The organism is Acuticoccus yangtzensis (genome assembly GCF_001927245.1).
Classification (GTDB): Bacteria; Pseudomonadota; Alphaproteobacteria; order Rhizobiales; family Amorphaceae; genus Acuticoccus; species Acuticoccus yangtzensis.
The window spans coordinates 114,008-198,556 of the sequence record NZ_MJUX01000009.1 but is presented as its reverse complement, the minus strand read 5'-3'; the positions used below and the strand labels follow the sequence as shown (position 1 = coordinate 198,556).

Annotated in this window: 78 protein-coding genes and 1 pseudogene (1 of these 79 running past the window's edge); 41 read left to right on the top strand and 38 right to left on the bottom strand. The window is 68.4% G+C overall.

Going from position 1 to position 84,549, the window contains the following annotated elements; genetic code table 11:
- Window positions 1–139, top strand: a pseudogene (locus BIX52_RS23750) (IS630 family transposase); the annotation flags it as partial.
- Window positions 140–489: 350 nt separating this feature from the next.
- Here the strand turns inward: BIX52_RS23750 and BIX52_RS23525 are convergent.
- Window positions 490–912: a recombinase family protein gene (locus tag BIX52_RS23525; RefSeq protein ID WP_211098200.1), complete on the bottom strand. Its 423-nt coding sequence runs from the start codon at window positions 910–912 to the stop codon at window positions 490–492.
- Window positions 913–914: 2 nt separating this feature from the next.
- Between BIX52_RS23525 and BIX52_RS24095 the strand changes: the two genes are divergently transcribed.
- A complete protein-coding gene (locus tag BIX52_RS24095; protein WP_075222751.1) occupies window positions 915–1,154 on the top strand; it encodes a transposase in 240 nt (79 codons plus the stop codon).
- A gap of 361 nt (window positions 1,155–1,515) precedes the next feature.
- Window positions 1,516–1,740 carry a pyridoxal-phosphate dependent enzyme gene (locus BIX52_RS23310; RefSeq protein ID WP_075222749.1) on the top strand — a complete coding sequence of 75 codons (225 nt, stop codon included), beginning with the start codon at window positions 1,516–1,518 and terminating at the stop codon, window positions 1,738–1,740.
- A 116-nt stretch (window positions 1,741–1,856) separates the two neighbouring features.
- On the opposite strand, the gene BIX52_RS19410 is transcribed toward BIX52_RS23310, so the two are convergent.
- The 3 genes from BIX52_RS19410 to BIX52_RS19400 are packed head-to-tail and all read right to left on the bottom strand — an operon-like array spanning window position 1,857 to window position 3,329.
- The gene (locus BIX52_RS19410) at window positions 1,857–2,150 is read right to left on the bottom strand and encodes a DUF1330 domain-containing protein (protein ID WP_075222748.1); all 294 of its coding nucleotides are present in this window, start codon (window positions 2,148–2,150) and stop codon (window positions 1,857–1,859) included.
- A gap of 43 nt (window positions 2,151–2,193) precedes the next feature.
- The gene (locus tag BIX52_RS19405) at window positions 2,194–2,787 is read right to left on the bottom strand and encodes a thiamine pyrophosphate-dependent enzyme (protein ID WP_075222780.1); all 594 of its coding nucleotides are present in this window, start codon (window positions 2,785–2,787) and stop codon (window positions 2,194–2,196) included.
- A gap of 23 nt (window positions 2,788–2,810) precedes the next feature.
- Window positions 2,811–3,329, bottom strand: coding sequence for a thiamine pyrophosphate-binding protein (locus tag BIX52_RS19400; protein ID WP_075222747.1), 519 nt, complete (start codon window positions 3,327–3,329; stop codon window positions 2,811–2,813).
- A 65-nt stretch (window positions 3,330–3,394) separates the two neighbouring features.
- Between BIX52_RS19400 and BIX52_RS23745 the strand changes: the two genes are divergently transcribed.
- From BIX52_RS23745 to BIX52_RS19380, 5 genes are all read left to right on the top strand, one after another.
- Complete coding sequence (locus tag BIX52_RS23745) at window positions 3,395–3,514, top strand: LysR family transcriptional regulator (protein WP_205647755.1); 120 nt, start codon at window positions 3,395–3,397, stop codon at window positions 3,512–3,514.
- A gap of 6 nt (window positions 3,515–3,520) precedes the next feature.
- Complete coding sequence (locus tag BIX52_RS19395) at window positions 3,521–4,372, top strand: LysR substrate-binding domain-containing protein (protein WP_281249212.1); 852 nt, start codon at window positions 3,521–3,523, stop codon at window positions 4,370–4,372.
- A 96-nt stretch (window positions 4,373–4,468) separates the two neighbouring features.
- Window positions 4,469–5,209 carry an NAD(P)H-dependent oxidoreductase gene (locus tag BIX52_RS19390; protein WP_075222746.1) on the top strand — a complete coding sequence of 247 codons (741 nt, stop codon included), beginning with the start codon at window positions 4,469–4,471 and terminating at the stop codon, window positions 5,207–5,209.
- Window positions 5,210–5,331: 122 nt separating this feature from the next.
- The gene (locus BIX52_RS19385; protein ID WP_075222745.1) at window positions 5,332–5,610 is read left to right on the top strand and encodes a type II toxin-antitoxin system RelE/ParE family toxin; all 279 of its coding nucleotides are present in this window, start codon (window positions 5,332–5,334) and stop codon (window positions 5,608–5,610) included.
- Window positions 5,594–5,923 (top strand): addiction module antidote protein, encoded by a 330-nt coding sequence (locus BIX52_RS19380; RefSeq protein ID WP_075222779.1) that lies wholly within the window; start codon window positions 5,594–5,596, stop codon window positions 5,921–5,923. Before BIX52_RS19385 ends, BIX52_RS19380 begins: the two co-directional genes overlap by 17 nt.
- 30 nt (window positions 5,924–5,953) lie before the next feature.
- Here the strand turns inward: BIX52_RS19380 and BIX52_RS19375 are convergent, their stop codons facing one another.
- The 9 genes from BIX52_RS19375 to BIX52_RS19335 form a co-directional block, all read right to left on the bottom strand.
- Window positions 5,954–6,766 carry an SDR family NAD(P)-dependent oxidoreductase gene (locus tag BIX52_RS19375; protein ID WP_075222744.1) on the bottom strand — a complete coding sequence of 271 codons (813 nt, stop codon included), beginning with the start codon at window positions 6,764–6,766 and terminating at the stop codon, window positions 5,954–5,956.
- Window positions 6,763–8,286 (bottom strand): tripartite tricarboxylate transporter permease, encoded by a 1,524-nt coding sequence (locus BIX52_RS19370; protein WP_108676491.1) that lies wholly within the window; start codon window positions 8,284–8,286, stop codon window positions 6,763–6,765. The genes BIX52_RS19375 and BIX52_RS19370 overlap by 4 nt, the downstream gene beginning before the upstream one ends.
- Window positions 8,283–8,834, bottom strand: a complete 552-nt coding sequence (locus tag BIX52_RS19365) for a tripartite tricarboxylate transporter TctB family protein (RefSeq protein ID WP_075222743.1) — start codon at window positions 8,832–8,834, stop codon at window positions 8,283–8,285. The genes BIX52_RS19370 and BIX52_RS19365 overlap by 4 nt, the downstream gene beginning before the upstream one ends.
- 87 nt (window positions 8,835–8,921) lie before the next feature.
- Complete coding sequence (locus BIX52_RS19360) at window positions 8,922–9,911, bottom strand: Bug family tripartite tricarboxylate transporter substrate binding protein (protein WP_075222742.1); 990 nt, start codon at window positions 9,909–9,911, stop codon at window positions 8,922–8,924.
- Window positions 9,912–9,946: 35 nt separating this feature from the next.
- Complete coding sequence (locus BIX52_RS19355; RefSeq protein WP_075222741.1) at window positions 9,947–10,660, bottom strand: SDR family oxidoreductase; 714 nt, start codon at window positions 10,658–10,660, stop codon at window positions 9,947–9,949.
- A 112-nt stretch (window positions 10,661–10,772) separates the two neighbouring features.
- Window positions 10,773–11,576, bottom strand: a complete 804-nt coding sequence (locus BIX52_RS19350) for a citryl-CoA lyase (RefSeq protein WP_075222740.1) — start codon at window positions 11,574–11,576, stop codon at window positions 10,773–10,775.
- Complete coding sequence (locus BIX52_RS19345) at window positions 11,573–13,090, bottom strand: AMP-binding protein (RefSeq protein WP_075222739.1); 1,518 nt, start codon at window positions 13,088–13,090, stop codon at window positions 11,573–11,575. The genes BIX52_RS19350 and BIX52_RS19345 overlap by 4 nt, the downstream gene beginning before the upstream one ends.
- Complete coding sequence (locus BIX52_RS19340; RefSeq protein ID WP_083660530.1) at window positions 13,090–14,046, bottom strand: IclR family transcriptional regulator; 957 nt, start codon at window positions 14,044–14,046, stop codon at window positions 13,090–13,092. Before BIX52_RS19340 ends, BIX52_RS19345 begins: the two co-directional genes overlap by 1 nt.
- Window positions 14,047–14,194: 148 nt before the next feature.
- Window positions 14,195–15,667 (bottom strand): HupE/UreJ family protein, encoded by a 1,473-nt coding sequence (locus BIX52_RS19335; protein WP_075222738.1) that lies wholly within the window; start codon window positions 15,665–15,667, stop codon window positions 14,195–14,197.
- A gap of 250 nt (window positions 15,668–15,917) precedes the next feature.
- Between BIX52_RS19335 and BIX52_RS19330 the strand changes: the two genes are divergently transcribed.
- Window positions 15,918–17,060 (top strand): NHL repeat-containing protein, encoded by a 1,143-nt coding sequence (locus tag BIX52_RS19330; RefSeq protein WP_205647757.1) that lies wholly within the window; start codon window positions 15,918–15,920, stop codon window positions 17,058–17,060.
- 101 nt (window positions 17,061–17,161) lie between these two features.
- Window positions 17,162–18,220, top strand: coding sequence for a glycosyltransferase (locus BIX52_RS19325; RefSeq protein WP_075222737.1), 1,059 nt, complete (start codon window positions 17,162–17,164; stop codon window positions 18,218–18,220).
- A 432-nt stretch (window positions 18,221–18,652) separates the two neighbouring features.
- Here BIX52_RS19325 and BIX52_RS19320 read toward each other — a convergent pair whose 3' ends face one another.
- From BIX52_RS19320 to BIX52_RS19290, 7 genes are all read right to left on the bottom strand, one after another.
- Window positions 18,653–20,236 carry a gamma-glutamyltransferase family protein gene (locus tag BIX52_RS19320; protein WP_075222736.1) on the bottom strand — a complete coding sequence of 528 codons (1,584 nt, stop codon included), beginning with the start codon at window positions 20,234–20,236 and terminating at the stop codon, window positions 18,653–18,655.
- A gap of 95 nt (window positions 20,237–20,331) precedes the next feature.
- Window positions 20,332–21,372: an ABC transporter ATP-binding protein gene (locus tag BIX52_RS19315; RefSeq protein WP_075222735.1), complete on the bottom strand. Its 1,041-nt coding sequence runs from the start codon at window positions 21,370–21,372 to the stop codon at window positions 20,332–20,334.
- Window positions 21,369–22,337, bottom strand: a complete 969-nt coding sequence (locus BIX52_RS19310; protein WP_075222734.1) for an ABC transporter ATP-binding protein — start codon at window positions 22,335–22,337, stop codon at window positions 21,369–21,371. The genes BIX52_RS19315 and BIX52_RS19310 overlap by 4 nt, the downstream gene beginning before the upstream one ends.
- On the bottom strand, window positions 22,334–23,230 hold the full coding sequence (locus BIX52_RS19305) for an ABC transporter permease (protein WP_075222733.1): 897 nt from the start codon (window positions 23,228–23,230) through the stop codon (window positions 22,334–22,336). The genes BIX52_RS19310 and BIX52_RS19305 overlap by 4 nt, the downstream gene beginning before the upstream one ends.
- Window positions 23,227–24,177, bottom strand: a complete 951-nt coding sequence (locus tag BIX52_RS19300) for an ABC transporter permease (RefSeq protein WP_075222732.1) — start codon at window positions 24,175–24,177, stop codon at window positions 23,227–23,229. The genes BIX52_RS19305 and BIX52_RS19300 overlap by 4 nt, the downstream gene beginning before the upstream one ends.
- Window positions 24,177–25,790, bottom strand: coding sequence for an ABC transporter substrate-binding protein (locus BIX52_RS19295; protein WP_075222731.1), 1,614 nt, complete (start codon window positions 25,788–25,790; stop codon window positions 24,177–24,179). The genes BIX52_RS19300 and BIX52_RS19295 overlap by 1 nt, the downstream gene beginning before the upstream one ends.
- 742 nt (window positions 25,791–26,532) lie before the next feature.
- On the bottom strand, window positions 26,533–28,269 hold the full coding sequence (locus BIX52_RS19290; RefSeq protein WP_075222730.1) for an IlvD/Edd family dehydratase: 1,737 nt from the start codon (window positions 28,267–28,269) through the stop codon (window positions 26,533–26,535).
- Window positions 28,270–28,419: 150 nt separating this feature from the next.
- On the opposite strand from BIX52_RS19290, the gene BIX52_RS19285 reads away from it, so the two are divergent.
- From BIX52_RS19285 to BIX52_RS19270, 4 genes are all read left to right on the top strand, one after another.
- Window positions 28,420–29,397 (top strand): Bug family tripartite tricarboxylate transporter substrate binding protein, encoded by a 978-nt coding sequence (locus BIX52_RS19285; protein WP_205647758.1) that lies wholly within the window; start codon window positions 28,420–28,422, stop codon window positions 29,395–29,397.
- Between the two features lie 68 nt (window positions 29,398–29,465).
- The gene (locus BIX52_RS19280; protein ID WP_075222729.1) at window positions 29,466–29,924 is read left to right on the top strand and encodes a tripartite tricarboxylate transporter TctB family protein; all 459 of its coding nucleotides are present in this window, start codon (window positions 29,466–29,468) and stop codon (window positions 29,922–29,924) included.
- 10 nt (window positions 29,925–29,934) lie between these two features.
- Entirely contained in the window at window positions 29,935–31,467 is a 1,533-nt protein-coding gene (locus tag BIX52_RS19275) for a tripartite tricarboxylate transporter permease (protein ID WP_075222728.1), read from the top strand.
- A 17-nt stretch (window positions 31,468–31,484) separates the two neighbouring features.
- A complete protein-coding gene (locus BIX52_RS19270) occupies window positions 31,485–32,189 on the top strand; it encodes a GntR family transcriptional regulator (RefSeq protein WP_083660525.1) in 705 nt (234 codons plus the stop codon).
- Between the two features lie 137 nt (window positions 32,190–32,326).
- Here BIX52_RS19270 and BIX52_RS19265 read toward each other — a convergent pair whose 3' ends face one another.
- The 3 genes from BIX52_RS19265 to BIX52_RS19255 are packed head-to-tail and all read right to left on the bottom strand — an operon-like array spanning window position 32,327 to window position 38,374.
- Complete coding sequence (locus BIX52_RS19265) at window positions 32,327–33,664, bottom strand: DUF6005 family protein (protein ID WP_075222727.1); 1,338 nt, start codon at window positions 33,662–33,664, stop codon at window positions 32,327–32,329.
- Window positions 33,661–36,621: an IucA/IucC family protein gene (locus tag BIX52_RS19260; protein WP_075222726.1), complete on the bottom strand. Its 2,961-nt coding sequence runs from the start codon at window positions 36,619–36,621 to the stop codon at window positions 33,661–33,663. Before BIX52_RS19260 ends, BIX52_RS19265 begins: the two co-directional genes overlap by 4 nt.
- On the bottom strand, window positions 36,605–38,374 hold the full coding sequence (locus BIX52_RS19255) for an IucA/IucC family protein (protein ID WP_075222725.1): 1,770 nt from the start codon (window positions 38,372–38,374) through the stop codon (window positions 36,605–36,607). The genes BIX52_RS19260 and BIX52_RS19255 overlap by 17 nt, the downstream gene beginning before the upstream one ends.
- Window positions 38,375–38,744: 370 nt before the next feature.
- On the opposite strand from BIX52_RS19255, the gene BIX52_RS19250 reads away from it, so the two are divergent.
- The 5 genes from BIX52_RS19250 to BIX52_RS19230 all read left to right on the top strand — a co-directional run bounded on the left by BIX52_RS19250 (window position 38,745) and on the right by BIX52_RS19230 (window position 43,311).
- Entirely contained in the window at window positions 38,745–39,047 is a 303-nt protein-coding gene (locus BIX52_RS19250) for a DUF2218 domain-containing protein (protein ID WP_075222774.1), read from the top strand.
- Between the two features lie 623 nt (window positions 39,048–39,670).
- Window positions 39,671–40,600, top strand: a complete 930-nt coding sequence (locus tag BIX52_RS19245; RefSeq protein WP_075222724.1) for a siderophore ABC transporter substrate-binding protein — start codon at window positions 39,671–39,673, stop codon at window positions 40,598–40,600.
- An 8-nt stretch (window positions 40,601–40,608) separates the two neighbouring features.
- Window positions 40,609–41,568, top strand: coding sequence for an iron chelate uptake ABC transporter family permease subunit (locus tag BIX52_RS19240; RefSeq protein ID WP_075222773.1), 960 nt, complete (start codon window positions 40,609–40,611; stop codon window positions 41,566–41,568).
- 19 nt (window positions 41,569–41,587) lie between these two features.
- Entirely contained in the window at window positions 41,588–42,556 is a 969-nt protein-coding gene (locus BIX52_RS19235) for an iron chelate uptake ABC transporter family permease subunit (RefSeq protein ID WP_245803238.1), read from the top strand.
- Window positions 42,553–43,311 carry an iron ABC transporter ATP-binding protein gene (locus BIX52_RS19230; RefSeq protein ID WP_075222723.1) on the top strand — a complete coding sequence of 253 codons (759 nt, stop codon included), beginning with the start codon at window positions 42,553–42,555 and terminating at the stop codon, window positions 43,309–43,311. The genes BIX52_RS19235 and BIX52_RS19230 overlap by 4 nt, the downstream gene beginning before the upstream one ends.
- Before the next feature lie 80 nt (window positions 43,312–43,391).
- Here BIX52_RS19230 and BIX52_RS19225 read toward each other — a convergent pair whose 3' ends face one another.
- Window positions 43,392–45,497: a TonB-dependent receptor plug domain-containing protein gene (locus tag BIX52_RS19225; RefSeq protein ID WP_075222722.1), complete on the bottom strand. Its 2,106-nt coding sequence runs from the start codon at window positions 45,495–45,497 to the stop codon at window positions 43,392–43,394.
- A gap of 326 nt (window positions 45,498–45,823) precedes the next feature.
- Here BIX52_RS19225 and BIX52_RS19220 point away from each other — a divergent pair, with 326 nt between their 5' ends.
- Together BIX52_RS19220 and BIX52_RS19215 are read left to right on the top strand one after the other, a co-directional pair.
- On the top strand, window positions 45,824–46,795 hold the full coding sequence (locus tag BIX52_RS19220) for an ABC transporter substrate-binding protein (protein WP_075222771.1): 972 nt from the start codon (window positions 45,824–45,826) through the stop codon (window positions 46,793–46,795).
- A 9-nt stretch (window positions 46,796–46,804) separates the two neighbouring features.
- Entirely contained in the window at window positions 46,805–48,496 is a 1,692-nt protein-coding gene (locus BIX52_RS19215) for an ABC transporter permease (protein WP_075222721.1), read from the top strand.
- A gap of 63 nt (window positions 48,497–48,559) precedes the next feature.
- Here BIX52_RS19215 and BIX52_RS19210 read toward each other — a convergent pair whose 3' ends face one another.
- From BIX52_RS19210 to BIX52_RS19185, 6 genes are all read right to left on the bottom strand, one after another.
- Complete coding sequence (locus BIX52_RS19210) at window positions 48,560–49,639, bottom strand: ABC transporter ATP-binding protein (RefSeq protein ID WP_075222720.1); 1,080 nt, start codon at window positions 49,637–49,639, stop codon at window positions 48,560–48,562.
- Window positions 49,640–49,789: 150 nt separating this feature from the next.
- Complete coding sequence (locus tag BIX52_RS19205; RefSeq protein ID WP_075222719.1) at window positions 49,790–50,359, bottom strand: class I SAM-dependent DNA methyltransferase; 570 nt, start codon at window positions 50,357–50,359, stop codon at window positions 49,790–49,792.
- Entirely contained in the window at window positions 50,356–51,135 is a 780-nt protein-coding gene (locus BIX52_RS19200) for a PIG-L deacetylase family protein (protein WP_157956230.1), read from the bottom strand. The genes BIX52_RS19205 and BIX52_RS19200 overlap by 4 nt, the downstream gene beginning before the upstream one ends.
- On the bottom strand, window positions 51,132–52,247 hold the full coding sequence (locus BIX52_RS19195; RefSeq protein WP_083660522.1) for an acyl-CoA dehydrogenase family protein: 1,116 nt from the start codon (window positions 52,245–52,247) through the stop codon (window positions 51,132–51,134). Before BIX52_RS19195 ends, BIX52_RS19200 begins: the two co-directional genes overlap by 4 nt.
- A complete protein-coding gene (locus BIX52_RS19190) occupies window positions 52,240–53,496 on the bottom strand; it encodes a glycosyltransferase family 2 protein (protein WP_075222717.1) in 1,257 nt (418 codons plus the stop codon). The genes BIX52_RS19195 and BIX52_RS19190 overlap by 8 nt, the downstream gene beginning before the upstream one ends.
- A 362-nt stretch (window positions 53,497–53,858) precedes the next feature.
- Entirely contained in the window at window positions 53,859–54,680 is an 822-nt protein-coding gene (locus BIX52_RS19185) for a manganese catalase family protein (protein ID WP_075222716.1), read from the bottom strand.
- 316 nt (window positions 54,681–54,996) lie between these two features.
- On the opposite strand from BIX52_RS19185, the gene BIX52_RS19180 reads away from it, so the two are divergent.
- The 13 genes from BIX52_RS19180 (at window position 54,997) to BIX52_RS19120 (ending at window position 69,466) form a co-directional block, all read left to right on the top strand.
- On the top strand, window positions 54,997–56,106 hold the full coding sequence (locus BIX52_RS19180) for an NAD-dependent epimerase/dehydratase family protein (protein ID WP_208990498.1): 1,110 nt from the start codon (window positions 54,997–54,999) through the stop codon (window positions 56,104–56,106).
- Complete coding sequence (locus tag BIX52_RS19175) at window positions 56,103–58,109, top strand: NAD-dependent epimerase/dehydratase family protein (protein WP_245803237.1); 2,007 nt, start codon at window positions 56,103–56,105, stop codon at window positions 58,107–58,109. The genes BIX52_RS19180 and BIX52_RS19175 overlap by 4 nt, the downstream gene beginning before the upstream one ends.
- Window positions 58,106–59,383, top strand: coding sequence for a TIGR04295 family B12-binding domain-containing radical SAM protein (locus tag BIX52_RS19170; RefSeq protein WP_075222714.1), 1,278 nt, complete (start codon window positions 58,106–58,108; stop codon window positions 59,381–59,383). The genes BIX52_RS19175 and BIX52_RS19170 overlap by 4 nt, the downstream gene beginning before the upstream one ends.
- Window positions 59,380–60,480: a glycosyltransferase family 4 protein gene (locus BIX52_RS19165; RefSeq protein WP_170126412.1), complete on the top strand. Its 1,101-nt coding sequence runs from the start codon at window positions 59,380–59,382 to the stop codon at window positions 60,478–60,480. The genes BIX52_RS19170 and BIX52_RS19165 overlap by 4 nt, the downstream gene beginning before the upstream one ends.
- A complete protein-coding gene (locus tag BIX52_RS19160; RefSeq protein ID WP_075222713.1) occupies window positions 60,477–61,592 on the top strand; it encodes a CgeB family protein in 1,116 nt (371 codons plus the stop codon). Before BIX52_RS19165 ends, BIX52_RS19160 begins: the two co-directional genes overlap by 4 nt.
- Window positions 61,589–62,677, top strand: a complete 1,089-nt coding sequence (locus tag BIX52_RS19155) for a CgeB family protein (RefSeq protein ID WP_075222712.1) — start codon at window positions 61,589–61,591, stop codon at window positions 62,675–62,677. The genes BIX52_RS19160 and BIX52_RS19155 overlap by 4 nt, the downstream gene beginning before the upstream one ends.
- On the top strand, window positions 62,677–63,762 hold the full coding sequence (locus BIX52_RS19150) for a CgeB family protein (RefSeq protein ID WP_075222711.1): 1,086 nt from the start codon (window positions 62,677–62,679) through the stop codon (window positions 63,760–63,762). The genes BIX52_RS19155 and BIX52_RS19150 overlap by 1 nt, the downstream gene beginning before the upstream one ends.
- Window positions 63,759–64,535 (top strand): TIGR04290 family methyltransferase, encoded by a 777-nt coding sequence (locus BIX52_RS19145; protein WP_075222710.1) that lies wholly within the window; start codon window positions 63,759–63,761, stop codon window positions 64,533–64,535. The genes BIX52_RS19150 and BIX52_RS19145 overlap by 4 nt, the downstream gene beginning before the upstream one ends.
- A gap of 242 nt (window positions 64,536–64,777) precedes the next feature.
- Window positions 64,778–65,365: an exopolysaccharide biosynthesis protein gene (locus BIX52_RS19140; protein ID WP_075222709.1), complete on the top strand. Its 588-nt coding sequence runs from the start codon at window positions 64,778–64,780 to the stop codon at window positions 65,363–65,365.
- 318 nt (window positions 65,366–65,683) lie between these two features.
- Window positions 65,684–67,819, top strand: coding sequence for a PAS domain S-box protein (locus BIX52_RS19135; protein WP_083551301.1), 2,136 nt, complete (start codon window positions 65,684–65,686; stop codon window positions 67,817–67,819).
- 65 nt (window positions 67,820–67,884) lie between these two features.
- Window positions 67,885–68,244 carry a response regulator gene (locus BIX52_RS19130; RefSeq protein WP_083551441.1) on the top strand — a complete coding sequence of 120 codons (360 nt, stop codon included), beginning with the start codon at window positions 67,885–67,887 and terminating at the stop codon, window positions 68,242–68,244.
- 140 nt (window positions 68,245–68,384) lie between these two features.
- Window positions 68,385–68,744: a response regulator gene (locus BIX52_RS19125; protein ID WP_075222706.1), complete on the top strand. Its 360-nt coding sequence runs from the start codon at window positions 68,385–68,387 to the stop codon at window positions 68,742–68,744.
- A gap of 311 nt (window positions 68,745–69,055) precedes the next feature.
- On the top strand, window positions 69,056–69,466 hold the full coding sequence (locus BIX52_RS19120) for a response regulator (protein ID WP_139312817.1): 411 nt from the start codon (window positions 69,056–69,058) through the stop codon (window positions 69,464–69,466).
- Between the two features lie 49 nt (window positions 69,467–69,515).
- Here the strand turns inward: BIX52_RS19120 and BIX52_RS19115 are convergent, their stop codons facing one another.
- The gene (locus BIX52_RS19115) at window positions 69,516–69,962 is read right to left on the bottom strand and encodes an MgtC/SapB family protein (RefSeq protein ID WP_075222704.1); all 447 of its coding nucleotides are present in this window, start codon (window positions 69,960–69,962) and stop codon (window positions 69,516–69,518) included.
- A 496-nt stretch (window positions 69,963–70,458) separates the two neighbouring features.
- Between BIX52_RS19115 and BIX52_RS19110 the strand changes: the two genes are divergently transcribed.
- Window positions 70,459–71,241 carry an SDR family NAD(P)-dependent oxidoreductase gene (locus tag BIX52_RS19110; protein ID WP_075222703.1) on the top strand — a complete coding sequence of 261 codons (783 nt, stop codon included), beginning with the start codon at window positions 70,459–70,461 and terminating at the stop codon, window positions 71,239–71,241.
- A 144-nt stretch (window positions 71,242–71,385) separates the two neighbouring features.
- Here BIX52_RS19110 and BIX52_RS19105 read toward each other — a convergent pair whose 3' ends face one another.
- Window positions 71,386–71,703: an ArsR/SmtB family transcription factor gene (locus tag BIX52_RS19105; RefSeq protein WP_075222702.1), complete on the bottom strand. Its 318-nt coding sequence runs from the start codon at window positions 71,701–71,703 to the stop codon at window positions 71,386–71,388.
- Window positions 71,704–71,787: 84 nt separating this feature from the next.
- On the opposite strand from BIX52_RS19105, the gene BIX52_RS19100 reads away from it, so the two are divergent.
- From BIX52_RS19100 to BIX52_RS19085, 4 genes are read left to right on the top strand one after another with little or no spacing between them, the layout of a single operon-like run.
- Window positions 71,788–72,246 (top strand): YeeE/YedE family protein, encoded by a 459-nt coding sequence (locus BIX52_RS19100; protein ID WP_075222701.1) that lies wholly within the window; start codon window positions 71,788–71,790, stop codon window positions 72,244–72,246.
- Window positions 72,246–72,686, top strand: a complete 441-nt coding sequence (locus BIX52_RS19095; protein WP_075222700.1) for a DUF6691 family protein — start codon at window positions 72,246–72,248, stop codon at window positions 72,684–72,686. Before BIX52_RS19100 ends, BIX52_RS19095 begins: the two co-directional genes overlap by 1 nt.
- Window positions 72,683–73,594, top strand: coding sequence for an MBL fold metallo-hydrolase (locus tag BIX52_RS19090; protein ID WP_075222699.1), 912 nt, complete (start codon window positions 72,683–72,685; stop codon window positions 73,592–73,594). Before BIX52_RS19095 ends, BIX52_RS19090 begins: the two co-directional genes overlap by 4 nt.
- 9 nt (window positions 73,595–73,603) lie before the next feature.
- Complete coding sequence (locus BIX52_RS19085; protein WP_075222698.1) at window positions 73,604–73,987, top strand: rhodanese-like domain-containing protein; 384 nt, start codon at window positions 73,604–73,606, stop codon at window positions 73,985–73,987.
- 167 nt (window positions 73,988–74,154) lie between these two features.
- Here the strand turns inward: BIX52_RS19085 and BIX52_RS19080 are convergent, their stop codons facing one another.
- Window positions 74,155–76,947 carry a bifunctional aconitate hydratase 2/2-methylisocitrate dehydratase gene (locus BIX52_RS19080; RefSeq protein ID WP_075222767.1) on the bottom strand — a complete coding sequence of 931 codons (2,793 nt, stop codon included), beginning with the start codon at window positions 76,945–76,947 and terminating at the stop codon, window positions 74,155–74,157.
- 286 nt (window positions 76,948–77,233) lie between these two features.
- Entirely contained in the window at window positions 77,234–78,310 is a 1,077-nt protein-coding gene (locus BIX52_RS19075; RefSeq protein ID WP_075222697.1) for a calcium:cation antiporter, read from the bottom strand.
- 356 nt (window positions 78,311–78,666) lie between these two features.
- On the opposite strand from BIX52_RS19075, the gene BIX52_RS19070 reads away from it, so the two are divergent.
- Entirely contained in the window at window positions 78,667–79,536 is an 870-nt protein-coding gene (locus BIX52_RS19070) for a DUF305 domain-containing protein (protein WP_075222696.1), read from the top strand.
- A gap of 116 nt (window positions 79,537–79,652) precedes the next feature.
- Entirely contained in the window at window positions 79,653–80,420 is a 768-nt protein-coding gene (locus tag BIX52_RS19065; RefSeq protein WP_245803236.1) for a MauE/DoxX family redox-associated membrane protein, read from the top strand.
- Window positions 80,421–80,511: 91 nt separating this feature from the next.
- Here the strand turns inward: BIX52_RS19065 and BIX52_RS23520 are convergent, their stop codons facing one another.
- From BIX52_RS23520 to BIX52_RS19050, 4 genes are all read right to left on the bottom strand, one after another.
- Window positions 80,512–80,679, bottom strand: coding sequence for a hypothetical protein (locus BIX52_RS23520; RefSeq protein ID WP_205647760.1), 168 nt, complete (start codon window positions 80,677–80,679; stop codon window positions 80,512–80,514).
- A 111-nt stretch (window positions 80,680–80,790) separates the two neighbouring features.
- Window positions 80,791–81,510, bottom strand: a complete 720-nt coding sequence (locus tag BIX52_RS19060) for an NAD-dependent epimerase/dehydratase family protein (protein ID WP_205647761.1) — start codon at window positions 81,508–81,510, stop codon at window positions 80,791–80,793.
- A gap of 190 nt (window positions 81,511–81,700) precedes the next feature.
- Window positions 81,701–83,116 carry an amidase gene (locus BIX52_RS19055; RefSeq protein WP_075222695.1) on the bottom strand — a complete coding sequence of 472 codons (1,416 nt, stop codon included), beginning with the start codon at window positions 83,114–83,116 and terminating at the stop codon, window positions 81,701–81,703.
- 43 nt (window positions 83,117–83,159) lie between these two features.
- Window positions 83,160–84,549, bottom strand: the 3' portion of a protein-coding gene (locus BIX52_RS19050) for a tripartite tricarboxylate transporter permease (RefSeq protein WP_075222694.1). 152 nt of this gene lie beyond the right edge of the window; only the last 1,390 of its 1,542 coding nucleotides appear in the window; its start codon lies off the right edge, out of view; the stop codon is at window positions 83,160–83,162.

Genomic DNA, 84,549 nt, shown 5'->3' with positions numbered 1-84,549 from the left:
CAAGATCAAAGCCCTGTTGAAGAAGGCCGCTGAGCGAACTGTCACCGCCCTTCGGGATCGCGTCGGCGACGTCCTCCACCTCGTCACCCCCGACGAGGCCCGCGCCTATTTCAGAGCCGCCGGGTATAACCCGGACTGAGCGCGAAGTGCTCTAGCAGCGCCACGATGCGTGCCTGCTCGGCTGGAAACAGCTCATCCCAAGTCGGGTCCAGCTGTTGCAGAGCGGGATGGACATGTGACCCGGTGATCTCTGGTCCTCCAGGCGCGCCGCCTTCTATGTGCCCGCCACGATTTCGGGTTGGCGGAACACAGCCCGCGACTGGCCGATGACCGCGGCTTCTATCTCGCCCGCCTGCACGCGCCCGACGGGGCAATATCCAGCTCCATGCTTCAGCACCGTCTGGCTCACGTAGTAGCAGTAGAGCCGATCTCCTTTCGGAGTATGGGTTGGCGAGAAGGCGGCACCGTCGGGGCCGAAGAGCAGGCCCTTCAGAAGCGAAGGAGTTTCGGCGCGCGTGCACGCGGGCTCTCCTGAAGGATTGCTCGGACATTGTCCCAAAGCGCTTGATCGACAATCGGTGCGTGCTCGCCGGAGTAGCTCACGCCCTTGTGGACCGCCTCGCCGATGTAGGCGGAGTTGTTCAGCATCCGGTACAGGTACTTCTTGTCGATCGGGCTCCCGTGCTTGGTTGTTACTCCTTCTTTCCCGCTAAACTCGTTCATGCGCGGATAGAAATGTTCGCTTATGCTGCGGGCAAGCTGCTTTGCTATTTCGTCGAGATGCTCACCTACCTTTCGGTAAAATCCGGCAGGTAGACGATCTTGGTTGAGACCTTGCCAATCGTCGGCATCATTGGCGCTTCGTCGAGTTCGCCAGTCTCTCGTTTGAGGGATATTAGGCTTTCGAGCCAAGCATGGAGCGTCAGACTAGCGAGAGACGACGGAGGATTTTCCCGGCGGCGTTCAAGCGAGAGGCGGCCCTGCGTGTCACGAAGAGCGGCCAGCCGATCGTTCGGGTGGGCGAGGAGCTCGAGCTGCACGAGAGGGTGCTGAGGCGTTGGATAGCCAGTTACGGCTCAGAAGGGACAGCGCTGCAGCGGCGCCCCACAGCGCAGTCGGTCGCACCCTCACCGGCCGATCTCACCTTGGAGTGAGGTGCTCCCCGCAAATTGGACAGCTTCGTAAGCTATGGAAGGGGCCGCCGCGCGCACGGGTGCGGCCTACGTCCACCCCTTCGTCGACCCTGCCGTTGCCGCTGGACAAGGCACTGTTGGCCTCGAATCCTCGACGACATGGCCGACCTCGAAGTGATCTCGGCGGCGGCTGTTTCGCCAGCGGCCTCGCCTGTGCGGTCAAGGCGCTCCGGCCGCGGGTGCGCATTATGGGCATTGGGCCGGTGAGCTCACCGACTCTGAAGCGGTTGCTAGATGCCGGCCGCGCGGTCGCTCTGGAGGACGTCACCACACGCGTTGCGACGATGGCGTGCCGGCAAACCACGAAGGCGATCGCCGCCCGTTGCGCGCGACCTTCGTCGACGAGGTCGTGCTCGTGAGTGACGCCGAGATGCTGGACGCGGCGCAGACCCTCTGGCGAGAGGTTGGGATCGCGGCGGACCTTTCGGGTGCCGCCTCCTACGCCATGCTTCAGACGGGCGGGGCAGGATTGGCGCTGGGGACGCGTGTCTGTGCCCTGGTCTGCGCCGCCGGCTCGGACGGCGCGGGTCCGGCGGAGATGACATGAGTTCCGCCGCGATGCGGCAGGCGCCGACGCGGGCCGCAATCATCCCCTCGGAGTTCGGTTCCCCGCCCCCGTTCCGCAGTAGAGCGGCACGATCCACCACCACGGCGCGGGCGCACTCAATCGCCGGGGAGGGCGAGGATCACGAGATCGCGTTGCGAGCCCTTGTGGGCGTGGCGCATCGCGGTCTGGTAGTCGGGGTCGTCGTAGCAGGCGGTCGCCGCCTCGTATGAGGGGAATTCGACGACGATCAGGCGCTGGGTGTCCCGCTGCTCCTTCAGGGCGATCGCGAGGTCGTCCGGGTTGACGCGCGCGTGATACTTCTTCGCGATCGGCGCCCAGAGACGGTTGTATTCGTCGTGGGCGGCCTGGTCGTGGATGGCGCTCCCCAGGATCAGCCAGTAGCCCTTCATCGCATTCTCCGTCGGTGGGTGTCGCACGCGCCCGCGTGCCGCCTCATGAGGTGCCGAGGCCGAGGTGGGCGCGCAAGCGGTTCTTCACGAACACGGCGTCGCGCGGCGGCAGCGAGCGCGGCAGGTTCTCGGCATGCACCTTGAGCACGTGGAGCCGCGGCCCGGCGGAGGGGGAGGGCGCGGCGAGCGAGGCGGCGAGCGCATCCACCTCGGCGAGGGTGCGCAACTGGCTGGCCTGCGCGAAGCCGGAGGCGGCGGCGATCGCGGAAAGGTCAATCCCCCGGCCGGTGTGGCTCCCCTGCATCCCGGTCTCGCCGAAATGCTCGTTGTCGAGGACGATGACGGCGAGGTTGGACGGGCGCGCCACGGCGATCGTCGCCAGCGCGCCGAGCGCCATCAGCTGCTCGCCGTCGCCGGTGATCACCATCACCCGCCGCTCCGGCTGCGCTTGGGCGAGGCCGAGGCCGACCAGCGCGGCACCCCCCATCGCGCCCCAGAGATAGTAATTCTCCGGCCGGTCGCCGGCGGCGTGGACGTCGTAGCTCGGCGAGCCGAGGCCGGTGACGACGAGCGCCTCGCCGCACAGCTCCATCAGGCGGGCGACCGCGGCGCGGCGGTCCATGGTGGGGGCATCCATGGTGGGGGCCTTGTCCATCTCGCTCACCACTTCTTCTTGCCGAGGAGGCGCTGGCCGATCAGCACCGCGATCTGCTGGTCGCCGTCGAACGCCATCGTCGCCGCCTGCTCCACGGTGGCGACCACGTCCGCCCCCGTCTCGGCGCGGCGCACGGTGACGCCGATCGCCGTCAACGCCGCCTCGGTGGCGCGGCCCATCGGCACCTGCCAGGGATTGAACTCGCCCCACTCGCCGCGCATCGTCACCAGCATGAGGAGCGGCATGCGCGCCTGCACCGGCAGCGACAGCATGTTGATGCAGTTGCCGACACCGGACGACTGCATCAGCACCACCGACCGCATGCCGCCGAGCCAGGCCCCGCAGGCGATCGCAATGCCCTCCTCCTCGGTGGTCAGGACGTTGGTGACGACACCCTCGTCCGCCTCGAACAGGCGGATCAGCGCCGAGTGGCCGGCATCGGGGACGTAGGCCATGTGGCGCACCTTCGCGGCCGTCAGGGCGTCGTAGGTGGCGCGGGGCCAGTCGGCGGGATCGGCTGTCACGGGAGGGCTCCGGGCAAAGGCTCACCCTGTGGTAGCCTTTCACAAATTGGATGACATCAACCCTTTTGGTCGAACAGACATCGCGATATTCTATCGCCGTGGACATCCCCCAGCTGCGCACCATCCTCCACGTCGCCGAGCTCGGCAGCCTGTCGAAGGCGTCGGAGCGGCTGAACATCGCCTAGCCGGCTCTGTCGCGGCAGGTGCGGCTTCTGGAGGCCGAGCTCGGCGTGCGCCTGTTCGATCGGCACGGGCGCGGCATGGTGGCGACGGAGGCGGGCCTCGCCGTCCTGCGCCACGCCGGGCGTGTCATGGCCGAGCTGGAGGAGTTGCGCGCCAGCGTCGCCGGGGAGGACACGCCGCTGCGCGGGCACGTCGCCGTGGGCATGCCGCCGACGGTGTCGGACCTTCTCTCGGTGCGCCTGGTGACGGCGTTCCAGGAGCGTCACCCGGAGGCCACCTTGCGCATCGTCAGCGCCTATTCGGCGAGCCTCGTCGACTGGCTGCGGCGGGGCGAGATCAACGTCGCCATCCTCTACGGCACGCGCACCGGGTCCTCGCTCACCGTCACGCCGCTGATCGAGGAGACGCTGGCGCTGATCGGCCCGCCCACCGAGCCGCCGCGCGCCGGGCCGGTGGGCGCGGACGACATCGCGGGGCTGCGCTTCTTCCTCCCCAGCGTCGGCAACGGGCTGCGCACCGTGGTGGAGCATTGGGCCGAGGCGACGGGCGCCTCGCTGGACGTGCGCGTGGAGGCCGACAGCTACGCGACGCTGAAGGGCCTCGTCGCCAGCGGGCGCGGCTACACCATCCTGCCCGTCGCCCCGCTGCACGGCGACATCGCCGCCGGCCGGCTGTGGCACGCCCCCTTCGCCGGACCGGCCCCCTTTCGCCGCCTTCTGCTGGCGACGCCCGCCGATAGGGCCACCTCGCGCCTCGCCCGCTACGCCGTGCGCACGATCGAGGAGACGACGCGGGCGCTCGCCGACGAGGGCGTGTGGCAGGGGAGGGTGCTGGCCGGGACGGGGGGCGGCGAGCCATAGAATCCGTCGATGGCTGATCGGCCCAATCTTTAATGGCGGGCATAGGTGGGGGTCGCTACCTGCGATGGGCCGACCACCGGCCGCGAAGGATCCGCCATGAACGTCCTCATCGTCTACGCCCACCCCGAGCCGGCCTCGTTCAACGCGGCGATGCTGGACGTCGCCGTCACGACCCTCACGGCGCTCGGCCATCGGGTCACCGTCTCCGACCTCTACGGGATGGGCTGGAACGCGGTCGCCGGTCCCGCCGACATCGCCGGGCCGCGCGCCGATCCCGCGCGCTTCTCTTTGGCGCGGGAGCAGACGGCCGCCATGGAGGCCGGGACCATCGCCCCCGACATCGCCGCCGAGCAGGCCAAGCTCGCCGCCGCCGACCTTCTGATCCTTCAATTCCCGGTCTGGTGGTTCGGCATGCCGGCGATCATGAAGGGGTGGGCCGACCGGGTGTTCGCGCGCGGCTTCGCCTACACGGCGGGCGCGAAGTACGACACGGGGCTGTTCCGCGGCAAACGGGCGATCGTCGCGGCGACGACCGGCACCTCGGCCGCCACCTACGCGCCGGACGGCATCGACGGCGACATCCTCGCCGTGCTCTGGCCGATCCACAACGGCCTCCTGCGCTATACCGGGTTCGAGGTGCTGCCGCCGTGCGTCGCCTACATGCCGGGCCGCGAGAGCGAGGAGGGCCGCGCCGCCCAGCTCGCCGCCTGGGCCGAGCGGCTGCGAACGCTGGACGCGGCCGAGCCGCTCTTCTTCCACCCCGCAGCCGACTACGGCCCCGACGAGCGCCTCCGCCCCGGCGTCGTCGCCCGCTCCGCCGTGCAGCGCAATTTGTGAGCGCGCCGCCACGGGGGAGGTGAATCTCTGTCTCCTACAGAAGACAGTCCGCTTGCAATGTGTCTTCCATAGGATACATTGCCGGGATGAAGATCGTTTCGCTTCCCGCATTCGACACATGACTGCGGCGGCTTCGGGATGTGCGGGCACGGGCGGTCATCGTCCGGCGGATCGGGCGGATGAAGGCCGGCAACTTCGGTGACGTCAAACCGGTCGGCGGCGGGGTCAGCGAGCTTCGGATAGACTTCGGGCCGGGGTACCGCGTCTATTTCACCCGGCTGGGCTTAACGATCGTGGTGCTTTTGCTGGGCGGCGACAAGGACAGCCAGCAATCCGATATCGCGAAAGCGAAGATCCTTGCATCGACGGTTGGGGATGGGGGCGATGACGAAGACGATTGACGTGACCACGCTGCCGGAGTTCGACGAGGCCGCCTTTCTGGACAGCCCGGAGGCGCGGGCGGCCTATCTGTCGGACGCGATGCAGGACGGCGACCCGGCCGAGTTTCGGCGGGCGCTCGGCGAGGTGGCGCGGTCGCTCGGCATGGCGGGGATCGCCGCCGAGGCGAACGTCGGGCGGACGAGCCTCTACAAGTCGCTCGGCGAGCAGGGCGATCCGAAATTCTCCACGGTGCTGCGCGTGATGGCCGCCATGGGGCTGGGGCTTTCCGCCCGCCCGCTCGACCCCGCCGAGAGCGATCCGCGGCAGACGTGAGCGGGCGGCGCCAGCGGGACGGAGGGCGCCCTACGTCCCCGCCTGGCGCACCGTCGCCGCCAAGCCGCCGTCGACGAGGAGTTCGGTGCCGGTGATGTAGGCGGCGCGGTCGGAGGCGAGGAAGAGCGCCGCATCGGCCACGTCCTCGGCCGTCCCCATGCGCGCCAGCGGCACCTGCGCGGCACGGGCGGCCCGCGCCTCGTCGAAGCTGCGCCCGCCGTAGGACGACGCCAGCGTCTTGCGGATGCGCGGGGTGTCGATCAGCCCGGCGATCACCGTGTTGGCGCGGATCCCGGCCGCGGCGTGCTCGATCGCGAACAGCCGCATGAAGTGGATCGCCGCCGCCTTGGTGGCGCCGTAGGCGAGGTGCGGGTAGCCGACATCGCGGAGGCCGGCGATGGACGAGGTGGCGAGCACCACGCCCCCGCCGCGCGCGCTCATCACCGGCACGACGGCGCTCGTCGCCACGTGCAGCGATGTGAGGTTGGCGTCGGCGATGCGGCGCCAGTCGGCCGCCGAGGTCGCCGCCGAGGGTCCCGCCTTGCCCAGCCCCACGTTGCAGTGGAGCACGTCGATCCGCCCGTGCCTCTCCGCGACGCCCGCTATGGCGGCGGTGAGCGCGGCGTCGTCGAGAACGTCGACCGCGCCCGCCTCGGCGCGGCCGCCCGCCTCCTCGCACAGCCGCGCGGTCTCCTGCGCAGCGGCGAGGTCGACGTCGAACGCCGCGACATGCGCGCCCGCTCCGGCGAAGGCGAGCGCGATCGCCTTGCCGATGCCGATCCCCTCGCCCAGCGACCCGGCGCCGAGGACGACCGCGACGCGCCCCGAAAGTTGTCCGCTCATACTGTTGATCCCTTCTCGGCCAACTGCCCCTTCTCCGCCAGCTGGCGTGCGAGGCGGGCCGACTGCATCTCCTTGCGCAGCCCGACATAGAGCGACAGCACCGTCGCCGCGATGAAGAACCAGCAGATCGGGCTCCTGATGAACACCGCCGCATCGTTGGCGATGAGATAGGAGCGGCGCAGATTGTCCTCGAACAGGGGGCCGAGGATGAAGCCGATCAGCAAGGGCGCCGAGGCCATCCCCACCCGCGCCATGACGAAGCCGAGCACCCCGAAGGCGAGCATCACCACCACGTCGAACATCTGGTTCTGAACCGCGTAGCTGCCGAACACGCAGAAGAGCAGCACCATCGGGATGAGGATGTGGCGCGGAATGTCGGCGATGCGCGCGAAATGGCGGATCGCGAACCGGCCGACCACGAACAGCACCACGGATGCCACGATCATCCCCGCGAACAGCGCGTAGATGAGGTCGATATTGTCCTGGAACATCAACGGCCCCGGCGTCAGCCCCTGCAGCATGAAGGCGCCGAGGATGACCGCGGTCACGACGTCGCCCGGAATGCCGAGAGCGAGCAGCGGAATCAACGTCGCCCCCGCCACGCCGTTGTTGCCGGACTCCGCGGCGGCGACGCCCTGGATCTCGCCGCGCCCGAAAGTTTCGGGATGTTTCGACGCCCGCCGCGCCTCGCCGTAGGACAGGAACGAGGCGGCGGTGGCGCCGATCCCCGGCACCGAGCCGAGCGCCACGCCGATCAGGCTACCGCGCACGATGGTCGGTAGCGAGCGTCGGAATTCCGGCCAAGACACGCGGGTGCGATCGCTCTTGTTGGCCTCCAGATGGCCGGTCCGCTGCAGGTAGAACTCGATCACCTCGGGGATCGCGAACAGGCCGATGAGAAGCGGGATGTAGCCGATCCCGCCCATCAGGTTGAAGTTGTCGAAGGTCAGGCGCTGCGTGCCGTAGACGAGGTCCAGCCCGACGGTGGAGAGGAGCACGCCCACGAGACCCGAGATCAGCCCCTTGGTGAGCGAGGACCCGGAAATCGAGATGACGATGGTGAGCGAGAAGGCGATCAGCCAGAAATATTCCGGCGCGCCGAATTGGAGCGCGATGCTGGCGATCATCCCGGCGAGGAAGATCAGCGCGAGGTTCGAGATGACGTCGGCGATGCACGACGCGTAGAGCGCCATCTCGAGCGCCTTGCCCGCCTCGCCGCGCCGCGCCATCGGATAGCCGTCGAGCGTGGTGCAGGCGGCCGCCGGGGTGCCCGGCGCGCGGATCAGGATGGCCGAGATCGAGCCGCCGAAGATGCCGCCTTTATAAATGCCGACCAGAAGCAGGATGCCTGTCACCGGCGGCAGCGAGAAGGTGAAGGGGAGGGCGAGGGCGACCGCCATGGTCGCCGTCAGGCCCGGGATGGAACCGATGGTGACGCCGATCATCACCCCCGCGCCGATCGCGAGGAAGTTCTGCAGCGTGAAGAACAGGCCGAGGCCGGCGGAGATGGCGTCCATCATGATGCGACGAGGGCCTCCAGCGGCCCCTCCGGAAGCGGCACCATGGCCACCTTGGTGAAGAAGAGCCAGATGAGAACCGGCACCGCCACCGCGACTAGCACCAGCCGCAGGACGTTGCGCTCACCGCCCGCGAGCAGCATCGCCGCCATCGTGCCGACGGCGACGGGGAGCATGCCGACCCGCTCCGGCAGCCACCAGAAGGCGGCGAACACGGCGGCGAGAAGGAGGGCGCTGAGCGGCCAGTGGCGCGCCGGGTCGAACCCTTCGCCGTCCTCCTTGGGGACGCCGCGCCCGAACATCGCCTGCGCGGCGCAGACGAGGCCGAGAAGGCCGATCAGCCCGGTGAGGACGTAGGGCAGGAAGGCCGGCGACAAGGGCGCGGCCTTCACATTTCCCGGCACCGAGATGAAGGCGGGGATGACGAAGGCCGCGAACAGGGCGGCGGCGGCGGCGGTGAGAAGCCCGAAGGCGACGTCGCGCATCGAGCGGCGGGCGACGGCTGCGGGAAGGGCCGGCGTGTCCGGCGGGGTGTGGACGGTGTCCGTCATCGCGACTCTCCAGACGCGAGAGAAAATGGGAAGCGCCGGGCGCACCCGGCGCCCGGCGATGATCTTGGGAGGACGGCGCCCCGCGGATTATTCGACGCGCACGCCGGCCTTCTCCACCACGTCGGCCCACTTGGTCAGCTCGCCGTCGATGAAGGTGGCGAACTCCTCCGGCGTGCCGCCGACGACCGCCGAGCCGTTCGCGGCGGCGTAGGTCTGGAAGGCCTCGCCCGAAATCACCTCGTTGGTCGCCGCGTTGATCGCCTCGACGATCGCCGGATCGGTCCCCGCAGGCGCCAGAAGTCCGAACCAGGCGACCGCCTCGAAGCCCTCCAGCTCCGGAATGCCGAGTTCGGCCAGCGTCGGCACGTCCGGCAGCGACGGCTCGCGCTCGGCCGAGGTGACCGCGAGCGGGCGGATCGTCCCGGCCTTGATCTGCGCCATCGCCGAGGGGAGGTTGTCGAACATCACGTCGATGTCGCCGGAGATCAGCGCAGGCACCGCCTCGCCGCTGCCGCGATAGGGAACGTGCGTCATGTCGAGCCCGGTGCGCGACTTGAACATCTCGCCCGAGAGGTGGATCGACGAGCCGGTGCCGGACGAGCCGAAGCTCAGATTTTCGCCCTTGGCGACGTCGATGAACTCCTGAACGCTGGCCGCCTCGAAGTCCTTCGGCACGACCATGACGTTGGGGATCTGAGTGATCCAGACGATGGGCACGAAGTCGGCCTTCGCATCGTATTGCAGGTTGGCGTAGACCGCCGGGGCGATGCCGTGGGACGAGACCTGGCCCATGAAGAGGGTGTAGCCGTCCGGCCGGGCGCGGGCGGCCTGCGCGGTGCCGAGCGTGGCGCCCGCGCCGGGGCGGTTCTCCACCGTCACCGTCTGCCCCCACGCCTCCGAAAGGCCCTGCGCCACCTGGCGGGCGAGAACGTCCGTCGCCCCGCCTGCGCTATAGGGCACGATGATGGTCACGCGCTTGGCGGGATAGTCGGCGGCGTATGCGCCAGTGGCGAAGCCCAGCCCGAGCCCGATTCCGGCGAGGGCGGCGGTTGCGACGCGCCGTGTGATCGTGGTCATGTGTTTCCTCCTTTTATGGTTGGTGTCGGCCGGTCTCAGACCGAGCCGATGGTCATGCCGCCGCAGACGTAGAGCACCTGGCCGGTGACGAACCCGGCCCGCTCCGAGGTGAAGAAGGCGACGGCGTCGGCGATGTCGTCCGGCGTCCCGAGCCGCTCCACCGGCACCTTGGCGATGATCGCCTCGGTGCGCGGCGCGCCGGGCGGGTTCACCGCGTCGAACAGCGTGGTGCGGATCGGCCCCGGCCCGACGGCGTTGACGGTGATCCCGTGCGTCCCGAGTTCCAGCGCCCATGTCTTCGTGACGCCGTGAAGCCCCGCCTTCGTCGCCGAGTAGGCGGTGCGGTCTTCCTTGCCGAGCGCGACGCGGCTCGAAATGTTGACGACGCGCCCCCACCCGGCGGCCTTCATCGCCGGCAGCACCTTCTGCAGGATGATCAGCGGCGCGGTGATGTTGACCGCCGTCACCGCCGCGATCGACGCCGGGTCGGCGCTCTCCACCGGCGCGGGTATGACGATGCCGGCATTGTTGACGAGCGCCGTCACCGCGTGGCGGGCGACGACGTCGTCCATCACCGCGCCGAGTGTTGCGGCGTCCGACAGGTCGCACTCCACGAACTCGGCGAAGGCGTCGTGCTCGGGCGCGATCCGGTCGAGGCCGACGACCGCGAACCCGTCGGCCGTCAGGCGCTTCGCGATGGCCGCGCCGATGTTGCGCGCGGCACCGGTGACGAGGGCGGTGCGGGTCATGCCGACCGGCCTTTCGCTGGAGACATCGGCGTGGTGCCGTGAGGAACCGCCGCTGCGAGGGCGTTCCTCCCTCGCGCTCCCTCCGCGTCGCCGGCGATGAGGCAGGGCGACGTCATGAGGTTTTCAGCCCGCCGCCCGCCGGCGTCTCGTCCTCGGGCGCGTAGGGGATCGCCTCGTCGATCGTCTCCCAGATGAACCGGCCGGAGGGGCGCTTCTGCTCCTCGGCGATGTGGGCGATCAGCCCGGCAGTGCGGCCCAGCACGCAGAAGCCGCGCATCAGCGCCACGGGGATCCCCATTTCGCCCAGCAGCGCCGCCGTGGAGCCGGTCGCGTTGATCGTCGTCTCCTTGCCGCGCGCCGCGTCGAGCTTCGCCGACAGCAGCCGCAGCGCCGCGCAATAAGGCCCGTCGATGCCGTTCTCGCCGGCGATTTCGAGCAGGCGGTAGGCGCGCGGGTCACGCGGGCGGTGAAGGTGGTGGCCGAACCCCGGCAGCGGCGCCTTGCGGGCGACATGCTCGGCGACGATCTCGCCCGCCACCCGCTCGCCGTCATCCCCGGCGGCGACGATCCGCTCCAGAAGCCGCGCGTTGTTCTCCACCGTGCCGACGAAGCTCGACCCGACCGCGAGGAGCCCCGCCGCCACCGCGCCCTGAAGGTTCTCCGGCGCGCTCATGTAGATCGAGCGGGTGGCGATGGCGCTCGGCGTGAGGCCATGCTCCATCATGGTGATCAGCACCGCGTTGAGCACGCGCCGCTCGCCGTCCGAGATCTCGCGGCCCAGGATGTGCCACACGGCGACGCCCAGGAAGTCGGCATCGCGGCCGGGGGCGAGGATGTCCTCGACCAGATTGCGGTCACGATAATAGACGTTGGTGAGGTCGTGGTGGGACAGCGCCGTCGTGGGGGGCGTTTTCATGCGCTTTCCTTATTTCTTTGCGCGACGAAGTCGTCGACCAGCACCTGTTTCTGGAGCTTGCCGTAAGCGTTGCGGGGCAGGGCGGGGTAGACGACGACCGCCTTGGGCGCCTTCACCGGGCCGAGCCGGTCCTTCACGCGGGCGATGATCGCCTCCGCGTCGACCGTGCGGCCGGGCTTCGGCTCGACCGCGGCGAGCACCGCCTCGCCCCACTTCTCGTCCGGCGCGCCGAACACCGCGCAGTCGGCGACCGCATCGTCCTCGGCGATCACCGGCTCCACGTCGGACGGGTAGACGTTGAAGCCGCCGGTGATGACGACGTCCTTGGAGCGGCCCTTGATGAAGAGGAAGCTCTCGTCGTCGAACGCGCCGAGGTCGCCGGTCATCAGCCAGCCGTCTTTGATCGTCTCGGCGGTCTTTTCCGGCTGGCGCCAGTAGCCCGTCATCACCAGGTCGCCGCGGATGGCGATCTCGCCGATCTCGCCCGTCGGCACCTCGCGCCCATCGGGGCCGAGGATCGCGACGCGGGTGAGGAAGGTCTCGCGGCCGACCGAGGCGCGCTTGTCCTCGCGCGTCAGATCCTGCGCCGAGATCATCGTCGCGATCTGCGGCGCTTCGGTCTGGCCGTAGGTGGACGCGACGACGGGGCCGAACATCGCCTGCGCGCGTGCGATCTCCTCCGAGCGCATCGGCGCCGAGCCGTAGACGAGGTTCCTGAGGCGCGGGAAGGTGAGCCGGTCCGCGTCCGCCTCGCGCATCATCATGTAGATCATCGTCGGCGGCAGGAAGGTGGTGGTGATGCCGTTTTCCGCCAGCTGGGCCAGCACGTCGGCCGGGCGCGGCCGGTCGATGAGGACGATGGTGCCGCCGGTCGCCAAAGTCGGCATGATGTAGGTCGAGGTGCCGTGGGTGATCGGCGCGGCGGTCAGATAGCGGTCGCCCTCGACGAGCCCCCAGGCGACGATCTGCGTCGCGATGTTGGTGTTCCAGGCGCGGTAGGGCTGCATCACGCCCTTCGGCACCCCGGTCGACCCGCCGGTGAACTTGATCGCCTGCGTCGCGTCCAGCGGCAGCGGGTGGAAGGCGGGCCGCTCGCCCTGGTGACGCGCGAGGAGCCCCGCGACCGTGTCGGCGCCGGTGTCGGGCGCCGTGGTGAGGACGTGCGCCGTGCCGCCATCCACGAGGTGACGCACATCGGGGTCGGCGACGACGATCGACATCTCAGTGAACTCGATCGCCCGGCCGATCTCCTCGGCCCGGTTCTTCGGGTAGAGCGGCACCCACACCTTTCCCGCCGCCAGCGTGCCGACCCAGGCGACGACGTGCTCGGCGTGATTATAAGCGCAGATGCCGACGCGCGAGCCGGGCGCCGGGTCGATCGCCTGGAGCCCCGCGGCGAAGGCGGCGGAGGCGGCGTCGAGCTCGGCATAGGTCATCGCCCCGCCGTCCCATTCGACGGCGGTGAGGTCCGGGGTCTTGCGGGCCTGCCGGTGGAACAGGTCGATCGGGTACATCAGGCAATCCTCGGCAGCGTGAATCCGGCGCGCTCGGCGACGGCGCGCATCGCCGCCACCACGCTCTCGCGCTGCCGGGCGAGGCGGGATTGCACGTTGGTGACGGAGATCGCCGCGACCGAGCGCCCGCCTTCGAACAGCGGAATGCCGATGGCGGCGATATCGGGAATGATGGCGGCCTCGTTGACGACGTAGCCGTCCTCGGCGAAGCGGGCGATCGCGGCGCGCACGGTGTCGGCGGTCAGGTCGCCATATTTGGTGTAGCGCTCGCGTTCGCGGGTGAGGACCGTTTCGCGCTCGGTCTCGGGGAGGGCGGCGAGGAGGGCAAGGCTTGCCCCGCCGGCCCCCAGCGGCCGCCGCGAGCCGACCTTGAGCGTGGAGACCTTGATGTCCCATCCGCCCTCGACGACGTCGATGCACAGCGCCTCGCCGCGCGTCGGCACCGAGAGGCAGAAGATGCCGCCGACGTCCGCCTCGCTGGAGCGCAGCGCGCACCGCATGCGCCGCCTCAGCTGCACGAAGGCGACGTCCTCGCCGGCGCGGCCGACGATCTCGTAGGGCATGATGCCGAGGTGATAGCGCTTGGAGTAGGGGTCGAAGCTGACATAGCCGGTCTCGGTCAGCGTCGCGAGCAGGCGGTGCGCGGTGGCGACGTGCATGTCGGCGCGGCGGGCGGCGGCGCTGAGGCCCATCCCGTCGACACCGCGCTCGGCGATGACGGTGAGGAGGTCGAGCCCCTTGGCGAGCGCCGAGCGCGCCGCGCCGGCGTCACTGGTCCGCGTGTCGTCGCCGGGCCGTCCTTCGCCCGTCGCCCGTGCTTCGCCGTTCGCCCGTGTGTCGCCGTCCGCCTGCCCCTCGACGCGCGCTTTCGCGTTGCCGTTCATGGATGCCGCGGTGCCGCGGGCGGCACGTTCCGGCCGAACGTCGACGGGCGACGACCGCTCGAATGCGCTCATCGCAGGTCCTCCGATCGCGGCTCTCGGGGCCGCGTTTCGAGGACGGTGGCCGAACCTCACGGGCCGGTAAAGTGAGCCTTCTCGCTCTGCGAAGATTCCTTCTCGCGGAACGAGAAGAAATTTACTCGGCGGGCGCCACGTCGCACCGTCAGGAGAGCCGGCCGCGCTTCCACTGGCCGCCCATCGAAGCCGTCCACCGGCCGACCACCATGTTCACCAGCGCCAGCACCACGCCGATCACCAGAAGCGCCAGCAGCGCGCGCAGCAGCCCGGCGAGGAAGGCCGGGTCGAGAGCGGGGAAGGGGAAGGCCATCAGCGCCTCGCCCCGCTCCATCATCCAGTGCCAGGCCGTGTGCACCACCAGCGCCGAGACGATGACGACGCCGATCCGCTCCGGCACCAGCTTCGCAAACGCCAGCCGCAGCAGCGGCACCATCACGATGAGCGCGGCGATCTGGCCCGCCTCCACCCCCAGATTGAACGCCGCCAGCGCCGTCACGAGGTGCGTTCCCGCGAACTGGAACTCCTCGACCAGCAGGAACGAGAAGCCGAAGCCGTGGATCAGCCCGAAGCAGAAGGTGACGATCCAGCGCCGTTCGAGCTCGCGGCCCGCCCGCGCCGCGCCTCGCCGCCCGCGCCCCACCGCGAAGACGATGTTTTCGAGCGCCATCCAGAGGATCGTTGCGGCGATCAGCGTCTCGATCAGCGGCCCGAACCACAGCGCGTTGGGCACGAAGCCGAACGCCGCCGCGGCGAGCGACAGGCTGTGCGCCACCGTGAACGAGGTGACGAGGACGAGGAGCGGGCCGACCCGCAGGAAGGGCACCACCAGGCACAGCAGGAAGAGGAGATGGTCGACCCCGCCCAGAATGTGCTCGAACCCCGACACGAAGAAGCGCCGCGCCGCGTCGACCGCGGAGGGGTCGAGCTGGAGAAGGCCTGGATTGCCGGTGAACTCGAACGCCCTCACGCCCCCGTCCGGCGGCAGGTAACGCAACGTGGTGTCTACCCTCAGCGCGAACTGCTCGACCCCGAAGCGCAGCGCGAAACGGGAGGTGTCGGAGGCGATGGGGTAGGTCAGGAGCACGTCCAGCATCTGCTGGTTCCAGTAGAGGTCGAGGTCGTCGGCGAGCTTGGGCTCGAAGAGGTGGGCGCGCGCCGTCTCGAAGCTCGTGAAGGCGCGGTTCGACGGCAGCGACACCCGCACCGCCGTCACCTCGGGCTTGGCGAGGAGGCGGCCGTCCTCGGTGACGTCGATGTTGTCGGTCAGCCAGAGCTTGACCGCGTTGCGCAGCGCCGGATCGGCCTCCGAGACGGTCAGATAGTCCCGCCCGTGCTTGGGAAAGTCGACCTCGATGAGCGCGCGCATCGGCACCCGCAGCAGGAGTTCGAGCCGCTCTTCCGCCGGTTTGACGAAGCCGGTGATGCGGATGTCGGCCGGCGTGTCGTGCGCCAGCGCCGGCCGGGCCGATCCTGCGACCATTACTGCGATGAGGCCGGCGAGCGCCCCGACGGCGGCCAGAACAAGTGCGGCGAGCCGGAGGGCGCGCATATGGGCGGGCGATCGGCCGCCGGGCGCGCTCGCGGTGGCGGCGCGCGGGCCGCGGGTGGATACCATCATCGTCGTCTCCCCTCGGGGTTCCGTCCTGTGGCCAGCGGATTCCCCGGCAATGTCCTCGACATGACCGTTCATCTGATCATTTTGTCAACAATATTGCATGACAAGTATCGCGCACTTGATAAAGTGTTTGCAGGTCGATGGCCCGAAAAATCATCAGACCCGACCGGATAGCAAAGAAGAATCAAAACGTTACCGGAGGAAATATCACATGCCTTTGCAAAATCTACGGCGCTTTGCTTGGAGCGCCGGCGTGCTGGCCTTGGGCGGCGCGCTCTGGTTCGGCCAGGCCGCCCTCGAGACCCAGGCGCAGGACGCCAGCGTCGAAGGACCGATGTTCGAGGTCGATCCCTTCTGGCCCAAGCCGTTGCCGAACAACTGGCTTCTCGGCATGGCGATCGGCCTCTGGGTCGACGACGAGGACCACATCTGGATGATCCACCGCGGCTCCTCCACCCTCGACGACAACGAGAAGACCGCCGAGCTGGAGCCGAAGGTCACGCAGGGCTGCTGCACCGGCGCGCCGCCCGTCCTGGTGTTCGACAAGGAGGGCAACCTCCTCGATTCCTGGGGCGGTCCGGGCGAGGGCTATGACTGGCCGGCCTCCAACCACGGCCTCCACGTCGACTACAAGGGCAACGTGTGGATCGGCGGCAACGGCGCCGACGACGCGATGGTCCTGAAGTTCACCAAGGACGGCAAGTTCCTGATGCAGGTCGGCGGATCGGGCACGAACGCGGGCAGCAACGACGAGGAGAATTTCGGCCGCGTCGCCAAGATCTGGGTCGATCCAGAGACCAACGAGGCCTACCTCGCCGACGGCTACGGCAACAAGCGCGTCGCGGTGATCGACGCCGACACCGGCGAGATGAAGCGCTTCTGGGGCGCCTACGGCAACAAGCCCGACGACACCGACCTCGGCCCCTACGACCCCGACGCCGAGCCCGCCCAACAGTTCCGCAACCCGGTCCACTGCGTCGAGCGCGCCGTCGACGGGCTCGTCTACGTGTGTGACCGCGTCAACAACCGACTGCAGATCTTCCAGCCGGACGGCACCTTCGTGAAGGAGGCCTTCTACGCCAAGGAGACGCTCGGCGCCGGGTCGACCTGGGACATCGCCTTCTCGCCCGATCCCGAGCAGCGCTTCGTCTACCTCGCCGACGGGATGAACCGCGTGGTGCGTATCCTGGAGCGGGAATCGCTGGAGGAAATCAGCGCCTTCGGTGGCGGCGGGCGCCAGCCGGGCCAGTTCTACGGCGTCCACAGCATCGCGGTCGATTCGGACGGCAACGTCTACACGACCGAGACCTGGGAAGGAAAACGCATCCAGAAGTTCGTGAACAAGGGCATCGGCCAGATCGAACGCGACCAGGGCACCGCCTGGCCCCGCTCGTAGGCAGCGCCTCGGGCGCGTCGCCGGTTCCGAGCGGACCGGCGGCGCGCCTCCTAAACCGGGGCGGCGCCGGTGACGCCGACGAGCACCGCCCACGAGCCGGCATGACCCGTCGCAAGAAGATCCTCTACAGCGCGGTGCACGAGGTGCTGGAGTACGACGATGTCCGGCTGCTGATGGCCGCCGGGTTCGACGTCTTCAGCATCAACACCCACGACGTGTCCTCCGCCGACAGCTACGGCAATCCGGCCTGCCGCGGCAATCGGCTGCGCGGGCCGATCCCCGGCGCCGGCCAGGCCGAGGATCTCGCCGCCGCCGAGGCCGGCGGCGTCACCAAGCCGAACGGCGTGCGCAGGTTCTCGGCCGATTTCATCGACCGCTTCGACGCCGTGATCATCAATCACGAAACCGACCTGATCCTCGGCAACATCGACGCCTTGAGGCGGCGCCCGCTGATCCGCCGCACCCTCGGCCAGACGACGACCGCGGACGAGATGAGGCTGCGCCCGGTCGCGCCGCATCTGACCGTGGTCCGCTATTCGCCGCGCGAGACGCATCCGGACTGGCTCCCCGCCGACGCCGTCATCGCGTTCGGCAAATTTCCCGAGGATTATCCCCGCTGGCGCGGCGGCCCGCGGCTCGTCACCTTCTGCAACCATCTGGAGCGCGCCGGTGCCAGCCCGTCGCGCGGGGACTATGAGCGCATCGTCGCGGGTCACGAGACGGGCCTCTACGGGCTCGGCAACGAGGCGATCCCGTTCGCCAGGGGTGTCGCGCCGCCCGCCCTGCAGCTGGACCTGATCCGCGATTGCCGCGCCTATGTCTACGCGCATAGCCTCGTCGCCAGCTACACGCTCAATCTCATCGAGGCAATGTTCGTCGGCGCGCCGATCGTGGCGCCCTCGGCCCGCTTCGTGTCTGAGAACGCCCCGCCGGACTGGTGGCCCGCCCGTTACGCCGTGGAGGACCTCCTCGGCGATGGGGCCGGCCACCTCTACGACACCGTCGAGGACGCCCGCCGCCTGATCGCCCACATCTCGGCCGCACGAGGCGACCCGGACCAGGACGCGCGCGCCACTGAGACGCGCTACCGCGCGCGGACAATGTTCGACGCGCACGCCGTCGCGGCAGAGTGGAAGGCGCTGATCGACCGGATCACCTGAGCGGGCCGCTCCCCGTGAGGCGCCCAGCGGCTCGCCGACGCCCCGATCAGTCGCCAACCGCCACGTAGAGATCGCCGCCCTCGCGGTAGCGCCGGGCCATCTCGGCGTGGCCACTCGAGTGCTGCGGGCAGGGATTGTCGGAAACGTCCGTTTGGAATGAGTTGCGATGTGATGGCCTGCGCCGACGCTCTCAGCGTGTGGCCTGCGACACACTCCATGCTCAGTGGTCCCCGTCTCTACGAGGAGGTCGAACACTTGCTGGAACGTCGCCTGAAGGGGGTCCCAATCCCCTTCGGTTGCCCCGACGCAGCGATTGCGGAGTGCCGGGCGCGGGCCTCCGCCAGTGCCTTCAACGGCCTGGCGCCGGAGACCGCCAGGCCGCCATATCGCTCGCCGCGTATAAAACGCCGGATCGCCTGCCCGATCCCGGGATCAGAAGCCCAGCGCCAGGCCGTCTTTGCGCTGGTCGGAGCCGGCGAGGAGGACGCCCGCGCGGTCGATCCAGATCGCCTGGGAGCCGCCGATGGGCGTTTTCACAACGTCCACCGCATGACCCCACTGGCGCAGCGTCTCGCGCGTGGCGTCGTCGACGGTCGGCTCCACTTGGAGCTTGCCGCCGAACGCGAAGGCGCGGGGGGCATCCATCGCGGCCTGAACGTCGAGCCCCTGGTCGAGCATCCCGGAGAGGAACGCCGCCTGACCCGCGGCCTGATAGTGCCCGCCCATCACGCCGAACGGCATCACGGTGCGGCCCTCGCGGCGCAGCATCGCCGGGATGATGGTGTGCATCGGCCGGCGGCCCGGCATCAGCGCGTTCGGATGCCCCTCGATCAGCCGGAACGACGCGCCGCGCGAGTGGAAGAGGACGCCGGTCTCGGGATCCATGATCCCGGAGCCAAAGCCGTGGAACAGCGAGTTGATGAAGGAGACAGCGTTCCCGTCCCCGTCCACCACGCACAGATAGACGGTGTCCTTGTGCTCCGGCTCGTCCCAGAGCGATGCGGGACCGGCGCGGCCCGGCTGGATCCGCGCCGCGAGAGCCTGTGCGCGGGCGGGCGAGAGAAGGCGCTCGACGAGGTCGTCCATCCCGGCGGGATCGCCGAGGAGCTCGTCGCGGTGGTGGTAGGCCTGCTTCGTCGCCTCGGCGTGGATGTGGATGCGCTCGGCGAGGGGGACATCCGGCCCGAGGTCGAATTGGGAGAGGATGTTGAGGATGAGGAGCGCCACGACGCCCTGCCCGTTGGGCGGGCATTCGAGCACCTCGTAACCGCGATAGTTCATGCCGATGGGGTCGACGTAGACGGCGGTGTCGGCCCCGTTCGCGAAATCCTCCTCGGTGTGGACGCCGCCGAGCGCGCTCAGCGCCGCGACCATCGCGCGCGCGGTGGCGCCGGTGTAGAACGCCGCGGCGCCGCCGGCCGCCACCTCACGCAGACGCGCGCCGAGGCGCGGCTGGCTGTGCCGCTCACCGAACCGCGGGGCGCGGCCACCCGGCAGAAGTATCGCCTTCGCCCCTTCGTTGCCGTTGAGGAGCCGCTCGGCGAGCGCCCAGTCGGCGGCGACGCGGGCGGTGACGGGGTAGCCGTTTTCCGCATAGTCGATCGCCGCGGCGAACACGCGCTCCAGCGGCAGCCGGCCGTGGTCGCCATGCAGCGTCGTCCAGGCGCTGATCGCGCCGGGGACGGTGACGGCGTGAGGGCTCGCCTGCGGGATTTCGGTCAGCCCCGCGTCGGTCAGCCGCGCGACGCTGGCGCCCGCGGGGGCCCGGCCGGACCCGTTGAGCGCGACCGGCGCACCGCCGGCCGGGGCGTAGATCGCAAAGCAGTCGCCCGCGATACCGGTCATGTGGGGTTCGACGACGCACTGCACGGCGACCGCGGCGATCGCCGCATCGACGGCGTTGCCGCCGTCCGCGAGGATCGCGAGCGCCGCGCTCGTGGCCAGCGGATGGGAGGTGGCGACGGCGGCGTCACGCGCCAATGTGGGCGAGCGGCCGGGAAGGAAGAGGTTGCGCAAGAAACCAGTCCTGAAGGGGGGCGGTGGATCAAGGGGTAGCGCCGACCGGCGCGGGGGTCCAGTCGGCGCGTATGACCCGGCGCGGCCGGGTTGGTCTATAGGACAGCATCGGGATTGGAAGGGGCCGCGTCGCCGCGCTCGGCCGGCCCGCCGGGCGATCCGGTCAGCGGATGGATGCAGGCGGCATGTCGTCCCGGCAGCACCCGTCCGAGCGGTGGGTCGAGCGCCAGGCAGTCGTCCTGCCGGCGCGGGCAGCGGCCGGCGAAGCGGCAGCCGGGCGGCAGGTTGACGGGGCTGGGGATCTCGCCCGGCAGCGGCTCGGCGATGGGCTCGAAGAAAGCCGGAGCCGCCCGCCGCAGCGCGGCCGAATAGGGGTGGGCCGGCGCGTTCAACACATCGTTGGTCGGCCCCGTCTCGACGATCCGGCCGAGATAGAGCACCGCGATCTCCTGGCAGAGATAGCTCGCGACGCCGAGATCGTGGGTGATGAAGACGAGCGTCAGCCCCATGGTGCGCTTCAGGTCCGCGAGGAGATTGAGAAGCTGCGCCTGGGTCGACACGTCGAGGCCCGACACCGCCTCGTCGGCGACGAGGACGGACGGCTCGGAAGCGAGCGCCCGGGCGATCGCCACCCGCCGGACCTGCCCCCCGGAGAGACCCGCCGGGTAGGCCTTCGCCACATCCGCCGGCAGGCCGACTCGCGCCAGAAGCGCTGCGACACGCGCCGGGATCTCCTTCTCGGCGCAGAGGCGGAAATGGCGGATCGGCTCGGCGATCAGCGCTTCGACCGACATGCGCGGGTTCAGCGAGCCGCGCGCGTCCTGGTAGATCATCGCGACGTCGCGGTGGAACGGCGCGCGGAGGCCCTTGCGCGCCTCGACGATCGGCCGGCCGCGGAAGAGGGCCTGCCCGTTGGAGGGTTCGTTGAGGCCGAGGAGGATGCGCACCAGCGTCGACTTGCCGGACCCGCTCTCGCCGACGAGGGCGAGCGAGGTGTTCTGTTTGATGCGCAGCCGCACGCCGTCCAGCGCCGGCAGCCGCAGCGTCTCGCGCTTGAGAGGCCCGGTGGCCCGGGTGATGGTGAAGATCTTCTCGACGTCGAGAAGCTCGAAGATCGGGGCGCCTTCTTCGCTCATGCCGCTTCCGCCTTCGGGACGCCGACAGGGTTCCAGCAGGCGACGTTCCGCCCGTCGCGCGGGACCAGGGGCGGCTTCTCCCCGGCGCAGCGCGGCAGCGCGTTCGGGCAGCGCGTGGCGAAGCGGCAGCCTGCCGGCATCGCGTCGTAGGAGGGAACGCTCCCCTCCGGCGGCGTCAGCTCGGCCGTGCCGATTTCGAGGACGCACGACTTCAGGAGCGCCGTGTAAGGGTGGCGCGGGTCGGAGAGGAGCGTCTTCGCGTCGCCCGCCTCCATCACCTGCCCGGCATACAGCACCACCACCTCGTCGCAGCTCTGCGAGGCGAGCGCCAGATCGTGCAGGACGAAGATGCAGGAGGAGCCGTGCGCCCGCACCTCGTCGAGGATGAGGCGCATGATCTGCGCCTGGATGGTGACGTCGAGCGCGGAGGTCGGCTCATCGGCGAACAGAAGCGCCGGATTGCCGGACAGGGCGATGGCGATCATCACGCGCTGCTGCATGCCGCCCGACAACTCGTGCGGGTAAGCGCCGAGCCGGGCAGCAGCATCCGGGATGCCGACGCTCTCCAGAAGCTCCACCGCCCGCGCCCTCGCCGCCTTGCGCGAGAGGCCGAGATTACGCCGCAGCGTCGAGACGATCTGCCCGCCGACGGTGTAGCACGGGTCGAGCGCGGCGCCGGCATCCTGGAAGATCATGGCGAGGCGCCGGCCGCGAATGCGGGTCCAGGCGCGCGGACGCAGCGTGAAGAGGTCGCCGGTGTCCTCCAGGATCGCCTTGCCCTCCACGCTCGCCTCGGCGCGCGTCAGAAGCCCCATCAGCGCGACGGCGATGGTCGACTTGCCCGCTCCCGATTCACCGACGAGGGCGAGGGTGCCGCCCTTCGGCACGTCGAACGACACGTCGTCGAGGATGCGGCGCGAGCCACGGTGGAGCGTCAGGTTCTGGACCGACAGGAGAGCCGTCATGATCCGCCCCGCTGCATTTTTGGGTCGAACTCTTCGCGGATGCCGTCGCCGACGATGGAAAGGGCGATGAGGAGGATTGCGAGTGCAGCGCCGGGCATCCCCGCCATCCACGGTGCGAAGGAGACGAACGCGCGCCCCTCGGAGATCATCAGCCCCCAGTCGGGCGTCGGCGGGGTGACGCCGATGCCGAGGAAGGAGAGCGAAGAGGAGACGAGGATCGCCTCGGAGATGCGGATCGTGACCTGCACGGCGAGCGGGTAGACGACGTTCGGCAGGATGTGGCGCCACACGACGGTGAGCCAGGCGAGACCCATCAGCCCGGCCGCCTCGACGAAGAGCTGGGCGCGCACCTGCATCACGTCGGCGCGCACGGTGCGCGCGAACGGGCCGATGAGGGCGACGCCGACGGCGTAGATCACCTTGTCGACCCCCTGGCCGAGGATGGCGATGAACGCGACCGCGAGGATCAGCGAGGGGAGCGCCAGAATGCTGTCGACGATGCGCATCAGCACCCACTCGGTGCGTCCGCCCGCAAGTCCCGCCGCCATGCCGAGGACGAGGCCGCCGAGCGCGCCGATCGCCACCGCGCCGAGGCCGATGCCGAGCGCATAGCGCGCCCCGAACAGGATGCGCGAGAGGATGTCCTGCCCGTAGGAATCGGTGCCGAGGAGGTGGCCGGCGGTGGCGGGCGGCGCCATCATCGCGCCGATGTCCTGGTAAGTCGGGTCCCACGGGGCGAAGACGGGGGCGAAGGCCGCCGACACGACGAAACCGGCGGCGACGAGAAGCGCCAGCGTGAAGAAAGGCCGGCGCACGAACATCGTGAGGCGCCGCCGGCGGCGCACCGGCGGGACGGTGGCGGGTGCGGGCGTAGCGCCATCGAGGAGGGTCATCGGGAGGGCCTCAATCGCGGATCGAGGATCGGATAGGCGAGGTCGACGGCAAGGTTCACGAGGACGAATAGTGTCGCCGTCATCATGATGCCGGCCTGGACGATGCCGTACTCACGGTTGAGGACGGCGTTGGTGATCATCTGCCCCGCGCCCGGCAGGGAGAAGACGGTCTCCGTCAGCACCGCCCCCTGTAGGAGCACGCCGAGCTGGAGGCCGATGATCGTCACGAGCGGCATCAGGATGTTGCGCACGCCGTGGACCCAGACGACGCGCCAGCCGGGTTCGCCGCGCGCGCGGGCGGCGGCGATGTAGGGGCTTTCCAGCGCCTCGACCAGGTTGGCGCGGGTGAGGCGCACGATCATCGCCATGAAGTAGGTGGAGAGCGTGAAGGCCGGCAGCACCATGTGATAGAGGCCGCCCCAGAAGTCCTCCCACGGCGCGACGAAGCCCATCACCGGGAACATCGCGAACTTCACCCCGAACACCCAGATGAGGACGATCCCGAGGAAGAAGGACGGGAAGGCGGTCCCGGTCAGCGCGAAGGCGGCCGATCCGGCGTCCCACAGCGTATCCTTCTTCACGGCGGACAAAACGCCGAGCGGTACGCCGATGAGGATGGCGAGCCCCAGCGCGAACACCGCGAGTGTCAACGTGACCGGCAGCGCCTCGACGAAGGCATAGGTGAAGATGTCGGCGCGCGCCGTGTAGGACGTCCCCCAGTCCCCGCGCACGAAGTCGGCGAGCCAAGTGACGTACTGTTCCACGACGGGCCGGTCCAGGCCGAGCTCGGCGAGCATGTCCTGGTGCGCCTCCTCGGAATACTCGTTCCCGAGGGCGATCTCGATGGGGTCTCCGGGGGCAAGCTTCAGGAGGGTGAAGCTCGCCACCGACACGAGGAACAGCACGAACAGGGTCTGAAAGACCTTGCCCGCGATGAAGCGGAACATCAGGCGAGCGACACCGTGTGGAGGTTGAGAAGATCAGCCGGCACGTACTGGAACCCTTCCACGTTGGCAGCGAGAACCTTGTAGACCTTGATGTGCGCGACGATGGCGATCGGGGCCTCATCCATCAGGATGTCTTCGGCCTCGTAGTAGAGCTTGCGCCGCTCTTCGACGTCGAGGATCACCTGGGCTTGCTTGCACAGGTCGTCGAACTTGGCGCTTTCCCATCCGGGGAAGTTCCAGGCGCCGCCGGTCTTGAACTCGGGGTAGAGCGTCTCGTCCGGATCGAGGTCGGCAGACCACAGGAAGTCGAACATGTCGAAGTCGCCCGAGTTGCGGCGCTTCACCCAGTTCGCCGCCTCGATGAGTTCGAGGTTCGCCTTGATGCCGATCTGGGCGAGCATCGGCGCGACACCCTGCGCGATGCGCGTGCCGGTCGGCCCGCTCGTCTCGCTCATCATGTAGTTGACGGTGATCTCGCCCTGGTTCGCGGCCTTGGCGCGCCACTCCTTGGCCTTGGTGAGGTCGAAGTGCTGGCCGCGGCCGGAGGCGGCGATTTCGGGATCGTAAAAGTCCGTCATCGGCGGAGAGATCGGCGAGTAGGCCTGGATCGCGTTGCCGAAATAGGCCTGCTTCAGCAGCGTCTCGCGGTCGATGGCCGCGGCGACGGCGCGGCGCAGGTTGATGTCGTCGAACGGCGCCCGCCGCGTATTCATCGCGACATAGGTATAGTTGCCTTCGACGTCGCCGTAGAGCTCGGTCCGGGGGTTGGCCGTGATCTGCGGGACGAGCTGGTACGGGCAGTCGGTCATCGCGTCGATCTGCCCGGCGAACATCGCCGCGACCGCCGAGGACGGCTCGTTCATGATGACGAACGTCACGCGCTCGAGCTTCGGGAGGCCCTCCTCGAAATAGTCCGGGTTGGCTTCCAGCTCGATCCGGTCGTTCTCGCGCCAGGACACGAATTTGAACGGGCCGGTTCCGACCGGATTGCGCCCGTAGTCGGTGCCGTATTTCTCCACCGCGGCCGGCGAGACGATCGTTCCGGCGCGCCCGGTCGACCCGGTCATCGCGACCGGGAAGAAGGCGTAGGGCGTGGAGAAGGTGAGGCGGACCGTGAGGGGATCCAGGATCTCGATGGTGTCGAGCAACTCCAGCTTCCAGGCGTGCGGCGAGGTGGGCTCGCCCTCCTTCACGCGCAAGAGCGAGGCTTTGACCGCCTCTGCGTCGCAGGGGGTGCCGTCGTGGAACATGACGCCTTCGCGCAGCTTGAAGACGTGCGTCTTGTCGTCGATCAGGTCCCAGGTCTCGGCAAGGTCAGGCTCGAAGCGGACCGCTTCGCCGTCGTAGGTGATCTTCAGAAGACCATTGTGGATGTTGTTGATGACCTGGATCGCCGACAGGAAGCCGGTGAAATGCGGGTCCAGCGTGTCGATGTGGTTGAGCGCGGCGACGCGCAGGTGGCCTGACTGCTGGGCACGCGCTCCCTTCGGCATCAGGAGACCGCCGGCTGCGGCCATTCCGGCGCTGGCGGCCATCCCCTTCAGAACGGTGCGGCGTCCGAGCTTGGCTGCGAGACGCTCGGCGAGGATCTTACGGTGATCGACTTCGGTCATCGTGAACAGGCTCTTCGGTGATGTGTGGCGTCGCGGATGGTTATCGCGGAGGTGAATGGACCACGCACCGGACCCCCGCGCAATGCCCGATTGCTTAATCCGCGAACAATTTTCCGGGCTGCCTCTTATGTATGCAGGCAGCACAATGCGCGGCGGCGAGTCGTCCATTTTGGTGGCGGATTTTCCTAGCCGACCCCTCCGCAGCGCCGCGGTCCGGGGCCTGCGGAGTGGGCGGCGCCGTTGCCCGCAGGTGCGCGCGCGGCCGATCGTGCGCCGCCGTCGACGCCCAATGGCGTCTCGGTTGCCTGGCCTGCCCCGCTCGAGCGGATACCGACGCCAAGCGTTCCAAGGACGGAGTGATGAGCGAACGACGTCGACGGTTCGCGGCGGGTACGATCCGGAACCAGGGTCTTTCGGCAACCGGGCGTGATCGTTATAGCGGAGGGGAGCGCTGTGTCTGCGCTACAGCACGCGCGGCAAGGAGGCGCCGGAAGGTTGGTCGCTGAACGCGACGATGCCGATGATGGACGAAGGCTCTTACAAGGTGGCCGACGCCTTCATCGACAAGCTCAGCACGGATGACGAGTGCGCGCGCCTCGGTCTCGAGCTCTAAGTGCGGACGGTTCGGTTTGAGCCGCCGTTAAAGCCGGAGCGCACGGGAGCGGAAAAAAAATATCCGCTCCCTGATCGCCCACCGCCAGTGTCCGGCATCGCCGCAAGGGCGCCCCGCCCGTCGGTCCGGCTACTTGTCCCGCGGGCCGGGAACCGTGCCGGTCTTCTCCGGGATCAGGAAGTCGAAGTCGCAGCCTTCGTCCGCCTGCGTGACCGTCTGGAGGAACAGGCGCTTGTAGCCGCGGTCGGCGCCCGGATGCACCGGCGCCACGAACGCCTCGCGACGGGCCGCCAGCTCCTCGTCCGACACCTCCAACGTCAGCGAGCGGTTCGGAACGTCGAGGGCGATCATGTCGCCCGTCCGCACCAGCGCCAGAGGGCCGCCGTCGGCCGACTCGGGCGTCACGTGCAGGACGATCGTGCCCGACGCGGTGCCGCTCATCCGCGCGTCGGAGATGCGGACCATGTCCTTCACGCCCTTCGCCGCGATCTTCTTGGGGATCGGCATGTAGCCGGCTTCCGGCATCCCCGGCGCGCCCTTCGGCCCCGCGTTCTGCAGGACGAGGATGTCGTCCTCGCTCACGTCGAGGTCCGGATCGTCAACCCGCGCGCCCATGTCGGCGACCGAAGAGAAGACCACCGCGCGGCCCCGGTGGGTCATCAGGGCAGGGCTCGCGGCCGACTGCTTCACGATCGCCCCGCCCGGGGCGAGGTTGCCGCGCAGCACCGCCATGCCGCCCTCGGGATAGAACGGCCGGCTGACGGGGGAGACGATGGACTGCGACCATCCGCCCGGCATCGCGTCGATATTTTCGCCGAGGGTGCGGCCGGTGACGGTGATGCAGTCGAGGTGGAGGTGATCCTTCAGCTCGCGCAGGATCGTCGGCAGGCCCCCGGCGCGGTGGAGGTCCTCCATGTAGTTCATGCCGGACGGCTTCAGGTCGACGAGAACGGGGACGGATCGGCCCATCGCGTCGAAGGCGTCGAGGTCGAGCTTCAGACCGGCGCGGCCGGCGATGGCGGCGAGATGGACGATGCCGTTGGTCGACCCGCCGGTGGCGAGCAGCACCGTGAGAGCATTCTCGAACGCCTTCTGCGTCATGATGCGCGCCGGCGTCAGCCCCTCCGCGGCCAGCGAAACGGCGAGGCGGCCGCTGGTCTCGGCGATGCGGCGGCGGTCGGCGGACACCGCCGGGGGCGTCGCCCCGCCGGGCGCCATCATCCCCAGCGCCTCGGTGACGAGCGCCATCGTCGACGCCGTGCCCATCACGCCGCAGGTGCCGCCGCCGGGCACGAGCTGGTTGTTGACGTCGGCGATCTCCTCGCCGTCGATCTCCCCGGCGCGATAGCGGGCCCAGAACCTACGACAATCGGTGCACGCCCCGACACGCTCGCCGCGATGGCTGCCCGTCATCATCGGCCCGGTGACGAGCTGGATCGCCGGCACGTTCGCGCTGACGGCGCCCATGAGCTGGGCCGGTACGGTCTTGTCGCAGCCGCCGATCAGCACCACCGCGTCCATCGGCTGGGCGCGCACCATCTCCTCGGTGTCCATCGACATCAGGTTGCGCGTGAACATGGACGTCGGGAAGGCGAAGCTCTCATGGATCGAGATCGTCGGGAACGGCACCGGAAGCGCCCCGGCCAGCATTACCCCGCGCTTCACCGCCTCCACGAGGTCGGGCACGTTGGCGTGGCAGGCGTTGTAGCCGGAGAAGGTGTCCGCGATGCCGACGATGGGGCGATCGAGCGCGTCGTCGGAATAGCCCATGCCCTTGATGAAGGCCTTGCGCAGGAACAGCGAGAACGCGGAATCACCGTAGCTCGTCAGCCCCTTCTTCAGTCCGCGTGCGTCGTCTTCGGCCATCTTTTGCATCCTTGAAATCGAGCCGGCATCAAATCGACCTGGCCCCCGGATTGTCAACAATATGTTTGACAGGTTTCCATCCGCGGTGTTTGTTCGCCACAAGCGCCGCAAGAGGCGCACGCGAAAAGACGAACAACGGGAGGAACGACCATGAAGACCTCAATGATGGCGCTTGCCCTTTCGGCAGCACTCGGCACCACGGCCTTCACTCCGGCTGTCGCGCAGGACTATCCGGCCTCGGATGTCACCGTGATGCAGGGGTTCAAGGCCGGCGGCGGTTCGGACGCGCTGGCGCAGCTCGTGCAGCCGTTCCTCGCGGAGGAGCTCGGCGTCAATTTCGTCAACGAGTACATTCCGGGCGCCACGGGCGCGATCGCGTGGACGCGGCTCGCCAAGCAGACCAAGGCCGACGGCGGCACGATCAGCATCACCAACACGCCGATGCTGACGACCAACTACATCATGAACCCGTCGATCACCTACAACATCTCCGAGCTGACCCCGATCGCCAACATCGTGACCGATCCGGGCATCGCCGTCGTCGCGGCGGACAGCCCGTTCAACACGTTCGAGGACTTCGTGAACGCCGCGCGGGCGAACCCTGCGACCGTGACCGTCGGCAACTCCGGCGTCGGCGGCGACGACTACTTCACCTCGCTGCAGTTCGAGCGGGCGGCCGGCGTGCAGCTCCAGAAGGTGCCCTTCCAGGGCGACGGCCCGTCGTGGACGGCGGCCATGGGCGGCAAGATCGACGCGAGCTTCACCAATGTCGGCGTCTCGTTCCCGCAGATCGAGCAGGGCAACCTGAAGGCGCTCGCCGTCTTCGCCGAGGAGCGCCTGCCGGACCTGCCGGACGTCCCCACCGCGCGTGAGTTGGGCTACGACCTCGTCGCCGGCTCCTCGCGCGGCTACAGCGGCCCCGCCGGTTTCCCGCCCGAGGCGCTGCAGCAGATGATCGACGCCATGCAGCGGGTCGTTGACAATCCGGAGTTCCAGAAGGCCGCCGCCGAGCGCGCGATGAACATCGACTTCATCTCGGGCGATGACTACGCCGCCATGCTGAAGAAGCAGGAAGAGCAGTACACGCAGATCTGGGACGAGATCAAAGACGAAGTCCGCAACCAGTAAGACCCCATCGCGTGCGGACGGGGGCCGCCCCGTCCGCATGGCCCGCGACAAACGACGGAGGAATTGCGATGGGGCGTGTCATCGTCGCGCTGGCCGGGATCGGTCTCGTCATCTTCATGTGGGGGGAAGCGGCAAACTATCCGCCGACCGCCCGCAAACTGCCCGACCTTCTCGGCTGGGCCGTTCTCGTTCTCGCCGTGCTCGCCATCGCACAGGAGCTGCTGCAGTGGGGGAAGGCCCGCCTCGCCGGAGAGGGTGACGCTGAGGCGATCCCCTCATCCCCGGTCGACTGGCGCGGCATCGGCCTCGGCGCGGGCTTCGTCGCGCTGATCGTCGCCTATGCGTGGTCCATCGAGATCGTCGGCTACATGGTCGCGACGCCGCTCTTCCTCGCCTTGCCGCTCCTCGCGCTGCGTCCGGTGCGCCTCCCGGTCGCCGTGCTCACGATCGCCGTCGTCACCGCCGTCATCTACGGCGTGTTCGTCTGGTTCCTGAGGCTCAACATCCCGCTGTTCCCGGCGTTCTGAGGATATTCGTATGGAGTCCTTCCTCTGGATCGGCCTCGCCAACGTCGTCGACCCGATCAACATCGTGGCGATCTTCGCCGGGACGATGATCGGCATGTTCGTCGGCGCGATGCCCGGTCTCTCGGCGACGATGGCCATCGCGCTCCTGCTCCCTCTCACCTACTCCCTGCGGCCGGAGACGGGGCTCGCGATGCTCGCCTCGCTCTACATCGCGGCGATGTACGGCGGCTCGATCGCCGCGATCCTTCTGCGCACACCCGGCACACCCGCCGCCGCCGCGACCGTGATGGACGGCCACCCGATGGCCCGCAAAGGGCAGGCCGGCAAGGCGCTCGGCCTCTCCCTGACCGCCTCCCTCATCGGCGGCGTCATATCCTCGATCGTCCTCCTCACCGTCGCGCCGCTCCTCGGCCGCGTCGTCTTGAACTTCGGGCCGGTGGAGATCTTCGCCGTCGCCGTCCTCGGCATCACCATCATCGGCACGCTCTCGCAGGGCACGGCCGTTCTCGGCCTCTTCTCCGGTGCGCTCGGCCTTCTCCTCGCCACCGTGGGGATGGACCTCACCACCGGGACGCCCCGCTTCACGTTCGGCATCCTCGACCTCTTCTCGGGCATCAACTTCACCGTCGCGCTGATCGGCCTGTTCTCCATTCCCCAGGCCGTCCGGCTCATCGTGGAGGGCAATCCGAAGGACGAGGACCGGGTGTCCAGCCTGCGTGACCGGATGCTGCCGACGCTGCGCGAGTTCGTGAACCTCCTGCCCAACAGCCTGCGCTCCAGCGCGATCGGCGTCTTCACGGGGCTCATCCCCGGCACCGGCGGCGACACGGCCTCGTGGTTCGCCTACAACGAGGCGAAGCGCTTCGCCCGCAACAAGTCGGAGTTCGGGACGGGCACGCCGGCCGGCGTCGTTGCCCCGGAGGCTGCGAACAACGCCGTCGTCGGCGGCGCGCTGATCCCCACCATCGCCCTCGGCATCCCGGGATCGTCGTCCACCGCGGTTCTGCTCGGCGGATTGATGGTGCACGGCATCCTGCCCGGACCGTCGCTGATGACCGACCATGGCGACGTCACCTACACCCTCCTGTGGGCGGTGCTGCTGGCGAACGTCGCTCTCTTCTTCGTGGGCCTGTTCTTCACCCGCGCCTGCGTGGCGGTCACGAAGATCCCGAACCGGGTCGTCGGCCCCGTCATCGTCGTCCTGTCGGTGATCGGCGCCTACGCGATCAACAATTCCATGTTCGACATCGGGCTCATGATCGCGTTCGGGCTGCTCGGCCTTGCCTTCGACACGTTCCGCATCCCGACGCCGCCGCTGGTGATCGGCCTCATCCTCGGCCCGATCCTCGATACGACGCTCCAACAGTCGCTGCTCATCGGCCGAGGCGATTGGATGGTCTTCCTCTCCAATCCCATCTCGGCGACGCTTCTGGCGATCGCGCTCCTGTCCGCGCTGCAGGCGACCCCGTTGTTCGGCGTCCTCGGACGGGCCATGAAGCGGCGGCCGGCCGGCGGGCAGCCCGCCCCCGGCGGAACCGAATAAAGACGCGGAGAAAGCGGATGGTGACGGCGGGGCGCGCGGACCCGGCGCCAGCGATCGCGGAAGGTCACCGGCGCAATGGCGAGGATGTTGCGCTGGAGATCGTGCGCTTGCTCGAGGAGGATATCGTCTTCGGGCGCATCCACCCGAGGGAGCGGCTGATCGAGGAGGCCATCGCCGCCCGCTTCGACGTGAAGCGCCACATCGTGCGCCAGGCCATCGTCGAGCTGGAGCGCCTCGGCCTTGTCGACCGGCCGCGCAATCGCGGCGCCATCGTCCGCGTCTACACGCAGAAGGAGGTGGAGGACCTCAACGCCGTCCGCGAGTTGCTGGAGGCCGAGGCCGCCTCGCAGATCCCGCTGCCGCTCCCGGCCCCGGCGATCGCCGAGCTGGAGGACATCCAGCGCCAGCACTCGGCCGCCGTCGAGGAGGGGAACCGTCAGGGCGTGTTCCGCGGCAACCTCGCCTTCCACCGCACCCTGTTCGCCCATTGCGGCAACGGTGCGCTGATCGAGGCCATCGGCTTCTTCGCCCAGAAGTCCCATGCCTACCGCTCCAGTGCCGTCAGCAACCGCACCTATCAGGACTGGGCGGCAGCGGCCCACTGGGAGATGATCGACGCCATCCGCAACGAGGACCGGGAGCGTCTCGTCGCCCTGTGCCGCGAACACCTCGCCCCGTCCAAGAACCACTACGTCGAGACGCTGAAGAGCCGCTACGACTGAGCGGCACTCCGATCCGGCTTCGCGCACGGGGCGGCGCTGCGTCGCCTAAGCGCAAGCCGAGGTGACGCCCGAGAAGCGCATGGACGCGGTGAGCGTGTCGATGCGCAAGGCGCGCCGGGCGGGACGGGTGTCAATCGTCAGGGCGTCGCGGGGCGGGCCGGGGTCACCGGGCGGCCGCTGGTCTGCCACGCGGCGTAGGTGGCGGCCATCGCGTCCTTGATCGTCCTCTCGCGCGCGTCGAGCTGGTCGAGAAGGTCGTAGACGACCGTGGCGCGCGCCGGCTCGCCCGAATGCGACAGCTTCAAAAGTTCGAAGTTCAGCGTCCTCATGCCCTGAATGAGCGCCTCGATCTCGTCGCACCAGACCTCGAAGCTCTCGGTGTCGCGCTGCAGCACCCGCCAGAAGAAGGCGAACCCGTGCTCGTAGCCGTACTTGCGAACGCTGAGCAGCGGCAGATCGGCGACGGCGTTCGCCAGCCCGCCGACATCACCGTGGGCGACGCAACGGTCCACGATCCGCCGCACCGCGTCGATGAGCCGATTGTGCCGAGGCTCGAACGTCGCCTCGAAATAGGCGCTGAGGTCCGCGGCGGAAGGCGCCACGGCGGCGCTGCGGTCGACGAGGTAGCCCCCCGCGACCGACGGCTGGTCGATCGCCCTCTCGACCGTCTCGCGCGCCATCGGTCCCTCCCACCGATAATCGACGTCGCGCATCAGAAGAACGTCCGGATCGTCGGTGAGCTCCAGCAGCAGGAAGTGGGGGAAGGGGTTCTTTCGCAGAAGGTTCTCGCGCTCCGGAAGATGGTACATGTCGAGCATCACCATCACGTCCTGGTCGCCGGTGCGTTCGGTCAGGAGGCGGCGCATCACCGCGATGTTGGCCGCCTTGGTGAGGCCGGCGTCGTACCAGGGGTGGATCCGCAAACCGTAGAGCCGTTCCGACCAGGCGCGGAAGAACTCCTGGTCCATGCCGGGCTCGTGGTAGCGGATCGCCTCGTCGGTGGCGATGAACGGCGCGTCCCATACGCCGAAGAAGAGCGGACGGTGGTCGAGACCCGGCACGCGCTTGATCGCGTCCGCCACGCAGCTGATGAAGCAGTGAACCTTGATCTCGACATAGTCTTCCCCGTGGACGCCTTCACCCTTTGCGGCCTCGTCGGGAGCGCTCCGCGGCGCGGCGGTGGGCGTCGCAGGAGGCGCCTCGTCGGGCTGCGCCAGGAAGAGACCGGCGAACTCGGCCACCGTCTCCGCCGCGCGCGTCGCGATCGCCGAGTCTGGGGCGACGAGGCCGTGATCGGTCTCGAGGTGGAGAAGGAGGTTCATGGTCATCAGCGAGTCGAGGGCGAGGTCGCGTCCGAGCGCGGCATCGGGACCGAACTTTGCCATGTACCGGTTGGCGAGCCGGTCGCGCAGCACGGTCTCGACGGCGGCGATCACCCGCTCGCGTGTCGGCGGGGCGGTCAGGGTCGGTGTCATGCGATCTCGTATTCTCCGGCGGCGTAGCGCGTCGCCACCTCTCGGCGGTTGATCTTCCCGTTCGCGTGCCGCGGAATGGCGTCGACCTGCTGGGCCACGGCGGGGACCTGGTGGCTGGCCAGCTTCTCGCTGCACCAGGCGCGCACGGACGCTTCGTCGAGCCGCGCTCCGGCGTAGATGAGGCCGACGCGCTCGCCCGCGAACGGGTCGGCGAGGCGGAAGGCGACCGCGTCGGCGATCCCGTCCATCGCCATCACCGCGTCTTCGACCTCACCGGGATAGACGTTGAGCCCGGCGACGTTGATGGTGTCGTCCAGCCGCGACAGGAAGATGAGCGAGCCGTCCGCCCGGCGGTAGCCGAGGTCGCGTGTCGCCACCCTGCGCCACGGTGTTTCGACGACGATCTCGGCCGGCGTCTGCGCGGTCCCAGGGTCGGCCAGCGTGTGATGGGGCAGCACCTGTCCCATGTCCGCAGCCGTCTCCGTCTGCGCGTTCACCGAGACGACGCCGGTTTCCGACGTTCCATATTGCTGGAAGAGGTGCGTGACGCGGGCGCGGATCGCGGCGAACCAGGGTTCGGGAAGGATGGTGCCCGAGGTCATCGCGGCGTGGATCGTTGCGTCCGCGGGCATCAGCCGCGCCAGGGTGTGCAGCACAGCGGGCGAGGCATAGAGCACCGGCCGCTCCACCTCGGCGAGAACCTTGAGGAGGTGACGCGGGTTGCCGGGCGTGAGCACCACAGGGGTCATGCCGCGCCGCAGCCCTGCGAGCGTGCCGCAGATGAGGCCGTAGGAATGAGACGTCGGCGCCGCCACGACCGGCGTCATTCCTTCGGACGCGGTGAAGGCGGCGACGTAGGCGTCGAGCTCGTCCTCGATCTCGTCATAGTGGCGGGCGGCGGGCTTCGGCGCGCTCGTCGTGCCAGATGTCATTTGGACGAGGTGGCCGGGTGCGAGAGGCCTTTCGGGCGGCGGCAGCACCTCCGCGGCGGCATCGCCATAAAGAAGGTGAGTGCAGCCGGCCAGCGTGGCGACGCGGCGCGCGGCGGCCGGCGGGCTCGCCGGGTGGACCGGGACGACGCTCGCCCCCGCGTCACGCAGCGCGAAGAAGGCGGCGAGCCAAGCCGCGGGGTCCTCGTGGCACACGGCGAACGACTGCTCGGGCCGTGGCGCCAGTGCGCTGCCGCCGTTCATCCGTTCGAGCCCTTTGGCGAGGCCGTCGCGGTCGAAACGGCGACCGTCGATCTCAATCATGGGGTTCACCCTCGTCGATCTGTGGAAGGGGTTTTCGACCTCTCGCCGCGGCAGCGGTGCGCCATCCGCGACAGGGGTCAGCTTGCGCAAGACCAGCCGCTCGACCACGACCTTGGGCCGATCGTGGCCGAGGCGGGCGAGGCGGTCGGCCAGTCCCTCGTCGCGCGCATGGCGGCGCAGCGCGGCACCCACACGGCGCCAGAACTCCGCTTCGGGAAAGCCGAAAGCGTGGGCGAAGAGCGCCGACACCTCGGTCAGGTTGTGGACGAACAGGCAGTCGGTGAGCGTCCAGCGCAGCTCTTCGACGGTGCTCATCCAATAGTGCAGGTCCGCTGGCGCATCGCGGAAGGCGCGGTCGATCGCGGCGAAGTCCGGCGGGTGCGTGCCTGCGGGGAGAAAATCGTCGACATATTCGGCGCTGTCGTGGAGGTCGCGCAGGATGATCCGCACCGGCCAGCCGTCACGCAGCACGAGAACGAGGTTCTGGGCGTGTGCCTCGACCGCGATGCCGTGCGCGACGAGGAGATGCCAGACGGGCAGCACCGCGGCGGCGATGAGCCGGTCGATCCACGCCGAAAGCCCATGCCGGGCGACGAACGGCTCGACGAAAGGCCGCCCGTCGTCCTCCAGGAGGGCGAGCGCGGTGAACGGGACGGCCCGTTCGCCCGGCTGCAGCATGGTCTCGACGCTGCGGCGCCAGATGGCCCCGCGCAGATCCGCGCCCTCGTCGTCGCGGTCGAGGACGACGCCGGCGTGCTCGCTGAGGATTGCGAGAGGCAGGCGACCAGCGAAGGCCGCGTCAGCCGCCACGATGCGCCCGAGAAAGGCGGACAAGGCGGGCGCGGCCAGCACCGTGTGCGGATCGAGCGCGCGGCGAACGGACGTGTTGGTGACGTCGAGCGGCAGCTTCACATAAGGCGCCGCCGGGCGGTCGACGTCGAGCAGCGTGCGGATCGACTGGCTCGGCACGTACCGGTCTCCGGCGTCGAGGGCGATCATGTCGCCGCGCCGGATCTCCTCGGCATATCGCCTCGCCAGCGCCGGCCAGCCGAACGGGTGCACCGGCAGCGCGCCCCAGGCCGCGATGCGCTCGCCCCGTGCCGCCAGCGTCCGCCGGGCGAGGCGCCATCCCGCTTCGCCGAGCGCGTAACGCAGGAAGCCGGGGCGCGCCGCATCGCCTTCCAGCCGCAACCGGTCGCGGCGGGCGAGGAGCCAGCGGAGGCGGAACGGTTCCGCGCCCTGTCCGTAGCGGCGATGGTCTTCGGCGCTGAAGCCGACGAGGGCGCGGAAGGAGGGGTGGTAGGGGTGCCCCTCGTCGATCGCGCTTTCGAGGGCGGTGAAGTCGAGATGGCGGCGCGGACCGGCGGGGCGGCGGCGTTCGGCCGCCATCGTCGCCTCGAGTTCGGCGGCGAAGGCCGCGGCGTGCGGACCGCCGAGAGCGCGGGCGAGATCGGCCGCATCGCCCGCGCGCCAGCCGTCCCACGCCTCGACCTCGACGCTTCCCGGGACGAGGCGCGGCCGTTCGAACGGGCCGATCCGCCCACGCGCGCGCCAGCGGTTCTGGCCGACGACGAAGGTGTAGGTCGTGCCGTCCGGCCCATGTGCGGCGTGCGGATCGACGATCCGTTCGTGGATCAGCGCGGCCGCGAGCTGACGCAGCACCCGCTCGTCCGGCCGCGAGGGGTCCTCAAGCGCGAACGGCATCGTGATCGCTCAGGGCGGTGTGCGCCGCCGCGGCGTGGAGGACGTTGGGCATGTCGGCATACATCGGGACCGTCGGTCCTGCGCCGAGTTCGTCCACATCCAACAGGCGTGCCGCAAGGTTCGCCTTGGCGGCGATGGTCGGCCGATCCAAAAGATCGCGGCAGAAGCGCCGGCCCGCGCCGGACGTCTCGCGCGAGAGCCGGTCCACCCGGCGCCGCAGCCGCGCAAGCAGGTCGTCCTCGTCGGCAAGTCCGTCGCGCCCCAGCCGCGCGATGACGCCGAAGATCTGGTTGACGACGAGATAATAGGCGAAGCGGCGCGAAACCTCCGCCTCGTCGAAGACGAGATCGGGGACGGAGGCGGCTTCGGGCACGATCTCTGCCAACGCGTCGGCATAGCTGTGGGCGAGGTATAGGCCTTGATTGTCGCGCGTGACGAGGCGTTCCGGGCGGCCGCGATCGAACACCAGCAGGGCGTTCTGCTGGTGCGCTTCGACCGCGACGCCGGTCCTGTCGTAGAGCATGACCAGGGGCACGAGCGCACATTCGAGGTAGGCGGCGAACCATGCGTTCGCGGCGATCGGCAGCGGAGTCCCGATCGCGTTGGCGTAGGTTTGCACGATGCGTTTCAGCAGCGAGGGTCGTCCGGCGACGCCTTCGCCCGTCAACGCGGCGATGGTGACGACGTTCTTGGCGCGGGCGCCGCGGAAGGGGTTCTGCCGCAAGATGGTCTCGAACCCGCTTTCGGGCCGGCCGGGCAGGACGAGCGTCGCCCACGCGGGATCGTGCAGCATCCCGAGCCGCGGAACGGCATCGAGCGTGCGGGTGCGGCGGAAGTAGCGCGCGAGGACGACACCGGCGGCGAGTTCGTGCATCCGGTTGATGCGCATCGAGTTTGTAATGCGCACCGGCAGGCTGAACTTCAGCATGAACGGGGAGGCCTCGCTCCACACGGTTCGGAGCGAGGAGGTGGCGGCGAAGGCCGGACCTGCCGGGCCGAGGGGTCGCAGCCGTCCCGCCTCGATGAGGCCGGCGATGTCCGGGTCGAGGGTGAGCGCCTCCGCCTGGAGCGGATGCATGAGGAGGAGGCGCTCGCCGTGCCGGAGCTGGGTGCGTGCGTGCGGGCCGGCGATCCGGGCCATCATTGCGGTGGCGGCAATCCGTCCGGCGGTGTCCTCGGCGACCAGCGCCTCAGACGCGGCGAAGGCCGTGAGGCGGAAGCCGCCGCGGTTTTCCGGTACGTAGGCCTCGCGCTGCCAGGTCGAGAGACCCTGCACGCTCTTGGGCGTCGGATGGAAGGTGTGGCCGAAGACCACAGAGCTTTCCGCGCCGATGAAATCGTCGGCCGGCGGCCCGTCCGGCGCGTTGGCGAGGTTGTCCGTGACCGCGTTGGCGCTGAGGGCGATGCGGAGCATCAACTCGCGCTCCAGCGTTCGGATGCCGGTCGTCCGCGCCGGTCCGCCGTGCCGCCGATAGGCCTCACGGGCGAGTGCGAACACCGCGTCGAAGGGCTCCATCGCCGCCGGTTCGCGGCCGTTGCGGCACAGCCAGACGCCGCCGAACCGGTGTGGCCCCGCGGCGGACACGTAGGCGACGTCGGCCCGTATGACGTCACCCTCATCGCCGACCCGCCATTCGACGCAGCGGGGCGAACGCCATGTTCCAGGGTCGAGCTCGCGCAGGTAGGCGTTTGCGAACGCCTCGAAGGTTGCAGCATCGGCCAGCTCGAAGGCGGCTGATTTGTCGATCGGCATAGACGGGTCCATTCGGCCGCAGGGGGGCGGCGCGCTCGGAATTTAGGTTCAGGCGCGAAGGAGTCAATGAATTCGTGGAATATTGGAATCGATGTATTCTATAGTTAAGCCAGTGAATGCACCGAGTTTGTCTTCATTATTTGAGGCATTCCAGACTATATCGTCTTTTTGGTTCGACATCTCCATGATAGACCTATAAGAGGCGGCCAGCAGCGTCGTCCGTGATGCTGTCAGAGAAGGGCGGTACCGGATGCCGCTGACGGCATGGAGGCTTCTCCGTGGGGCAGCCACGAAGAGGTCGCGGTGAGTGGAATGAACATGACGCACGATGAGCGCCGCTCATCCGTGCCGCGTGAGAGGGGGCGTGCTGATGTCAGCGCACGAAATCGCACGGTCGTCGGCCAGCGTGACGACGGCGAACGCGAACGACTACATCATCCGGTTGGTGAAGCACTTCGGGCACAAGGTCGACGTGGAGAGCGAGGCCGGGCGGGCCACATTCCGCTTCAGCTGCGGCACGGCAAATCTCGCGGCGCGCGACGGCGGGCTCATGATCGAGATCGAGGCGCCTGACGCGGGTGGGCGCACCGAGACGGAAGAGGTGGTCGAGAGCCATCTCCTGCGTTTCGCGCACCGCGAGGCACTCGGCGCCCTCCACTGGACCCGCACCTGATCCGCCGACACCAACCCGCGCGGGCGACGGGCGGCCGTCGAGACGCGGGGCATGGGTGGCGCCGCATCGCCCTCTTCGGCGCCACCCCGCGGCGGCGCGGGTTCCAGAAACCCTGCCGGACCGGCTCGCCTCGAAGTCGGTCGCGGCGCGCCCACGCCGATACGCGGTCCCTGCCGGACCCATGGTGAGGGCGGCCATCATCCTCCGACGGCGGGGCGCAAGGGAAGGGGACGGTCGCGGTGGTCCGGCGACGATTGGCAGACATGCCCAGAGTTATACGCTTTTCCAATCATGCATTTTGAATAATTATAATAACAATCCAAATTCTGGCGGCATTCTGGCCGGAAGTGCGGCCCGCCAATGCAGCAGATGCAGGAAGGCTCCATCGCTCCTGCGAGGAGTTGCATCAAAATAACGCAGCTCAGCCGCCGACTCGGCTGGTAAATACTTTATCGGCGTGCGGAATGGCGGTCGACCTGCCCAATGTGGTGCGATAAGCGGATGGGGCCCGGCGCCGACCGGGTGCCGTCCTGGCCTGAGCCGCGCGGCGTCTCGCCGGTCACCTCAGCCGGCGCGGCGTCGACGCGTGCCACCGCCACACTGTCTGCCACGGAGATCCCGCCATGTCCGTCCGCTCGGCCATTCTCGCCGCGACCATCGGTGCCGCCGTCGGCCTCGCGCCACCGGCCAGCGCCGAAACGGTGCGCACCGCGGCAGGGCCTGTCGATCTGACCCGGCCCGAGCGCGTCGCGGTCTACGACATCGCCGCGCTCGATACGCTGACGACGCTCGGTATAAAGGTCGCCGGCGTGCCCAACACGCTCTTCCTCCCCTGGCTCGAGGAGGCGGTGGCGGGCGCCGACATCGTCGGCTCTCTCTTCGAGCCGGATCTCGAGGCGCTGAACGCCGCCGAACCGGACCTCGTCATCGTCGGCAACCGCTCGTCCACCATGGTCGCCGACACCGCGCGCGTCGCCGAAACGGTCGACATGACCATCGACGGCGAGCATCTGATCGACGACGCCCTCGCGCGGATCGAGGACTACGGCGCGCTCTTCGGCAAGGACGCCGCGGCGGAGGCCGCGATCGCCGCCATCGAGACCGCGTTGGGCAAGGCGAAGGCGGCGGCCGAGGGCAAGGGCAACGCCCTCATCGTCCTCACCAACGGCCCGAAATTCTCCGTCTACGGCGAAAACTCCCGCTTCGGCTGGCTGCACCGTGACATCGGCATCCCGCCGGCCGCTGAAGGTCTCTCCTCGGCCATCCACGGCGAGGCGGTGTCGTTCGAGTTCATCGCAGAAACCAACCCCGACTGGCTGATCGTCCTCGACCGTGCCGCGGCCATCGGCTCCGGCGAGCAGAGCGCCCGGGCGACGCTGGACAATGCCCTCGTCGCCGAAACGACCGCATGGCAGACCGGGCAGGTGATCTATCTGCCGGTGGCGGAATTCTACATCTCGCCGGGCGGCGCCACGTCGCTCGTCACCATCCTCGATGCCTTGGCGGACGGCCTGTCGGGCGGTGCTGGCGCCGGGGCGGTCCGGGGGCAATGACGATGGCGATGGAGCGGTTGGGGGCCCCGTCCCCCCGGCCGCGTTCCGGCGGGGCGCCGGTCGTCGTCCTGTGCGGCTGCCTCGTCCTTTTGTCGGCGGCCGGGGTTCTGGCTGGCGTCGGCGGCGTGCCCGACCGGGGCCTCCTGCTGACCAGCCGCCTGCCTCGCGTTCTCGCCGCGATCCTCACCGGGGCGGGGCTCGCCGTGGCCGGGCTGATCATGCAGTCGTTGGCGCGCAACCGCTTCGTCGAGCCGATGATGGCCGGAACCGGTCAGGCGGCGGGGCTCGGCATCCTGCTCGCCACCATCGCCGCACCCGGCGCGTCGATCATGCTGAAGGGTCTCGCCGGGGCGCTCGCCGCCTTCGCCGGCACAGCGGCCTTTCTCTTCCTGGTGCGGCGCCTGCCGCCCTCCGAGCCGTTCCTCGTGCCGCTTCTCGGCATCGTTTATGGCGGCGTCCTGGCCGCGGTCGCCACCGCCATCGCCTGGAACGCGGACCTGATGCAGTTCCTCGAAACGTGGTTCAGCGGCGAGATGTCCGGCATCCTCGCCGGGCGCTATGAGCTCCTCTGGGCCAACGCCGCCCTTCTGGCCGCCTCGGTCTTCATTGCCGACCGTCTCACCATCCTCTCGCTCGGCCGCGACGCGGCGGAGGGTCTCGGCGTCAGCTTCGCGGCGATGCTCGCGGCGGGGCTCGGCCTCGTCTGCGTCATCGCCGCCGTCACCGTCGTCACGGTCGGGATCATCCCCTTCGTCGGTCTCGTCGTCCCGGCGATGGCCTCGCGGCTGATCGGCGACAATGTGCGCACGGTCATGCCGGTGGTGGCGCTCGGCGGGGCGGTGCTGGTGCTCGCCTCCGACACGCTCGGCCGGTTCATCCGCTTTCCGTACGAGGTTCCGGTGGGCACCGTCCTCGGTGTCGTCGGCGCGTTCGTCTTCCTCGCGATCATCCTGACCCGCCGTGGCTGACGCTCACCTCGGCACAAGAGTGGCGCCGCCTGCAGAGATCGCGCGCCGACCACCTCCGGCGGTTATCCTCGGCCTTCTCGGCGCTGCCGTTCTGGTGGCGACGGCGCTGCATATGACGGTCGGCCTGCGCGGCAATCTCGCCTTTGCGCTGCAACTGCGCATGGAGCAGCTTGCCGCCCTCGTGACCGTCAGCGTCGCCGTGGCGCTCGCCACGGTGGTGTTCCAGACGGTGACGGCCAACCGCATTCTGACGCCATCGCTCATCGGTCTCGATTCCCTCTATATCCTCATCCAGACGGGGTTCGTCTTCATCCTCGGCGGGGTTGGAGTGGCCACCTTCGGTCCTGTGGCGAAGTTCGCGGCGGAGGCGCTGCTCCTCAGCGCGCTGTCGCTCGCGCTCTTCCTGCCGCTGATGCGCGCGCGCACCGACCTCACCCTGCTGCTCCTCGCGGGCGCCGTCCTCGGCATCCTCTTTCGCAGCCTCGCGAGCCTTCTGGCGCGGCTGATCGACCCCAATTCGTTCGCCATCGTCCAGGCCCTGCGCGTCGCCGACTTCAACACGGTCGACGCCGCGCTGGTGTGGCCCTGCCTCGGCCTGACCGCGGGGGCCGCCGTGCTGATCTGGCGCCTTCGTCATGTGCTCGACATTCTGGCGCTCGGGCCGGATGCGGCGGTGGGTCTCGGCGTCGATTGGCGGCGCACGTCGGCGCTCCTGCTCGTTCTCGTCGGTCTTCTGACGGCGGTGGCGACGGCGCTGGTCGGGCCGCTTGTCCTCTTCGGCCTCATCGTCACCGCGATCGCCGGGCCGCTCGGCGGTGAGCGGCATGCGTGGCGCCTGCCGATCGCTTCCGCCGTCGCCGTGCTGCTGCTCGTCGCGGGGCAGACGGTGCTGGCCCGCATCCTGGGGTACACGCTGCCGGTCGGCGTGGTCATCGAGTTCGGGGGCGGGCTCGTCTTTATCGCACTTCTGTTGAGGCGCCGCCGATGATCGAGATCGAAGCCGTTTCCTGCTCCATCCGTGGCGCGTCGATCCTGAGCGATGTCTCCCTGTCGTTGGGCGCAGGCGGGGTGACGGCCCTCGTCGGCCCCAACGGCGCGGGCAAATCCACCCTCCTGTCGATGATGGCGCGTCTGCGGCGGCCGGACCGGGGGACGATCACCGTCGCCGGTCACGACGTGGCGGCGACGCGCCCGCGCGTTCTCGCCCGCCATCTCGCCGTGATGCCGCAGGACGCGGCGCTTCCGGGGCGGTTGACGGTGGCCGAGCTGGTCGGTTTCGGCCGCTTCCCGCATCATCGCGGCCGTCCGGGGCCGGCGGACCGCGTTGCCGTGGAGGAGGCCATCACGGCCTTCGGTCTCGTCGGCTTCGAGGGGCGCTTCCTGGAGACGCTTTCGGGCGGACAGCGCCAACTGGCCCGCGCGGCGATGGCCTTCGCGCAAGGGACGCCCGTCGTCCTGCTCGACGAGCCCTTGAACAATCTCGACATCGTCCACGCTCGCCAATTGATGGCGCGGTTGAGGCTGATGGCGGATGAGGCGGGGAGGACCGTCGTCGTCGTGCTGCACGACATCAACCATGCCGGCGCCTGGGCGGACCGCATCGTCGCCATGCGTGGCGGGCGCATCGTCGCCGCCGCGCCGACCGATGAGGTGATGGACGAGGCGGTGCTGGAGCGCGTCTACGGGGTGCCGGTGCGCATCGCCTCGGCGGACGGTGAGCGCATCGCACTGCATTTCCGCTGACGCACGTATGGCCGCCTCAATCGAGGCGACCGGAGTGCGGTGCCGTCAGAACCGCGGGAAGGACGGCCCGTGCGACGCGATCAGAACCGCGCCGTCGCCTTGAAGAGGAAGGAGCGGCCCGGCTCGTAGAGCGGGGTGACGCCCTGGCCGGTGTATTCCTGGCCGAAGGTGGCGCGCGACGCGTAGGCCTCGTCGAACACGTTGTTGGCCTCGGCGCGCAGGGTCAGGTTCGGGAAGCGCACCGGCGTCAGCTCGGCGAAGGCGTTGACCACCTCGTAGCCGGGGATCGAGGAGGCGGTGTCGCCGGTGCCCGAATAGGGGTCGAACACATCGTCGTTCTCGAACGCGATTTCGGTATCGGCGCCGATGGTCAGGCCCCACGGCGCGTAGGTGTAGGACGCCGAGGCCTTCACGATGTGGCCGAGCGGCACCGTCAGATACCGGCCGAAGTCGGAGTCGGCGGGCTCACCGTCGATGTCGGAGTCGATGTAGGCGTAGCCCACGGTGCCGTTGAAGCCGTAGTTGGTGTAGCCCGCGGTCAGCTCCACGCCGCGCGTGTCGAGGTCGCGCGTGGCGAAGGCGTCGCCGCCATATTCAGGCAGGCGCGCGTTGTAGATGCGCGTCTGGAACACCTTCGCCCCGGCGCTGAAGCCCTGATAATGGGCGCGCAGACCGGCGACGAGGTTGTCCGACGTCGTCACCTCGGACGGCGAGTCGTAGGTCCAGTTCTGGTCGATGATGTAGTTCTCGGCCAGCGGGATACCGGCCCACACATGCGCCCCGCCGACATAGGCGGTGAGGAAGCTCGTCACGTCGACCTCGGTCGTGAGGTTGAGCGACGGGCCGACGTTCGTCTGATCCGAGCCGTCGACACCCTCGAAATGCTGCACGTCCACACGCGCGCCGAAGAAGGTGCGGAAGCGCGGCGTCCAGTTCAGGCGCGCCTGGCTGTAGAAGCCGACATTCTGCGCGTGCTCGGTGCCACCTTCGTCGAAGGCGCGGTCCAGCAGGTAGTCGTAATTGAGCCGCGCACGGTCGACGTAGAAGTCCGTGCCCAGGGTGAGCGTGCCGTATTCGCCGCTGAGCGTGTTCTGCGCGCGGCCGTTGAAGCTGTCGGTGAGGCCCTCGGTATATTGCTCGTCTTCCGGGTTCTCGATCCAGGTGCGGCTGTAGCCGAGCTGGATCTTCGGGTCCCAGAGCGCGGTGGGCGAGGTGTCGGTGTAGGTCAGCGTGTAGTTCTGGCGCTGCAGGTGATAATTGCGCGTGTCGGGCACCGGGCGGCCGCCGGTGATGCGGCCGATGTTGGCGCGGTAGGGCCGCGCGGCATCGTCGTTGACGATCTCGAACGCGGCCTCGAACCGGTCGCCGCTGTCCGCCTCGTAGGCCAGCTTGCCGAGACCGGAGAGGAGCTTGGTTTCCGAGCCGATGATCTCGTCGCCGTTCCCGTCCGTCCGGTCGCCGCCGTCGGCCCATTTGCCGTAGATCAGCGCTTCGAACCCATTGTGGCGGCCGTAGAGCGCGCCGTTGGTGGAGAAGATGTTGCCGTTGGTGACGTACTCACCGCTGATCAGGCCGCCGAACATCTGGCCCGGCGCCAGCAGATCGCCGACGTCCTTGGTCTCGAACGCGATCGAGCCGCCGAGCGCGCCGGGACCGGCGTCGGCGGGGGCGACACCGGGGTCGACCCGCACCGCCTTCAGAAGATCGGGGTCGATCAACGTCGTCGCGCTGTGGTGGAAGACTTTGTTGTTCTGCCGCGTCCCGTCGATCGTCACCGCAAGGTTCGGTTCTTCGATGCCTTGCACATAGATCTTCTGCGACATGGGGATCGACGAGCCGACATTGATTGCCGGATCCGCAAGGAAGACTTCGCGCAGGGTTTGCGGATTGGTGCGCTCCAGCTCGGCCTGGGTGACGGTGGTCGAGTTGCCGGTCCCCTCCGGGAATCCGGTGCCGCCGCGGCTGCCTTCGCCGGCGCCGTTGGCGTCGCCGCCGTCGGCCACGGCCGTTCCACCCGCGGTCGCGCTTCCGGCGGACGTGTCGGTGCCGGGCGCCGCCGCGCTCGTGTCGCTCGGCGCATCCGGTGCGCTGCTGATCACCACGGGATCGAGTGAGATCACCTGCGCCTGCGCCGCGCCTGAGACGAAGACCGCCGTGGAGGCGAGGAGGATGGACGAGAAGCGCATGAGGATCTTTCCCGGACTATACTGCGAGGTCTTTCGGTGAAAGCGCATTCCTGACCAACCGAGTCAACAATATGAGCCTTGATGTATTGATGTGGTCTAGCGATGTGTTATTTCGGCAACTCCTAGTTTAGAATCATTTGCTTTCGAACTTCATGAAGATTTCACCAGATCTCATAGCCCGCCGCCGCGGTGGCACCCGTGGACCACGGGCCGTGACGCGGGACGCGACGCCGCATGTGTGGTTCATCGAACTGTCGCAAAAGACTGCAATCAACGGCGCCGCCGACTGGCCTCGCCGCCAGGCCATCACGCCACAGGACCGAACCATGCGTATCGCCCTTATCGCCGCTGCCACGCTCCTCGCCGGGTCTGCGCTCGCCGAGCCCTCGGGGACGCTGACCCTCTACACGTCGCAGCCCAACGCCGACGCCCAGGCCACCATCGACGCGTTTCAGGCGGCCTATCCGAACGTGAGCGTCGGCTTCTTCCGCGATGGAACGACCAAGGTGATGGCCAAGCTTCAGTCCGAGTTCGCCGCAGGGCAGCCGCAGGCGGACCTTCTTCTGATCGCCGATACCGTCACCATGGAGGCGCTGAAGCAGGAGGGTCGCCTCCTCGCCTATCGCGATGCCGACACGTCCGCCTATCCTGACGGGCTGATGGATGAGGAGGGCTATTATTTCTCCACCAAGCTCATCACCACCGGCATCGTCTACAACACCGGGGCTCCGCTGAAGCCGCAGAGCTACAAGGACCTTCTGGCCGACGAGGCGGCGGGCAAGATCATGATCCCCTCGCCGCTGACCTCCGGCGCCGCGACGATCACGATGGAGACGCTGATCGCCGACCCGTCGCTCGGCTGGGACTTCTACGAAGGCCTCGCCGAACAGGACACCCTGGCGTCCGGCGGCAATGGCGGCGTCTTCAAGGCCGTCGCCGGTGGCGAGAAACTCTACGGCTTCCTCGTCGATTATCTCGCCATCCGCAGCCGCGACGAGGGCGCGCCCGTCGAGTTCGTCTTCCCAACCGAGGGTGTCTCCTACGTGACCGAGCCCGTCGCGATCCTGTCGACCACGCAGAACGAGGAGGCGGCGAAGGCCTTCGTCGATTTCCTCCTGTCCGAGGAGGGGCAGGCGCTGGCCGCCGCGCAGGGTTATCTGCCCGCCCATCCGGCTGTCGATGCGCCGGCCGGCTTCCCGTCCCGCGACGCCATCAAGCTGATGGAGTTCGACCCCGCCCGCGCCCTGCGCGAGAGCGACGCCGACAAGCTGCGCTTCTCCGAGATGTTCGGGGGCTGATCGGACCGCATGCGATTTCTCCGCGGTGAGGGGCTCGCTCTCCTCGCAGCATCGACACTGGTGGCGGCGCTCATCGTGGTGCCGCTCGCTCTGTTGCTGGCGCAGGGTCTCACCGTGGGCGGCGGGCTGTCACTCGCCCCGGTGGTGGAGGCTCTCAACAGTCGCGCGGTGCAGCGCGCGCTCGTCAACAGCCTCGATTCGGCGCTCTTCTCGGCGCTGCTGGCGACGATGGCCGGCACGCTTCTCGCCCTTCTCGTCGGCCTGACGGACATCAGGGCGAAGGGCCTCTTCGTGTTCCTTCTGCTGATCCCGATGATGATCCCGCCCCACGTCACCGCGATCGCGTGGATCCAGGCGGCGGGACCGGCGAGTCCTCTCTTGCGCAGCGTCGGCCTTGCGCCGGAGATCGGCACGACACACCCGCTCTATTCGCGCGGCGGTGTGATCGCGCTGCTGGCCCTTCAGCACATGCCGCTGGCTTTCCTGGTGGTCCGCGCCGCGCTGAGGTCGCAGCCGCGCGAATTGTCCGAAGCGGCGCGGATCGCCGGATCCGGCCCGCTGCGGGTGATGCGACGCATCGTGCTGCCGCTGCTGGCACCGGCGATCATCGCCGCATTCGCGCTCTCCTTCGTGTCGGCGCTTAAGAACTTCGGCATTCCGGCCCTGCTCGGCGTCCCGGCGAACTACGTCACGCTGCCGGTTCTCCTGTGGCAGCGCATGGTGAGCTTCGGCGTCTCGATCCTCCAGAACGTCGCCGTCATCGGGGCGATCATGATCGCCGTCGCGGTGGTGGCGACGGCCGTTCTCGCCTATGTGCAGCGCCGCTCGGGAGCCGCGCTCACCGGCCCGCCGCGCACGCCTCTGTCTTTTTCGCTCGGCCGGGCGCGTCCGCTGGTCGAGGCCGGGCTCGCGGCCTTCATCGTCGGCGTGGTCGCGCTCCCTCTCGCCGCGCTGCTCGCCACCTCTCTGGTGCAGACCTACGGCCTCGCCCTCACGCCCCAAACGGCCACCCTCGCCAATTTCGTCGAGGTCGTTTGGCGCCAGGGTGTGACGCTTCGGGCGTTCGCCAACTCGTCGCTGGCGGCAGGCGGGGCGGCGCTGGTTCTCGCCGGGCTGGCGGTGGTGTTGGCCCATCCGGCACATCGGCCGGGTGCGCCACGGCGGGTGGCAGGGGCGGTGGGCGCGCTGGCGGACGTGTCCTACGCGCTTCCGGGGATCGTGGTGTCGATCGCGTTCATCATCACCTTCGTGGCGCCGCTCCCGCTCATCAATGCGTCGATCTACAACACGCTTCTCATCATCGCGCTGGCCTATGTGGCGGCGTTCCTCGCCATCGCCGTGAAGCCCGTGGCGGTCGCCTTCGCCCAGCTCGATCCGGCGTTGGAGGACGCCGCACGCGTGGCCGGGGCCGGCTACGGGTGGCGCATGGCGCGGATCATCGGCCCGCTGGTCGCCCCCGCCGCGGCGTCGGCCGCGATCCTGGTCTTCCTGACCGCCTACAATGAGATCACCGTCTCGGCTCTTCTCTGGTCGTTCGGGAACGAGACCATCGGCACCACCATCTTCAACTACGAGGACGGCGGCTACACGACGCTCGCCGCCGCAACCAGCACGGTGACCGTCGTCGCGACGCTCGCCCTGATGCTGGTGCTGGACAAGATGGGGCGGCGCCTGCCGCCCGGCGCCGTGCCTTGGCGCTGAGCTGCGCCGAGGGGGTCTGCCGACGGGTGACCCGCCGCTAGACGGGTGCATCGGCAGATGCGGTCAAGCGGGCAAGACCCACCCGCCGACGATCGCCATCCGCACCAGCGCGCCGGGAGGCGGCGGGGTGTGGGCGTGGACCTGAACGATGCCGAGGCCGCTCACCTCCACCTCCAGCTCGAAGAGTCCGCCGCGCCAGACAGCGCGCCGCACCGTTCCGGTCCACCCGCCGCTCTCGTCCAGCGTGACGTCGGCAGGGCGCAGCAGGACGCGGACCGCGCCGTCCGCGGCGTTTCCCTCGCAGGCGATGGCAGCCTCACCCGCCCCCAGGCGCACCAGGGCCTCACCGCCCTCGCGGCGGATCATCGTTCCGTCCACCACCGCGCCGCGGCCGATGAAACGGGCGACAGTCTCGCTCGCGGGCCGGCGATAAAGCGTCACCGGGTCGGCGACCTGCAGAACGCGCCCGTGGTCCATCACGGCGATGCGGTCGGCCAGCGCCATCGCCTCGCGCTGGTCGTGCGTGATGTAGACCGTGGTGGCCCCGCTGGCGTCGTGGATGCGCGAAAGCTCGTTCTCCATCGTCTCGCGCAAGTGCGGGTCGAGGTTGGCGAGAGGCTCATCCATCAGGAGGACGTCGGCGTTCGAGGCGAGGCAACGGGCCAGCGCCACGCGCTGCTGCTGCCCGCCGGAGAGGGCCGCAGGTCGGCGCTCCGCAAAGGCGCTCAGCTCCACCGTGGCGAGGGCCTCTTCTGCCCGCGCGCGCGCCTCCCGCCGCGACGCACCGCCCGCCTCCACGACGAAGGCGACGTTCTGAAGAACGTCCATATGCGGCCACAGGGCGTAGGACTGGAAAACCATCGCAACGCCCCGCTCCTCCGGCGGGACCATCCTGCCGCTTCCGGCCACGGCGCGCCCGGCGAGCCTGATCGCCCCGGCGTCCGGCGTCTCCAGCCCGGCGAGCAGGCGCAGCAGGGTGCTCTTGCCGCTCCCCGACGGGCCGAGAACGCAAAAGAACTCGCCGCGGGCGACGGCGAGGTCGACGTGGTCGACGGCGGCGCGTCCGCCGAAACGCTTCACCAGTCCGTCGACTGCGATGCCAGGGTCGGCGCAGTCCGGACGGATGGCTTGGTCTTCACTCATGGAACGGCATTTCCGGCACAAAGGCTAACGGGGGATGAGAACGAGGGACGATGCATCCCCGCGCCATAACGCAAATGCAAGACGAAGGGATGTCCTCCCCGCCGCCGCCTTTCCGCGCGCCTTTCCGCGCGCATCGCCGCGGGCGCGACGTCAGACGGTCGACAGTACGTGAATGACGTAGAATTCGCGCTGGTCCACATGCCGGACCTTCAGCCCGCCAGCCTCGGCCGCACGGACGAAGCGGGAGGCGGCCGCGTCCCCGGTGAGCGGCGTATCGGTCTCGCCGCGCCAGTTGACCGTGATGATCTCCCCGCCCGGTGCGAGACTGCCGGCGGACAGGCGCGCAGAGGCATCGACCTCTTCCGCCTGGAGGAAATAGAGCACTTCCGAGAGGACGATGAGGTCGTAGCGACCGGGCGGCCAGCTTTCCGGCACCTCCAGCCGATCGAACCGAACGTTGCGCGCCGTGCAGTTGCTCTTCGCATGGCGCAGCGCTTCGGCCGAAACGTCGACCGCGAGGAGCGTGTCGCAGCGCTCCGCCAGCGCCGCGCTCATGACGCCGATCGAGCAGCCGATTTCCAGCACGCTGCCGTATCGCTCGCGGGGCAGGGCCGCTAACGTCGCCGCGTACTTCTCGCGCTCGTAATCACTGGTGCACACGTTCCACGGGTCGTCGTGCGCGCTATAGAGGTCGTCGAACACCCGTTCGCGGTCGCTCATCCCTGCGCACCGCCCGCCGATGCGATGAAGATCTCGTCACAGTCGGCGAAATGGTCGACGAGCGTGGGCGGCATGACGAACCCGCTCGGGTCATCGTCGATGAGAGGCGTGAGCTGGGAGCGATAGCAGTCCATCGCCTCCAACTTGCGCGCGCGCCACTGGCCCGGCGGGAAGCGCCTGATGTCGTCGGCGCGCAGGTCCGCCGCCGCGTCGCCGAACCGGCCCCATACGGCATATTCCAGAAAGGTGCGAAGGGATGCGCCCATGCGCTCCGCCACCTGGTCGGCGATGCGCGCCGCGGCTTGGTGATCGCAGTGCGGATCGTGCCGCCACGTGGTCCACAAGGTCGTGCATTCCGTCCGCTCGGCGAGATCGCACAGGCGGGTGAGCACGGCCTCGTCCGCGGCGGCTTCCGCAAGGCGCGTGTCGGGAAGGCCGAATGTGGCCGTCCGCAGCGTGCCCGGCGCGCCGTGCGGCCTCAGATGGGTGACCGCGGCGGCGAATTCGGACCGGCGCAGCGCGGCGAGGCGGACGGGGGGGTAGAGGGCCGACGCCGGGTGCGAGGCGTCGCCATCGGTCATCAGCGCGATCGTTACATCGCGCCCCCATTCCAGCGCGGCGGCGATCGCGGCCCCGCAGCCGAGAGTCTCGTCGTCCGGGTGGGGTGCGATCACGAGGATCGTCCCTTTCGGCGCGGCCAGGGCATCGAGCGTCGACGGTGGGACCGTGGCGGCCTTGTCGAGGAGCACGCCCTCGGGACGATCGGGTACGCTCACAGCTCGTCCGCCCGTGCATGGCACACGGCGAGGGCACGAACGGCTCTCGCGCGTTTCGCGTCCGGCGCGGCCTGGCGGATGTAGAGCCCGAGGTCGCGGCGGATCCGCTCGATCGCCGTACCCTCCATGAAGGCTGCGGTGCCCACAGCCTGCTCGACCGCATGGATGACGCACGAGCACGCCGCCTCTGTCGCCTGCCGGGCCAGGAGCGCGTATGCGGCGGCGTTTTCGCCCGACCGCGGATCGGCGCGCTCGACCCTTTCGGCGGCCGCCTCGATCCAGAGCCGGGCCCCTTCGCACGCCACCGCCGCGTCGGCGACGCGAAGCTGTTGGAGCGGTGCATCGAGCTGACCGCGGTCGCCGAGGTGGTTCAGCATTTCGGCGTAGAGCGCCTCTGCTCCGCCGAGGTGGGCCGCGCAATAGCGCCAGACGCCACCTTCAAAATGCGGTTCGCGAAACAGCGCGTCGGGCTCGCCGACGGGGACGACGTCGGCGCCCCTCAGACCGTCGAGGCGATAGGTGCCAGAGGCGGTCGCGCGCATGCCGGACGCGGTCCAGGCACCGGGATCTTGTCGATCGACATCGTCGGCGGGAACGAGACAGAGCTGCGTGCCGGCTTGCCTCTTCGCCGTGACGAGGGCTGCACCCACGAGGCCGAGGCCGGAGGCGAAGCGCTTGCTTCCCGTCAGCCCGTCACCGTCGAAGACGACGGGGCTTGCCCCGTCCGCGCCCCAGACGCCGAGCAGCAATCCGCGGCGTACGCGGTCGAAGACTTCGGCTCGCACACCGGGGTCGGCATAGAGCGCCAGGAGCTTCACCGCGTTCACGTGGCCTTCGAAGAGGCGCGCGACCGAGAGGTTCGCCCGCCCCAAGGCGCGCAGGAGCGTCACTGCCGCGTTGGTGTGGCGATGCCCGGTGCCGAGCCCTGACCCACCGGCCTGGACGGGAAGGGGCGCGACCAACAGGCCGGCGCGCCTCAGCTCTGCAACGTCCGCTGCGAGGGTGTGGCCCGCGCCGTCGGCAGCGGCGGCATTCGCGCGGATCGCCGACAGGCCGTCGGCGAAGGGCGCCAGATCGTCGTCCGGCGCGGCATGCGCTGCGGCCTCAAGCATCGCAACGGCCGATGGCGAGGATGCGTGTTTCGATGTCTCTCATCCCGAGCCCTGTTTGCGCACTCAGCGCTTTGTTAAGCCGCGCGGCCGTGCCGAGTTCCACCTTCGCCTCCTCGGCCGTCATCGGGCGAACCGGGGGCATGGCCCGGCGCAGGGCCGCCCACCGTCGCCCCAGCGGACGGGTGGAGGGCAGAAGCAGCGACACCGGCACCTCCAACTTTTGCGCCAAGAGCAAGGCATGGGCGCTGTCACCCTCGCCGGCGAGCAGGCGATAGGCGAGCGCCAGCCAGGCGAACCGCATCGTCGGCAGGAAGGCACCGTCGCAGACGATGTGTCCGTTGCGGCGGGCAGAGAGCGTGTCGGCCATGCCGCCTCGGGCGCGGCCGGAAAGGCGCGTGGAGGTGCGCACGGCCGCCGTCGGCGCGTAGGCGACCGTCTCGCCGCTCTCGATGAAGCGGTCCGCCAAGGCGCGGTCCTCGGATGCGGGGAGGGCGGGAAGGCCGCCGACAGCATCGTAGGCGCAGGCGCGCATCGCCATGCTGGCGCTGCCGGGGGCGAGGCCGAGGACTTGCGGCCGGCCCGGCACGATCGCCGCCCACAGCGCCGCCTGCGCCGCGGCGAGCGACTGCTCGAGCCGTGCGGTGGCCGCCGAACGAGGGTCGAGCGACGCGATCGTGGCAGGGCACAGGACCGGCCCGTAGGCCATCGCGGCACCCTGTGCGAGCGTGCTGGCGAGGGCGGAGGCCCATTGCGGCGCGACGTCGGTGTCCGCGTCGGTGGACAACAGAATCGCGTCGGGATCCGCCAGCGCCGCCCCGCAATCGAGGGCGAAGCGGCGGACGTGGCCGATGTCGGCGATAGGGTCGCTGAAGGTGGCGTCGCAAGCCAGGATGGGCACGCCGCCTGCGGCCGATGCCGCGGCGGCGATGCGAAAGGTCTCGTCCGCGCAGTTGTTCGCCACGACGAGGATGGCGCACCGGCTCCGGTCGAGGGCCGCGAGGCTTTCGCGCAGCGCGCCGAGGCAACGCGCCAGTGTCTCCGCCTCGTCGCGCGCGGGGACGCACGCGATCGCGGTGGGGCGATAGCGCCATGGGCGTGTCGCGATGGCATTGAGCTTCACCGCGCCGACGAACGGCGGCCGGCGCGTCTGTTCGGCCACCTGCTGCGCGGGATCGAAGTCCGGCTCTCGCGCCAGATGCGGCCGGGGAGCGGGTATGACGCGTGCCGCGGCGGCGGATCCGTCGAACATCACGGCTGGACCCCGCCGCGGTGGCTGTTCATGCAAGCCGGCACGACAAGACTTGGCGGCCGCACCGTTCGCAGCCTTCTCGGCCCCGCGATGGGCGAGACGCGGGCAACGTGACGGATGACCGGCCGGCCGAACGCAGCTCCGCGCACCGGGCCGCCACGGGTGAGGCGCGCGACGCGAGGGATCGCGCTCGGTCGAGGGATCGCCGACCCATGAACGTCGGTGTGCGGATCGAGGTCGTTGGCGATAGGAACCCTGCCGGATCCGTCGTCGGTCGCTGCGCGCATCTTTGGGGTCCCCGGCGCCGCTGTTTCAGCGGCTGTCCGTGTGAGGGAGCGGACCGAGGCCCGCTCCCGAGCGATTTACATCTGTTCGGACTGCGCCGCCGAATCGGGCCGGGCCTTCCCGAGGGTGGGAACCTGACCATAAGGCTCGCCTTTGCGTACCGAGAACTCACCGCGGCCGTCCAGCGAGGGACCGGACGTCCAGCGCCCCTTGGGGGCGTCCTTGTCGAGCGAAGTGTTGCAGAAATAGTAGGAGTGCTCGACCGCCTCATGTTCCTCCGGCGTGGAGTTGGGGATCGGCAGAACCTTCTCGTACCCGCCGAGCTCCTCGATCACCGCGAGCCACTGCTGCTGGTGCATCGTGTCACGGGCGATGAGGAAGGACAGCATGTCCTTCATTCCGGCATCGTCGGTGAGGTTGTAGAGCCGCGAGGCGAGCACGCGGCCGCCGGCTTCCGCCGTGGCATTGGCCATCATGTCCGCGCCGATATTGCCGGTGGCGTAGATGTGGCTCATGTCGAACGGCGTGCCCACGCTGTTCACGGGCATGGCGGACAGGCCCGACGACAGGATATGGCGCGGGTTCTGGCCACCGAGGATCGCCGCGACCACGGGGTCCTTGGCCGCCTCGTCCTGCATGGACGCGGGCGCACCTTCCAGGTTGAGCGCGACGGCGTGGCCCAGGAATTCGATGTGCGACAGCTCTTCGGTCGCCGTCTGCATCAGCATGTCACGGTATTTGACCGGCCCGCGCGCGCCCATGGCCTGGAACATGTACTGCATGGCGACACGGATTTCGCCTTCGACGCCGCCGATCGCCTGTTGCAGGTACTTGGCAAATACCGGGTTCGGATTGTCGACTTTGACCTTGTATTGGAGCTTGGACGAGTGAAAGAACATGTTCGGCCTCCGTTAAGTCTCCGGTAAATCGCCCTCACGGTTATTGGTTCCTGGCGGTCCAAAATTCAGTTTGGAAGATTAATCTACTTAAATTCCGGCCCTTCTCGCCGCGCGAACATTGCGGGAGCGGCCGCTCGGGAGACAGATAAATAAGGCGAGCGGCGCCCGCGTCCGCGCTAGAATTGGGCTTCTGCGGCGGCTCGGAATGGTCGACGAAAATCGTACTCGCTTTAAAACCATGTGAAGGAACGGATCTCCCCCAGGTGGCATTGTCCGCTGGCACGGTTGCGCAGCTTGGATGCGTGCAGGGGGCTTCGTGAAAACGATATTGATTACCGGGGGCGCCGGATTCATCGGGTCCCACCTCGCGGCCGAACTTCTCGCTTGCGGCCATCACGTCCGGGTTCTCGACAACCTGGACAGGCAGGTCCACACGGATGGCGCGCGTCCATCCTATCTCGACCCGTCCGTCGAACTCATCGACGGCGATCTGCGCGACCCGGATGCGGTGCGCGCCGCGGTCTCGGGTGCGACGGACGTCTATCATCTCGCCTCGGCCGTCGGCGTCGGTCAGAGCATGTACGAGATCGAGCGCTACACGTCGGTCAACGAAGTCGGCACGGCCGTCCTTCTCGAAGCGCTGATCGACAGCGACGTCGAGCGCCTTCTCGTCGCCTCCTCCATGAGCATCTACGGCGAAGGCCTCGCCAAGGGGCGCCATGGCATCGTCGATCCGCCCGAGAGGCGGCTGTCGCAGCTCAAGGCGGGGCAGTGGGAATTGCAGGGGCCGGACGGCGAAATTCTGGAGCCGCTGCCAACGACGGAAGACAAGCGCCCCGCCCTGTCCTCCATCTACGCCCTGAACAAGTTCGCGCAGGAGCGGATGAGCCTGATCTTCGGCCGCGCCTACGAGCGCAAGGTCACCGCGCTCCGATTCTTCAACGTGTACGGTCCGAACCAGGCGCTCTCGAACCCCTACACGGGCGTGCTCGCGATCTTCGGCGCGCGGCTCCTCAACGGCAAGCCGCCGATGGTCTTCGAGGACGGGTTGCAGAGGCGTGACTTTGTCCACGTGCGGGATGTCGCGCGGGCATGCCGGCTGGCGCAGGAGGCAGACGCGGCGTCAGGCGGCGTCTTCAACATCGGGTCCGGCGAGGGGCGGACCATCGTCGAGATCGCGCGGAAGCTGGCGGTGGCCGCGGGGCGCGAGGATCTCGTCCCCCACTGCACCGGCAAGTACCGCGCGGGGGATATTCGCCACTGCTTCGCCGATATCTCGCTGGCGCGGCGCGTCATCGGGTTCGAGCCGGGCGTCGCGTTCGAGGACGGTCTGGTGGAGCTGGCGGAGTGGCTCTCCACCCAGGTCGCCGTCGACCGGGTCGACGATGCGACGGCCGAACTCGCGCGCCGGGGTCTCGTCGCGTGAGCCGGATCGCGCGCAAAGGCGACCTCGGCGTCGTCGAATGGTTCCGTCCCGGCGAGCAGGACCGCGTTCCGGTCGTCCTCGACAAGATGGCAGCGATCGGCGCCACGCGGCTGCGGACCGGAGTCTCGTGGGCCGATTGGTTCCGTCCGGAAGGGCCGGATTGGTTCGATTGGCTGATCCCGGAACTGGCGCGGCATGTGGAGTTGCTGCCCTGCTTCCATTATACGCCGCCCTCGCTCGGCATCGTGGACCGCTCCAACGCGCCGCCGCGCGAGCCGAAGGCCTACGCCGACTTCCTGGACGTCTTCGTCACCCGTCACGGATCCTGTTTCGACTGGGTGGAGCTTTGGAACGAGCCGAACAATCTCCTCGACTGGGATTGGAGGCTCGATCCCGAGTGGACCATCTTCGCCGAAATGATCGGCGGTGCGGCCTATTGGATGCACCAGCGCGGCAAGAAGGTGCTGCTCGGCGGCAACTGCCCGACCGACCTCAATTGGCTGCGTCACATGACCGGCCTCGGGCTGCTGGAACACGTCGATGCGCTCGGCGTGCATGCCTTTCCGGGGACGTGGTCGATCGACTGGACCGGCTGGGCCGACGAGCTGGCCGGCATCCGCAAGACCTTGAACGAGGCCGGCTGTGAGCGGCCGCTGTGGATCACCGAGGCGGGCTTCTCCACCTGGCGGCATGACGAGGCCGGGCAGGCGCGCGAGCTTCTCGCCGCCGTCGACGCGCAGGCCGACCGCCTCTACTGGTACGCGCTGGAGGATCTCGCGGCGGACGTGCCCACGCAGCAGGGTTTCCACGTCGACGAGCGGCACTATCACATGGGCCTGTTCCGTGCTGACCACAGCCCGAAGCTCGCCGCGCGGGCGCTCGCAGCCGGCGGGGTGGAGCGTCTTGCGCAGACCGTGGCGCTTGCGCGGCCGCAGGTCCGCACCGCAACGCCTCGCGTCGTCGTCACCGGGGGCGCCGGCTTCCTCGGCTCCAACCTCGTCGACCAGCTCGCCGCTGACGGTCAGGATGTCGTCGTGCTCGACAGCCTCGCGCGCGACCGGGTCGAGGAGAACGCGCACTGGCTGACGTCCCGGCACCGCCACCGTATTGCGTTCGAGGTGGGCGACGTGCGCGACCCCTTCGTCGCCGCCGACGCGATCAAGGGGGCGAGCGCCGTGATCCACCTCGCCGCACAGGTGGCGGTGACGACGAGCGTCGCCGACCCCGTGCACGACTTCGAGGCGAACGCCCGCGGCACGCTGAACGTGCTCGAGGCGGTGCGTCACGGTGCGCCCGACGCGCCGGTCCTGTTCGCCTCCACCAACAAGGTCTACGGCGAGCTGATCCCGCGGGACGAGATGGTGCGCGAGGGGGACCGCTACGTGCCGCGCGATCCAGCCCGCCGCGGTGGGCTCGACGAGACGACGCCGCTCTCCTTCCACAGCCCCTATGGCTGCTCCAAGGGCGTCGCCGACCAGTATGTGCTCGACTATGCGCGGGTCTACGGCCTCAAGAGCGTCGTGATGCGCATGTCCTGCCTCTACGGGCCGCGCCAGTTCGGCACCGAGGACCAGGGGTGGGTCGCGCACTTCCTGATCTGCGCGCTGACGGGCCGGCCGATCACCATCTTCGGCGACGGCTATCAGGCCCGTGACGTCCTTTATGTGGACGACGCCGTCTCCGCCTACCGCGCGGCGATGAAGGAGATCGACTCCACCGCCGGGCGCGCCTTCAATCTGGGCGGCGGGCCGCGCAACGTCTTCAGCCTGCGCGAACTGATCGCCCTCATCCCGGATATTGCCGGCGTCGCGCCCGAGGTGGGCTATGCGCCGTGGCGGCCGAGCGATCAGGCCTGGTACGTTTCCGATACCCGCGCCATCTCCGCCGCCACGGGTTGGCAACCGCACATCAGTGCGCCCGACGGTCTCAACCGTCTCGCCGACTGGCTGCGCACGGCGGTTCCCGACGCGCTGGCCGCCGCGCCGAAGGAGAAGCTCGCATGAGGGTGGCGCTCGTCAATCCGCGCTGGACGTTCGACGGCAGCATCTACTTCGGCTGCCGCGAGCCTCACCTGCCGCTCGAGCTGGGCGCGGCGAAGGCGCTGTTGGAGCGGGCGGGCCACACCGCGACGATCGTAGACGCGCACATGTTCGACCTGCCGCACGAAGAGATGGCGGGGCAGGTGCGTGCGTTCGGCCCCGACATGGTCGTGGTGACGACGGCGCCGACTTATCTCTTCTGGCGCTGCGCCCAGCCGGAGCTGCGCGTACCGCAGGAGGCTCTCGCCGCGATGGCGGACATCGCCGCGCTGAAGGTGGCGGTCGGCCCGCATTCCTCCACCACGCCCTACGCCGCGATGGAGAAGCTCGCCGTCGACATCGCGGTGATGGGCGAGTGCGAGGAGGCGATCGTCGAGATCGCGGGCGGGCGGCGCGACGTCGTCGGCACCGCCGTGCGCGAGGACGGCGGCGTGCGGGTGATCGGCGGCCCGTTGGCGACGTCCTTCAAGGATCTGCCGGCGCTGCAATGGGGGCCGGAGTGGCTGGCGCGGCATCACCACCATCACCACAGGTTCGACCGCGAGCCGGACGGGCCGGGTGCCGAGGTGGAGGCGTCCCGCGGGTGCCCGTACCACTGTACCTTCTGCGCGAAGGAGAACTTCCGTGACGTCTATCGCCGCCGTGATCTCGGTGCGCTCCTCGCCGAGATCGACGGGCTGATCGCCGCCGGTGCGCGCTACATCTACTTCGTCGACGAGATCTTCCTGCCCAACCGGCCGCTTCTGACGGCCCTCGCGGCGCGGGACATCACGTTCGGCGTGCAGACGCGCATCGACCTTTGGAAGCCCGACATGATCCGCCTTCTGGGCGAGGCGGGCTGCGTCTCGGTCGAGGCGGGCGTGGAGAGCCTGACGCCCGAGGGTCGCGATGCGCTGGACAAGAGGTGCAAGCTGACGACGGACGAGCTTGCCGAATTGCTCGTCGTGGCGAAGGAGGTGATCCCCTTCGTGCAGGCCAACCTCATCGAGGTGCCGGACGACGACGATGCGTTGGTCGAGGCGTGGCGGTCGCGGCTGCGCGGTGCGGGCGTCTGGGCCAACGACCCGGTGCCGCTGTTCCCTTATCCAGGCTCGCCCGACTACCGCAAGCTCTGGGGGCTGCCCGACGACGGCGCATGGGAGCGCGCGGTCGACTACTATATCGACGCCTACACCGACTTCAGCGACGTTCAGGAGGGGCGGCCTGTCCCCTTGTCCCAACTGGAGCGTCATTCATGACGCGGCGGCTGCCGAAACGGGTCCTGATGACGGCCGACTGTGTCGGCGGGGTGTGGACCTACGCGATGGAGCTTGCGGCCGGGCTCGTCGAGCGCGACGTCTCCGTGGTGCTGTTCGTCTCCGGCGACGCGCTGCCGCCGCACAAGATGCTGGAGGCCGGCCGGCTCGACAATCTCACGCTCGTGCGCAGCGAGTTGAAGCTGGAGTGGATGGAAGGGTGCGAGGCGGACATCGCCGAAACCGACGCCATCCTGCGCGATCTCGAAGCCGAGGTTCGTCCCGACATCGTTCACGTCAACGGTTATGCCAACGCGGCGGCCGGCTTCTCTGCCCCGGTCGTCGCGGTCGCACACAGTTGCGTGGACACGTGGTGGCGCGCCTGCCGCGGCGAGCCTGCACCGGCCGACTGGGACGGGTATCGCGAACGTGTGGCCCGCGGTCTCGCCGCCGCGTCGGCGGTGGTCGCGCCGACACGTGCGCACGCCGATGCGCTGCGCCAAGCGCACGGCACCCGGAGCGACGTGCACGTGATCCACAATGGACGCGACCCCGCCGGATTCGCGCCCGCCGCGAAGGCGCCGCGCGTTCTGGCGGCGGGGCGTCTGTGGGACGAGGCGAAGAACATGCGCGTGCTCGCCGATGTCGCGCGGGCAGGCGTGCCGATCGCGCTTGCGGGCGACGCGAGGGACCGGCCGGCGGAGGCGGAGGGGCTGAGCTGGCTGGGCGCCCTGGAGCCTGCCGATCTCGAACGGCACATGGCGCAGTCGGCCGTGTTCGTCGCCCCGGCGCTGTACGAGCCGTTTGGGCTCGCGGTGCTGGAGGCGGCGCTGTGCGAATGCGCTCTCGTCGTCGGCGACATCCCGACGATGCGCGAGCTGTGGGACGGCGCCGCGACCTTCGTCGACCCGCGCGACCCGGACGCGATCGCCGCCGCCCTGCGGCGACACCTTGCCGATCCGGATCATGCGCGCGCGGCGGGCCGGGTCGCACGCCAACGCGCCCTTCGCTATTCGCGCCGGGCGATGGCGGAACGCTATCTCGCTCTCTACGCCGGGCTGATGGCGGCGGCCGGCCCGCTGCGGGTGGCGGCCGAATGAGGATCCTGTTCGCCGTTCACGCCGCCGCATCCTGCTGGAACAACGGCAACGCGCATTTCTTGCGCGGCGTCGTCACCGCGCTTCAGGCCGCCGGCCACGACGTCGCGGTCCTGGAGCCGGCCGACGGCTGGAGCAGGGCCAACCTCCTCGCGGACGCGGGGGAGGACGCATTCGCCGCGTTCGCCCATACGTTCCCGACGATCATCCCGGACCTTTACACCTCGATCGAGGATGCGGTGGAGAAGGTCGAGGCCTATGGCCCGGATCTCGTCGTCGTCCACGAGTGGAACGAGCCGGCGCTCGTGAACGCGCTCGGGCGGCTGCGCAAGCGGGCCGCGCCGTTCGTCCTCCTCTTCCACGACACGCACCACCGGGCCGTGTCGGCACCGCAGGAGCTGTCGCGCTTCGACCTCTCCGGCTACGACGGCGTCCTCGCCTTCGGTGCGGTCATCGCCGAGATCTATGCGCGGCGCGGCTGGGGCAACCGCGTATGGACCTGGCACGAGGCGGCCGACACGCGCCTGTTCCGCCCGCTTCAGGCCGAGAAGACAGGCGACCTGGTCTGGATCGGCAACTGGGGCGACGATGAGCGCTCGGACGAACTCGCCGAGTTCCTGCTCGCGCCGTCCGCCCGCCTCGGCCTCGCCAGCACCATCTACGGCGTGCGCTATCCGGACGTCGCGTTGTCGGCTTTGGCGGCGCGCGGAATCCACTATGGCGGCTGGCTCGCCAACCACCGCGCGCCGGAGGTCTTTGCGCGTCACCGCGTGACCGTCCACGTTCCGCGGCGGCACTATGCGCGCACGCTGCACGGGATCCCCACCATCCGCGTGTTCGAGGCGCTCGCGTGCGGCATCCCCCTCGTCAGCGCACCATGGCGCGACGACGAGGGGCTGTTCCCTGAGGGCGCCTATCTCACCGCACGAAACGGGGACGAGATGGAGCGCCACCTCGCCGCCGTGCTCGCGGATCCGGACCTTTCCGGCGCGCTGGTGCAGACCGGCCTCGCCGTCATCGCGGACCGGCACACCTGCGACCATCGCGCGGCCGAGCTTCTCGCCGTCCACGACGCCATCGCGTCGCCCACACCTGCCCTCAGAGCCGCGCCATGAATTTCGCCTTCTTCGGATCGAGCCTCGTCTCCGCCTATTGGAACGGCGCGGCCACCTACTATCGCGGCCTCCTGAAGGCGCTGGCCGATCGCGGTCACGCCGTCGCCTTCTACGAACCGGACGCCTTCGGCCGGCAGGAGCACCGGGACATGCCCGACCCGGACTGGGCGCGCGTCGTGGTCTATGCGCCTGACGTGGCGGCGATGGAGCGGTGTCTCGAAGAGGCGAGCGCGTGGGCCGATGTCCTGGTGAAGTGCAGCGGCGTCGGCGTGCTCGACCGCGAGCTCGAAGCGGCGGTGGCCGCGCTGGGCGGCGGCCGTCGCTCCACCATCTTCTGGGACGTCGACGCGCCGGCGACGCTGGAGAGCATCGGCGCCGACCCCGCCGACCCGATGCGCAATCACATCCCGCATTATGACGCGGTCCTCACCTATGGCGGCGGCGCGGCCGTGGTGAGCGCCTACGAGGCGCTGGGCGCGCGCCGGTGCGTGCCGGTCTACAACGCCGTGGACCCCAATTCGCACCACCCGGTGCCGCCGCGGCCCGACTTCGCGTGCGATCTCGCCTTCCTCGGCAACCGGCTGCCGGACCGGGAAGCGCGCGTCGAGGACTTCTTCCTGTCGGCGGCCGCGCGCACGCCGGAGGGCTCCTTCCTTCTCGGCGGCAGCGGCTGGGAGGACAAGGCGATGCCGGCCAACGTGCGCCACCTCGGCCACGTCTACACCCGCGACCACAACGCGTTGAACGCTTCGGCGAAGGCGATCCTCAACATCAACCGCGACTCGATGGCCCGGTTCGGCGCTTCCCCGCCGACGCGCATCTTCGAGGCCGCGGGCGCAGGCGCCGCCATCATCTCCGACCGCTGGGCCGGCATCGAGGCGTTTCTGGAGCCCGGACGCGAGATCCTGCTCGCCTCCGACGGCGCCGAGGTGGCCGAGCACGTCGCAGCGCTGGACGCCGCAGCGGCCCATGCGATGGGCGAAGCGGCACGGCGCCGCGTCCTCGCCGCACACACCTACCGCCATCGCGCGGCGGAGGTCGAAGCGCTGCTCGACGGGCGCGGATCCTGGCGGGAGGCGGTCTGATGGCGCGGCTCGTCTTCATCGGCCTGTCGATAACATCGTCCTGGGGCAACGGACACGCCACCACCTATCGCGGCCTCGTCAAAGCGCTCGCCAGGCGGGGCCATGAGATCACCTTCCTGGAGCGGGACGTGCCGTGGTACGCGGCGAACCGCGACATGCCCGACCCGCCCTACTGCCGCACCGTGCTCTATGCCGACCTTGCCGATCTCGAGGCGAAAGGCGGCGCGGCGGTCGCGGAGGCGGACGCTGTGGTTGTCGGCTCCTACGTGCCCGAAGGGGTGGCGGTGGGCCGCTGGGCGCTCGACCGCGCGGCCGGGCCTGTGGCCTTCTACGACATCGACACGCCGGTGACGCTCGCCAAGCTCGCCGCGGGCGACGAGGCATATATCGACGCCGCACTGGTCGCTGACTACGCGCTTTACCTCTCCTTCACTGGAGGGCCGATGCTGGACCGGCTGAAGGCGATGGGAAGCCCGCAGGCCGCGGCGCTCTATTGCTCGGTCGATCCCGAGATCCACAAGCCGGTCGCGGTTCGCCGTCAGTGGCGGCTCGGCTATCTCGGCACCTATTCGCCCGATCGCCAGCCGACGGTGGAGGCGCTGCTCGTCGCACCGGCGCGTGATCTGGCCAATGATCGCTTCGTCGTCGCCGGGCCGCAATATCCGGAGACGATCGACTGGCCGCAGAACGTTTCGCGGATCGAGCATCTGCCACCGTCCGACCATGCCGCCTTCTACTGCGGGCAGGATTTCACCCTCAACGTCACCCGTGCGGACATGCGCGCTGCCGGTTATGCGCCGAGCGTGCGCCTGTTCGAGGCGGCGGCCTGCGGCGTCGCGATCATCAGCGACGCATGGCCGGGGCTGGAGACGATCCTGGCGCCGGAACGGGAGATCCTGATCGCCCACGATGCGCAGGAGGCGCGCCGCATCCTGGAGACGACGGACGGCGAGACGCGCGACGCGATCGCCGCCGCGGCGCGCCGGGCGGTGTTGGCGCGGCACACCTGCGACCACCGGGCGTCGGAGCTCGAAACGCTGTTGGACGCCGTTGGGCGCGGCGGTCGGACGACCGCGGCCGCATGATGACGCGGCCGGGCACCATCATCGAAGCGATCGACGCGCTGGCGCCGTGGTTCCACAATCTGCACCTGCCGGGCGGCGTGCAGACCGCGCCGAACCATCACTTCGGCGACTTCCCGCGCTTCAAGTGGCAGCCGATCGCGAGGCACGTGCCGGAGGATCTTACCGGCAAGCGCGTGCTCGACATCGGCTGCAATGCGGGCTTCTACAGCTTCGCGTTTGCAGAGCGCGGCGCGCAGGTGTTGGGGATCGACATCAATCCCCACTACCTCAAGCAGGCCAGGTGGGCGGCCGAAGTGCTCGGACTGGCTGGCCGCACGCGGTTCCAGAGCGGCACGGTCTACGATGTGCCCGAACTCGGCGAGGGGTTCGACATCATCGTTTTCATGGGGGTCTTCTACCACCTGCGCTACCCGATGCTCGCCCTCGACTGCGTGGCGCAGATGAAGCCCGAGCTCATGATCTTTCAGTCGCTCAGCTTCGGCGATCCGCACTCCGTCGCCGACACGGGCGGCGCGCGGTTCCAGGACAGGGATCGCCTGGAGGCACCCGGCTGGCCAAAGCTCGCCTTCATCGAGAAGGAGTTCTCGGGCGACCCCACCAACTGGTGGGTTCCGAACCGTGCCGCGATCCTGGCGATGCTGGCGACCGCCGGATTCTCCGTCTCCATGGAGCCGGGCGAGGAGACGTTCCTGTGCCACCACGACCCCGCCGCCGCGAGCGCGTGGTGGGACGAAAGCGAGTTCGCCGCCGCGCGGGGCCGCGGCAAATGCTGAACGTCGAACGCCGGACGCATCGTCCCGCGTATTGATCAGCGCCGCGTCCGCCGCACGGCCGGCCCGGCGGGACGACGCGATCGCCGATCTGGTCGGTCTCTGATGGCAACCGGTCGCATCGTCGTTCGTTTCGCATATGCGGCGACCAGTGTGGAGCCGAACATTTTAGGAGCAGGCGCAGCTGCGCCGTCCCCGATGCCTCCAGCGAGGATTATGGACGGTCCCAATGAAGGAGGATCACGGTGACTGGCGCACGAACCCTGAGCCACGTTCTCGACGATCTCGACAGCGCGTGCGGATCCGGTGACCCGGTTTCGGTCGACAAAGCAATCGAAACGCTCGGCCACCGCGGTTTCGGGCCGTTCCTGGTGGTTCCAGCCCTGCTCGAAATGTCGCCCATCGGCGCTATCCCCGGGCTCCCCACCATTCTCGCCGCTTTCATTGCGGTGATCGCGGTTCAGATGGTCGCCGGGCGTTCGCATCTTTGGCTTCCGCAATTCGTGGAGCGCCGGACGATCCGGGCCGAGCGGCTCAGCGGGGCGATTGAGACGATGCGGCCCGTGGCCAGGTGGTTCGACCGCTGGTTCCATGAGCGGCTGCCGAAATTCGCCGGACCGCAGGCGGTCAGGGTCGCCGCTGCTGCCTGTCTCGCCCTTTGTCTGACGGTTCCACCCCTGGAGCTCGTGCCTTTCGCAAGTACAGCGCCCATGGCGGCGATCGCGGCATTCGGTTTTGCCATCATGGTACGCGACGGCCTCCTGATGGCGATTGGCTTCGCGCTCACCGCGGGCGCGTTCGCTGCCGGCCTCGGCCTCCTCGGTGGCGGCTAAAATGCGCAGCGGCGGATGACTTAAGTTACATCCTGCGAAAATGACGGGCGTGGGCCTGAACGATCGCGTGAGGGTGTGGTTTCGACCACATCACTGCGGCGCCTCGTGAAAACCAATACGGACCGTTATCTGTCGCTGAAGCGGGCGGGTGAGAGTGCCTCCCGCTGACGCGCGCCCTATACCCTGCGTGTTCATGTAAGCCCCCGGGTTAGTCTGAGCCTCCGCGTCGCCAGGCGCGGAGGCAATCTCTATCGAGGTGCTGTCAGCGGTTCTTTCGGATAGTCTGCACGTGCGACACCGTGCCGATTCGAGAAGACCATGGCTGGAAACGTTGACTCTGAGAGCCGCCCTCCGGACGACCACCGCGCCGGACAGGAAACGTACGTCGAGGCGATCCTCAGGACGATGCGCCAGCCACTGGTGGTGCTGAGGCGTGATCTCACCGTCGAGCGGGCGAACCAAGCCTTCTATACGACATTCCAGGTGGAGCGCGAGGCCACCGAGGGCCACCGGATCTACGAGCTCGGGAACCGCCAGTGGGATATTGCCGCTCTTCGCCGTCTCCTGGAAGACGTTCTGCCGAGCGGTGGCGCAGTCACCGATTTCAAGGTCGAGCATAGCTTCGAGAATATCGGCCGCCGGGTCATGATGCTGAATGCTCACCAGATGGACCGTGGAGGCCCGAACGACCGGATCCTTCTCGCCATCGACGACATCACCGAGCGCGAAAATCTTCTATGGGAGCTGGAAGGGCAGAAAGAATTCGCCGAAAAAATCGTCGACGCATCCCGTGATCCGCTTTTGATCCTCGGTTGGGATCTCACGGTTAAAGCCGCGAACGAAACATTCTACGAGACGTTCCAAGTCGACCGGGCTGAAACCGAAGGCCGGATGATCTATGATCTCGGCAACGGGCAGTGGAACATCGCTGCGCTGCGCGAGCTTCTCGAAAACGTCCTGCCGGAAAACAACGCGTTCAACGACTATGTCGTCGAGCATGAATTCGAGGACATCGGTCACAGGATCATGGTGCTCAACGCGCGCCGGGTCGATCACATGGATCTCATCCTGCTGGCGATCGAGGATCAGACGGAGGCCCGCCGCGCTTCCGCCGCGTTGCGCGAGAGTGAACAGCGTTACCGTACGCTTTTCGAGGCGATCGACGAGGGATTTTGCATCCTGGAGATGATCTTCGACGACGACGGTACGGCGCGTGATTATCGCTTTCTCCAGGTGAACCCCGCATTCACGCGTCACACCGGTCTCGTGGATGCGGCCGGTCGAACGATGCGCGACCTCGAGCCCAATCATGAGCAGCATTGGTTCGACATCTACGGGTGGATCGCGACCACCGGCGAACCCGCCCGGTTCGAGCAGAGCGCGCGCCATCTCGGCAATCGCTGGTACGACGTCTATGCGTTCCGGATCGATGCGCCTGAGCTGCGGCGCGTCGCGGTCATCTTTCGCGACGTGTCTGACCGCAGGGCGGCGGAGTCGGCCCTTCACGAGAGCGAGCAGCGCTTCCGCGTCCTCGTCGAAACGACCGCCCAGGCGGTTTGGGAGACGGATCCGGACGGGTCCGCGAGACCGAGCGAATCGTGGGACCGCTTCACCGGCCAGTCCGCGGCGGACATGCGAGGCGACGGATGGGCTGAAGCCGTTCATCCAGACGACAGGGAGCGTGCGCTGCGGGAGTGGCGCGACTGCGTCGCGAGCGAGCGCCCCCTCGGAATAGAGCTTCGCCTTTGCCACGCCGGAGGAGGTTGGCGCTGGACCTACTGCAACGCTGCGCCGATCCGTGATGCGGATGGGCGCATCCTCAAGTGGGTCGGCATGAACCGGGATATCACGCGCCGGAAGGAGGCCGAGGCGCAGCGGGAGCTGTTGCTGGGCGAGTTGAACCATCGCGTGAAAAACATCTTCGCCATCATCCGCGTTCTGGTTTCGCAAACTGTCGAAGGCCGCTCCACAGAAGAGGCGCAGGGGATCTTGCTCGGGCGGCTGGATGCGCTGGTGCAAGCTCATGCGCTCGCGTTGGAGAGCCGTTGGGAGAGCGTGGACCTCGCCCAACTGGCCGAGCTGACGATGCGGCCCTACCGGGCTGAGCGACCCGAGGTGATCGAGATCGACGGGCGTTCGGTGAAGCTCAAGCCCAGGCCAGCGCTCTCGCTCAGCCTTGTCCTGCACGAGCTTGCCACCAATGCGGTCAAATATGGTGCGCTGTCGACGCCGAGCGGACGCGTCACGCTTCGATGGCGCCTGTCGGACGCGCCGGTGCCAAAGGTTCATCTCCGATGGTGTGAGACCGGAGGCCCGCCTGTGGTGCAGCCGGAGGAGAAGGGATTTGGAACCCAGTTGGTCGATCGTGTATTTGATTATGAATTGGGTGGCGACTCGAAGGTGGAATTCAATGAAACTGGCCTTCGTGTCGAAGCGTGCCTCTCTCTTATTTAAAATGACTGCGGCCGAGCCATGAACGGTGGGTCGTGCCGCCTTGCATCATGAGCAAAGGACTGCGCGTGCTGGTCGTCGAAGATGAATTTCTTCTTGCATCGGACCTGGCGCGCCTTCTCTCACAGCTCGGCTGCGACGTCATTGGCCCAGCGCCGTCGGTCGCCAAGGCTCATGCGCTGGTCGAACGCGATCGACCCGACTTCGCACTGCTCGACGTGAACCTTGGCAGCGAACGGTCGACCTCGCTCGCCGATATGCTTCTCGCGCGCGGCATCCCCTCTGCTCTCGCCACAGGCTACGGCGCCGACCAACTGCCGGAACCGTCCCTTCGCAACGCACCACGAATCGCAAAACCCGTGAAGGTCGAGTCCCTGCGGCGTTTGCTCGATGACTTTGGACGGGATCAGAGCGCCAGCGACACGTGAGCGCTTAACGTGTGCGCGCGGGAGCCGCTGTGCAGGGCGCTACAGGTCACCTCAGGCTATGGCCAAACAATGCCGGCGGACTACAATCAACGACGTCGTTAACACGTCGGCCGCGCACTGCGGCTTATTCAGGAGGTCTGATGTCTACGCGTCGGCCACCGGTCAAGCGGATCCTCGTCGTCGAAGACGACTACTTCATCGCGCGGGAAGTGGTTTCCCACGTGACCAAGAGGGGCGGCGAGGTGGTGGGGCCGTTCGGTGAAGTCGACAGGGCATTGGCCGCCGCCGAAGAGACCCCTTCGCTCGACGCCGCTGTGCTCGACATCAATCTGCATGGCGAGATGGCGTTCGTGATCGCGGACACTCTCCGTGCACGTGGCGTCCCGTTCGTCTTCGCGACCGGGTATGATGATACCGTCGTCCCCGAGCGCTTTGCCTCAGTCCCCCGACTCGTCAAGCCGGTCATTCTGGCGGAACTCGGCCGCGCGCTCGGAATCTGACGCGCCGAATTCCCCGAGTAGCAGATGATGTCATCCGGCGTATGCCGCCGGGCGGTTTTCTGAGATGGCAGGCCCCGTCGACGGCAGGAAAATTGGACCCCGCCTCACGGTTTCAACGCATGCCGCGCTGAGGCTCGAACATCCCGATCCGGGTGCCGAGCCCGCGTGAAACGGCGCACGCTCCTCTGCGGAAATGCGCGTGGAGCAGGGAAACGCCTTAATGAGCGGATGACTCATGTACGTTAAAGCACGTCGTATCGGGACGTCATATTCTCGCTTTGTGACAGACTACGACCCGATCGGCGATTGATATGGCTGACATGATAAGGAACGAGTTTGGTTCGCGCCGCGTCCTCAGCGGTCACAACGTCCTCGTCGTCGAAAACGAATACTACCTCGCCGAGGATCTGGCTCGTGCCGTACGCTGCTGCGGCGGTGCCGTCGTCGGACCCGTGGCAACCGCCGGCGAGGCCATCCACCTTCTCGAAACGAAGCCGGTTTCCTTCGCGATACTCGACATCGCCCTTGATGGTCATCTGGTCTACCCCGTGGCCGACCAACTCATGGATGCCGACATTCCGGTCGTGTTCGCGACGGGCCTGCCGAACGAGATGATTCCGGCACCCTATCGGCATATTCCATGCTGGGTGAAACCATATCTCTCGATCAGCCTTGTGGCGGGATCTCTTCACCTACTTCAGCCTCGCCATTGCGATACGTGATCGACGGGGTTCCCGAGCGGGAGCCTGCCTCAACCGGCGGTCTTCGGCGTCAATCCGCCTTTCGGCTGCCGGGGATGAAGCGCTCCACGACGCGCACGCCAGTGAGCAGAAGAATGCCGATCAAAACCGACGTGATGACGAGGGTGAATTGACCCGCGCCAGCGGCGATCCCGATTGCGGCGACCAGCCATATGCCTGCCGCCGACGTGAGATTGTGGACGCTCCCACGAGACACGAAGATCGTACCAGCAACGATGAAGCCGATCGCTTGGGCAAGGCCTTGTATGACCCGCAAGGGATCCATCTCGCTTCCGCCGTCGGCCCGTAGGCTCTCATAGAGGAGAAGCGCCGAGATCGTGATCGCCGCGGAGCTGAGGCCGACCATGCCGTTGGTCCTGATCCCAGCGGATCCGCCGCGCAGTTCCCGATCGATCCCGAGGACGGCTCCTGCCAGCGCGGCCACACCCAGCCGCAGCACCATCTCATACTCGCTCATAGGTCCTTTGAGGCTGTCAGTCGCGAAACGAGGTGCAAGCCGGCGCAATCTCAAATTTTCCCGTGACGAGGAACAATAGCGCCAGCGAAGAGCGCCCAGTATGCGCCTCCTGCGCAAGAATACAATGCATAAAATATGCTTTATTCTTTCACGGTAACATAAGTTATTAGAGTTGAGTGTTTCCTTCCGGCGCCGGAACGTCGATTTCGACGAGATTGTTTCTGAGGGAGAGCGACGGACGGCGGCCGCTATGGAGCCGGACGACGGACCGGCTCCTCGTCCCTCGCCGCGCTGACAGGAAGGCCGCGGATTACCCCGATCGGACCACCTCCAACACAAGCCGGCGCGCGTCTTGTCGTCGATCGTGGGAGGCTCGGCCCGGCCGTCCGTATGAGCCACCGGCTGCAGCTCGAAGACGCGGCGGCCGGCTTTCCAACGTGAAACTTCAGCAGGACACCTTGCACCAAGGTTGTCCTGAAACCGGAGACTGTGTGACATGCCGAACGGAAAACTCGCCGTCGTCACCGGCGCCTCGACCGGGATCGGTCTGGAACTCGCCAAGTGCTGCGCGGCGGACGGCTACGACCTTATCATCGCGGCCAATGAGGAGATGGCCGCGGCCGCCGCAGAGCTGACCCGTCTCGGTGCCGGGGGCGTGGTGCCTGTCGTCACCGATCTCACCACGGCGGAAGGCAACGATGCGCTCTTCAATGCCGTGGCGGATCGGCCGGTCGACATTCTGATCGCCAATGCAGGACGCGGCCTCGGCAACAATTTTCTCGACGAGGATCTCGACAAGGCCCTCGACGTCGTCGACCTCAACATCAACGCCACGCTTTGTCAGGTGCACGCGATCGGGCGGCGCATGCGCGAGGCGGACGCCGGACGAATCATGATCACCGGCTCGATTGCCGGCTTCATGCCCGGCAGCTTCCAGGCGGTCTACAACGGCACCAAGGCGTTCCTCGACTCGTTCTCCTATGCCATTCGCAACGAGCTGAAGGACACAGGCGTCACCGTGACGTGCTTGATGCCGGGCCCCACCGACACCGAGTTCTTCAATCGCGCCGGCATGACCGACACACCGGTCGGCGAAGACGACAGCAAGGCCGATCCTGCCAAGGTGGCTCGCGACGGCTACGACGCGATGATGCGCGGCGAGCCAGGAGTCGTGTCCGGGTTCATGAACAAGCTGGAAGCCCTCTTCGCCGGGATCATCCCCGACACCGTGCTCGCCCAGATGCACCGGCGCATGGCCGAACCGCAAAGCGCGCGCTGAGACACTCCGCCGGGGCGCAACTGAAGCTGGGTCTACGGCGGACGGAATCCGATCGGCGCTCGCCTGCGCACTGGCCACGTCGCTTGTGCCTGACCATGCGCACGACGAAGGTCGCCCGCGGCAGCTGCGGTGGGCACCGCCGGCTCAATCGTCCTTGCAGAAGGCGTCGTAAAGGGCCGCCATCAGGACTGCGGTCTCGGGGTCGCCGATGCGGTAGTAGATCGTCTGGCTCTCGCGGCGCGTCTCCACCATCCCCGCGTCGCGCAGCTTGGCGAGATGCTGGCTGAGGGCCGATTGGCTGAGCCCCACCGCCTCCTGAAGGCGGCCGACCGACCGCTCGCCCTGCACAAGCTCGCACAGGATCAGGAGCCGCTTGGCATTCGCGACGAGCGCCAGGCGGCTCGCCACATGGTCCGCCTTCTCCTGCAGCGCAGCAACGGAAGCGTCACCGGACATCTTCATATATTAGCATTGACTCATTTAGTGTCTGCTCATATATAGGCGTCTAGAGAAATCCCGGCAAGACCGATCCTCGCGGAGGCACAGATGGACACAGCCACAGCCACGGAATTCACCCCATGGGCCTCCCTCGGCGGCGGCGCTCTCATCGGCCTCAGCGCGGTGATGGTGATGGGCTTGTTCGGGCGCATCGCCGGGATTGCCGGCATCACCAAAGGCGCCGTCGCCGCGCTGGTGCCGGTGCCGGGCGCCCCCTCCGACAGGGATTGGCGGATCGCCTTCCTGATCGGCCTGATCGCGGCGCCGCTGCTCCTCATGGCGGCAGGCATGGGTGTGGACCAGACGGTCCCCGCCTCCGTCGTCGGCATGGCGATTGCCGGGCTGCTGGTCGGGGCCGGGACGGCGCTCGGATCGGGCTGTACATCCGGCCACGGGGTCTGCGGGCTCGCCCGTCTGTCGCGGCGCTCGCTCATCGCGGTTCTCACCTTCATGGCCGCCGGCTTCGTCACGGTCTTCGTCCTGCGTCACGGTTTCGGAGGGGCATGATGCGTCTCGCACTCGGTTTCCTGAGCGGCCTCGTCTTCGGTCTCGGCCTGGTCCTTTCGGGCATGTCCAACCCGGCGAAGGTGCTGAACTTCCTCGACCTCGCCGGCACCTGGGATCCGAGCCTCGCCTTCGTGATGGCCGGGGCCACCGTGACCGCCTTCATCGGCTATCGCCTGGTGTGGCGCCGCGGTGCGCCTGTCGTGGGGTCCTCGTTCGACCTGCCGCGCGCCACGCGGGTGGACCGGCCGCTGATCGCCGGTGCCGCGCTGTTCGGCATCGGCTGGGGCATCGGCGGCTTCTGCCCGGGTCCGGCATGGACCGCCCTTCCGCTCCTCGCCCCCGGAACGCTCGTTTTCGTGCCGGCGATGCTGGCCGGCCTGTGGCTCGGCTCGAACGCCGCGCGCCTTCCCGCCTTTCAGCCCAAAGGAGCCTCCCGATGAGCAAGCTCTCAGAGCGCGTCGTCCGTCATTCGCCTTCGCGCGGGCCCGGCAGTCCCGACGTCTGGGGCGTTTACGAGCCCGACACCGGTTCGATCCAGTACGTGTGTGCCGATCCGCAGACGAAGGCGGCCGCGCTCATCGATGTCGTGTGGAACTTCGATACCAAGCACTACCGCTTCTCGACCGGAAGCATGGATCAGGTGATGGACCTGGTGCGCGATCAGGGGCTGACTGTGGCGTGGGTGCTCGACACTCACCCTCACGCTGACCATATCATGGCCTCGGCGCACTTGAAGGAGCGCACCGGCGCGCCGAACGGGATCGGTGAGAAGGTGCACGAGATCGCAGCGCTCTGGGAGGAGATCTACAACATGCCGCACGTCTTCGCCCCCGATCGCGACTTCGACCATCTGTTCGCTGCGGGCGAGACGTTCCGCATCGGCGCGATGGAGGCTCGCGTGATGCTCTCCCCCGGCCACACCCTCGGATCCGTCACCTATGTGGTTGGCGATGCCGCCTTCACCCACGACACGCTGATGCAGCCGGACGTGGGCACCTCGCGCGCGGACTTCCCCGGCGGCGATACAGGTCAACTCTGGGATTCGATCCAGCAGATCCTCGCGCTCCCGGCCGAAACGCGGCTCTTCGTCGGCCACGATTACGGGACGGACGACCGCGACGAGCCGATGTGGGAAGCGACGGTGGCCGAACACAAAGCCGGCAACCAGCATGTGAAAGACGGCACCGTTCGTGAGGAGTGGATCAAGCGCCGCGAGGAGCGCGACGCCACGCTTCCCCTTCCGGACCGCATTCTCGCCGCACTGCAGATCAACCTGCGCGGGGGCCGTTTGCCGCCCGCCGAGGACGACGGTCACGTCTACCTGAAACTGCCCGTCGACCGCTTCTAAGGAGGCACCATGAGCCTGACCATGAAAGACCTTGTCGCCGACGCGCGGACCCGCGTCGCCACGGTGTCACCGCAGGAGGCCCAGCAGGCGGCCGCGGGCGGTGACCTCATCCTGGACGTGCGCGAGCCGGCGGAGCTCGAGACCGCAGGACGGGTGGCCGGAGCGCTGCACGTGCCGCGCGGCCTTTTGGAGACGCGCGCGGATGCGACAGCGGAGAGCGCCGAGGCCAGGTTGACCGCGCAGCGCGGCACCGGGCGCGTCCATGTCCTCTGCGCCGTCGGCGGCCGGGCGGCGTTGGCGGCCGACACGCTGCAGCGCATGGGCTATGACGCGGACGTCATCGAAGGGGGCTTGAACGGTTGGAAGTCGGCGGGATTGCCCGTCGAGCAATGACCGCTGCGTGACCGCGGGTCTCGTTCCCGCCGGTCCTTCGCCTGCCACATTGTGCGAACAGCGGCGCGCCCCGCCGACGGGGTGAGCGCGCCGCGATCCCGTCCCGCTCCGCAGGCGTGGGCCAGCGGAGCGGGAGAGGTCTCAGCCGTGGTCCCGGTCGCGCCGGATCAGAAGTGGACCGACAGGCTGTCCAGCGGCGTCTTCACCGGCGGAGCGAACTTTGTCAGGTCGATCCCCTCGACGGCACCTTTGTACTCCTCGAGCGTCGGCGTGCGGCCCAGAATGGCCGACAGCACGACGACCGGCGTAGAGCCGAGCAGGGACTCGCCCTTCTTCGTCTCCGAATCGGCGACGACGCGGCCCTGGAAGAGGCGGGTCGACGTGGCCAGCACCGTGTCGCCCTTCGCCGCCTTCTCCTGGTTGCCCATGCAAAGGTTACAGCCCGGCCGCTCGAGGTAGAGGATGTTCTCGTACGCCGTGCGCGCGTTGGTTTTCGGCGCCGCGTCGTCGAACTCGAACCCGCAATATTTCTGCAGGATCTCCCAGTCGCCCTCTTCCTTCAACTCGTCGATGATGTTGTAGGTCGGCGCGGCGACCACCAGCGGCGCCTGGAACTCCACCTTGCCCTGGTCGGCCTCCAAGTTGCGCAACATCTGCGCGACGATCTTGATGTCGCCCTTGTGCACCATGCAGGAGCCGACGAAGCCGAGATCGACCTTCTTCTGCGCACCGTAGTACGAGATCGGCCGGATCGTGTCGTGCGTGTAGCGGCGCGACGGGTCCGGGTTCTCGACGTCCGGATCGGCGATCATCGGCTCCACGATCGCATCGAGGTCGACGACGACTTCGGCGAAATATTTCGCATTGTCGTCAGGCTTCAGCGCCGGCTTCTCGCCCGAGCGGATCTGCGCGATCCGGTTGTCGGCAATGGCGATCAGGCCGGCCAGCATGCCCGCCTCGTTGTCCATGCCCTTCTCGATCATGATGGCGATGCGCGACTTGGCGATCTCCAGCGACTGGATCAGCGTCTCGTCGTCGGTGATGCAGATGGAGGCCTTGGCCTTCATCTCGGCCGTCCAGTCGGTGAAGGTGAAGGCCTGGTCCGCCAGCAGCGTGCCGGTGTGAACCTCGATCACGCGGCCCTGGAAGACGTTGTCGCCATGCTGGGCCAACATCTGCGCCTGCGTCGCGTGGACGACGTCGCGGAAGTCCATGTGGGGCGCCATCTCGCCCTTGAAGGTCACCTTGACCGACTGCGGGATCGGCATCGTCGCCTCACCGGTGGCCAACGCCAGCGCCACGGTGCCCGAGTCGGCCCCGAACGCCACGCCCTTCGACATGCGCGTATGGCTGTCACCGCCGATGATGATGGCCCAATCGTCCACGGTGATGTCGTTCAGCACCTTGTGGATGACGTCCGTCATGGAGTGATAGACGCCTTTGGGATCGCGCGCGGTGATCAGGCCGAAGCGGTTCATGAACGCCATAAGCCGCGGCGTGTTGGCCTGCGCCTTCAGATCCCACACCGAGGCTGTGTGACAGCCGGACTGGAACGCCCCGTCGACCGACGGCGAGATGACCGTGGCCGCCATCGCCTCGAGCTCCTGCGAGGTCATGAGGCCGGTGGTGTCCTGGCTGCCGACGATGTTGACCTTCACGCGCACGTCGGACCCGGCGTGGAGCGGCTTGTCGGTCGCCTTGCCGCGGGCGTTGGCGTTGAAGATCTTCTCCACCGCCGTCAGACCCTGGCCCTCGTGGCTGATCTCACGCGCCGGGGCGAAGGCCGACTTCAGCGGGATGCCCAGCGTCTCACACGCGAAGGTCTGCAGCATCTTGCCGAAGACGATGGCGTAGGAGCTGCCCGCCTTCATGAACTCCACCTTCTGCGGGGTGAAGCTGTCGGCGATGTCGGCCAGCTCTTCCCCGCCGTCCTCGGTGAGGAGCTTCTTGCTGCGGGTGTCGATCTTCAGAACGGTGCCGGTGGCGACGGAATATTTCTGTTCCAGGATCGGGTTGCCGTCGTTGCCGAGGATCGGTTTGCCGTCCTCGCCCAGCACCTTCACCCAGTTCTTGAGGTCGACGCCGATGCCACCCGTCACCCCGACCGTGGTGAGGAAGATCGGCGAAATCCCGTTGGTGCCCGCCACGACCGGCGCATAATTGACGAACGGCACGTAGGGCGAGGCCTGCTTGCCGGTCCACAGCGCGACGTTGTTGACGCCCGACATGCGCGAGGAGCCGACGCCCATGGTGCCCTTCTCGGCGATCAGCATCACCCGCTTGCCGGGATGCTGCAGCTTGAGCGCCTCGATTTCCTTCTGCGCCTGCTCGGAGATCATGCACTTGCCGTGCAGCTCGCGGTCCGAGCGCGAGTGGGCCTGGTTGCCGGGCGAAAGGAGGTCGGTGGAGATGTCACCCTCGGCGGCGATGTAGGTCACCACCTCGATCTCGTCCTCGACATCGGGAAGCTTGGTGAAGAATTCCGCCTCGGCGTAGCTCTTCAGGATGTCTTCGGCGACGGGGTTGCCGGCCTCGTAGGCGGCCTTCAGGCGGTCCGTGTCGGCTTCGTAGAGGAAGACCTGCGTCTTCAGAACCTCGCCGGCGTCGCGCGCGTTCGCCTCGTCCTCGCCGAGCGCGAGGTCGAGAAGCACCTTGACCGACGGGCCGCCCTTCATGTGGGATAGAAGCTCGAACGCGAAGGCGGGGGTGATCTCGGGGACCACCGCGTCACCATCGATGATCCGCTTCAGGAACTGCGCCTTTTCACCGGCCGCGCTCGTGGTGCCCGGCAGCGTGTTGTAGGTGAAGTAGTGCAGGCAGTCGGCCCGGTGCGGGCTCGCCGGGTCCTCGATGTGCGCGATCACCTCCCGCAGGAGCGCGGCATCGTCGATCGGCTTGGGGCTCAACCCTTCGGCCTTGCGGGTCTCGATTTCCGACAGATAGTCTTCGTAAAGGCTCATGGTTCTTTCCCCGTCCGACACGTTGGCAAGCGTCCAGCCGGGCAGCACCACGTGCGGGTCCCGGTAGCGGCTCCTTCTTTGAGCAGTCTGCGAAAGCTTTTCAAGTTCTTGCGCCGGTGCCGCGTGGATCCGGCCCGCATGTGCCGCAGCCGCGTGACGCTGCCGTTGCGGCACGCGCGAGGATTAGCCCGGCTCGATGGTCCCGAGCTAGCCCGCCCCCCGTGCCGGTGCCCGGTCACCGGAACGGCGCGGCGGGCAGGGGTCGTCGGCCGCGGGGCCGGCCGGGTCAGGGGATCGCTGCGATGACGAGGAAGGCGACGAAGATCACGAGGTGGACGCCGCCTTGCAGAATATTGCTGCGCCCGGTGACCATCGTCAGCATGGTGGTGAAGAGGGCGAGCACCAGGAGCAACGTGTGTTCGGCCTCGAGGCCGAGTCCGAGCGGGATGTCGAGAAGGACCGAGGCCATGGCGACCGCCGGGATGGTCAGCCCGATGCTGGCGAGCACCGACCCGAACGCCAGATTGAGGCTCTGCTGAATGCGGTTCTCGCGCGCGGCCCTGAAGGCGGCGATCGACTCCGGCAGCAGGATCACCGCCGCGATGACGACGCCGACGAAGGAGGACGGAAGGCCGCTCGACTCGATCGCGTCGTCCAGCACCGGCGACAGGCCTTCCGCGATCAGCACCACGGCCGTGAGCGAGACGAGCAGCATCACGATGCTGGTGAGGACGGTCGCGGGCGTGATGGTGACCGCGGAGCCGACGTCCCCGGCAACGGCAGCATCAAGGAAATATTCGCGGTGGCGGAAGGACTGCACGAACAGGAACAGGAAATAAAGCGCGAGCGAGATGGCGCTCACCGCGATGAGCTGGCCTTGGGAATAATAAGGGCCGTGCACCGCGACCGTATAGTTCGGCAGGATCAGCGCCAACGTGGCGAGCGTCGCCAAGACGCTGAGCGCGCCCATGGCACCCTGCGCATGAAACGCCTGCTCGCGGTGCCTAAGACCGCCGGTGAGAAGGCAGACGCCGACGATGCCGGTCAGCACGATCATCATGGCCGCGAACACCGTGTCCCGCGCCACCTCGGAGCTGGTCTCCGGCGTTGCCATCATGATCGAGATGACCAGCGAGACCTCGATCACCGTGACCGCGACGGCGAGGACGAGCGACCCCAACGGCTCGCCGATCTTCAGCGCGATCACTTCGGCATGGTGGACGGCGCAGAACACGGTCCCGATCAGGAAGGCGACGGCGACGATCAGCACCGGCAGGGAATGAAGGTTGAGCAGCTCGGCGTGTTCCAAGACCGCAACGGCCGCCGCGGCCACCGGCAGGGCGATGACCCGCCACGAATTCATATGCACGCTGTGTCCACCTGTCCTTGTCGAGCGTCCTAGGGGCGGCACCGGCCGGACGCGGCACCGAGACGGCGCCGAGACACGTCCATGGTAAGGGGCAGTGCCGTTCTCCCATGCGTCGCTTCCGGTGGTCGCCCATCGTCGGGGCGCCGGTTCGGGGTGCCCTAAGCGTCACTTATCATACGTATATGAGGCGTGACCGCCACACCGCCCCGCAAACCGGCCTCCTGAAGAAGCGGCCCGGGCGGCCGAACCATGCCGCGGGACCGGTCCGCGGGCGGCCGGCGGCGGCGCCCAGCCTGGAACAATCCCACCCGCCTTTGCCTTACCCCTTTGGACGCAAGGAGGGTGAGAGTATGTCCTATCTCCGATTCGGCGCGATGATCGTGACGTCGACCATCATCATGTTCGGGCTGATGTATCTGAACACATACCTCTTCGAGCATGTGTTCTTCTCAGAGACGCGCACCTACATGGCGATCATGATGGGCGCGACCATGGCGATCATCATGCTCGCCTTCATGCTCGGCATGTACAAGAACATGCGGTTGAATGCGGTCATCTTCGCGGTGTCCGCCGTCGTCTTCGCCGGATCGCTCTACTTGGTCCGCAGTCAGATCACCGTCGGCGACACGTCCTACATGCGGGCGATGATTCCCCACCATTCGATCGCGATCATGACGTCAAGTCGCGCCGATATCTCGGACCCGCGGGTGCGCAAGTTGGCCGACGAGATCATTTACGCCCAAGACAAAGAGATCGCCGAGATGCGCTACCTCATCGACTCGATCGAGAGGACGGGCGACGCGGCGGGGCAGCAGACGGAGCCGGCCGCTGTCGTGACGCTGGACGACGCGCTTTCGACGGCCGACATCGCCACTCTCGATCCCCAGTTCATCTCGGGCGCGGAGATGGCCGAAGCGCTTCCCGCCGGGGCCCGGTGCACCTTCACCTACATCGAGGGCAGCCGCCCGGTGCTCGCCCTGGCGGACGACGGGTCCGCCCTCGTCAAGATCAGCGGCGACCTCGTGCGCCTGGAGGCGGACGCCGCGACCCTGACGACAGGACCGACCGCGGCGGCTCCGGGCATCGTGATGGAGATCGGCGGCCCCGGCGAGGATGCGCTTGGCGAAACGGACGGATCGCGGACCGCGGCCACCCTCAGCATGACCCTCGAGAGGGGGCTGAGCACCGGATATATCGGCACCTATGGCTGCGGCGCCTGACACCTGGTCGAGCGCGGCACACGCGCCCGGCGCCCCCAACCGCCATGCCGGATCGAGGCACGGATGAGCCCGGCGATCCCACGGCAGTCGAAAGACGCGTCTGAAGGAGGACAACCATGCAGCAGCACGTTCCTGCGAAGACGGCCACCCTCTACCGAATGGTCATGCCCGAGCACACCTGCCCCTTCGGCCTGAAGTCGAAGGATCTGTTGGAGCGTCGAGGCTTGCGGGTCGAGGACCATCATCTGACAACGCGGGCCGAGACCGAAGCCTTCATGAAGGAGCACGGTGTCGAGACGACGCCGCAAACCTTCATCGACGGCCGGCGTGTCGGCGGCTACGACGATCTGCGCGTTCACTTCGGGATCGACCCGCCGAAGGATCAGCAGAGCGACACCACCTATCAGCCGGTGATCGCCATCTTCGCGGTGGCTGCGCTGCTGGCGCTCGGGCTCTCGTTCCACCAGTACGGCAATCCGCTGACGCTGCGTGGCGCGGAATGGTTCATTTCGCTGTCGATGACGATCCTCGCCATCCAGAAGCTGCAGGACGTCGAGAGCTTCTCCACGATGTTCCTGAACTACGACCTCCTCGCCAAGCGCTGGGTGCCCTACGGCAAGATCTATCCCTTCGCCGAAGCCTTCGCCGGTATCGCGATGACCGCCGGCGCGCTGATCTTTCTGGCCGCCCCGGTGGCCTTTTTTATCGGCACGGTGGGCGCGGTCAGCATCTTCAAGGCGGTCTATGTCGACAAGCGCGAGCTGAAGTGCGCCTGCGTGGGGGGCGGCTCGTCCGTGCCGCTCGGCTTCGTGTCCCTCACCGAGAGCCTGATGATGATTGTGATGGGCCTCTGGATGCCGCTGAAGGCGTTCCTGCTCTCGTGAGCAAACCGCGGGCGGCGACCGGGCGAACCCGGCCGCCGCCCGGTAACGGCTCTGCACGGCGTCGCTCAGGCGGCGCCCTTGGAGGGGTCGCTCAAGCGGCGCCCTTGAAGGGGTCGCTCTTCAGCCAGTCCATGGTCTGGGCGATGGTCGCCGGAATGTCGCGCATCGCAACGCCGAGGCTGTCGCGGCGGGTGAAATCGAAGCGCGTCGGCGGTTCGGCCTCACCCTCGAGCGGTGCGGGGAGCGACGCGGCGGGCACGTGCTTGGCGAACTCGGCATAGAGATCGCGCCAGGGCCACGAGTCGTAGACGGCGAAATAGCGGCCTTCGGCGCTGGTCTCGTATGCGGCGAGGAACAGCTTGCCGACATCCTACACATGGCTCAGCGAGATCGACCCGGCCGGAACCCTCTCGTGCCGCTTGCGGCCGGCGAGAAGCCCGGTTGGCAGCGCCATCGAGTCGCCGTCGAGGTGCTGCGGCAGGACCACGGGGCCCAGCATCATGGTTGGCAGCAGGATGGCGAGACGCATCGCGTGGGCGGCGCAGAATTCGGCGGCCGCGCGCTCCATGACGATCTTCTCGGCGGAGGTGAACTTGCCGTCCGCCATCTGCTGGTCGGGATCGGAGACGGCATTCGCCTCCGTCTTGACCGCCACGGGAACGGGCGGGTTCGTCGACGATGTGGACGAGCACAGGACCACGGTCCGGACCCCTTGCCGTTCGGCGGCGGCGAGGACGTTCAGGCACCCGTCGCGCACAGGGCGGACGATCTCGTCGAATCCGCGCTGTGCATCGAGCTCGCGTGCGGGCGTACCGTCGCGGCCGCGATAGATCGGCGGAAAGCAGGCGATGAAGACGGCGTCCGCTCCGCTCAACGCGGCGTCGAAGCCGGCCCCGGTCTCGGCCTCGGCGGAATGGAGCGTCAGTCGCTCGGCCGCGCCGGGGAGCGCCATCAGCCACGGACGTTTGGTTTCGTCCGTGGCGTCGCGCATGGTGCCGTGAACGTCGTACCCCGCCGCGAGCGCGGCTTTGACGATGTTCGACCCCACGAGCCCGCTCGCCCCGGCGACGCAAAGCTTCGGTTTGTTCATGCGATGCCTCCTTCTATTGGGGGGACAGCGGGCAAGGCGCGCGGATCGTTCCCCTGCGCTCGTGCGGGGCCGCCGTGCAGGTCCGTCCGAGCGCGCCTTCCGCTCGGCGCGTCCCCGCCGGTCGCGAGGGACGGGATGGCGGCGACCAGACCTCGGGCGCGGGGCGTGCGCGCGAGTGTCCCCGGCGGCGTCAGGACAAGGCGAGGAGGGGCCAGCGGTCCGCTAAGGGGCGCGCGGCCTCCAGCGCGCGCCCGAGGCCGAGCGCCACGGCGTCGTCGCCCGCGCGCACCACGATCTGCATGCCGATCGGCCGGCCGTCCGGATGCGGCAGTGCGGGGACGTTGAGGCCGCAATAGCCCATCGCGTTGACCCAGCCGCCGAACATCCCTTGCGCCTTCATCGACCCGGGCTCGCCGCCGATGGTCTCCGGCGCGGCGCGCGCGGCGTCGAAGGCTGGGGAGGCGGCGGAGGGGATCAACAGCGCGTCGACGTCGCCCCACTGCGCGGACGTCGTCCGGCGGAAGGCCTGAAGCCGGTCGACCGTGCGCACATAGTCCATCGCGCCGATCGCGGATCCCTTGGCGAGAAGTCCCGCGATCTGGTCGGTGAGAAGGCTTTTATCTCCGGGCAGTTGATCGGCTGCGCGGGCGGCGCCGGCGGCCGTCAGCGTGCCCCAGAGGTCCGCCAGCTCGTCGAGGTCGTAGGGCGGTGCCACCTCGACCAACTGGTGACCGGCATCGGCCAGCGCGGCCCGGGCGTCCGCATGGGAGGCGATCACCGCATCGTCCGCGCTGTGCCCGCCGACGCCGGTGAACCAGCCGATGCGCCGCGGCCCGCTCTCGTCACGCAGAGGCGGCAGGAGACGGGAGGTCGGGTCGCGCGCGTCCGGCGCGGATAGAACCGACAGGAGAAGATCAAGGTCGGCCATGGAGCGGGCGAAAAGGCCGATCGCCTGGAAGTCGAGCGCCATCGGCGGAAAACCGAAGGCCCGCGGAACGCGCCCGTTGGAGCCGCGCAGGCCGACGAGCCCGGTATAGGAGGCCGGGGTGCGGGTGGAGCCACCCGCGTCGGTGCCGAGCGCCAGCGGCACCATGCCGGCCGCCACGGAGGCGACCGCCCCGCCGCTCGACCCGCCCGGCGTGAGCGCGGGGTCCCAGGGGTTGCGCGTCGATCCGGTGAGGCGGCTTTCGGTGCGCCCCATGAGGGCGAACTCGGGCGTCGTCGTCTTGCCGACGATGATGGCGCCCGCGGCCTTCAGCCGCTCGGCGCAGATGTCGTCCTGCGGTGGCACGAAATCCTTCAGGAGAAGGCTGCCCCAACGGGCGGGCATCCCGGCCACATAAAGGTTGTCCTTCACCGAGACGGGGATGCCGTCCAGCGGGCCGCGCCGGGTGCCGGAGCGCTGGCGGTCCGCCGCCTCCGCCGCCGCCGCGCGCGCGCCCTCATGGTCCAGATGCACGAAGGCGTTCAGCACCGGGTCCAGCCGGGCGATGCGCGCAAAGCTCTCCTCGACGAGGTCCACCGGCGAGACCGCACCGCGCTCCAGACGCTCTGCGAGAGCGCACGCTCCCATGCGCCAGGTTTCGGTCGCCGCAGTGTCGGCCATGGTTCGATCCTTCGTGGTGAGGGCGACGGGTCGCGAAAGCGGATCATTCATCGGCAAGGACGGGGACGGCGGGCGCATCCGCCGCGCGCCGCTTGCGCAGCGCGCCGACCCCGCTCCAAACGAGCAGCAGCAGCGTCGCCACCAGGATCGTGCAGCTGATCGGCCGCTCGATGAACGTCATCGGATCGCCGCGCGAGATCAGCAGAGCACGGCGCACGTGCTCTTCCATCAAGGGTCCCAGGACGAAGCCCAGCAGGAGCGGCGCCGCCTGGAAACCCAACAGCCGCATCAGATAGCCGATCGCCCCGAAGGCGGCGACCAGCCACACGTCGAACGCGGTGTTGTTCACCGTGTAGACGCCGATGCAGATGAACATCAGCACTGCCGGATAGAGGAGGTGATAGGGGATCAGGAGCAGCCGCACCCACAGCCCGACGAGCGGAATGTTGAGGATGAGCAGCAGCAGATTGCCGATCCAGAAGCTCATGACGAGGCCCCAGAAGAGATCGGGCTGGGTCGTCATCAGCTGCGGTCCGGGCGAGATGCCGTGGATGATGAGCGCGCCCAACAGCAGCGCCATGGTGGGACTGCCCGGAATGCCGAGCGTCATCGTCGGGATGAAGGCGGTCTGGTCCGCGGCGTTGTTGGCCGATTCGGGCGCCATCACGCCTTCGATGGTGCCCTTGCCGAAGCGTGACGGGTCGCGCGAGGAGCGCTTCTCGGCCGCGTAGGCGATGAAGGCGGCGACCGACGGCCCGGTCCCCGGCAGCGTGCCGAAGAAGGAGCCGATGGCCGAGCCGCGGATCATCGCCGGGATCGAGCGGCGCACGTCGTCGCGCGTCGGCTTCATGGCGCTGAGGCTGACGGACGTGCGGTCCAAGGTCTTGTGATCCATCTGGCTGCGCGAGGCGATGATCTCGGCCACCCCGAAGATCCCCATGGCGAGCGCGACCAGGCTGATCCCGTCCAAGAGCCCCATGGAGCCGAAGGTGAAGCGCTCGGCGCCGGTATAGATGTCCATCCCCACCGTGCCGAAGGCGATGCCGAGCACCACCATGGCGAGGCCCTTCACCGCCGAGCCCTCTGAGATCGTGGAGGCGGCGACGAGGCCGAGCACCATCAGCGCGAAATATTCCGCCGCGCCGAAGGACAGCGCATATTGGGTGATGAGCGGGGAGAACAGCATCATGAGAAGGATGCCGACCGAGCCCCCCGCGAAGGACGCGACCGTCGACATCAGCAGCGCCACGCCGCCGCGCCCGTTGCGGCTCATCGGATAACCGTCGAGCGCGGTGACGGCGGTGGACGGCGTGCCGGGGATGTTGAGGAGGATCGCTGCCGTGGACCCGCCATAGGTCGAGCCGTACCAGATGCCGGCCAGCATGATGAGCGCCGCCGTCGGGTCGAGGTGGAAGGTGATCGGGAACAGCATC

Excerpts from the sequence above, each read along its gene's own strand:
- BIX52_RS24095 (WP_075222751.1), top strand. The coding sequence starts at position 915 with ATGGAGCGTCAGACTAGCGAGAGACGACGGAGGATTTTCCCGGCGGCG.
- BIX52_RS19410 (WP_075222748.1), bottom strand. The coding sequence starts at position 2,150 with ATGAAGGGCTACTGGCTGATCCTGGGGAGCGCCATCCACGACCAGGCC.
- BIX52_RS19405 (WP_075222780.1), bottom strand. The coding sequence starts at position 2,787 with ATGGATGCCCCCACCATGGACCGCCGCGCCGCGGTCGCCCGCCTGATG.
- BIX52_RS19390 (WP_075222746.1), top strand. The coding sequence starts at position 4,469 with ATGAACGTCCTCATCGTCTACGCCCACCCCGAGCCGGCCTCGTTCAAC.
- BIX52_RS19380 (WP_075222779.1), top strand. The coding sequence starts at position 5,594 with ATGACGAAGACGATTGACGTGACCACGCTGCCGGAGTTCGACGAGGCC.
- BIX52_RS19375 (WP_075222744.1), bottom strand. The coding sequence starts at position 6,766 with ATGAGCGGACAACTTTCGGGGCGCGTCGCGGTCGTCCTCGGCGCCGGG.
- BIX52_RS19370 (WP_108676491.1), bottom strand. The coding sequence starts at position 8,286 with ATGATGGACGCCATCTCCGCCGGCCTCGGCCTGTTCTTCACGCTGCAG.
- BIX52_RS19365 (WP_075222743.1), bottom strand. The coding sequence starts at position 8,834 with ATGACGGACACCGTCCACACCCCGCCGGACACGCCGGCCCTTCCCGCA.
- BIX52_RS19360 (WP_075222742.1), bottom strand. The coding sequence starts at position 9,911 with ATGACCACGATCACACGGCGCGTCGCAACCGCCGCCCTCGCCGGAATC.
- BIX52_RS19355 (WP_075222741.1), bottom strand. The coding sequence starts at position 10,660 with ATGACCCGCACCGCCCTCGTCACCGGTGCCGCGCGCAACATCGGCGCG.
- BIX52_RS19350 (WP_075222740.1), bottom strand. The coding sequence starts at position 11,576 with ATGAAAACGCCCCCCACGACGGCGCTGTCCCACCACGACCTCACCAAC.
- BIX52_RS19345 (WP_075222739.1), bottom strand. The coding sequence starts at position 13,090 with ATGTACCCGATCGACCTGTTCCACCGGCAGGCCCGCAAGACCCCGGAC.
- BIX52_RS19340 (WP_083660530.1), bottom strand. The coding sequence starts at position 14,046 with ATGAGCGCATTCGAGCGGTCGTCGCCCGTCGACGTTCGGCCGGAACGT.
- BIX52_RS19335 (WP_075222738.1), bottom strand. The coding sequence starts at position 15,667 with ATGATGGTATCCACCCGCGGCCCGCGCGCCGCCACCGCGAGCGCGCCC.
- BIX52_RS19325 (WP_075222737.1), top strand. The coding sequence starts at position 17,162 with ATGACCCGTCGCAAGAAGATCCTCTACAGCGCGGTGCACGAGGTGCTG.
- BIX52_RS19315 (WP_075222735.1), bottom strand. The coding sequence starts at position 21,372 with ATGAGCGAAGAAGGCGCCCCGATCTTCGAGCTTCTCGACGTCGAGAAG.
- BIX52_RS19310 (WP_075222734.1), bottom strand. The coding sequence starts at position 22,337 with ATGACGGCTCTCCTGTCGGTCCAGAACCTGACGCTCCACCGTGGCTCG.
- BIX52_RS19305 (WP_075222733.1), bottom strand. The coding sequence starts at position 23,230 with ATGACCCTCCTCGATGGCGCTACGCCCGCACCCGCCACCGTCCCGCCG.
- BIX52_RS19300 (WP_075222732.1), bottom strand. The coding sequence starts at position 24,177 with ATGTTCCGCTTCATCGCGGGCAAGGTCTTTCAGACCCTGTTCGTGCTG.
- BIX52_RS19295 (WP_075222731.1), bottom strand. The coding sequence starts at position 25,790 with ATGACCGAAGTCGATCACCGTAAGATCCTCGCCGAGCGTCTCGCAGCC.
- BIX52_RS19290 (WP_075222730.1), bottom strand. The coding sequence starts at position 28,269 with ATGGCCGAAGACGACGCACGCGGACTGAAGAAGGGGCTGACGAGCTAC.
- BIX52_RS19285 (WP_205647758.1), top strand. The coding sequence starts at position 28,420 with ATGAAGACCTCAATGATGGCGCTTGCCCTTTCGGCAGCACTCGGCACC.
- BIX52_RS19280 (WP_075222729.1), top strand. The coding sequence starts at position 29,466 with ATGGGGCGTGTCATCGTCGCGCTGGCCGGGATCGGTCTCGTCATCTTC.
- BIX52_RS19275 (WP_075222728.1), top strand. The coding sequence starts at position 29,935 with ATGGAGTCCTTCCTCTGGATCGGCCTCGCCAACGTCGTCGACCCGATC.
- BIX52_RS19270 (WP_083660525.1), top strand. The coding sequence starts at position 31,485 with ATGGTGACGGCGGGGCGCGCGGACCCGGCGCCAGCGATCGCGGAAGGT.
- BIX52_RS19265 (WP_075222727.1), bottom strand. The coding sequence starts at position 33,664 with ATGACACCGACCCTGACCGCCCCGCCGACACGCGAGCGGGTGATCGCC.
- BIX52_RS19260 (WP_075222726.1), bottom strand. The coding sequence starts at position 36,621 with ATGCCGTTCGCGCTTGAGGACCCCTCGCGGCCGGACGAGCGGGTGCTG.
- BIX52_RS19255 (WP_075222725.1), bottom strand. The coding sequence starts at position 38,374 with ATGCCGATCGACAAATCAGCCGCCTTCGAGCTGGCCGATGCTGCAACC.
- BIX52_RS19250 (WP_075222774.1), top strand. The coding sequence starts at position 38,745 with ATGTCAGCGCACGAAATCGCACGGTCGTCGGCCAGCGTGACGACGGCG.
- BIX52_RS19245 (WP_075222724.1), top strand. The coding sequence starts at position 39,671 with ATGTCCGTCCGCTCGGCCATTCTCGCCGCGACCATCGGTGCCGCCGTC.
- BIX52_RS19240 (WP_075222773.1), top strand. The coding sequence starts at position 40,609 with ATGGAGCGGTTGGGGGCCCCGTCCCCCCGGCCGCGTTCCGGCGGGGCG.
- BIX52_RS19230 (WP_075222723.1), top strand. The coding sequence starts at position 42,553 with ATGATCGAGATCGAAGCCGTTTCCTGCTCCATCCGTGGCGCGTCGATC.
- BIX52_RS19225 (WP_075222722.1), bottom strand. The coding sequence starts at position 45,497 with ATGCGCTTCTCGTCCATCCTCCTCGCCTCCACGGCGGTCTTCGTCTCA.
- BIX52_RS19220 (WP_075222771.1), top strand. The coding sequence starts at position 45,824 with ATGCGTATCGCCCTTATCGCCGCTGCCACGCTCCTCGCCGGGTCTGCG.
- BIX52_RS19215 (WP_075222721.1), top strand. The coding sequence starts at position 46,805 with ATGCGATTTCTCCGCGGTGAGGGGCTCGCTCTCCTCGCAGCATCGACA.
- BIX52_RS19210 (WP_075222720.1), bottom strand. The coding sequence starts at position 49,639 with ATGAGTGAAGACCAAGCCATCCGTCCGGACTGCGCCGACCCTGGCATC.
- BIX52_RS19205 (WP_075222719.1), bottom strand. The coding sequence starts at position 50,359 with ATGAGCGACCGCGAACGGGTGTTCGACGACCTCTATAGCGCGCACGAC.
- BIX52_RS19195 (WP_083660522.1), bottom strand. The coding sequence starts at position 52,247 with ATGCTTGAGGCCGCAGCGCATGCCGCGCCGGACGACGATCTGGCGCCC.
- BIX52_RS19190 (WP_075222717.1), bottom strand. The coding sequence starts at position 53,496 with ATGTTCGACGGATCCGCCGCCGCGGCACGCGTCATACCCGCTCCCCGG.
- BIX52_RS19185 (WP_075222716.1), bottom strand. The coding sequence starts at position 54,680 with ATGTTCTTTCACTCGTCCAAGCTCCAATACAAGGTCAAAGTCGACAAT.
- BIX52_RS19170 (WP_075222714.1), top strand. The coding sequence starts at position 58,106 with ATGAGGGTGGCGCTCGTCAATCCGCGCTGGACGTTCGACGGCAGCATC.
- BIX52_RS19165 (WP_170126412.1), top strand. The coding sequence starts at position 59,380 with ATGACGCGGCGGCTGCCGAAACGGGTCCTGATGACGGCCGACTGTGTC.
- BIX52_RS19160 (WP_075222713.1), top strand. The coding sequence starts at position 60,477 with ATGAGGATCCTGTTCGCCGTTCACGCCGCCGCATCCTGCTGGAACAAC.
- BIX52_RS19155 (WP_075222712.1), top strand. The coding sequence starts at position 61,589 with ATGAATTTCGCCTTCTTCGGATCGAGCCTCGTCTCCGCCTATTGGAAC.
- BIX52_RS19150 (WP_075222711.1), top strand. The coding sequence starts at position 62,677 with ATGGCGCGGCTCGTCTTCATCGGCCTGTCGATAACATCGTCCTGGGGC.
- BIX52_RS19145 (WP_075222710.1), top strand. The coding sequence starts at position 63,759 with ATGATGACGCGGCCGGGCACCATCATCGAAGCGATCGACGCGCTGGCG.
- BIX52_RS19135 (WP_083551301.1), top strand. The coding sequence starts at position 65,684 with ATGGCTGGAAACGTTGACTCTGAGAGCCGCCCTCCGGACGACCACCGC.
- BIX52_RS19125 (WP_075222706.1), top strand. The coding sequence starts at position 68,385 with ATGTCTACGCGTCGGCCACCGGTCAAGCGGATCCTCGTCGTCGAAGAC.
- BIX52_RS19120 (WP_139312817.1), top strand. The coding sequence starts at position 69,056 with ATGGCTGACATGATAAGGAACGAGTTTGGTTCGCGCCGCGTCCTCAGC.
- BIX52_RS19115 (WP_075222704.1), bottom strand. The coding sequence starts at position 69,962 with ATGAGCGAGTATGAGATGGTGCTGCGGCTGGGTGTGGCCGCGCTGGCA.
- BIX52_RS19110 (WP_075222703.1), top strand. The coding sequence starts at position 70,459 with ATGCCGAACGGAAAACTCGCCGTCGTCACCGGCGCCTCGACCGGGATC.
- BIX52_RS19105 (WP_075222702.1), bottom strand. The coding sequence starts at position 71,703 with ATGAAGATGTCCGGTGACGCTTCCGTTGCTGCGCTGCAGGAGAAGGCG.
- BIX52_RS19100 (WP_075222701.1), top strand. The coding sequence starts at position 71,788 with ATGGACACAGCCACAGCCACGGAATTCACCCCATGGGCCTCCCTCGGC.
- BIX52_RS19095 (WP_075222700.1), top strand. The coding sequence starts at position 72,246 with ATGCGTCTCGCACTCGGTTTCCTGAGCGGCCTCGTCTTCGGTCTCGGC.
- BIX52_RS19090 (WP_075222699.1), top strand. The coding sequence starts at position 72,683 with ATGAGCAAGCTCTCAGAGCGCGTCGTCCGTCATTCGCCTTCGCGCGGG.
- BIX52_RS19085 (WP_075222698.1), top strand. The coding sequence starts at position 73,604 with ATGAGCCTGACCATGAAAGACCTTGTCGCCGACGCGCGGACCCGCGTC.
- BIX52_RS19080 (WP_075222767.1), bottom strand. The coding sequence starts at position 76,947 with ATGAGCCTTTACGAAGACTATCTGTCGGAAATCGAGACCCGCAAGGCC.
- BIX52_RS19075 (WP_075222697.1), bottom strand. The coding sequence starts at position 78,310 with ATGAATTCGTGGCGGGTCATCGCCCTGCCGGTGGCCGCGGCGGCCGTT.
- BIX52_RS19070 (WP_075222696.1), top strand. The coding sequence starts at position 78,667 with ATGTCCTATCTCCGATTCGGCGCGATGATCGTGACGTCGACCATCATC.
- BIX52_RS19065 (WP_245803236.1), top strand. The coding sequence starts at position 79,653 with ATGCAGCAGCACGTTCCTGCGAAGACGGCCACCCTCTACCGAATGGTC.
- BIX52_RS19060 (WP_205647761.1), bottom strand. The coding sequence starts at position 81,510 with ATGAACAAACCGAAGCTTTGCGTCGCCGGGGCGAGCGGGCTCGTGGGG.
- BIX52_RS19055 (WP_075222695.1), bottom strand. The coding sequence starts at position 83,116 with ATGGCCGACACTGCGGCGACCGAAACCTGGCGCATGGGAGCGTGCGCT.